Origin of the sequence: Micromonospora sp. NPDC005171 (assembly GCF_040608575.1) — a bacterium.
GTDB lineage: Bacteria > Actinomycetota > Actinomycetes > Mycobacteriales > Micromonosporaceae > Micromonospora.
Genome location: NZ_JBEXIM010000007.1, coordinates 1 through 115,343, shown reverse-complemented (window position 1 = coordinate 115,343; position 115,343 = coordinate 1). Strand labels below are relative to the sequence as shown.

The window sequence follows — 115,343 nt, the reverse complement described above, 5'->3', positions numbered from 1 at the left end:
CTCTTGCCCTTCATGCTGATCAACCTCGCCATCTGGATGCGTCCGGCCCGAGCCGGCTCCGACCCGGTGATCAAGGCTCTCTGTCGGTTGCTGGCGCTCACCCTGACCACGATGTGGTCACCAACCAGCCCGCTGTGCAGTCCAGTCGTCTTGGGCCCCGGCGCGCGTACGGTGACCGCGTGATCAACCGGTCGCTTGTTGATACCCGTGACACCAACGCCCTTGGCCGGGTTGGACTCCGGCACTGCCAGGTTGACCGAAACGATCCTGCTCACATCCGGCAACCTAACCGTCCTGGCCGCCGCACACGAGCAATTTTGTCAATGCCTGCTCGATCGCATCGAACGCCTGGTGCAGTCGCTGTCGGTCAAACCGATCACCGCGTCACCATCCTCTGAGTCCCGGCCTGCTCGACGACGTACACCCCCGGGACGGCGTCGCCCTGCTCGACCACACGCCCACGAGGGCACACCGTTCCCCGGCTTCAGCCGCGCCGGGCGCCTTGCGGCATGTGCGGACGCTGTCGGTGCGGTCAGTGGTCTTCGGCGTAGTGGGAATGCACTGCGGGTTGTCCTGTGTAGTTGGCACCAGCGCGATCGTCGGCGCCGACGTAGCTGTACGGGAGGCGGACGTCACGGCGGCCGGTGCAGCTGATCCGGCGGCGCCGGGAGTCGTAGGAGAACCCGGCGGCGCGGAGCCGGGCGGTGAGGCGCTGCCCAGCGGGTCGCCCGTCAGGAAGCCGAATGCTGGACAGGTCCAGGTCGGCCACGAGCCGGCCGGTGGGAGTCAGCCAGCCGGCCGCGCGGGTCAGGACGGCGAGCTTGTCTCCGACGTAGTGCAGTCCGTGCAGACAGGTGATCAGGTTGAACGTCCGCGTTGGTGCCCAATTGGCCACGGAGTCGCAGATCAGCTCCAGGTTCAGCGATGGCGCGGGTACGGGATCAAAGGCGTCAACCAGGTCCACCCCGACGAGGGCTGTCCGCTCGGTCAACCCTGCCAGTCGCAGCTCACCGGCAGCTTGGATCAGCGCGCGACCAGTGCCGCAGCACAGATCCAACCATCCAGCGGCCGCCATAGGCTCGGCCCGGCCGGCGGCGAGGACGTCGAGAGGGTTGAACCCCAGCTCCCGGGTGTAGCTGTTGACCCCGGACAGCTGCCGCTCGCGGTTCATGGCGCAGTTCGCCACCACCGCGGACTGCTCCAAGGCGTCGTTGCCAAGCAACTCGAAGCTGGCGCGTTGGTCAACCACACCAACATCGTCCCAGGAACAGCTCTTCAGGCCGAACGTTCGACCGGAGGGCTTGCACGACTTCGCGCATGGCGGATGCGGCGGAATCCCGACGGTCCGGCTGAGCCGGGACCGTAGCTGCTCAGCAAGGCAAGAACCTGAGGACCAGCACGCGGCCATAGGATCCACTTCCATGGTCCGCACCACGCCTCCGCGTCCCCTGGACATCACCGCCCTCTTCCCCGAGCTGCGGGAACATTCCCTCACGGCTACCCGCCTGCATCCCCGACCCGGCGCTTCGACCGTCACGGACAGCTCGGTCGGCGGACCACTGCTGTGGCCCGCCGACGAGGTATGGCCGGTCTGCGACGACGCCGGGGCGCACGAGCCATACAACCTGACCACCCCGGCTGCCCTGCACCGCAGGCGGGAGATCCTCGCGCTTGCGGAAGCCCGGGAGCCGCTGCCGGGCGGGGACTTCCTGACTGCGGAGGAGCGGGCCGAGCTCGATGCGGCCGACGCTCTGGACCTGGACGACCTGATCGAGAACCCGATCCCGTTGGTCCCGGTCGCGCAGCTGTACCAACGAGATGTCCCGGACTACGCCGGTCCGGACGGCACCGACCTGCTCCAGGTGCTGTGGTGCCCGGTGGACCACGCCGACCGGCACTACAGCCCTCGCGTCTTCCTCTACTGGCGCGACAGTTCCACAGTGGGCCCGCTGCTCGATGCGCCGCCCGAGCCGCCGGTGATCAGCGACATGTACCTGCCGGTTCCCTGCGTGGTGCACCCCGAGCAGGTCCGCGAGTACCAATACGCCGATCTGCTCCCCGATGACCTACGCGAGCGGCTCGACGAGTGGGATGACGAGTGGGATGACGACGAAGACGAGAGCCGTCCCTCCTATCAGATCGACTTGTCGCTGGCGCCGGGATGGAAGGTCGGCGGGTACGCGAACTGGTCACTGACCGATCCGTACCCGATGGATTGTGCTGTCTGCGGGACCGCGATGACCTTGACTTTCACAGTGGATTCGGGCGACTGGAACGGCATGCATTGCAGCTGGCGCCCGGCCGAGGAGAACCCGACCGCGTCCCCGGACATGGTCGGCGTGCAGATTGGACGTGGCTACTCGCTCTACACCTTCCGCTGCCCCGAATCATTCGATCATCCCCCGGCCACCGCTGTGCAGTGACGCGGCATCCCTCCATGGCCTGCCGGCCTCCGAAACGCACTCAACTCGACATGAGCGGACGTCGCCCGACTGACGACCGGGAGCACCATGGCTGACATCTTCGGGTCCGTCGAAGTCGTCGGCACAGCGGATGCGCTGGTCAAGCGGTGACTCGTCATGGCTGCCGCACCGCCGGGGCTACGATCGGCCGTGCAGTTGGTGAGCGCGGAGTTGAGTGAGGCCGCAGCCTTGGAGGCTGCCTTCCCACGTCGTCTGGGTGATGACGTACGGGAGGCGTTGGCGGTCCTACCGCCGGCGCCGCACGCGCCGACGTCGCCGTTCCGTGTGCTGGTCGACGGCGAGCCGGTCGTGATTCCATACCGGATCCACCCCGACGAGCCGCCCGTTGCCGCAGAGGTGGCGCTGTCTGCCACCCAGCGTGCGGTGCTGGATTGCCTGTACACCCGACACCACGACGGCCGGGTGAGGCAGCGGCGGCTGGAGCGGATAGTCGGCTTGATCCAACCGTGGGTGGCGCCGTTCGTGGCGCAGTTGATGGGCGAGTACGTGGACGAGATCCTGCTGGTCATCCGGCGAGTTCTCGGGCCGGAGCTGGTCGTCCCACGCAGCCCGACGGACGTCGTCTACGGGCGATTTGCCGCCGAGAGCCCCGGCGTTCGTGGCGCTCACCGGCCAGCGGGTTGCCAGCTACTGGGACTGTTACCACCGTCGGCGCCACCCCACGCTGATCGACCACCCAGGGCACGTCGTGGTGGCAGCGCTGCGGGCGGCGGCGAAGCGGCACGACATCTCGGACGGTGCTGCGCGTTAGCCGACTCTCCGCGCCCGCCGATCTGGGCCGGGCCGAGGCGCTGCCTGGTCCGCAAGCGCACGACCTTGCGGACCAGGGGCTGCGGCTCCGCGAGGGCCACCACGGTGAAGGGGACGCCCTCGCGGAGCCGCACCCGATCCGATCCTGCTATGCCTCGTGCACTGTCATCGGCAACCCGCCGCGAACCCGCAGCGACAGCATCGGCTCGGGCACCACCCGGTATCCCGGCACCTTGGCCAGCCGCAGCTCCCGCGCGACCATCGCGACCACGAACGCCGCCTCCATCATCCCTAGGTTGTTCCCGACGCAGAACCGCGGGCCGGCGCCGAACGGGATGTAGGCGTAGCGGGGTCGCGAGGCCGGGCTGTCCTTGTCGAACCGCTCCGGGCGGAACCGTTCGGGTTCCGGCCAGAACTCCGGGTTGCGGTGCAGGGTGTACGGGCAGATCAGCACGTCGACCCCGGCCGGCACGTCGTACCCGCCGATGGTGTCCGCCTTCTGCGGAATCCGGGAAAGCATCCATACCGGCGGGTACAGACGCATCGCCTCCTCGATCACCGTCGACGTGTAGCGCAGGCGGTGCAGGTCGTCGAACGTCGGCTGTCGCTCCCCGAGCACCGACAGCGCCTCCGCCCGCAGCCGCTCCCAGACTGCCGGGTTCTCGTCGATGAGGTGGAACGTCCAGCTCAGGGTGCTGGCGGTCGTCTCGTGGCCGGCCAGGCAGAGCGTGATCAACTCATCGCGCAACCGCCGCTGCCCGACCGCGGCGTCGGGCTCGGCGTTTGTCGACTGGATCAGCCGGCTCAGGGCGTCGTCGCCGTCGAGCCGGCCGCCGCGCGCATCGACCAACTCGTTGACAACTGTCTGCAGGTGACGACGGGCGCGGCGGAACCGCACCTGGTGCGGCAGCGGCACCCACATCGGCACCGCGCTCATCGTGACCATCTCGAACATCGCCTGGTCCTGCATCGCCTCGAAGGACCCGCCGACGTCGCCGAGCCCACCGAGATCCGCGTCGAGCAGGGTGCGGCCGAGCACACCGAGGGTGAGCCCGGTGGCGGCGCCCGCGATGTCGACCGGACCCCGCCCGACCTGACTACGCAACAGGTCCACGAACCGACCGGCCTCCTCGGCCACCACGTCGGCCTGCCGGGCGATCCGTTTGGGCTGGAACACCGGCTGGATCACCCGTCGCTGCTTGCGCCACAGATCGCCCTCGCTGGTGAGCAGCCCGTCGCCGAGGGCCCGCTTGGCCTGGGCCAGCCCGACGCCCTTGTGGTAGTTGTCCGGGTTGTCGGCGAGCACATGCTTGGCGTGGTTGGGGTGGTTGAAGAAGAAGAGAACCTTCGGGCCGATCGCGATGCGGGCCGCGTCACCGAAGGCGTCGGCTGCCGACGACATCAGCCCGAGTCGGTCCCGGCCGAGCTTCCACAGCAGCTTCGGCGCCGCCCAGAACGGTGGTCCGGGCGGCCGCCGCCGCGACGCGGTAAGTGTCATGTCGCCGCCTCGCTCGGCTCGGGCACCGGCTCGGTCATGCCGCGGAACTGCCCGTTGACGAAGACCAACACGTCACCGGTGCTCTCCCAGCGCAGCGACACCACGCTGCTCAGGAAGATGGTGTGATCACCACCGTCGTACGTCCGCCAGACCCGGCACTCGAAGTGAGCCACCGCGTCGTCGATCAGCGGGGCGCCGGTGATGCTGCCCGGCGTCCACTCGACCGAGCCGAACTGCGCCAACCCCAGGGGCCGCCACCGATCGGCGAAGTGGCGTGCCACCTTCTCCTGCCGGTGCCCGAGCACCGAAATGCCCAGGGTGCCGGCCTCGGTGAGGATCTGATGCATGATCGCGTCGCGGCTGACACAGACCAGCACGAGCGGCGGGTCCAGCGAGACCGATGCGAACGAGTTGGCTGTCATGCCGTGCGGTGTGGCGCCGCCGACGGTCACGACGGTGACGCCTGTCGCGAACGTCCCGAACGCCCGCCGCAGCAGCTTTGATCCGGCCACCTCGCTCGGACTGAGCAGTTCGCCGCTCATCTCGCCTCCCCCTGTGCGTACGGTTCGAGTGCGCGAGCCAACGCCTCCGGCACCCGCGCCGGCAGTGTCCGGGTGTTGGGGCCGCGCATGCACGCGACCCGTTGCCGGCCTCGGGCGACGAGCGTCTCGCCGCCGTCCGGGTCGAGCCGCACGTAGTCGAAGCCGAACTCGATCTGGGTCTGCGCCAGCTCCACGAGCCGCATCCGGACCGAGAGGTCGTCGAACGCCGTGATCTCGGCGAAGAACTCGCAGTCGACCTTGAGGGTGAAGAGCTTGAGGTCGTCCTGCAGGTCGGCCAGCACGTCCGGTGCCCGCTGCTTGAGGAACATCTCCCGGCACCGCCCCTGCCAGCGCAGGTAGTTGACGTAGTAGACGTTGCCGACGAGGTTGGTCTCCTCGAAGCCGACAGTGTGCGGGTACTCGAAGTACTTGCTCATCGGAGCGACCACCCGTCGGTGAGCACCGCGACGACGACCGGGTCGGCCTGGTCGCGCAGCCGGGTCACGAGCACGGCGATCCGCAGCGTGCCGGAGGCCAGGGTGAGCCAGCCGTGCGGACCGACAGCGCTCAGCGTGATCGGCGTCTGCACCGGCAGTCCGACCTTGCGGAGGCACTCGATCGCCGTCCAGACCCGGGTGCTCGCGGTGTCGACGTCCTCGCCGGTGTCCTTCGTGAGCTGGCCGACCAGCCCGTCGTGCGGGCCGAGCAACGTCGACCAGGTCCCCGCGTCGCGCTCGGAGACCGCCTCGATGTCGCAGCTCAGCACCCCCCGACCGCCGACGCAGACGGTCACACCGGCGCCGTGTGCCGCCGAGACGACCCGGTCGTCGTCGACCTCCGGCCGACCGTCGGGCCGGTAGCGCACCTCGACCGGGCGGCCGAACACCCGTCCGGCCGCGAGGCCGGTCATGGCGCGTCGGGGCGGGTCGTCCGAGCCGTGTGGCTCGACCGCCACCGCGACCTGGGCACCGAGGAGGTCGTCGAGCGACCGTTCGAGGTACGGGCCGAGCAGCGGCACCGCCCACGGGCCGCGCCCGTCGCCCTTGCGCACCGCCTGCAGGCGCAGGCCCTCCCACCGTTCCACCACCTCGCCGCCCGGCGTGCGGACCGCGATGTCGTACAGGTAGGTGTCGCCGTCGCGGCTGCGCTCGGTCGCCGTGAACCGGGCCTCGCCCTTGTCGGCGAGGACCGGGCCAGCGGCGTGTACGCGTTCGATGCCGGCCGGCAGGAGCGTCGCGTGCGGTACGCACACCTGCAGACCGTGCATGAGCGCGTCCCGCATTCCGGGGTCACCGAGCAGCAGGTCACCGCCGAGGAAGCTGGCGAACCAACCGTCGGCCGCGACCGCTGACACGTCCACGTCGACGTGCCGTGCCGCCACCCGGTGGTAGCCGACGAGCCGCTGGAACCGCTGTCCCTGGAAGAGGATGCCCCCGTACAGGTCCGTGGCCGGGTCGAGGGGCACCAGCGGCAGGCCGGCGCCGGTCTCGTCCGGTGGGCCGTCGAGCTCTCCGCGGTCGCCGAAACGCAGCCGCGCGCGGAAGTGGTCGACAGCGAAGCCGGTGTCGGCGGCCCGGATGGCGACGTCGACGTCTCCGTCGCCGGTCACCACGGCCGCGATCCGGATCGTGGCGCTGCCGTCGACAGGTACCACGATCGGCCGGAGGAACTCGACGTCCTCCATCGCCGGCACGTCAGCGAGCCCGGTGAGCGCGGTGGCGGTCTGCGCCATGGCCTCCATGCCGAACACCGCCGGAAACAGCAGGTTGCCGTCGAGCAGGTGGTCGGCGAGATACAGGTCGGTGCCGGCGTTGAGTTCGACCTCGGTCACCAGTTCGACACCGTGGTAGTGCACCAGCGGCGTGCCGACGAACCGCAGCAGCGGCAGCGTCGGCGTCTCCCGACGCACGGTGTCGATGCCCTCGGTGCGGCCACTGATCACCACCACCGACGGGGCGTCGGGGTCGGCGATCAGGCGACGCATCAGGCGTACGCCCTCGTCGGGCGAGATCGGGACGATCCCGTCCCGCTGCAGACCCTCCACGACCGAGAGTCGCTCGCCCATGCCCACGCCGGACCAGACCGACCACTCCAGGCAGAGCGTCCGGCATTCGGGGTACGCCACCGCGAAGTCCGCGGTGATTTCGGCCAGCCAGTCGTTGGCGGTCGCGTAGTGCGCCTCACCGCGCAGGCCCGCCCGGCCGATGATGCTGCCGAAGGTGACGAGCATCCGCAGCGCGCCCGGCTCGATGGCGTCGAGGACGGCGCGCAGCCCGTCGATCTTCGGGGCGAACGTCGCCCGGAAGGCCGCCGCGTCCAGGTTGGCCAGCGTCGCCGGCTCGTTGCGACCGGCACCGTGCAGGACCGCCGTCACCGGGCCCAGCTTCTGGCGTACGCCGTCGACCGCGGTCCTGACCTGCGCCGGGTCGGTGACGTCGGCGCGGACGTAGTGCAGACGCACCCCGGCGGCCGTCATCCGGTCGAGGTTGGCGGCCAACTCCGCGTCGGTCGCCGGGTCGCTGCGACCCAGCACGGCCAACGCCGCGCCGGTGTCCTGCGCGACGGCGAGAGCGCACTCGGCGGTGATGCCCTTGCCACCACCGGTCACGAGCAGCACGTCCGACGCGTCGAGCGGCATGATCTCCCGGGCCGGTCGCACCGGCATCGCCCGCAGGGTGGGCACCCGCCGCACGCCGTCGGCGTCGTAGCGCACCTCGTGGAACCGCCCGGTGGCGGCCACCTCCGCGACCAGCAAAGCCGGGTCGTCGAAGTCGGCGGGTACGCGAACGATGGTGGTCCGGATCCGGGGCATCTCCAACCGCAGCGACTTGGCCAGCCCGGCGGCGCCCCGACCACGCTGCACGACCACGAACCGGTCGCGCTGCTTGTCGGCGATCGCCGCCTTGGCCCCGTCCAGTGCGAGCGCGAGGTCGGCCTCGGTGCAGTCGGCCGGCAGGCAGACCAGAACCCCGCCACCGACGCCGCCGTGCTCCAACGCCTGCCGCAGAGACTCGGCGAGCCGGTCGCCGTCACGCGACCAGCGCCGCCAGGGGCCGTTGGCCTCCACCTCGACGCGCGGCGGCAGCGGCAGGGCGTCGAGGTCGACGGAGAACGCCCGGGACCAGGCGGCCGCACCGGCCACCGTGGCGGCCGTCGCCGCGCCACCCTCCGCGGCGGAGCCGGCCAGGTCCTCCAACGCCTGGGCCAACTCCCCGACAGTGGCGACGGCGAAGTTCGTCGGCGTCTGGGCGCTCGGCACCGACAGCAGTTGGGCGGCCTGGTTGACCACCTGTCCCACAGTGATCGAGCTGAGGTGCAGATCGTCGAGGAGGTGACTCTCGCCGCGTACCATCTCGATCGGAAGCTCGGCGCGGTCGGCCACCAACCGACGCAGCAGGTGCAGCGGCGGCTCGGAGGCGTCGGTGTCGGCCTCGACCTTCTTCGCCTCGACGGCCCGCCGCACGGGCTGCACAGTCAGCGGGGGCGCGGCCTCGCAGGGGCTCGCGAAGAAGCTGAACTTCGCCCCGAACTGCAGCGGCCGGGTCAGGCGACCCTGGAACAGCGCGTCGTCGACCCGGAACGCGCCGACGACGTACGCGGCGCCGACGGCGTTGAGCAGACCGGCGACCGACTCGTCATCGGTGTCGAGGGACACCGACGGCACGTCCGTCGCCGCGGTCGCCAACGCTCCCAGCACCCGACCGGGGCCGACCTCGATGAACAGGTCAAGGTCCTTCGCCGCGAAGGCCACCGCCTGGGTGAAGAGCACCGGGTCGGTGATCTGGCGGCGCAGCAGGGCCGGCACGTCGGTGTCGGCCGGGAGGACATCGCCGGTCACCGTCGACACCACCCGGCGCGACAGCGGGTCGAACTGCTCGTCGGTCAACCGGTCGCCGAACGCGTCGGCGGCCGGTGCCACCAGCGGTGAGTGGAACGCGTGCGAGACGCGCAGCGGGGTGGTGGTGAGGCCCGCTTCGCCGGCGCGGCGGCAGGTTTCCTCGATTCCTTCCGCCGTGCCGGCAATCACGGTCTGTTGTGGACCGTTGAACCCACCGATGACCACCGGGAGGTCGGCCAGCAGGGGCCGAACCGCCTCGGGTGCCGCCGCGATGCTCGCCATCGTCCCCGACGAGCTGTGCTCGGCCATCGTCTGGCCGCGGACCATCGCGGTACGCAGCAGGGCGTCCTCGTCGAACGCGCCCGCCCAGTGCAGGGCGGTGATCTCGCCGAGGCTGTGCCCCACCGCGGTGGTCGCCTCGATGCCGAGCGCCGACAGCACGCGCAGGCCCGCCAGCGAGCCGGTGACGATCCGGGGCTGGGCCACCGTCGTGGCGACCATGTCGCCCGAGGTGGGCAGGGCCGCCTTGGTGTAGACCTCGTCGACCTCGGTGAACCGGCGGCGCAGGGCACCGCCGCTGGTCCCCCGCCCCGAGCCCTGCCCGGGGAAGAGATAGCCGATCCGGCCCGGACCGCCGACGTGACCCAGGAAGCTGCGCTCGTCGGCGCTGACCAGGCTCGTCTCGCCGGCGTCCAGCGCGGCACATAGTCGCTGCAGCCGCGCGACCGCGTCGGCCGGTGACGAGACCACGACGGCCGCCCGGTGGGGCAGGTCGCGCAACTCCCCGTGCAGTGTCGCGGCCAGGTCGCCCAGCTGGGCGTACGCGACGCCGTCGACGAACTCGACGAGCCTCTCCAACCGCTCCCGCAACTTCTCCCGCGAGGCGGCGTCGACCAGCAGCAGCTCGACGTCCTGGCCGGAGGAGGCCAGCCGGCTGGTGCGGCTGTCGAACCCGCGCCGACGTCGGGCGGGGCCACCTTCCAGCACGATGTGCGTGTTGATCCCGCCGAAGCCCATCGCCGTGACCCCGGCCCGGACGGTCGGCAGGTCGGGCCACGGCTCCGCCTTGCGCAGCGCGCGCAGCGCCGGGTGGTCGTCGTTGGCCAGGATCTCGTGCGGCATGACGCAGCCGATGGCCGGGGGCAGCACCTGATGGTGCACGGCCAGCGCCGCCTTGATCAGGCCGGCGACACCGGCAGCGGCCTTGGTGTGCCCGATCATGCCCTTGATCGACCCGATCGCGGCCGGAGCGGCGGAAGGGTCGGCGGACCGACGGGCCAGGGACAGCGCTGTCAACTCGGTGGCGTCACCGACCCGGGTACCCGTGCCGTGTCCCTCGAAGAGGCCGACCGTCTCGATCCCGAAGCCGGCGCGCTCGTACGCCCGGTCGAGCGCGAGGCGGTAGCCGCTGACCTCGGGTCGGGTCATCCCGCCCTTGCCGTCGGAGGAGATCCCCCACCCGGCGATGGTGGCGTAGATGCGGTGGCCGGCGGCGCGGGCGTCGTCCTCGCGCATCAGGACGACCATCCCGCAGCCCTCGCCCGGCCAGAAGCCGTTCGAACCACGGTCGTAGACGCGCATCTCACCGGTCGCCAGCGCGCCGGTCTTCGCGAACCCGATGATCTCGAAGGGGTCGATCGACAGGTCGACACCACCGGCGACGGCCACGTCGACGTCACCGTCGATGAGGGTCTTGCTGGCGGTCGCGACCGACAGCAGCGACGACGAACAGGCGCCGTCGACGGTGTAGCCACCACCCTTGAGGTCGAAGTGGTTACAGATCCGGCCCGCGATGGTGTTGGAGAGCCCGCCGGCCAGAGTGTCCTCGTCGACCTCCGGGAAGGGGCTCTTGAAGGTCGCCTCGAACGAGTCGAGGAAGGTCATCAGGTGGTCGTCGTCCCAGTCCTGGTCCTTCAGCGCCGCGGCGACCATGCGCCGGACGAAGGGCCAGCGCAGCCGCAGCTGATTCGCGCGGGTGAACTCACCGGTCAGGGTGTTGCCGACCACCACGCCGGTACGGTCCCGGGGCAGTCCCTCGGCCATCGGGAAGCCGGCGTCGGCCAGGGCCATCGCGGCCATGTCGAGGGCGAGCCAGTGGGTCAGGTCGGTGGAGCGGTAGGTGCTCCCGGCGACCTTGTAGGCGATCCGGTCGAACTCGTACCCCTCGATGACGGCGGCGTTGCGGGCGTAGAACTTGTCGGGCGTGTTCGGGTCCGGGTCCCAGTAGTCCTCGAGCCGCATCCGCTCGTCGGGTAGACGGCGGAACGCGCGCCGCCCGGCGAGGGCGTTCTCCCACAGCTCCCGGGGTGACGTGGCGTCCGGATAGCGGCACGCCATGCCGACGATCGCTACACGAGTCATGCGGGGACGACCTCCTTGCCTGTGTGTTCCTTGCCGTTGCCGTTGCCGGTGCTCGCCGGCACCGGCATCGCGGCCGTGCCGATGCTGGTTGCGCGGTCGGCCTTGGACTTCTCGATGAAGTGCAGGGTCCAGTGGAAGCCGCCGCGGATGAGGCAGACGGCGGCGGTGGCGAAGAAGATGCCGTACGCGATGCCGAAGCCGGTGAGCAGGCCGTAGACCACTGCCACGCTGGCACCGAACGCCACCTGCGCGGCCGGTGCCGATGGTGAGGTGCCCGGGTCGGTGACCATGTAGTTGGTGAACAGCACGAACGCGACGCCGGTCATCATGCCCAGGGCCGCCGGGATCGACGTGTCGAGCAGCACTCCGCGCACGATCGCCTGCAGGGCGAACGCGGACAGCCAGCCCAGGATCAGCCACATCCGACCGGTCAGCTTGCCGTTGATCATCGTGCCGCCGACGATGATGATCGCCGGGATCAGCCAGTCCCAGAAGCCCGAGATGTACTCGGTGAAGTGGTAGGGAGGCGCGACGCTGGCCCAGGGGAACACCAACAGGATCACCGCGATGCCGAAGTTCGACGGGTTCATGTAGTGACGCACCCGGCCCCGGATGGGGGCCTGCAGGACCCACTTGGCGCCGATGGCTACCGCGATACCGAAGAGCATCGTCCAGAGCTGGTCGTTGACGTAGATCAGCATGTTGAGCGCGAGGCTCGTGATGTGCGCCGGATAGAGGAACTCGATCAGCCCACGCAGCCCCCGGCCGCTGAATCGCGGGGCTCGGCCCTCGACGCGGGCACCGATGGCCTCCAGCGCGATCTCGATGGTGTAGCCGGCGAAGACCGCGATGAAGGGCCAGGTCCAGGGCTGCTCGAAGCCGAAGACCGTGAAGCCGAGGATGTTGAAGACCGTGATCGAGATAGCGAAGTTACGAAGTGCGATGTTGACTTTCGGGTCGTGACGTGGCGGGGTGACGGTACTGGTGGCCATGTCGCTCACCTCTCCTGGGCCTGGGCGCCGAGCTCGAACGAGTGCCAGCCCGGGGTCATCGAAAGCTCCTGCTGATGCGGCTGACCGGTGCGATCGCGCCAGTTCAGCTCGACCCGTACCGGGCCGGTCACGTCCTTGCCGAGTCCGATGTGGACTTCGTTGCTCCGCTTGCCGGAGTGGCCGCTGCCGCCGTCGACGCGGCCGAGCAGCACCCGACCGTCCGCGGTCGTGACCTTGACCTGGGCGCCGACGACTGGCGAACCAGCGGTCCCGGTCGCGGCCGTCGCGCCGGCCGGGGCGGGGTGGGTCAGGCGGAGGCCGAGGAAGGCGCCGGGGTTCGGGCTCTGGTTGTGGTAGAAGACCGGCTCGTCCCACTGCCGGGCGACCGCGAAGTCGAGCCGTCCGTCGCCGTCGGCGTCGCCGGTCGCGATGCCGCGGGTCGGCACCGGCGCGTCGAGGCCCAACCGTGGCGCGATGTCCAGGTAGCGGCCGCTGTCGGACTTGACGAAGAAGTGCAACCGCTGGCTACCGCCGATGTCGTCGCCGGGGCGCACGTGCGGCCACCAGGTGGTGTTGCTGAGCAGGTTGTCGTTTGACATCGCGAGTTCCTGCAGCTGCGGCCACCTGTTGACCTCGCCCTTGACGAAGCCGGTCGTCTGCGCCACGACCAGGTCGCCGCTGTTGTTGAAGTCCGCCATCTTCACGTCCCAGCCCCAGCCGGACCAGGCGAGCCCGAGCGGCGCGCTCTCGTCCTTGAACGGGGCGGTGCCGTCGTCGAGGTGGGCGCGGAGGTCCTTCTGGTCCTTGGCGGAGTTGACGAAGGCGAAGTGGCTCTCCTCCAGGCCGAAGGTGGTGGCGATGTTGCTGACGTACATGTCGTAGAGGCCGTCGCCGTCCAGGTCGCCGAAGTCGACGCCCATGCCCTTGAACGAGTCGGCGCCCACCCGCTTCGACTTGGGGACGAGCGGGTCACGGACCGCCTTGACCGGAGCGAACTTGATCTTGCCGGGGGTCGACCTGTTGTAGAGCATCCGGTCGGGGCCGAAGTCGTGGGCCACGTAGAGTTCCGGCAGGAGGTCCGAGTCGACGTCGTTGGCGGCCGCAGCGAGGGCCCAGCCCTTCGACACGTCGCGCGGGAGAACGTCGCTGACCAGTTCGAAGGTCGCCGTCGGCTCGGCGCCGGCGGTGGCGCCGGTGCACCGGAAGAAGTAGTCCTCGCCGCCGTTGAACGCCTGCGACATCGAGTGGTTCATCGCGACACCGTCCTTCTTGGTGTCGTCCAGGACCGGGCCGTGCGGGAAGTAGTTGCCGACGAAGATGTCGATGTGGCCGTCACCGTCGAAGTCGTCGACAGCGACGGTGTTGGTGTTCCACTGCGGGCCGTCGTAGCGGTCACCGGGCGAGTGGGGCAACACCTCGACCGGTCGGAACGTGTTCATCGTCAGGCCGACCGCGCCGGCCTTGGCGAGATAGAGGATCGGCGTACGTCCCCAGAGGTAGACCAGCACGTCGGTGCGGCCGTCCTCGTTGAAGTCGCCGGGGACGCACCCCATCGGCGCCATCGTGTTGCTCATCGGCAGCGGCGCCGGGTTGAGCGCGAACGGCGCGTAGCGCGGGGTGCCAGGGCCGGGCACCGGGGTGACCACCACCTGGTCGATACGGGGATCGGTGATGCACAGGTCGTTGGGCAGCCCGTCCCCGTCGAGATCGTTCATCGCGATGCCCGAGCCGACCGACGAGATCCACGCGTTGATGTCCTGGTACTTCTGGTTGACCTTGCGGACGGTCTGCTGCGGGTAGCCCCCCGGCATCGCGATCGAGGCCGGCTGGAACGAGAACCCGCTCGCCGTCCGCGCCAGCTCGGATGCGGAGGCGGAGGGCAGCCGCCCCAGTTGGAAGAGCAGGGCGACCAGGGCCAGCGCCACGATTGCGGGTAGCCGCCGATGCAGCCATGAACCCTTCTGCGACATCTACTTGACCTCCGATTGTGACGGACGGGTACGGGGCCGGGAATCCCATTTCCATCGGTTCGGTAATGGGATTTCGCCGATGCCTGGACGGCTCCACGGAACGGGCATCAGCACCGATAGCCGTGAGCGCGAGTTTCCAGTTCCGACCCCTTCGAACAGGGAGTTTGGCGACGGTCTATCACCGCACATCCCGACTCACCGAGTTCGGTGAGCGCGCTGGATAGAGCGTCGCAGGGGCCTTAAACGATGTCTTCTTCGTCTGTGCTGGGGGCTTCTTCGTTCGTGCGGTGCGCCCAATACCCGGGCATGCGCCGATATTTTTTGGGCACCGGCCCGGGTGATAATTGTGATTTCCCGACCGACTACCGAAGGTGTCGGCTGCCGACCGCCAGCGCGGTGGCGAAGCTGGCCCAGGCGACCGTCTCGACCAACACGGCGTCGCCCTCGTGCCAGGCCCGGAACTCCGCGACGGTCTCCTCGTCGACCTGATACGAGGCGAACGCCGCCAGCAGGGCGAGCCGACCCGCGGAACGGTCGGGCTCCGGCAGGTCGGCGATCGCCCGCTCGCACCACTCGCGACTCAGGCCGGTGTCGGTGCCCTGCCAGGTCTCCAGGTGCGCGGCGACGAGGGCGCGCACCCGCGGCGGGACCGACCGCTCCCCGGCAGCGGTGAAGGCCGCGTTGGCGCGCGCTACCGCATCCGCCACCGCCGCGCTGCCCACCGCCCAGCCCGCCTCCGGCGGCAGGTCGGCCGCGGGTAGCAGGGGCAGCGAGCGACCGGCTGGATGCTCCTCGCGCAGGATTTCGTGCAGCAACCGGCTGACGCCGCGCTTCATCCTCCGCTTGGCCCGAGCGCCGAGCTGCGGTGGCAGCAGGAAACTCGACAGGAAGACGTTGACCATGCGGCTCAGGTAGTGGAACGCCACCACGACGCCCACCAACTCGGCGCGCTCCGCCGGGTTGAGCGTCAGGTCGAACGCCGGGAAAGCCGCCGGCTGGTGGGCGACCCGCGCCCAGCTGGCGAGCGTACGCACCCTTGGATCCACGATGTCCTCGACCCGGTCGGCGACGATCGCCTCGGCGTCGTGCTCGGTCGACAGGTCGTACATCCCGGTGCTGTGCATGTCGACGCAGTAGGGGCAGATGTTGGCCACCGACACCGCCGACGCCACCGCCTCCTTGGCCAGCCGGTCGACGACGCCGCCGGTCATCAGCGGCTCGCGCATCAGCATCCAGTAGGCGGCGAGTGTCCGGGGGGCCGGCGAGTGCAGCAGCAGCGGCGGTACGACCAGGCGCATCTCGTCGGTGGCCTGCCGGTAGACCTCGGCCACCAGACCGTCGGCTGCGGTGGGTGCGACAGGCGTCACGTACTTGACCTGGCGCTGAACGACCGACGAGACGACGCGGGCGGCGACCATGGTTACCTCCGTTGAGGGTGTGGACGTCGCACTAGCATCACGCCGGTGACGCCGCCGACCCCACTCCGAGCGTGCCGACCCGCAGCGCCGCCCTCATCGCCGCCCAGGACGCGACCTCGATCAGCTCCCGGTCGCCAACTCCCGTCGTCCGCAGCGCGTCGAAGTCGGCGTCGATCGACTGGTAGGAGCCGAACGCCGCCAGCAGGGCCAACCGGCCGGCGGGTTGGTCGGCCGGCGCGAGCGCCGAGACCGCCTCGCTCAACCAGCCACGGTTGACCCCGGGAGGCCGCCCGTCCCAGGCGTCCAGCCGATCGGTGACCAGGGACCGCACCGGGCCGGGCACCGAACGCAGGCCCGCGCGGTCGAAGGCGGCACCGGCCCGCGCGAACGCGTCGCCGATGCTCGGGCTGCCGGCGGCCCACTCCGGCACCGCTGTCGCCGGGGCGGCCGGGAGCAGCGCCAGCGCCGCCCCCGGCTCGGGCCCGCTGCCGGGCAGATCCATCAACCTCCCGAATACCCTCCGGACCGTCGTCCGTGCGGCGCCGGGCAGCCGTGGCGGGAACGGCGACTCGGGGAGGAACAGGTTGACCATGCGATTGATGTAGTGGAACACCACCGCCACGCCCAGCACCTCGGGGACCGCCGCGGCCGGCACCGGGACCGCCGCGGCGGTGTGCCCGCTGTCGCGTGCCCAGCCCGCGACCGCCCGCAGGACCGGATCGACGAGTTGGTCGAGGTTGCCCGACGCGATCTGCGTCGACTCCCGCCCGCGAGCCAGGCCGTGCATCGTCGAGCTGTGCACGTCGACGCAGTAGGGGCAGGCGTTGCCGATGGACACGGCGGTCGCCACCGCCTCCTTCGTTCCCCGGTCGACGGCACCCCTGGCGACAAGCGTCTCGCGCAGGATCATCCAGCAACCGGCGAGTGGCTCGGGGGCCGGTGAGTGCAGGGCAACCGGCGGGGCGAGCATTCCGAAGTCGCGTTCGACCTGCTCGTACACAGTGGCCACCAAGCCCTCGGCCACGGCGATCGGTACCGGCGTGACGTGCCGGACCGTCCCCGCGGCCCGGCGGGTGCCTCGAATCATGATCATGCCCACGGCGCTCTCCCTTCGACCGCAAGCCCAAGGATGTCGATGCCGACCGGCCGGGGCCGTCTCCGAACTTGCGGTATCGGGTGGATCCGCACGAACACCGTGTGGGGGCCACCGAAAACCGACCGGCCGACACGGGCTCGGGTCGGGCACAAGAGCACCTTCAAAGAAATTCCTCCGCCACCCAGTGACTACCGTGAGTGCCGGGCCACGCCCACCGACGAATGGAGTTTCAATGTCCGCTGTCGCGGCCCCACCGAGGTCGGGCTTCCTCGCGTCCCTCAACGGCCGGCACCACCGTGCCGCACTGAACACCTTCATGGTGATCGTGATCGCGCACTGGGCGGAACACCTCGTGCAGGCGTACCAGATCTTCGTGCTCGACATGCCCCGACCCGCGTCGCGTGGCGTGCTCGGACAGTTCTGGCCGTGGCTGGTCACCTCGGAGTACCTGCACTACGGCTACGCCATCGTGATGCTCGTCTTCCTCTTCCTGCTCAGGCCGGGCTTCGTCGGTCGGGCGCGCACCTGGTGGACGATCGCTCTCGCCATCCAGTTCTGGCACCACATCGAGCACCTGCTGCTCCTCATCCAGGTGCAGGCCGGCTTCAACCTCTTCGGCGCCGCGGTGCCGACCAGCGTCCTGCAGCTCGTCATGCCCCGCGTCGAGTTGCACCTGTTCTACAACTCGATCGTCTTCATCCCGATGCTGGTCGCGGTCTACTACCACCTGCGGCCAAGCCGGGTCGAAGTCGAGGCGATGCGGTGCAGCTGCGCGCCGCGTCCCGTAGCGTCGCTGGCCTGACGTGGTCCGCCGAGGTGGGGCGCTGCTGCTCTTCGTCCTCCTGCTTTCGAGCGTCGCGTCGCCGGCCGCCGCCGACGGCGGTCTGGTCACCAGCGACCCTGCCGCGGGTGCCGCCGTTCCGGCGGCGCCCGCGGCCGTCGCGCTCACGTTCTCCGACGCGCCGGACCTGACGCTCTCCCACATCGCCGTGCTCGACGACGCGGGCAACCCGATCCAGTCGGGCGACGCACGGCAGGGCCCGGAGCGCACGGTGACCGTGCCGATCACCGTCGCCCGGCCGGGCAACCTGACCGTCGCCTTCCACATGGCGCTTGCCGACGGGGGCGAGGCCACCGGAAGCCTGCGGTTCAGCGTGGGCACCGGGGTGGCACCTCCGGCGCCGTCCCAGGTCGTCCGGCAGGCCACCGCCGACGCGCTCGCCGCGCACCAACACTCGATCGACCCGATGAGCGCCTTCCTGCTCTTCGTCGACGGGCTGGCCGTGGTGGTCGTGCTGGCACTGCTGTACCTCCGCCGGCCCTACCAGGCCGCGTCCGACACACCGGACACCCGTCCGTGATCTTTCCGGCGGCGCCGGCAACCACCCACAAGGCCAGCGGCTGATCATGGTCCGCGTAGGTGACCGGCAGGCTGCACCACACAAGCGCAAGGGGCCCCGCCTGATGGCGGGGCCCCTTGTCGCAGATCAACTGCCGAAGTTGGCGACCATGGCCGCGGCGATGCGCTCGCGCCAGAGCGCGAACGCCGGCGCCTGCCCGTCAGCGGGAAGGTCGGCAAGCGCCTCGTCGGTGACCTTCGAGGCGCTGGCCGGCGACATGCCGCAGAGCAGCTCAGTCGCCAGCTCGGTGTGCGGCTGAACGAGGTCGGCCTTGACCCGGGCCGCCGCTGCGAAGGCGGCGCCCTGCATGAGCTGCGGACGGTACGGGCCGGCCAGGTCCCGCAACCGGCGCAGTTCGGTGTCCGACGCGCCGCCCGCGTAGGCCGCGGCGAGGCCGGTGCCCGCCCACAGGTCGGGTCGCCTCGCCACCGGGAAGCGGTTGAGCAGACCGGCCACCCTCTCGGGGTCGGTGCCGCCGACGAACCACGACGCCCGCCCGATGCCCTGGTCGATGGCGTTGTTGGCGTACGGGTGGCCCGGCCACGGGAAGCGTTCGTCGCGGAACTGCTGGTGCACATAGCGTTTGGTGACGAAGTAGGCCTGATGGAATCCGTAGCCGTCGAGGACCAGCCAGCGCAGCAGCGGGTCGGGGGCGTACAGGGTGGACCAACGGAAACGGGGCAGTCGGGCCATCGCCCAGCCCACCCCGACGTAGACCATGTAGACGTGGTGTCGTGCCCGCCCGTCGAGGAAGTCGGCGACGTGCCGGGTCCCGCCGCCGGGCAACCCGTCGCGCATCGCCAGGGCCATCGCGGCGCCCTCGTAGGCGAAGCCGCGATAGCCGGCCGGCACCCGTTCAAGCGACGGCTCCGCATCCGTGGGCCGCTTCGCCTCGGCCGCGAACGCGTACCCGGCGAGGAATGTGCGGCCGACGGTTTCCAGCCGCTCCCGCCCGGCGTCGGACTTCACATGGAAGCCGCGGACGTCCATCCTGGTGGCCGCGACGTCGGGCGTCAGCACCCTGCGTCGCAGGCTGCGCCAAACGCTCATCGAACCCTCCTGTCCTCGTGATGAATAGCGGCGAGGCGGGCCCGGATCCGGTGGCGCCACACCTCGTAGTCGGGCTCCTCGGTGTCGGCGAAACCCACGGCCGCGACCTCGTCGGCCAGCACCGCGGCCTTTTCGGCGGGCAGGCCGGCGAGGATGGTGACAGCCGCCTCGCTGTGTTCGGGCAGGTAGCCGGCGAAGGTACGCGCCTTCGCGGCGAAGACCGCACCCTGCCCGAGGTGGTCGCGGTGCGCACCGGCGGCGGTGCGCAGATGCCGCAGTCCCTCGGGTGTGGCGCCGCCGGCGAACGTCGCCGCCAGACCGACCCCGCTCCACAGGTCGGCCCGCCGCTCCGGGGCGAACCGTTCGACGGCCGCCGTGACGTCGGCGGGTTCACCGCCGTGGATGAACCACAGCGCGCGACCGATTCCCTGGTCGACGGCGCGGGGGAAGTAGTCGGCGCGGCCGAGCCACGGGTACGGCGGCAGCGGGCGCTGCTGCCCCACCCACCGGTCGGTCTCGAAGTAGGCACGGTCGAAGCCGTAGCCGTCGACGGCCAACCAGCTCATGGTCGGGTAGTAGGGGGTGCCGGTCAGGTCCGGCAGCACGTTTTTCCACAGTGGACGGGGCAGCCGGGCCATCGCGAAGCCGATCCCGATGTAGGTCAGGAAGGTGTGCGGCAGGCCGGGGCCGCGTAGCAGGTCCCGGGCCTGGTGGCGCCGCCCGCCCGGCATGACGTCGCGGACCGTCAGTGCCATGGCGGCGCCCTCGTAGGCGAAGCCGCGCTGCTCCTGGTCGACCAGTTCCAGTCGTCGCTCCAGTTCCCACTGGTCACGCGCCTCGATACCCCACTCGAAGCCGCAGATCACCGCCTGTGGGATCGCCTCCAGACGCTCGGTAGTCGGGCTCGGCCTGACCGGGAAGCCCCGGCCTTCGAACGTGACGTCGGCCAGCGACGGCGTCAGCGCCATCCGGCGGATCGCACCCAGCATCGGCATGTCGCTCGTACCTCCCAAGGTTTGTTCCATCGTGCACGCGGGCGCCCCGGCGGTTCGTCTTCAGGCGTGCGCGGTCGGCCGACGGCACGACGGAAGAACGGCACGGATCGCGACAGGAACACAATGTCCGCAGCGATGAATCTGCGGCCTGGAGGCATTTCGTGGAAGTTCCAGACAAGACCATCACGATCGAGGCTTTTGCCGACACGATCATTCCAGGAGAGAAACGCTGGCCGGACGATCGGGCGATCGCGGGCGCCGCAACCGGTGCCGGCGCGGTCGCGGCCGGCGCGCTCGCACTACTGGAGCTGCCCGCCGGCGGTCTGGCCGAAGCGATCGATTCCCTCGCGGTGACCCTGAACGAGCACGCCGACGATTACGCGCACGAAACCGGGCTCAGTCTGGATGCGTCGGTGCCGTCGTTCGTGGCGCTGCCCTTCGACCACCGCACGGCGCTGGTGCGCATCCTTACCGACCCCGGCCATCCCGAGAAGCAGATGTGGGTGAGCCTTGCCCTCTTCTGCAACATGGCCTTTGACAGCGCGGCACACATGAGCACGCCGACGGCCTTCGCGACCGGCCATCCGGGGCTTCTCACCATCGGCTATTCCCAACCGAACGCCGACGGGATCTACCGGTTTCCGGAGTTCAGCTACGGACGGCAACTCGCCGACCACCATCCACAGACGACAGTGACGGGGAGTCCCGCATGACCGCGACGGAATCGACCGACATCCTCGTCATCGGCAGCGGGTTCGGCGGCGCGATCGCGGCCTACCACCTCGCCGCCGGTGGCGCCCGGGTGGTGGTGTTGGAGCGCGGGCCCTGGCTGCGCGCGGACGAGTTCGACCACGACTTCGAACTCGGCAAGTCGTACACCCGGATCTTCGACTTCGTCGTGGGCGACGGAATGAGCATCCTGGGCGGCAACTGCGTGGGCGGCGGCAGCGTGGTCTACTTCGCGACGATGCCACGGGCGCCCCGCTTCGTCTTCGAGCGGCAGGGCAGCATCGGCCGCCGGATGTGGCCGGCGGCGATCAACCGCGACACGCTCGACCCGTGGTATGACCGGGTGGCGGAGGCGCTACCGATCACCCAGCAGACCTGGGACCGCATCCCCTATGCCGGCGGGCTCTGGGGGGCGGCGTGCCGGCACGCCGGACGGACCGCCAACCCGGCGCCGGCAGCGATCGACGTCGACCTCTGCACGAACTGCAACTGGATGATGGCCGGCTGCCGGTTCGACGCCAAACGCTCGCTGTTGCTCAACTATCTGCCGGCGGCTCTCGACCACGGTGCCGAAATCCGCCCGCTGCACGAGGTGCAGCATCTGTCCCGGACATCCGACGGTGGATATCGAGTGCATTACCGGGTTGTTGACGGGGAGGACTACAGAATTCTGCACGGATCCGGCGAGATTGACGCGAAGATTGTCGTGGTCGCCGCCGGATCCGGTGCCACTCCAGTCATTCTGCAACGTTCGGAGCCACACCTCGGAAAAATGCCACACGCAGTTGGTCGATATTTCTCGGGTAACGGCGAAAGGCTGAATACCGCCATTTTCGATGAAGAAAAGGTGCGCGACGTGCTCGGCCTGAGCCGACCCGACGGACGCGCGTACTCCGCTTATCAGATCGGACGCGGCCCCACTGTCGCCTCTTGGGACAAGCTCGACGGCTCACTTCCCGAATACGAGCGCTTCTCCTTGGAACAGCTCTACTTCCCGCCCGGGCTCGGCACGATTCTGGCGCAGGTTCCGGGCGCGACCGGGCCGAGCTGGTTCGGCCTGGAGAAGAAGGAGATGCTGCGCCAGTGGCAGTCGTGGTTGACGATCTTCACGATGTCGGAGGACGACAACGAGGGCGTGTTCGGGCCGCCACCGGAGACCGGCAACGCGCATCGGCTGTCACAGCAGATGCTCGGGGTGGGCCCGCTGCGTTACGAGCCGACGAAGAACACCTGGCGCGGATGGTCGTTGTCCGACGCCGAGGTAAAGGACATACTCGAACGGGACGGGCTGGCCCGGGTCGCTCCTTGGACCAACGACCTGGTCGGCGCGTACACAGTGCATCCGCTCGCCTCCTGCCGAATCGGCGACGACCCGGCGACCTCGGCCCTCGACGACCGGCACGAATTGCGCGACCACCCGGGCATCTTCGTCACCGACGGATCGGCGGTGCCCGGCGCCCTCACCGTCAACCCGGCCCTGACGATCGCGGCGCTGGCTGAGCGGGCGATGCCGGGAATCGTCGCAGCGGCCCGCGCGCGAGGGGTTCCGGTCAGCTACAACGGCACGCTGCCCGCGCCAGCCACGGCGCCCGCCGTCGCCGCTCCCGCGGGTTGATACTCCGGGCGAATATTGACAATGCGGAGGATTGAACTTTACGCACCCTTTGAGCTGCCTGAACTCCTAGGCTTGTATTAGAGACTATCACTATCTACCACGGAGACCCCCCTACTCCACGATTGCGCTCCGTATCCAAGCAAATCTGCAGTGTTGCGGCCGAGGGCGGGATCGACTAACGTCGACATGGATCTCGGTGCATCACCAACGGGACACCGACGGTGACCGAAGAGGCGTATCTCAGATATTAGTTTACGCCTTTGGTGAGACCGGCAAGTTGTTCTCACGAATTGCTGGGGAGGAATCGTGGGGGACGCGGTTGAGGAAGCAGCGAAGCGCGCAATCGAGACAATGCGCGAGAACCTCAGCGAGCAAATTACCGTAAGCGACATGGCCCGAGCGGCAATGTTCAGCAAATTCCACTTCACCAGGATATTCCAGCGCGCAACCGGAGTGTCGCCAGGTCGTTTTCTGTCGGCACTCCGGTTGCAACGCGCCAAGGATCTGCTGGTCTCGACGTCACTCAACGTCGCACACATCAGCGTGCGAGTCGGCTACAACAGTGTCGGGACGTTCAGCTCGCGTTTCAGCAAGAGCGTTGGAATGTCACCGACGGCGTACCGCAAGCTGGCCGGGTACGCCCCACACATTCCCGTGGCGCCGACGCCGGCCGCGGGCACACCATCGACAGCCAGCATCCACGGACAGGTGCACCCGTCCAGCCCGGGTCTCGTGTTCGTCGGTCTCTTCCCGGACCGAATACCCGAGGGCCGGCCGGTCCGGTGCACCATCCTGTCCGGTCCCGGGTTGTTCCACTTCACCGGCGTGCCACCGGGCACCTGGTACCTGCTGGCCCAGTCGGTCACCGGCGATCCCACGGAGATCGCCACCGACCCGCACAGTCGTCCCATCTCCGTCGCCACCCACGGGCCACTCGCCATCGCCCACGACACCGTCCTCACGGTGGATGTCAATCTCCAGCCCGTAACGGCCCTGGACCCACCGGTCCTGCTCGCGCTCCTCGACGCACGCAAGGTGGCGCTCAGCGTCGTGGCAGCCCAGGAGAAGGCTCGGGCCGCCACCATCCTCTCTGCACGCTTTCCGGCCCGGTCGGTCGACCGTCCGGCCGCCTGAGCGGAATCACCCACCCGTGCCCGTGCCCGCTTCCGGTGTGCACGGGCACGCGGTCGTGATTCAACGACACCGGCTCATCGAAGAGTGGTCGACATGACGGGTCTACCTGGGGGAACCGATGCGCATTTCCTATCTGAGCAAAGAGACGGGCCTACCCGTCGCCACAATCAAGTACTACCTCCGGGAACGGCTCCTTCCCCCTGGTAGACCCACCGGTCGCAACCAGGCCGACTACGACGACCGTCATCTGCGCCGCCTGCAACTCATCCGTGCGCTGACCCACGTCGGGAAGCTCGACCTGTCGACCGTCCGGCAACTGATCGCGAGCATCGAGGACCGCCAGCTTCCCCTGGCCGGGCTCTACGAGGTGGTGCACTCACTCGTCGGCGACGCCGCCGATCTGTCCGACGCCACCGCCGACGTCGACCAGTTCATCGACGAGCTGGGCTGGGCGGTGCACCCCGACGCGGCCGGCCGCGGTCAGCTCGCGCAGGTCGTCGCCGCGCTGCGCCGGCTCGGCTGCGACTGCAGCATCCAGTTCTTCGCACCGTACGCGGCGATGACCGAGCAGCTCGTGGCACAGGAGATGGCCCTGCTACCCGCCGACGACGCGGACGTCGATCGAGCGGCCGCGGTGGTTCGAGCGGTGCTGCTGGAGGTCGCCATGACCGCGGTGCACCGGATGGCGCGCGAGCACTACGTGCACCAGTGGCTCGGCAAGGGCTCATCCGAACACCCCGCTCGGGCGGAGGCCGCCGCGGACAGGGCATGAGTCACCGCGGACAGGGCATGAGCCACCGCGGCGGGCGGTGAGCAGCCCCGGCGAGGGCTGACCGGGTAAAGCCCGGTGGTTGTCGTCGTCCACGACAAGGCCAGAGATCACGCGACGGTGCCCGGTCACGGGCTGTCCTCCTGTCGAAGTCCCCGATCGGATTCAAGTGTGGTTGTCGTGGCCATCCGAGCATGCCGCTAACAGTGGTGCGCAGTCTTCTTCGAAAATGCCGAGTTGGACGCGACCAACGCGCATTCCAGGAGAACGGAACGGCTTCTGCCAGCACTAGCCTCGGCAACGTCGGGATGCAAATCCGACCGACCTCTTCGGGACCATCCAAGAATCGAGGACCAGCGATGACCACCAGTTCCTCCGCACCGTTGGTGACCGGCCTCTCCGGCGCCGACCAGGCGGCCATAGCGGCGGTCCCCGGCCGCCTGGTCAAAGCGTGGGCGGCTCAGGACGCGCAGGCGTTCGCGGACATCTTCGTCGACGACGGGTCGATGTTGCTACCGGGTGTCTACCGCCAGGGCAAGGACAACATTCGCGATTTCATGTCGACCGCGTTCGGCGGCCCCTTCAAGGGCACCCGGGTCACCGGCACGCCGGTGGAGATCAAGGCGCTGGCCCCGGGTGCGGTCGCGCTGATCACGGAGGGTGGTGTCATCCCGGCCGGCGAGACGACGCTGCCCGACCGGGCGGCCATCCGGGCGTCCTGGATTCTCGTCAACCACGACGGCGAGTGGCTGCTCGCCGTCTACCAGAACTGCCCGCGCGACCGCGTCGCCTGACCCGACCGGCGCACCCGAGCCGAACGACGCCGATGACTGCGGGAGTCATCGGCGTCGTTCTCGGTGTCGGCGGAAGCGGGCGGCCCGGTCAGCCTCTGGGCGGGTCGAACAGGGTGGGGAACTTCGCGGTCAGGGCCAGGTCGCCCTTGGTCTTGAGGCGACCGCGCATCACCAGCGCCACCGCGTGCGCGTTGCCCGTGACGAGGTTGAGGAAGTCGACCCCACCCAGCGAGAGCGTGAGATCGGGGTGTCGACCGTTGCCCGGTGTGCTGACGCAGGCACCGTCGGCGATGACCATCTCGTAGACGTCGACGCCGCCGTCGGGGCGGTCGCCGATCCGCCAGTGGATCACGGCGGTGAGCGCGCCGGCACGATCGGCGCGAAACACCTGGGGCATGTTGGTGAAGATCTCGTCGATGAGGTCCGTCCGCCGCGGGCCGTGCATCAGCCGACGCAGCTCGCCGTTGGGGGTCTGCCTGACGAACACCGCGAGCTCGCGCGGGTTCATCGTGGTGGGGTCGCTCATAGGGATTAGGTTGGCCGATCGGCCACCGGACGGACATCTCCGAGAGTGCGTTCAGTGGCGGATCCGCGCAGGTCGCGCACGTAGCGAGACGACGACGCGGGGCTGACCGTCCAATGATTGATCCGACCTGCTCCACAGGCGCGCACCGCGCACCAGCCGTCCGGCCGCGGGAACACCGGTGTCCCCTTCCCCGGCCCGACACGAGCCCTGTAGCGGAAGGAAGAACCACATGTCAGCACAGCCCGATGTGTTCGCCGATCTGGTCAGCGAGGGCGACGCGTTCGACACGCTGATCGCCGACCTGGACGACGCCGGTTGGCGCACCGAGACGCCCGCCGTCGGCTGGACGGTCGCCCACCAGGTGGCCCACCTCGCCGCGGTGTTTCGCCTGGCGGGGCTCTCGGCGTCCGACCCGGACACGTTCAGCCGGTTCCTCTCCTCCATGAGCGGCAGCTTCGAGTCCAACGTCGCCGCCGCGATGGCCCCGTACCTCGCCGCCCCACCGCCGGCGCTGTTCGCCAAGTGGCAGGAGGAGCGGTCGAACGCGGAGAAGGCGTTGGCGGCGCACGCGCCGACCGACATCGTGCCGTGGCTGGTCCGTCCGATGCCGGCCGCCATCCTGGCGGGCGCCGGCATGATGGAGCTGTTCGGCCACGGGCAGGACGTCGCCGACGCGCTCGGCGTCGAGCGCCGGCACACCGACCGGATCCGGCACCTGTGCGGGTTCGCCGCACGTACCTGGGACTTCGGTTACCTGGCCCGTGAGGAGGAGGTTCCGGACGTGGAGTTCGGCTACACGCTCACCGCCCCGTCCGGCGCCACGTGGACGTTCGGCCCGCCGGACGCGGAGCAGCGGATCAGCGGCCCGGCCGTCGACTTCTGTCTGCTGGTGACCCGCCGACGGCACCGCGACGACCTGCGGCTGAGCGCGGTCGGCCCGGACGCCGAGCACTGGCTGGACATCGCGCAGGCGTACCGGGGCCCGGCCGGATCGGGCCGCCAGCCCGGCCAGTTCGCCGCCGCGACGCACTGACGACGGGGGTACGACGATGACGGCACCGACCCTGCGGGCGATCCGGGGCGCGATCCAGGTCGACCGGGACAGTCCGGACGTGGTCGGGGCCGGTACGCGGCTCCTGCTCGACGAGGTCGTCCGGCGCAACGGACTGACGCCGGACGACCTCGTCAGCATCCTGTTCACCGCCACACCCGACCTGGTGAGCTGTTTCCCGGCGGTCGCCGCGCGGCAGCTGGGCCTGCACGACGTACCCCTGTTGTGCGCCGCCGAGATCGACGTGCCCGGCGCGCTGCCCCGGGTCGTGCGGATGCTGGCCCACGTGCTGACCGCACGGCCGCGAGCGGCCGTGCGGCACGTCTATCTCGGGGGCGCCGAGGTGCTGCGCCCCGATCTGTCAGCGATGCAGCTCGCCGGCGTTCACGTCGAGACACTGCCCGGTGATGGCGCTGGCCAGGTCTGACGCGAGGAAGACGACGGCGTTGGCCACCTCGTCCGCCTCCGGCAGGCGACGCAGGTCGAGGCTCGCCGCCGTCTCGTCGTAGACCTGCTTCTCGGTGATGCCGCGCTCCTGGGCCAGGTAGGCGAAGTAGCCGCGGAGCCCGTCGGACCAGACGTAGTTGGGCATCACCGTGTTCACCCGCACGCCTGACGGGCCCAGCTCGGTCGAGAGGCTCTGCGCCAGCGCGAGCAGGCCCGACTTCGACATCCGGTACGCGCCGAACGACGGCTTCGACTGCCGTACCACCATCGCATTGATCATGACGATGGCGCCGTTGTGCTCGGTGAGCGTCGGGGCCAGCCGTTGGGTGATCCGCAGCGCGCCGAACACGTCGGTCTCCAGGCTCGCCCGCACGGCGTCGACGTCGATCGCGGTGAGGTCGGCGAAGGCCGGCGCCGCGAACGCGTTGTACACCAACACGTCCACCCGCCCGAACGCCTGCAGCGCCGAGTCGGCCAGGGCGGCGACCGCGGCGTCGTCGGTCAGGTCGGTCGGCGCCGCGAGCGCCCGCCGGCCGAGCTGTTCGACCTCCTTGGCGACCGCGGCGAGGACCGACTCGTTACGTGCGGCCAGTACGACGTCGGCACCGGCCCGGGCACAGCCGAGCGCGATCGCCCGTCCGAGCCCTGGCCCCACACCGGCGACCACGGCGACCTTGTCCTGCAACATCAGCGCTCCTCACGTCGTGGAGAGATCGTTGCGCGCCCACCGCAGGTGATCGAAGGACGCGAGGTCCGGCACGGTCCAGCCGTCGATGTCGTACTCGCTCATGCACTCGTCGACGAACCGCTTGTAGCCGTCTATCTGCCCCGAGGCGAGTTGCGCGAAGTACATCTCCACCCGGGTGTTCTCGTGGTTGCCGGAGTAGTTGCGCTCGTAGAGCTCGTGCCGGCCGCCGAACTCGGTGCCGACCGCGTCCCACAGCAGCTTCATCAGCTTCACCCGCTCCATCGCGGTGCTGCCGTCGGAGCCCCGCATGTACTGGTCCAGGTATCCGCGGATCGCCGGGTTCTTGAAGTCGTCGGCACTGGAGTTGAGGTAGATGAGCCCGCTGGCCACGTCCTGCATGATGATCTCGCGGACCCGGGGATAACCCACCTGCATGAACCACCGGTATGCCTGCCCGTACTCCGGGTTCGGCAGCACCGCCCCGTTCTTCCACGGCACCGGGTTACGCGCGGCGGCGTCGGACAGCGCCCAGAAGAGGTTGCGCCAGGCCAGCACCTCACCCAGACGGCTCTGCACCCCCCGGAAGTCCTTCGTACCGGTCAGGTCCAACGCCTTGGCCAGCAGGCCGGCGATGAATTCGAGTTTCACCGCCAGCCGGGTCATGCCGTGGAACGTGAACCGCTCGGTGAACCCCGAGCGCCCGCCGAACATCTGCACCTTGCCGAGGTCGCCGTAGACGAACACGTTCTCCCACGGGATCTCGACCTTGTCCAGGATGAGCACCGTGTCGTTCTCGTCCAGCCGTGACGAGAGTGGGTAGTCGAACGGGCTGCCCATCACGGCGGCCGTGGCGGCGTACGACGGCCGGCAGATCAGCTTCATCCCGCGGGCGCCCATCGGCACCGTAGCGATCAGTGCGAACTCCCGCCGTTTGACCGGCATTCCGTGGTGCGAGATGAAGTTGAAGTGGGTCAGCGCGGAGCCGGTCGCGACGACCTTCGCGCCGCTGACGATCAGGCCGGAGTCGGTTTCCCGTTCGACGTGGACGAACACGTCGCGTACCTCGTCGGGCGGCCGGTTGCGGTCGACCGGGGGGTGCACGACCGCGTGGTTCCAGAACTGCACCTGCTCCTGGGAGCGGCGGTACCAGGCCCGGGCGTTGTCCGCGTACTCGCCGTAGAAGTCGGCGTTCGCGCCGAGGGTGCCGAGGAAGGACGCCTTGTAGTCCGGGCTGCGCCCCATCCAGCCGTAGCTCATCCGGGCCCACGCCGCGATGGCCTGCTGGTCGGCGACCAGGTCCTCGGCGCTGTGCGGCGTGGTGAAGAACCGGTGGGTGAAGCCAGTGCCGCCGCTGTCCACCGGTGCGGTGAGCACCGATGCGGTGGCCGGGTCGTGGAGCGAGTCGTAGAGCCTCGCTGTCATGCGTACCGCGTTGGCGAACGCCGGATGCGTCGTGACGTCCTTGACCCGGTCGCCGTAGAGGTAGATCTCGCGATCGTCACGCAGGCTCTCGATGTACTCCGCGCCGGTGTAGGGCCTGGTCACCGTAGGTCGCTCTGCTGAGCGCTCGCGGCCGCGGCGGCGAACTCGCCGCGGGACAGGGCGGCGGTGACGGTCTCCAGGTCATCGGCCATGTAGCGGTCGCGATCCAGCGTCGGCACCATCGACCGGACGTGGTCGTAGGTGGCCTTGGCGACCGGGCTCAGGTCGCCGTACCGCTTGGAGATGTCGACGGCCTGCGCCGCGGCCAGGTACTCCAGGGCCAGGATCGTGTCGTTGTTGCGCAACACCCGACGGGCGTTGCGGGTGGAGATCAGGCCCATGCTGACCACGTCCTGGTTGTCGCCGTTGGACGGGACGCTCTGCGTGCTCGCCGGCCCGATGGTGCGGTTCTCCGCGATCAGGGCGGTCGCCGGGTACTGGGCGCCGGCGAAGCCGCTGTTCAGGCCCGGATCACCGGTGACCAGGAACTCCGGCAGACCGTAGCTCAGGTGCCGGTTGAGCAGGCGGTTGGACTGCCGCTCGGAGAGCACACCGAGCTGGGTCAGCGCGATCGTGAGGAAGTCCATCACGAACGCGACCGGCTGTCCGTGGAAGTTGGCACCGTGGAAGATCTCCTCGCCCTCGAAGAAGAGCGGGTTGTCGTTCGCCGAGTTCAGCTCGATGCCGATCTTGTTAATCGCGTGGTAGAGCGTGTCCCGCACCGAGCCCAGGATCTGCGGGATGGCCCGCAGCGAGTACGCCTTCTGCAGGTAGACCTTCGTCCGCGTGACGTCCTTGCCGGACTCCTTGCCGGCGGCCACCTCCTTGCGCAGCTCGCTGTGCTCCACTGTGGACAGGCTGCCGCGCATGAGCGTCCGCAGGTTGGCCGCCGTGTCGATCTGCCCCTGATGCGGTCGCGCGATGTCGTGCCCCTCCGGCTGGAACGGGCTCATCGAGCCCCGCAGCGCCTCGATCACCAGGGCGGTGACGATCTCCGCCTGGCGTACCTGCGTCATGGCCCGGTCGGCCACGAGCGCGCCGACACCGGTCATCGCCGACGTGCCGTTGATCAGCGCGAGCCCCTCCTTGAAACGCAGCTCCAACGGCTCGATGCCGTGCTTGCGCAACACCTGACCGGTGGGCACCTTGCCGGTGCCGTCGAGCACGTAGCCCTCACCGATCACAGTGGACGCAATGTGCGACAGCGGCGCGAGGTCCCCGCTCGCGCCGAGCGAGCCGATCTCCGGGATGGCCGGGGTGATGCCCAGGTTGAGGTAGAGCGCGAGCCGCTCCAGCAACTCGGGGCGTACCGCGGAGTGGCCCTTGGCCAGCGCGTTGAGCCGAGCGGTCACGATCGCCCGCGACTCGTCCCGGGCGAACAGCGGGCCGACGCCGGCGCTGTGGCTCCGCACCAGGTTGGTCTGCAGTTCGACCTCCTTGGAGGGGTCGACCAGCATGTAGATCATCTCGCCGTAGCCGGTGGTCACCCCGTACACCGGGATGTCCTGACGCACGATGTCCTCGAACATCGCACGGCTCTTCCCCGCTCGTGCGAGCGCCGACGGCGACACCTCGCAGGCGGTGTCGTCCTCGGCGATCCGGCGAATGCCCGGAATATCGAGAGTGTCGCCGTCCAATACGACAATGTTCTCGTTCGTTGTCACTGTCCTCACCCCATCACAGCCGTGGTGCCAGGTCGGGTCTTGTGGGCCTGCCCGGATGGGCGATGCCCGGTGCCTACCGTCGTGGTCCGTCCTCGTCGCCGGCGACGCTGACAGCGTTGGCGAGGGTGCGGAGCGACGGGTTGGCGTAGAAGTCGCGGATCGGCACGTGCACGCCGAACCGTTCGGAGACGCGGTGGAGCAGAGCCGGGATCAGCGCGGAGCGTCCGCCGGTCGTGAAGAAGCTGTCGTCGAGGCCCGGTACGCCCGCGTCGACCACCTCGGCCCACAGGGCCGCGAGGGTCTGCTCGGTGTCGGTCAGCGACGCCGTCGTCGCAGCCCCCACCGAACGCGCCAGCTCGGGCAGCCGCCGCCGGTCGACCTTGCCCCCGACGTTGCGGGGAAGCCGGCCGTCGACGGCACGGAACACGACGGGGATCACCTTGCCGAGTCGCTGGCGCAGGTGGGCCCGCCACACCTCGGGCGAGCCCTCCCCGGGTCGGACCGGCACGACGTACGCGTCGAGGCGGTTGACCAGCCCGTCCGGCCCATGGACCGCCACCACGCCGCACTCGCGTACCGAGGAGTGCGTCTGCAGCGCGGCCTCGACGTCACCCAGTTCGAGGCGCACGCCATACACCTTGATCTGGAAATCCTCGCGGCCCCGGTACTCCAGGGCGCCGTCGAAGCGCCAACGGCCCAGATCACCTGTGCGGTAGGTGCGGATGTCGGACCGTCCACCGACCGGGGCGAACGCCGTGGACGGATCGGCCGCGCCAAGATAGCCGGCCGCCACGAAGGGACTGCGGATGACGATGGCGCCTGTGACACCCGCCGGACAGGGGCGCTCGTCGGCGTCGAGGACGAGCACCTGGCGGCCGGGAATCGCCCGTCCGATCGGCGTCGAACCATCCACCGGTCGGTCGATCGGCTGCCAGGTGGCCGCGATCGTCTCGGTCGGCCCGTAGAGATTCGCCAGGCGCACGTCGGGCAGGCTGCCGCGCAACCGGTTGACCAGCTCCCCCGGCAGCGCCTCACCCATCAGCAGCAGATGCCGCAGGGCGCGCAGGGGCCGGTCCGCGCGGCTCGTGACCACCCGCAGCAGTTCGCGGGCGAAACTCGGCACGGTCTGCAGGTGGGTGATCTCCCGGTTGGCCATCCAGTCGACGAGCTTCTCGCCGTGGATCCGGATGTCCGGCGCGGGCAGGCACAGCGTGCCGCCGCTGGTCAGGGTGGCGAACACCTCGCACAGGGCGGGGTCGTGGTCGGGCGCCACCCACTGCGCCACCCGGGCGCCGTCGCCCATCTCGAACCGCGTGCCGAGCCAGGTGACGAACTGGCCGAACGCCGAGTGCGGCTGGGCGATGCCCTTGGGCTGTCCGGTCGATCCGGAGGTGTAGGCGACGTAGGCGACCGCGTCGGCGTCGACCGTCGGCAGCGCCCCGACCCCGGTCAGGGTCGCCACGTCGTGCACGGCGATGTCGAGTTCGATGCGGGCCCAGCGGGCCAGTTCGTCGTCGTCCGGGTCACCGGCGACCAGCAGACACGCGGGACGCAGGTCGGCGAGCACGGCACGACCTCGACCACCCACGTCCCCGGTGCCGAACCAGCACAGGTGCGCGCCGGCGGCGAGCACCCCGAGCAACGCGGCGGTCTGCTCCGGTCCGGACGGGAGCCGCACCACCACCGGCCGTCCGCCCGCACCTCGCGCGAGCAGGGCGGCGGCGATCTCCTGGGCCCGCAACCACAGCCCGGCGTACGTGAGACCGCCGCCGTCGGCGAGCACCGCCAGGCGCTCCGGGTGGGTGTCGACGATCCGCCGCACCAGTTCGTGCACCGGCACGTCGACAGGCGGCCCGTCGGCGATCCGGTCGTCGCCGCCCAGCTCATCGGCGGCGGGTGTCGGCTGGTCCATCGGCAGGGCGGTCGCCGGCAGGTCCGGCGTGCCGACCCCGGCGGCGAGGACGGACAGCACCTGGTTGGCGATCCGTTCGACGGATTCGTCGTCGAACAGCTCGGCGCGGTAGGCGAGGGAACCGGTCGTCGCCGGCCGGGTCGCCACCCGCAGTTCCAGGTCGGCGATCGTCCCTGGCGGGTCGATGTCCTGCCGGGTCGCCGTGGTGTGCGCCAGGCGCAGGGTGGAGTGCTCCTCGGTGGCCTCGTCGACCAGCACGTTCACCAGCGGGATGGTGCGCGGGTCCCGGGGTGCGCCGAGCAGTTCGACGAGCCGGCCGAACGGCAGGTGCCGCTGGTCGGACAGCGCGTCGAGACGCCCGGCGACCTGGTCGACAAGCTCCCGGAAGGTCGGCGTGCCGGTCAGGTCGACGTCGATCAGGGCGAGGTTCTCGAACGGCCCGACCAGCCCGGTCGGCGTGGTCGCGAGCCGGGTGCCGACCCGGGTGCCGACCGCGACCCGGCGTTCCCCGCTGTAGCGCGCCAGCACCACCTCCAGGGCGGCGAGCACGACCGCCAGTGGAACCGTGCCGGCGTCGAGCGCGAGCCGGTGGACGTCGTTGGCAAGCTCGACGCCCCAGTCGAAGTGGTACACGCCGGCCCGCCAGTCGACGTCGGCGCCCCGGTCCCGGTCGGTGGGCAGCTCGACCGGCGCCGGCGGGGTGGACTCCCGCCACCATTTCTCGGCCCCTCGGGCGGCGGCCTCGACCGCGCGTGCGGCGCGCACGTGCTCGGAGAACCGCGGTGCGGCATCCGTGCCGATCGGGCGCGCCGGTGCGCCGCCGAGCGCCGCGGCGTAGTGCCGACCCAGCTCGTCGATCAGGGTCGACATCGAGGGCTCGTCCGCGACGATCTGGTGCACGACGAGCACCAGGCAGTGCCGCAGCGGGGCCAGCCGGGCCAGGGCGAGCCGGGCCAGCGGGCCCCGGTCGAGGAGGAACGGGGCCGCCACCTCGGCGGCGAGGAACGCCTCGACCGTCGGCTGGCCCTGGCGCCCACCGGTCGAGCAGTCCACCACTGACATCGCGGCGGGCATGCTCTCGTCGAGCACGGCGCGGCCGGACTCGGTGAAGCGGACGCGCAGGGTCTCATGCCGGTCGACAAGCGTCGTCCAGGCCGTCCGCAGCGCGGCGACCTCGAGTGGTCCGGAGATCCGGTACGCCCGGTAGCGGTGCAGCGCCGGGGACCGGGGCGTCAGACGATCGAGGAACCAGAGGCCGTCCTGCGCCGCGGAGGTAGGAAGCACGCTCGTCGTGTCGTGAATGGACATCTGCGACCACCGCCCCCTTCTGCTCGGAAAAGCATGTCAATGTGGGGTTCCGCCCCTCAACTCCCGAATTGCGGCGTTGAGGGGGTTGCGCTCTCGGAGCGCAGGCGCTACGCGGCAAGCGACGCCAGACTCTCGGCCCGGCTGGTGTCCTCCCACGTGAACGTGGGCAGCTCCCGACCGAAGTGCCCGTACGCCGACGTCGAGCGATAGACCGGCCGGAGCAGGTCAAGGTCCCGGATGATGGACGCCGGACGCAGGTCGAACACCTCCGCCACGGCCTTCTCGATCCGCTCCGGCGCGACTCTCTCGGTACCGAACGTCTCGATCGACAGGCTCACCGGCTCGGCGACGCCGATCGCGTACGCCACCTGGGTCTCGCACGTCCGCGCCAGGCCGGCGGCCACGATGGTCTTCGCCACCCACCGCATCGCGTACGCCGCCGAACGGTCCACCTTGGACGGATCCTTGCCGGAGAAGGCGCCGCCACCGTGGCGGGCGTACCCGCCGTAGGTGTCGACGATGATCTTCCGACCGGTCAGTCCCGCGTCACCCATCGGGCCACCGATCTCGAACCGCCCGGTGGGGTTGACCAGCAGACGGAGGTTGTCCACATCGAGGTCGAGCGGTTCCAGTTCCGGCAGCACGACGTTGTCCCGGACGTCCGGGCTCAGCATCGACTCCAGCGAGATGTCGGCGGCGTGCTGAGCGGACACCACCACTGTGTCGACCCGCACCGGACGCCCGGCGTCGTACTCGATGGTGACCTGGGTCTTGCCGTCCGGCCGCAGGTACGGCAGCCGGCCGTCCTTGCGCACGGCGGTGAGCCGGCGGGACAACCTGTGGGCCAGCGCGATCGGCAGCGGCATCAGCTCCGGCGTCTGATCGCACGCGAAGCCGAACATCATCCCCTGGTCGCCCGCGCCCTGCGCGGCGCCCGCCTGGTCGACCCCGAGGGCGATGTCGGGCGACTGTGCGCCGATCGACACGCTGACGCCGCAGGACGCTCCGTCGAAACCCTTGTGCGACGAGTCGTACCCGATGCCCAGGATCGTCTCCCGGACGATCGTCGGGATGTCGGTGTAGGCGCTGGTGGTCACCTCGCCGGCGACGTGCACCTGACCTGTGGTGATGAGCGTTTCGACGGCGACCCGGCTGTGTGGGTCCGCAGCCAGCAACGCGTCGAGAACGCCGTCGCTGATCTGGTCGGCGATCTTGTCGGGGTGACCCTCGGTCACCGATTCGGACGTGAAGAGATGGCGTCCCATGGCTTCCCCGTTTCAGGGCGGTCGGATCACTTGATGGCGAGCGGGTTGATCGGCGAACCGACAGCCCGGGTGATCTTGAGCGGCGGCGCCGCGAAGAAGAACTCCCACACCCCGTCGGCCCGGCAGTCCTCGGTCAGCTCCTCGAAGTCGAGGATCTCGCCGAGCGTCAGGCCCATGTCCCGGATCAACACCATGTGCACGGCCAGGAAGGCGTCCGGGTCCTCGCCCGGCAACGCCTCGACCGCCCAGTTGTCCGCGCAGACCGCGGCGACGTCGCGGTCCCGCAGCCACTGGCAGCTGGCCAGCCCCAGGCCGGGTTCCCCGGCCATGAATCCGGCGTCCTGCCCCTGCTCGACGAACTTGCGCCGCCAACCGGTACGGACCAGCAGGATGTCTCCCGGACCGACGTCCACGCCGCCCTGCCGGGTGACGGCCGCGTCCAGATCGGCGGGGGTGATGACGTCGCCGACCTCCAGCCACGGCACGCCGCGCACCGCGGGGATGTCGAGCAGCACACCCCGACCCGCGATCCCCTTGCCCTGCCGGTCGATTCCGCAGCGGGCGGCGCCCTTGACGGTCAACTCGTCGGCGGGAAAGCCGTTGTAGAACTGACCGTCGTAGAAGACGTGGGCCAGCGCGTCCCACTGCGACGATGCCTGGATCGGCATGAACAGGAAGTCGTCGGCGTACCGGAAGCCACCGGGAAACACCTGCTCCGCGCCGGTCTCCGACATCAGGTGTACGGGGTTGCTGCGGAAGCGGCCGTTCTGCGGCCCCTTGTCGTCCAGGTTGATCCCCAGGTCGAAGGTCCGTCCCGCGCGAATCAGTCGGCCGGCCGCGACGAGCCGCTCCGGTGTGATGAGGTTGACGGTGCCGCGCTCGTCGTCCGGGCCCCAGCGACCCCAGTTGCGCAGCCGCTCCCCCACCGCCCGGAAGTCGTCGACCCGGGGTTCGGTGTGCGTCACGAGCCGGCCCGCACGACGCGGGCGAACGCCCGCACGTCGCCGACGAACAGGTCGGGCTCCTCCAGGGCCGCGAAGTGGCCACCACGGTCGAACTCCGACCAGTGCACCAAGGTCGGGAAGTCGCGCTCGACGAACCGGCGGATCGGCAGGAACACACCCTGCGGGAACACCGCGACGCCGAGCGGCTGCCGGATCGGGGCGTACCGCACGGTGGGGTTCGAGATCGGCAGGTAGTCGACGGTCTCGTAGTAGAACTGCGCCGACGAGCCCGCGGTGCCGGTGAACCAGAAGATCGAGACGATGGCCAGGATCCGGTCCCGATCGACAGCGTCCTCGGGAACCTTTCCGGAGTCGGCCCAGTCCTTGAACTTCTCCACGATCCAGGCGAGCTGACCGACAGGCGAGTCGCTCAGCGCGTACGCGATGGTGTGCGGCCGGGTCGCCTGCAGTTTCATCGAACCGGCCAGCACGTCGAGGAAACGCTGCGAGCGGGCCAGGCGCCGCCGATCCTCCTCATCGAGCACGTCCGAGCCGTCCGCCGCCGGCGTGGTGACCAGCGTGTTCAGGTGCAGACCCACGACGTGTTCCGCGTCGATCTGGGCCAACGCGTACGAGATGCCGGCGCCGAAGTCGCCGCCCTGGGCGAGATAGCGGTCGTAGCCGAGCCGGCTCATCAGCTCCGCCCAGGCCTTGGCGACCGTGAGGTTGTTCCAGCCGGGCGCCGGCATCGGCCCGGAGAACCCGAATCCCGGCATCGACGGGATCACCAGATGGAAGGCGTCGGCCGCGTCCCCGCCGTGCGCGACGGGGTCGGTCAGCGGGCCGATCACGTCGAGGAACTCGGTCACCGAGCCGGGCCAGCCGTGCGTGATGATCATCGGAGTGGCGTTCGGCTCCGGTGAGCGTACGTGCAGGAAGTGCACCGGCGAGCCGTTGATCGTGGTGACGAACTGTGGCACCTCGTTGATGCGTCGCTCCATCGCGCGCCAGTCGAACCCGTCGCACCAGTAGTCCACGAGTTCGCGTAGGTAGTCGACGGGCACGCCGCGGTCCCAGCCGGCGTCGAAGAGCACGGGCCAGCGGGTTTCCCGCAGTCGGCGGCGGAGATCGTCCACGTCCTCCTGAAGAATGTCCACCCGGAACCGTTCCATATCGGATACCCCTTCGACGACGGACGCAGCAGGGCCGCTACGACGGAAGTCAATATCACCTGCCCGAAGCGGAACGGCGCACCTTCCATATTGCGCCGGTTCGGCTCTTGCCCCGGTCGGGAGCAGCGCACTCCGGAAGATGCGTGGCGGCAGCGGTGGTGCAAGGGTCAGATGGGCGTCCGCCGTCAGTTCCGACGCGCAATTCACGGACTCCCCAACCATTTCGAGGAGGATCGATGTCGATCACCGACGCTCCGCCCCGCGCCGACCTCGTCCGCGCGGCCGCGGAGCTGGTGCCGTTGCTGGCCCGGCACGCCCAGTGGAGCGAGGACAATCGCCGACTGCACGACGAGGTCGTGGAGGCGTTGAGTGACGCGGGCATCCTGCGGATGCGGGTGCCCGAGAGGTTCGGCGGCTACGAGTCCGACACTCGCACCGTCGTCGAGGTCATCGCCGAACTGGCCCGCGGTGACGGCTCAGCCGCCTGGACCGTGGCGGTCTGGCACATCAGCAGCTGGATCACCGGCCTCTTCCCGGACTCGGTGCGGAAGGAGGTCTTTGCCGACCCGTCGGTCCGGATCAGTGGCATCCTCAGCCCGACCGCGGTGGCCGTCCCGACCGAGGGCGGCTACCTGCTCAACGGCAAGTGGTCGTTCAACACCGGCGCCACGCAGAGCCAGTGGAACGCCAACGCCGCCGTTCGACCCACCCCCGACGGGGGCTACGAACCGATCATGACCCTGATCCCGATGGCCGACCTGCAGATCATCGACGACTGGCACACGTCGGGCCTGCGCGGCTCCGGCAGCGTCTCGACGGTCGCCGACGGCGTGTTCCTGCCCGAGGAGCGCGTCATGTCGATGGTCCCGATCATCATGGGTCAGCACCCGCTGCAGCTGGACCCGAACGCCACCATGTGGGGCGGCCCGTTCATGCCGGTGGCCTGCGCGACCGTCGGCGCGACCGCGCTGGGCCTGGCCCGGGCCGCCAAGGAGGCGTTCTTCGAGCGGCTCCCCGGCCGGAAGATCACCTATACCGACTATCCCGACCAGAGCCAGGCGCCGCTGACCCACCTCCAGGTGGCCGAGGCCGAAATCAAGATCGACCAGGCCGAGTTCCACGAGTACCGCGCCGCCGACCGGGTGGACCGCAAGGGCAAGTCGGGCGAGGAGTGGACACTCGAGGAGCGCGCCAAGGCGCGCCTCGACCTCGGCGCCGCCTGCCAGGCGGCCAAGGACGCCGTCGACGTGCTCCGCACGGCCAGCGGAGGATCCTCGGTCTACCAGCACGTGCCGATCCAGCGGATCCAGCGCGACGTGCAGACGCTGAATCTGCACGCGATCATGCACCCCAACACCAACCTCGAACTGTACGGCCGGATTCTGTGCGGAATGGGGCCGAACACGCAGTACCTGTAACAGGGGTAACCGGCGCGGCCGGGCCTGGATGCGGCAATCGCTCCGGGCCCGGCCGTCATTCTGTCTGGGCCCATTCGAATTCGGCCAACGAGAGCGCAATAGCGAAGAACACATTCGGCGATATCACCGACATCATATGCGGTGGGGGTCGCCGAATTCGCCGGCCGACCCGTGCGGCAACCATCAGCTCTTATCTCGGGAGGATTCCCATGCCGATCGACCCACCCGGCACGCTGACCGTCACCGATATCGAGAAGCAGGTCGAATCCATCTGGCGGGACGTTCTCAACGTCCCCGCCGACCGGACCGACGGAACGTTCTTCGAGCTGAACGGGCAGTCCATCTCCGCCGTGCGGATCGTCGCCCGCGTCCAGGAGGAGATCGGCGTCCAGATGGACCTCGGTGACCTCTTCGAAGATCCGAACCTGGCCACTTTCACGCGCGACATCGTCGCGAAGGCCGAAGCCCGAGGAAGGTAGTCCGACCATGGTGGAGTTCGTCCGGGTGACGTCCGATGCCCCCCTCGACGACGTGGTCACCGTGCTGGAGCGCGACGGCTGCATCATCATCGAGAACTTCGTCGACCAGACCACGCTCGACGGCCTCTGGGAAGACCTGGGCCCCCTGCTCGACGGCACGCGCTACAGCAAGAGCGGTTACGACGGTCACCTGACCCGACGGGTCTCGTCGCTGTTCCGGCGTACCAGCCACCTGACCCCGATCTTCCTGCACCCGCTGTATCTGGGCGCGGCGCGGCAGATCATGGAGAAGCCGGTGCACATGTGGGTCGGTCAGGCCCGCATCGAGATGACGCCCAACATCCAGATCAGCGCGACCCAGGCCATCCAGATCGACCCGGGGCAGGGGCGTCAGCCGCTGCACCGCGACGACTCGCTGCACCTGCGTCGGCACCCGGGCCCGACGACGCGGGTGCAGTTGATGCTCGCGCTGAGCGAGTTCACCCAGGAGAACGGCGCCACCCTCGTGATCCCGGGCAGCCATCACTGGGACGACGAGCGTGCCCCGCGCTACAGCGAGGCGATCCCGGCCGCGATGCCCGCCGGGTCGGCGCTGCTCTGGCTGGGCGGCGTGTACCACGGCGGCGGCGGCAACGTCTCCGCCGAGCCGCGGACCAGCCTCACCGTCTCCTACGACCTCGGCAACCTGCGGCAGGAGGAGAACCAGTTCCTGGCGGTGCCGCGCGACGTCGTGCTCACGCTCCCCGAGGAGGTCCAGCGCCTGCTCGGCTACGACCGTTGCCCGCCGGGCGTGGGCTGGTACGAGATGGAGGACCCCCACATCCTGCTCACCGACCCGGACGCCGACCCGGCGGTGCTGGAAAGCCCCGCCCGGACCTGAGCGCGTCCGACGTGGTGGACGAAGCGGCCGCCCCGCCCGCTGTCGGTGGGGCGGCCGTCCTGTTCGCACGATCAGAGATGCGTCCGCCGGCCCGCAAATGTGAGGGTCTGATGGTCGTCGCCCAGCGGAGGGACCCACCCACATGACCGACATCCTGCCCGACGACCCGCGCTACGCCGCACTCGTCGAGGGATACAACCACCGGTTCACCGGCCGCCCGGACCACGTCCGTCAGGTCCGCACCACCACCGAGGTCGCCGCCGCCGTACAGGAGGCCGTCGACTCGGGACGGCGGGTGGCGGTGCGCAGTGGCGGCCACTGCTTCGAGGACTTCTTCGCCAACCCCGAGATCCAGGTCCTGATCGACCTCGCGCCGATGAGCGCGGTGTCCTACGACCCGCAGCGGCGGGCCATCATGGTCGAGGCCGGCATCACCCTCGGGGCGCTCTACCCGATCCTGCACGACACCTGGGGCGTCACGATTCCCGGCGGCACCTGCTTCGAGGTCGGCGTCGGCGGCCACATCACCGGCGGTGGCTACGGCCACCTGTCCCGCCGCGACGGACTGGTCGTCGACCACCTGTACGCGGTGGAGGTGGTCGTCGTCGACGAGTCGGGCACCGTCGACGTGGTGGTCGCCACCCGGGAGCCCGACGACCCGCACCACGACCTGTGGTGGGCGACCGCGGGCGGCGGTGGCGGCAGCTTCGGCGTGGTCACCCGGTTCTGGTTGCGCAGCCCGGGAGTCGACTCCGACGACCCGTCGCGCCTGCTGCCCACGGCGCCCCGCCGGATCCGCCGCTGCGACGTGCTGTGGTCGTGGGACGGGATGACCGAGGACGCGCTGACCCGACTCATCGCGAACTACTGCGGCTGGCTGGAGCGGCACAGCGCCGTCGGCGCACCGGAAACCCAGCTGTGGAGCAACCTCATCGTCATGCACCGCTCGGCCGGCATCGTGGCGCTCACCGCTGTGGTCGACGACGCGGTCGAGGGTGCCGCCCGGATGCTCGACGACCAGCTCGCGGCGATCGGGGACGGCACCGGGTTGACCCCCCGGTCCGTCGACCGGGACGTGGTCGACTGGATGGCGAGCTGGATGCCCTCGTACAGCTGGCCCAGCGACCCGAAGGGGCGCTACAAGAACAAGGCCGGCTATCTGCGCCGGGGCTACACCGACAAGCAACTGGCGACGATCTTCCGCTACCTTGCCGACCCGGAGTACGCCAACCCGGCGGCCGGCATCGTGCTCACCGCGTTCGGCGGACAGGTCAACGCGGTCCCGTCGGACGCCACCGCCGCGGCGCAGCGGGACAGCGTGGTGAAGGCGTCGTACAGCGCGGGCGCCTGGCAGTCACCCGACGACGACGCCGTCAACACCGCCTGGGTCCGCGCGTTCTACCGGGACGTCTACGCGGAGAGCGGTGGTGTCCCGGTGTCCGGCGACGTCAGTGACGGCTCCTACATCAGCTACCCCGACGTCGACCTGGCCGACCCGGAGTGGAACACCTCCGGCGTGCCCTGGCACACCCTCTACTTCAAGGACAACTATCCCCGCCTCCAGCGGGTCAAGCGCCGCTACGACCCCCGGGACGTCTTCCGGCACGGTCTGTCGGTGCGGCTGCCCGACTGAGCGGTCCACACCACCCAGGGAGCCACGATGGCAGGCGAGGTGTACTTCCCCCACGATCCGGCCTACGAGCACGCCACGACGGTGTTCAACCTGCACGGAGCACCCCGACCGGCCGCCGCGCGCACCGTGCGCACCCTCGCTGAGCTGCGGGACGTGCTCGCGTACGCCCGGACGGCATGCATGCCGGTGCGGGTGCACAGCACCGGCCACGGCGCCGCGGCGGCGCGGGAGATGAGCGGCTCGGTGCTGGTGCGTACGGAGATGGACGGTGGGGTGCAGATCGACCCGGTGCGCCGCACCGCGCTGATTCCCGCCGGCACCCGCTGGGGCGCCGTCGTCGACGCGGCGGCACCGTACGACCTGGCCGCGCCGCACGGCTCGTCGGCCGACGTCGGCGCCGTCGGCTACCTGCTGCGCGGCGGCGTCAGTGTGTACGGGCGGCTGGTCGGGCTCGCGGCCAACAGTGTGACGGCCGTCGACCTGGTCACCGCCGACGGTGGCCTGCACCGCGTCGACGCCGACCACGACCCGGAGCTGTTCTGGGCCCTGCGGGGTGGCGGCGGTGGGTTCGGGGTGGTGGTCGCGGTGGAGATACGGCTGTTCCCGGCGCGGCCGGTGGTCACCGGTTCGGCGTACTGGCCGGTGGCGCACGCGGCGGAGCTGCTGAGGCGGTGGACCCGGTGGGCCGCGACGGCGCCGTGGGAGGTCACCAGCGCGTTCCAGGTGCTCAACCTGCCGGACGTACCCATGGTGCCGGCCGAGCTGAGGAGCGGAACGATGATCGGGGTGGCGGCGACCGAGGTACGAGTCGACGACGCGCCGAGCGGGCTGACCGAGCTGCTGGACGACCTGCGCGCGGTGGCCGCCCCGGTGGTCGAGTCGTGGCTGCCGTGTACGCCGGCCGAGGTGGTCCGCGCTCAGCTCGGGCCTGACGAGCCGGTGCCGATCGTCGGCGACCATCTGCTGCTCGCGGACCTCGACGAGCGGGCGTCGGCCGCGTTCCTGGCGGCGACCGGCTCGGGATCGCCGCTGATCACGGCGGAGCTGCGCCAGCTCGGTGGCGCGTTGGCCGTTCCGGACCCGCGGGGTGGGGCGCTCGACCACTACGACGCCCGCTACTCGTACCTGGGCAACGCGATCCCGGACGGCCCCGAGGCCACCGCGACGATCGAGAAACACTGCGCTGTCGTCCGGGCGGCGCTGGCACCCTGGGACACCGGTCGCACCGCGCCGACGTTCGTGGAGAGCTGGCAGCAGCCGCAACGGCACCTCGACCCGGAGCAGATCGACCGGGCGGACCGGGTCCGCACCCGCGTCGATCCCACCGGCCTGTTCCGCCTCGACGCCAGCCCCGGAACGACGATGCTGCGCTAGGCAGCGGACGCACCAACGGCGGTCGCCCGGGGGGATGGGCGGCCGCCGTTGGCGTATCGGGGTGCCTAGACGGCACCGGTGGTGGGCACGGTCTCCGACGACGACGAAGACGCAGGCGACGAGGCAGGCGCGGACGACGCCGTCGGGTCGGGTCCGGGCGTCTGCGCGGCGGTCTTTTTCCGCAGCGTCAGCGCCACCAGCACGATCAGGGCGACGACCAGCAGCGCCTCGACGCCGGCCACCACGTTCATCGCGGTGGTGAACGCCTCGCCGGCGACGTCGCGGAGGGCGGTGGCCAGGTTGCCCGGCAGCGAGTCGGCGGCGGCGGTCGCCGCGGCGACGTTCTCCCGGGACACGTCGGCGATCTCCGGGGGTACGTCGGTCAACGGCGCGTCGGCCATCCGGTCGCGGTAGACGGCGGCACCGATGCTGCCCAACAGCGCGAGGCCCAGCGTCGACCCGAACACGTTGCTGGTCTCGGAGAGCGACGCGGCCGAGCCGGCCTTCTCCGGGGGTACGGAGCTGACCACCATGCCGGTGCCCTGGGTGAACAGCGGACCGGTGCCGAGCGCGACGAGCGCGACAGCGACGACGATCGCGATCAGCCAGCCGGAGCTGCCGGCCTGGGTCAGCACCAGCATCGCCACCAGGGAGATGCCGAGGCCGATAATGATTGCGGTGGCCGGCTTGAGCGACTTCATCAGCATCGGCGTGGCCATGCTGCCGATCGCGATGCCCAGACCGGTGGGCGCCTGCCAGAGGCCGGACGCGGCCGGCGACAGGCCCTCGACGCTCTGGATGTACTGCGTGCTCATCAGGCTGACGCCGGCGAGCGCGGCCGAGGCGAACATCATCGTGACCAGGGTGCCGCTGAACGAGGCGCTCCGGAACATCGTGAGGTCGATCAACGGGTGCTCCAGCCGGGACTGGCGGCGGACGAAGATCCAGCCGACCACCAGGCCGAGCAGGATCGCGCCGCCCGCGACGACCGGGTTGTCCGAGTCGCTCGCGGCGAACTCCTTGACGCCGTACACCACCGGCAGGATCGCACCGAGCGACAGCACCACGCTGAACAGGTCGAACTTGCCCGCGTTGGGGTCGCGGTACTCGGGCAGCAGCACGAACCCGGTGGCCAGCAGCACGATCATGAACGGCACACCGAGCAGGAACACCGAGCCCCACCAGAAGTGCTCGACCATCACGCCGCCGACGATCGGCCCGATCGCGGTGCCACCGAAAAGCGCGGACGCCCAGATCGAGATCGCGACGCCCCGCTGCTTCTCGTTGCGGAACATGTTGGTGATCAGCGCCAGCGTCGACGGCGACAAGGTCGCGCCGGCGATGCCCAGCAACGCCCGCGCGATGATCAGGGTGGTGCCGCTGTTGGCGTACGCGGCGAGCACCGAGGCCACCGTGAAGGCGACCGCGCCGATCATGAGCAGTCGACGGCGCCCGACCCGGTCACCGAGGGTGCCCATGGTGAGCAGGAAGCCGGCCAGCAGGAAGCCGTAGATGTCGATGATCCACAGCTGCTCCACGCTGCTGACGCCGAGGTCCGCGCTGAGATGCGGCAGCGCCAGGAACAGCGCGCCGATATCCATCGCCACAAGCATCGCCGGCAGCGCCAGCACCGCCAACCCGATCCATTCCTTACGTCCCGCCAGGTCGTTCGCTGGCGCCGACGTGGAGTTATCCATCGTGTCGATCCCTTCTCGGCCTCATGAGCCTGCGCGGCGGTCTTCGACGCCCCGAGGCCCCTCTACCGCCATGTCGAAGCCGACGCGCGGTTTTCGACATGTCTTTCCGGCGTACACAGGGTCTGCCGCGAACAGGTGCTCGGGACGACTTCCGTCGTGCGCAGTCGCCGGCCACCGCGCGGCGTAGCAATCGCGGAGATGACCGCTCCCCGCATCGGCGGGCAACCTTTGGGCGACCCCCATCGAACTGCCGGAGGACTGTTGCGTGAGGACGGACGCCGAGCCCATCAGCATCGACATCTGGCTGCCCAGCTACCCGGCCGTGCCCGACTACGTGGGCGGGATCCGGGCCCTGGCCGCGAGCTTTCACGACGCCCACCCCGACTACCGGGTCCGGATCCGCGAGTCGAGCTACAAGACGTTGCCCGCCGACGTGGACGCCGCGGCCCGACGTGGCGCCGCCCCGGCCCTCGTGCAGTACTTCCACACCTCCACGCAACTGGCCCGGGACATGCGCGACGTGCACGGCGCACCGCTGTTCCGGCCGGTCGCGACGGCGCTCGCCGAGCGCACCACAGTGCTCGGCGAGCCGGTGGTCACCGACGACATCGTGGCCCCGGCGCGGGGGTACTACTCGGCGGACGGCCTGCTGCTCGCGGCTCCCCCGCTGGTCTCGACCACCCTGCTGTACGCCAACACCACGTTGCTCGCGGCGGCGGGAGTGACAGCGCTGCCGACCACGTGGGCCGAGGTGACGGCCGCCTGCAAGGCGGTCAGCGCGCACACCGGCGGACCGGCGATCACCTGGCCCAACCACGGATGGATCTTCCAGCAGGCGGTCGCCCAGCAGGGTGGCCTGCTCGCCGACCACGCCAACGGCCGCGACGGTCGCGCCGAGAAGGTCGACCTCGCCGTGCCCGAGATGGTGGCCTTCGCGCAGTGGTGGCGCGGTCTGTACCGCGACGGCCACTACCACTACACCGGCGGGCAGGCGTACGGCGAGAACACCGGCCGGGCCTGGCAGGAGAACTTCGCCGCGTTCGCCGAGCAGCGGGTGGCGTTCGTCCTCAGCTCCTCGGTCGAGGCGGAGTGGCTGATCCAGGCCGGCCGCGACCACGGCTTCACCGTCGAGGTCGGCCGGATGCCGCACAACGGCGAGGTCCGCTACGCGGGCAACATCGTCGGCGGTGACGCGATCTGGCTCACCGACAGCGTGCAGCCGGCGGTCCGAGACGGCGCGCTCGCGTTCCTGCAACACCTGCTCGACCCGCGGGCCGTCGCCGAGCGGCACAAGGCGACCTGGTTCATCCCGGTCACCACGACGGCCATCGACCTGCTGGCCGGCGACGGCTGGTTCGACGAGCGGCCACATCAGAGGGTCGCCATCGAGCAGTTGCTGGCGACCGACGGTTCACCTGCCGCGCGCGGGGCCGTACTCGGCGAGTTTCCCCGCATTCAGGGCCTGATGACGCACGCGATGGAGGACATCCTGCTGCACGACGCGGACCCGTCGGACCGCTTCGCCCGCGCGTCCGAGCAGGCCCAGCACTTGCTCGACGACTACAACGCCGACTGCCTCGGCCTGCGGGCGGGTCCGCCCGGGCCACGTCAGTTCGTCGTGGACTGACTCCGCCCAATCTCTCCCGTGAGGAGCGCGCTCATGACCATTTCGCAGCAACCACCCCCGGCGACCGCGGATCTCCCGCTCTCCCTGCAGCAGGAGTTCCTCCTGCTGTTCGACACAGGCGAGACCACCGGCCCGTTCGGGCCGCACTACCTGATCGCCGACGGCTGGCGAGTGCACGGCCGGGTCGACGTGGAAACCCTCGAACTGGCGCTGGCGGACGTGATCGGGCAGCACGAGGCCCTCCGGACGTCGGTACTGCGCGACGGCGAGCACGGGCAGCGGGTGTTGCCGGTGACCTCGCCGAAGGTGGACGTCCGCGACCTGCCGGGGGTCGACCCCGCCGACCGCGAGCGCCGCGCCGAGGAGCTGATCAACGAGATCGAGGCCGGCACGCTCGACGTGCACGACCTGCCCCTGCTGCGGGCCACGCTGGGGCGCTTCGACGAGACGGACTCGGTGCTGATCCTCACCACGCACCACTCGGCGGCCGACGCCTGGTCGATGCAGATCATCCTGCGCGACCTGGCTCGCTCGTACGCCCAGCGGGCCGGCGGGGAGACACCCACCGCGGGCACGGCCCCGCAGTACCGCGAGTACATCGCCGCCCAGCACGACGAGGCGGACAGCCCACGGCTGGCGGCGGCCCGGGAGTACTGGCGGGACAAGCTGGCCGGCGGGCGGATCATGGTGACCGGGGCGGACCGGGAGTTGGCGGCCGACACCGTGCCAACCACCACCTGGCACCGCTTCGTCACCGACGCCGAGCTCCGGTCGGCGACCACGGCCCTCGCGGCCGACACGCACACCTCACCGTTCATGGTGCTGTTGGCCGCCTTCTACGTGCTGGCGAGCCGCTGGACCGGCAGCACCGACCTGACCGTGCCGACATTCACTCCCGGACGCGGGCACGGTCGGTTCCAGGAGACGGTCGGCTCGTTCTTCAACTTCGTTCCGCTGCGGACCGACCTGTCCGACGCCACCACCTTCCGCGACGTGGTCACCCGGACCCGCGCCACCTGCCTCGGCGCGTACTCCCACGAGGTGCCGCTGCTGCACGTCCTGCAGGAGGCGCCCGAGCTGATGGCGTCGGTCGGGCCCGGCGTCGTGCCCTGCCTCTTCCAGGTCATCCAGCCGCCGTTCGTGATGGAGCGCGAGCGGGTGGGCGACCTGGAGTACTCGGCGGTGTGGCGGCGGGTCATCTCCCAGCCGGTCGGTTCCGACATGCCCGACGGCATCCTCTGGTCGCTGCATCTCGGCCCGTCCGACGACATCGTCGGCGCGATCGGGTTCAGCGCCCACCTGTTCGATCAGAAGACGATCGACGACCTCGTCGCCCGTTACCTGCACCTGCTGCGCGAGCTGCTGACCCGGCCGGACGCGGCACTGACCGCGATCGAGGGAGGGCGGTGACCATGGGCCGGAAGGTGGGCGATCGTGTGGTCGTGCTCGGCGCCAGCCTCGGGGCGCTGCTCGCGGCGAAGGAACTCGCCGAGGTGTTCGACGACGTGGTGCTCGTCGACCGCGACGAGGTCGTGGACAACCCGACGTACCGGCGGGGAGTTCCGCACGGTCGGCACGCGCACGGGCTTGTCGCGAAGGGCCAGCAGATCTTCGAACGGCAGTTCCCCGGCCTGATGGCCGACCTGGTCAACGCCGGCGTCAAGCCCGGTGATTTCAACGGCGACATCCAGTGGATCTTCGGTGGGCAGCGGCTCAAGCCGTCGACCTCCGGGCTGCTCTCGGTGCCCGCCACCCGACCCGTGCTCGAATACCACCTGCGCAAGCGGGTGCAGGCCATTCCCAACGTCCGGTTCCTGCAGAAGCGCGACGTCCTCGGGCTGGCGGTCACCGCGGACGGCGCGACCGTGACCGGCGCGCGGATCCAGGCGCAGACACCCGGCAGCGCTCCCGAGGTGCTCGACGCCGACCTGGTCATCGACGCCACCGGCCGGGGCTCGCGCACGCCGGCCTGGTTGGCGGAGCTGGGGTACGCGCGGCCCACCGAGGACAAGGTGAAGATCGACCTCGCCTACACGACGCGGCACTACCAGGCGCCGTACGACCCGTTCGGCAGCGACCTGGCGATCATCCCGGCTGCCACGCCGGCGCAGCCGCGCGGCGCGTTCTTCTACCGCCTGCCCGGCGACGACAACCGGCTGGAGCTGTCGCTGACCGGCATTCTCGGCGACCACCCGCCCACCGACCCGGAGGGTTTCGGTGAGTTCGTCCGCTCGGTGCCGGTGCCCGAGATCGCCAAGGTGCTCGCCGACTGCGAGCCTCTCGACGATCCGGTGCAGTTCCGCTACCCGGCGAGCGTCCGTCGCCGCTACGAGCACCTGACCCGGTTCCCGGAGCGGTTCCTGGTGCTCGGCGACGCGGTGTGCAGCTTCAACCCGATCTACGCCCAGGGCATGACAGTGGCCGCGGTCGAGTCGGTGGTGCTCGGCGACCTTCTGCGCCAGGGCGCGATCCCGCACTGGCGGGAGTTCTTCCGCAGAATCGCCGCCGAGATCGACTCACCGTGGGACTTCTCGGCCAGCGCCGACCTCGGTTACGCGGGAGTTCAGGGCCGTCGCACCGCGAAGGTCCGCACGATCAACGCGTACGTCGCCCGGTACCAGCGGGCCGCCGTGCACGACGCGGAACTGACCAACGGCTTCATCCGGGTGGCCGGCCTGATCGACCCGCCAACCAGCCTGCTCCGCCCCGACCGGATCGTCCGCGTGCTGCGCAAGGCCGGTCGGCCCGTACCGCCGCCGGCGCAGACCCTGGCGGCTGCCCCGGTCAGCCGGCCACAACCCGAGAGGTAGGACGATGCGCCCGTACCAGATCGACGTTCCACCGTCCGACATCGACGACCTGCGCCGACGGATCGCCGCGACCCGGTGGCCGGACGAGATCCCCGACGTGGGGTGGAGCCGTGGCGTACCGGTCGGCTACCTGCGGGACCTGGCCGAGTACTGGCACGCCGGTTACGACTGGGCCGCCACCCAGCGTCGGCTCAACGAGATACCGCAGTTCGTCACCGAGATCGACGGCGCCCAGGTGCACTTCCTGCATGTCCGCTCGCAGGTGCCGGGCGCCACGCCGCTGCTGCTCACCCACGGCTGGCCGAGCACCGGCTTCGAGTTCGTCGACATCATCGACGCGCTGGTCGACCCGGCCGCTCACGGTGGCGACGCGGCCGACGCGTTCCACGTCGTCGTCCCCACCATCCCGGGGTACGGCTTCTCCGGGCCGACCCGGCAGGCCGGCTGGGACACCGAGCGCGTCGCCCGGGCGTGGACCAGGCTGATGGCGGACCTCGGCTACGACAGGTACGTGGCCCAGGGTGGTGACTGGGGTTCGCCGATCTCGCTGCGCGTGGGTCTGGCCGACCCGGAGCACGTACGCGGGGTGCACCTCAACATGTGCGTGACGTTCCCGCCGCCGGACTTTACCGAGTTCGCCGAACTCAGCCCCGCCGACCAGGCGAAACTGGGCTTCGCGCTGGATTTCCAGCAGGACGGCATGGGCTGGCAGAAGATCCAGTCGACGCGACCGCAGACGCTCTCCTACGGGCTCACCGACTCCCCGGTCGGGCAGCTCGCCTGGATCGTGGAGAAGTTCAAGGAGTGGTCCGCCGCCGACAAGGCACCGGAGGACGCGATCAGCCGCGAGCACATCCTCACCACGGTCACGATCTTCTGGTTGACGGCGACCGCGGGGTCGAGCGCGCAGCTCTACTTCGAGTCGACGCACCGCGACGCCGACTTCGCGCGGACCTGGGGTGGCCCGTGGCCGCTGGCCATGCCGGTCGGCGTGGCGGCGTTCCCGGAGGACGCGGTACGACCGGTGCGGCGCTTCGCGGAGGGCATCCTGCCGACGCTCGCGCACTGGTCGGAGTACGACCGGGGCGGCCACTTCCCCGCCCTTGAGCAGCCGGCCCTCCTGGTCACCGACCTGCGGACGTTCGTCCGTGGGCTGCCGAACTGACCAGCGGCGTCGGCGAGGGCGCGGGCCGGGCCACAGCGGAGTGGCCCGGCCCGCAGCCCCACCTCACATCTCGGTTCCGCCGATGTCCATGATGGGCCGGACCTCCATGGCGCCGCCTTCACTGGCGTCCGGCCACCGGGCCGCGATGTCGATCGCGCGCTTCTCGCTGTCGGTCTCGACGATCAGGTAGCCGGCCAGGTGCTCCTTGGCCTCGACGAAAGGGCCGTCGGTGGTCACCGGGACGCCGCCGGTGACACGGACCACCTTCGACTGCGACACGTCGGCCAGGACCTCGCCGCCAATCAGCTCACCGGACTCGGACAGCTCCTTGGTGATGGCGTCGATCTCGGCGTAGACCTTCATGGTCTCGGCTTCGGACCGTCCCGTGACAGTTGCGGGGTTCGCGTGGATCAGCAGCATGTACTTCACGGAAGAACTCCTTCGAAGAGGCTGTGCCGGATCGGCACCCTTCATAGTGCAGTCGGAGCCGCGCCGCCAAATGTGTCATCGATTCACAGGCTTTTCCACTCCTGCCGCGAGCGGGCCAGCGTCGGGAGGGCTCAGACGAACGCCTCGTCGGCGAGTTCGGTGACCCGCTGCACGATGTTCATCTCGATCGGGTTGAACCGGTTCTTGGTCACCGCGACGGTAACTCCGGTCTCCCGGTCGGCGAACGCCGCGCTGCCGCCGATGCCCACCATGCCGAAGACCGTCGGTCGGTCCGACGGGTCGGAGGTGCCCGGCCAGCCCAGGCAGTAGCCGAGCGCCCAGGTCGAGGTGCCGCCGGTCATCTCGTCGTCGAGGCCGGCGGTGGCCAGCGTGGTGGCCTCGCGCAGCCGTTCCGGGGAGATCAGCCGTACGCCGTCCACCTCACCGATGAGCGCCGCGTACATCTTCGCGATCGCCCGGGCGCTCATCGTGCCGGCGAACGGCATGTCCGAGGTCAGCACGTCCGCCCTGTTGCCGAAGTCCGCGTTCGGCACGATCGCCGGCGGAACGGCCTTGAACAGCGGAAATTCCGGTGGCATCGAGGCGAACGCGGCTTTGCCCCCCGGGTCGTCGGTCAGTCGGGCCACCCGGCCGAGTTGCTCCTGCGGCACGCCGAAGAACAACTCGTCGGCCATCCCGATGGGCCCGGCGACGCGTTCGGCGAGAACTGTCGAGATCGGCTTGCCGGTGGCCCGGCGGACGACCTCGCCGATCAGGTAGCCGAAGGTGGCCGCGTGGTAGCCGACCCGCTCGCCGGGCGCCCACCAGGGCTCCATGTCGGCAATGAGCTGACACATGCCGTTCCAGTCGGTGAGCTGCTCGATCGTGGTGTCCGCGGGGACGGCCGGCACGCCGGCCGAATGTGTCAGTACGTGCCGGATCCGCACCTCGCCCTTGCCGTGCGCGGCGAACTCCGGCCAGAGGTCGGCGACCCGGGTGTCGTAGTCGAACACACCGTCGTCCACCAGCGCGTGCGCCACGGTGGAGGCCGCCGCCTTGCCCGTCGACGCCGAGTAGAAGAGGGTGTCCGGCCGAACAGGTTGGCCGGCAGCCGTGTCCGCGACCCCTGCCACCACGTTGACCACCAGGTCACCGTTGCGATAGACGGCCACCTGCGCGCCGTCCTCGACGCCGTCGTCCACCAGCCCGTCGACCAGCACCTGCACCTGCTTCTGAAGATCGCTCATCGTCTGCCTCCTACCCGGTCGTCATGGCACTCGAAGCGTGCCCCTCACCTGTAGGTCGGAGCCACGACCAGCATTTTGCCATCAAAGCCACTTTCTACTCATTTACGACTCTCCGGCGGACACGACGACGAAGGCCGGCCGTACTGACGTACGGCCGGCCTTCGGGGTGCTGCGGGTCTCAGGTGCGTGGGCCACCCAGGCGACGCACGATGTCCTCACGGAGCCACTGCTTGGAGATCTTGCCGATCGGGGTACGCGGCAACGCGTCCACGAACTCGATCCGCTCCGGCCACTTGAACCGGGCCAGGCCGAACTCCTCCAGGTAGTCCCGGACGTCGTCGAGCGTCGGCAACGGTCCGTCCGGGCGACACACCAGGTAGGCGCAGGCGCGCTCCCCCAGCCGCTCGTCCGGCATCGCCACCAACGCCGCGTCGACAACCAACTCGTGACCGAGCAGGATCCGCTCCACCTCCTCGGCGTTGACCTTCTCACCGCCCCGGTTGATCAGATCTTTGACCCGGCCCTCGATCGAGTAGGCGACCAGACCGTCCAGGTGGTGCGCGCAGACCAGATCGCCGCTGCGGTAGAACCCGTCCGGCGTGAACGCCGCGTCGGTGCCGACCGGCACGCCGAGATAGCCGGGCACGGTGTACGGACCCCGCGCGCACAGCTCGCCGATCTCCCCCGGTGGCGTCGGCCGCAGCGTGCCGGGCTCCAGCACGACCACCTCGTCCAGCGGACTGATCGGCACGCCCACCGTGGTGGCGCGCAGGTGCGGCGACGCGTCGCGTGGCGTGAACAGGAACAACCCCTCGGTCATCCCGAACGCCTGGGTGACGTGCACCCCGCGCGCCTCGATCGCGTCGAACAGCTCCCGGGACACCTTCGCCGCGGTCAGCACGCAACTGTGGACGCTGGCGAAGGCGCCATCGAACCGTGGATGCCGCAGGTACTCGTTCATCAGGCCGGGCGGGCTCATGAACCAGGTGGCCCGCTCGTCGTCCATCAGGGCCAGCAGATCGTCGGCGACGGGTGTGGCGAGCAGCAACGCGGCGCCCACCGAGTGCGCGGCGTGCACCGCGTTGGTGGCGCCGGCGTTGTGCACCAGGGGCAGGCCGAACCCGAGCCGGTCCTGCGGGGTGAAACCCCACCAGCGGGCGGTGGCGACCGCGTTGTACCAGTATTCCGGGTGCAGCCGGGGGATCACCTTGGGTACGCCGGTGGTGCCACCGGAGAGCTGGAAGACCGCGGGCGCGTCGAGGTCGGTGTTCGCGTCGATCTGCGCCAGCCGGGCCGCCTGCGCGTCGGACAGCGGGCGGTCCACGAGATCCTCGATCCGTTCCTGACCGGACGCGCCGGGACGGCCCCCGATGGTGGCCAGCAGACGGATGCTCGGCACCAACCTGCGGATCTCGTCGGCGAACGCCACCAGGTCGAAGCCGCGCAGATCGGCCTGCACCAGATGGGCCGAGGCGCGGGTCTGCCGCGCGATCTCCTCGATCTCGTGGCGCCGGTGGATCGCCAGCGTGCACACCGGGATCAGGCCGGCCTTCAGCAGGCCGTACCAGGTGGCCACCGCGAGAGCGCTGTTGGTGATCTGCAGGATCACCGACTCGCCCGGATGCAACCCGGCATCCAGCAGACCCGCGGCGATCGCGTCGGAGTGCCGGTCGAGGTCCGCGTACGTCCACCGAACGCCCGGCGTGACGACGGCGACGCGGTCCGAATGGGCGCGCACGGTCTCCCGCAGCGCCCCCGGGATCGTGCGTGGCTGCCACAGGCCCTCGGCGCGATACCTGTCCGCGGCGGCGGCCGGGTACGGCACGGTGTCCCACCGCTGACGCATGTCGGACGGCGGCAGTCTGTTGTCCTGCTCTGTGGTCATCGGTTCTCCTGAGCGCTACACGGGGACGGCGACGAGCAAACCGGTCGAGGCCGAGACCTCGCGTGTTTCGGCGAGCCGGAAGCCGGCGCGGTCGAACACCGCCTCGAACTCGCGCTCGGTACGCTCGCGCCCCGGATGCAGCGCGAGCATGATGATGTCGCGCAGCTTGCCGTCGTGCGGCTGGTCGTCCTCCGGGAGGACGGCGTCGACGACGAACAGGCGGCCGTTCGGGTCGATCACCCGGCGCACGTTGGTCAGCACGGTGACGACCTGCTCGTCGGTCCAGTCGTGCAGGATCATCGACAGGAGGTACGCGTCGGCGCCGCCGGGCACCGCGGTGAAGAAGTCCCCACTCTCGACGGTCACCCGGTCGGCGACACCGGCCGCATCGAGCACCGCGTCGGCGTGCGCGACGACCGCAGGCCGGTCCAGGAGCACAGCGGTCAGCGTCGGGTACGACCGCAGCAGAGTGGCCACCAGACTGCCAGTGCCACCGCCGACGTCACAGACCCGGCGCACGCCGGAGAAGTCGTACGCGGCGACCGCCTGCGCGTGCAGTTGGCGGGAGAGATCACCCATCGCGTCGCGGAAGACCGCCGCCTGCTCGGGTCGCCGTTCGAGGTGGGCCCACCAGGACAGGTCGTGGATCTGTTCGAACGGCGGACGTTCGTCGCGCAGGCCGAGCGTGAGGGCCGTGAGGGCTGCCTGACGCTCGGGCAGCCCCCACAACCGGGCCCACGCGTTGAGCGAGCCCGGCGCGTCCGTGCGCAGGGTGTCGAGCAACGGCGTCGGACCGTAGACACCCGGCTCCGGTTGCGCGACCACACCGACGCCGGCCAGCGCCCGCAGAATCCGGTGCAGGGCGTCCGGACGGGCGTCGGCCTTCGCGGCCAACGCCTCGACCGGTTGGGGCCCGTCGGCGAGCTGGTCGGCGATGCCCAGCTCGGCGACGGCGACCACCATCTGCGTGATCAGCGGCGCATGCAGGATCGCCATCATCCTGGCATGCGGATCAGGCTCGGGCACGGTGGTCGCTCCCCTCTGTGACTGCTACTTGACGTCGGCGGTCAGTTCGTCGGTCAGGTACTCGGCGACCGCCGCCACGGTCGGTCGGTTCCACAGCAGCGTCGACGGGACCGGCGTGCGGAACCGCCGCTCCAACCGCAGCTGGATAGCCACCGTCATCAGCGAGTCCGCGCCCAGTTCCGCCAGCGGCCGGTGCACGTCGAGGTCCTCCAACGGGATGCGTACCTCACCGGCGGCCACCTCGCGGACCGCGGCGAGCACGAAGTCCCGCAATTCCGGACCGGACAGCGTCTGCCAGACCTGTTCCTCGGCGGTCTGCTCCTCCTCGGGACCGAGATCGATGAGCACCTGCTTGCGCACCGCGCCGAACCGGACGCCGGTGAACCGGGCGGCCAGGTCACCGTCGAGGGTCCGCACCTCGACGTCGACCTCCACCTCGTCGTCGGACCCAGCGATCAGCCGTACCGCGATCAACGCCTTCGGTGGCGGCGGCAACACCAGCGTGGCCTCGGTCAGCCAGCCCGGCATCCGCAACAGCGGGTCGCCGGGGAAGATGACCGGCGCCACCGAGAGCGCCGCGTCGGTGAGCGAAGCCCAGGTCCGCTCCGACTGACCGCCGGTGGGGTCCGCGACGACTGTCGCGAGCATGCCGGACGCGTGTCGGCGTACGGCCTCGACCTCCCACGGCCAGCCGATACCGACCACCCCGATCGCGGCGAGCCGGTCCCAGACACAGGAGGGGTCCAGCGTCTCCGGGTGCGCGGCGCGCAGCGTCTCCGGGTCGACCCGACCGGCCGTCGGCGCCGCGTCGGCGATCTCGGCGCTGGCGTGGGTGAGCCAGGACTTGTCGTCCTGCTGGGTGGTGAGCCGGGAGCTGAGCCGCACGGTGCCGTCCTGACGGACGACCTGGATCTCGTGGGGCACCAGCACGCCGATCGGCACCCGCAGCGCGACGTCGCGCAGCGGCGCGTTCTCGGCCGCCTGGAACAGCGTGTTGAGTGTCGCCGCCGCCGGGATCACCTCGGTGCCCAGCACCGCGTGCCCGCCGGGGTACGGCCGGTTCGTGTCGTCGAGGAACGTCCGCCACATCAGTACGGGCGTGGTGCCCTGCACCGCGGTACGGGCCCCGAGCAGGGTGTGGGTCTCGACGTCGTGTTCGAGGTTGGCCGCCGCGGGCCGGGCGCTGTCGATCCAGTACCGACGGTGCTGCCACGCGTTGGTCGGGGCGGCGACGAGGTCACCGCCGGGTTGCAGGCTCGCCCAGTCGACCGGCACACCCGCGCAGTGCAGGGCGCCGAGGTTCTCCAGCAGGGTCGGCCGTTGCGGGCGTTCCCGGCGCAGGCTGTGCGCGATGACCCCGTCCTCGACGCCGACCACGGCAAGGATGTCGATGACGGAGTGCTGCACGATCGGGTGTGCGGAGATCTCCAGGAAGACCCGGTGCCCGTCGTCGACCGCGGCCCGGATCGCGTGCTCGAAGCGCACCGGGTTGCGCAGGTTGGTCACCCAGTAGTCGGCCGACCGCTCCGCCGTGGAGCGCGCATCGGTCAGGGCGGTGGTGTACACCGGCACGGTGGCCGGCCGGCTGACCAGGTTGGCGAGGTCGGCTCGCAGGTCGTCGACCAACCCGTCCATCTGGGGGCTGTGGAAGGCGACGTCGGAGTTGACCCGGCGGACGACCAGGTTCTCGGTCCGCCAGCGGTCGGCGATCTCGTCGACAAGTGCGGACGGACCACTGATCACCGTCGACGTGGGGGACGCCGCGACCGCCGCCGTGACCTCGGGGACATCGGCCAGCCGGGCCGTGACCTCGTCGAACGGCAGGTTCACCATCGCCATGCCGCCCTGGCCGGCGACCCGGCGCAGCAACCGGGACCGACGACAGACCAGGTGCGCCGCCTGCGGCAGGTCGAGCATGCCGGCCGCGACCGCGGCTGCGATCTCGCCGATCGAGTGCCCGACGATCGCCGCCGGACGCAGGCCGTAACTCTCCCAGATCCGCGTCAGCCCCACCTGGATCGCGAACGTCATCGCCTGCACCCGGCCGACCTCGGTGAAGTCGTCCTCCAGCAGGGCTACGCGGGGATCGAAGCCCAGCTCGGCGCGGAACACCGGCCCCAGCTCAGCCATCGTCTCGGCCATCGCCGGCTCACTGTCGAGCAGTTCCCGGCCCATCCCGACCCACTGCGCCCCGTGCCCGGAGAACACCCACACCGCGTCGGCGGCGGCGCCACGCGCGAGCGTACCGGTGGCCACGCCTGCGGCAGCCGTACCCGTGGCGAGCTTGCGGAGTCGGTTGACGAGTTCGGCGCGGCCTGCGGCGACGACCGCGGCCCGGGCGTTGAGCGCCTGTCGGCGGTGGGCCAGCGTGTGACCGATGTCGGCGAGGTCCGCGTCGGAACGCTCCACCCAGTCGGCCAGCGCACCCGCGTTCGCGGCGACGCCGGCGAGGGTCGCGCTGGAGAGCGGATAGACCCGCTCGCTCTCGTCGACACTCGTGGGGGTGCTCGGCTGCGCAACGGCGCTCGTCTCCTGCGGAGCCTCCTCGATGATGACGTGGGCGATCGTGCCGCCGTAGCCGTAGTTGCCGGTGCCGGACCGCCGGGGGCCGGGGTTGTCCGGCCACGGCGTCAGCCTGTCGACCACTGACAGGCCGGAGGTCTCCCAGGGGATCTCGGTGTTCGGCACGGTGGCGGACAGCGTGGCCGGGATCGCGCCGTGCTGCATCGAGAGCACCATCTTGATCAGGCCGGCGACACCGGAGGCGGCCTCCAGGTGCCCGATGTTGGTCTTGACCGAGCCGACCAGCAGCGGAGCCTCCGGTGAACGGTCGGCCCCGGCAACCGTGGACAGGGCGCCGATCTCCACGAGATCACCCAGCCCGGTGCCCGTGCCGTGCGCCTCCACGTAGTCGAGCGAGGCGGGCGACACACCGGCGGCCCGGCAGGCCCGGCGCACCAACTCCTCCTGCGCCTCCTGACTCGGCGCCATGATGCCGTTGGTACGCCCGTCCTGGCAGACCGCGCTGCCCCGGATCAACGCGTGGATCCGGTCCCCGTCACGCCGCGCCTGCGACAGCCGCTTCAGGGCGAGGACCCCGCAGCCCTCGCCTCGGCCGTAGCCGTCGGCGGACGCGTCGAACGCCTTGGACCGGCCGTCCGGCGCGAGCGCGCCGGCAGCCTCGAGCACCAGCAGGTACGCCGGGCTGGCCACCAACATCACGCCCCCGGCCAACGCCAGGTCCGTCTCGCCGAGCCGGAGCGCCTGGCAGGCCTGGTGAATGGCGACCAGCGAGGCGGAGCAGGCCGTGTCGACCGCGACGCTCGGGCCGCGCAGGTCCAGCACGTACGACAGCCGGTTCGCCACACCGCACATGGACGAGCCGATGCCCATCCACGCCTCCAGCCGAGGTAGGTCCTCCAGCATGCGGCGGCCGTAGTCATCGGTGCAGACACCCATGAACACGGCGGTGTCGCTGCCGGCGAGCGAGTGCGGCAGGATGCCTGCGTGCTCGAGCGCCTCCCAGGCCACCTCCAGGGTGATGCGCTGCTGCGGGTCGATCAGCTCGGACTCGCGCGGGGAAACCCCGAAGAACTCGGCGTCGAAGCCCGCCACGTCGTCGAGGTAGCTGCCGTACTTCAGCGCCCGCCGCGTCGCTGCGGCGTGCGCCGGGCTGATCGCGGCGTAACCGTCCCACCGTTCCTGCGGCGCCTCGCGCAACGCATTGCGCTCGGCGGCGAGGAAATCCCAGTACGTCTGCGGAGAGTTGATGCCGCCGGGAAAACGCAGACCCATCCCGACGATCGCTATTGGTTCATCGCGGTCGATGTCGACGGAACTCATACCCACCACTCACCCCTTTCGGGTCCGACCGAATCGGGTGGTCCCGGGAATCGACCGGATAAGGAGATTCCCGGGACCGCACTTCATCGTCACAGCCGATGGGAGATGCGCCATCTTCGAGAGTGCGGGCTGCACTCCGAAGGTGCGGTTTTTCGGCCCTTTACTTCAAGAGGTACGCGCGGATAATCGTGAGTTCCGTCTTGTTGCCCAGGCTGTCGGTGGCGCTGGCCCGCAGCGACACGAATCCAGTCGTCGCCGGATGCGTGACCGTCGCGGTGAAGCCTCTGGCGGTCTTCACCACGGGGGCCGCCTGCCAGGTCGCGCCGTCGTCGTACGACGCGTCGAGGGTGACGCTGCCCCACTCGCCCAGGACAGCTCCCTGCTGCGCCTGCAGGTACATCGGAATCTTGAACCGCTGGCCGGCTGCCGCCCGGTTCTGCTGATCGAGCGCGGGCGCGAAGCGCAGTGCCGCCATCGGCAGCGCAGCCTCGTTGGCCGGGCCGCCCGCGACGTGCCCGGACCGGAACGTCCAGGCGCCCCGCACCTCGGTCGAGAACGGCGAGGTGTCCCGGGTGGACCGGGTCTCCAGGCGGTAGGTGGCGGTCGCCGGCGGCACCGTGAAGATCCCGAACTCGGAGTCCTGGGAGATCAGCGGCTGCCCGTTGCGGAACATCCGCATTTCTTCGGCCAGCGTGCCGGAAAATCCGAAGTGGTCGGGATTCTGGTCGGAGAAGTGCGGAATCTCGAAGTTCATCTGGTCACCGAAACGGCCACACCACACCACGGGCAGCACCGGGCTGGTGGCGAAGGCCGGCCCGAATGGCCCGACATTCCACTTCTCGGTACGGGTGCTGCCGGCGATGCCGGCTTGTCGGGGCAGGTCGGCGATCTGCCAGTTGAGGTTGTTGTCCGCATCCAGTTCGTACACGTCCTCGAAGAACGCCGCGCCAGGTGAGGTGAATTCGGTGATGGTCGCCGGTGGCTGCACGTACGCCGAATAGAGCTTGCGGTCGACAGCGCCGGGCACCTGCGCGGCGATGACGTTGCGCACTTTGGCCAGATCGGCGTCGCGGAACACGCGGTGCAGGTTCGCCGGTACCGCGCCGTCCTCGCTCCACTGCAGGTGGTACTGGTACGGCGAGCCGAGGAAACCACCGTTGCCGTCCGGTTTGCCCAGGTGAGCGGCGACGGTGAAGGTGAACTGGCCGGCCGCTGCCGTCCGTGACGGACGGACGCGGATCTCCTCCTGCGGGCCATGCACTGTGGAGCCGACCGCCGCGACGCCGGTCCGGCGGCTGGGCATCACGTCGAGGGTGCCGGTGGCGCCGCGCCGGTCCAGGCCGAACGTGAGCGGTTTCGCGTCGCGGGCGTCGAAGGTCAGCGCCAGGTCTCCGGTCGCCGCGATGTCCGGCTCCACGAAGAAGTCGAACGGCACCACGTCGGTGGTGCTGGCACCGCTGACACCCGCCTCCAGGTAGTAGTGGCCCGCGGGAACGGTCACGGTGGTGGTACCGGACTCGTGGTAGCCGCTGTATTCCTGCTGCGAAACCGTGTCGAAGAGGCTGACGAAGTAGTCGGCCGTCGGGATGCCCCGCCGGTCCAGGAAGGTGAGCGTGAGCGTGACACCATCCGTTGCCACTGCCTGGCGCTTCGCGGCCCGGCGCGGCAGGTCGGCGGCGCGGGCGTCGGTGACACCCGACCGGGCCAGCGCCGACACGGCGAAGAGCCGCTGGTCGAGCCGCCCCGACGCGACCCGCGCAAGCTGGTCGGCGGGCACGACGTACAACTCGCCGTCTCGCCGGTACTGCCGGAACGGGGTGCCCACGCGGCCGGGAGCCGGGGTGATGGCGACGACGCGGTCCCGGTCGAGTGCCACCTTGTCGCCGGTCACCAGCGTGACCGTGCCGGTGCGCACGGGCGAGGGCGCCGGGGCCGACCGGGCCGGCGCGGCCCGGCCCGGTCCCGGTACGCCGAGAGCCAGGACGGTGCACAGGGCGACACCGCCCGCACCGAGCCGTGAGATCAGTCGATTCATCGTTCGGCGCTCCTTCGCGTCGCGCTGACGTCCTGCGGCTCGGCCCGGTCGGTGGAGGGGGCGTCGCCGACGGGCTCCGTGGCGTACCCGAGTTCCAGTGCGGAGGTCGGAGCGTTGAAGATGTGCCGCAGGCGCAGGGCCGGACGCTCGACCAGGTAGTAGCTGACCAGCGTGAAGAGCGCCGTGCCGACGATCACGTAGAGGACGAAGCCGACCAACTCACCGAAGGGCAGCGTGGGTCGGGCGTCATTGAGCCCGAGCGGTTGGTTGCCGAAGATCGTCCCGTACTGGAAGTAGTAGTACATGACCGGGACGTTCCACAGGTAGACGCCGTACGAGAGGCGGCCGATGTAGCGGATCGGCGGGTTGGTGAGCACCGCGTCCATGAACCGTGAGCGCACCTCGGGCACGGTCAGTGGAACGACCGCGAGCAGGCCGAACGCGAAGAACAGGACGTACTCCACCAGGTGCTGGGCCATCGCGGGCCAGGTGCCGACCACGACCTGCGGTGCGAACGGCTTGGGGATGTAGAGCAGCAGCGCCACGACAGCGCCCAGCCACCACAGCAGCGGGTGCTTGGCGACCGCCCGGTGCAGGGCCGGCACCACGCCTGTCACGTCCCGGTACGCGGAGAGCGTCGCGAGTGCCATGCCGGCGGCGAAGAACCCGGCGTAGCCCAGCGGCCAGAAGACGAAGTAGTAGGTGTGCTCGGCCTGCGACGGCAGGTAGCAGAAGATCGTCCAGGCGGTGCCGATCACGGTCATGAGCACGAACGGCACGATGATGCGGCGGGCCCGCGCGGCCGGGTCGGCGCCCCGGCGGGCGCTTCGGTTGATCAGCCAGGCCAGGACCGGCAGGGCCAGGTAGTACGACATCTCGACCGGCACGGTCCAGGTGTGCTCCATGCCCGGCCACCACTGTGCCATGTCCGGCGTGAACCAGTAGTGCAGCAGGATGAACGGCTTGATGACCTCCCACGCGCCGTCGACCGCGGAGAGGTTGAGGGAGAACATGACCACGAGCGTGAGCACGTAGAAGGCGGGCAGCAGGCGCAGCGCCCGGCCGACGATGAACGGGCCGGCCGCGGGGCGGGGCGTGCCCGCGATGATGGCGCGCGCGAACGGCCGGTAGAGCAGCAGGCCGGACAGGACGAAGAACGGCGGAAGGAAGATCCGGAACGCCGGCACGAGGCTGCCCAGGATGGGAACGCCGTCGTGGCCGGGCAACTCGCTGATGCCGGACTGGTAGCCGATGTGGTAGATCACCACGAAGATGGCGCAGATGCCGCGGAGGCCGTCGTATCGCGCGTACCGCCGCTTGTGGTGTGTGCCGATCTCGGCGTCGGAGTGCGTCGCCTCGGTCGCTGTCATTACACGCTCCCCTCACGATTGCCTGACAAATGCCCTACGTGTTGCGTGGGCCATCCGCGGCGCAGCCGAAGATCGCCCACCGGCCCGCCCCCCCTGACTGGACGGTGGGTGGAGATGATCGAACGCCTCCACGCTCGGACGCCGCCGGGCATGAGGTCGTGAGTCGTTCGAGAGCGGAAAGTTCAGGCAGTTATTTTTCAGGCGATCATCCGCGGCTGCATCTTCCAGATTGCTGGATTCCCAGCAACCTGTCCGAAGTGGACGGCCGATCGCCGTCGGCCGTACGCAGCGCAACGTCAGAGGTGCTTGGCCCCCGCGCCGGGTGGCAACCTGTCGGGCAGCCGGCGCGTACGCGCCTTGCCGCTGACCTGGACACGGCCGAGACGGGACGGGCACATGACCGAAACCGCGGAAATCACCTTCAACGAGCTGCTCGGCTCGTACCGAGACGCAGCTCCCGACCGGATCGACGGCGCCTTCCACGACCTGGTCGACGCACTCTGGACCGACGGCGCGGCCCGGCCCACGGCGGCGTCGGCCGTACCGGAACTGATCGGCGCACTGGGCAGCGTCGACGCCGACCGACGGGGCTACCTGCTGGTGCTGCTCGGGCTGCTCGCCGAGGCCGAGCACCCGGCGACCGACGGACCGGTCGCGACGGCGGTGCGCGAGGGCATCGACGGCTACCTCGACGCGGCCCGCGGCGCCACCGAACCCGACGCGCCGCTCACCCTCGCGCTGCTCTACCTCCTGGCGCACTTTCCCACCGACCGGGCGCGGATCCTCGACGCAACCCGGCACCTCGGCCTCGACGCCCCCGACCGCACCCGGCTGGAGCGCGCCCTCGACACGCTCGACGAGGCTGACCCGAACATCGGGCGGGCCTGGCCGTCGCCCGCCGAGTGGAACATCAGCGAGGCGGAGCGCGAGTTCGACAGGCGGTGGATCCGCGCCCTGACCCCCACCCAGATCCGGACGACCTGGGACGGCGACACCCGTTCGGTGCTGGCCACGATGGGGGCCAAGGCGCTGTGGGCGCAGGGCAACGGAAAGCCCGCGGCGGCCGTCGACCCGAGCCCGCACAACCTGGTCGTGGACACCAACCCCCGCGACCTCGACCCGGCCGCCTTCGAACGGCACCGCGAGGCGCTGAAATGCCCGGCCTGCCGGGGGTCGCTGACCTTCGACACCACTGTCGCGCGCTGTGGGCAGTGCGACGCGGCCTACGGGATCACCCACGGCGTGCTCGACCTGTCCCAGCGGCTGCGCCCCGGCGCCGGTAAGAGCGACTCCAGTGACGACGCCGAGGCCGACGTGCTGCAGAACGCGGCGGTGCTGGCCGGCATCGGGTTCCACTACGAGCAGGGCATGCGTCCGAACTTCCTCCGCATCATGGGCCGCAACTGGTCCGGCGAGGTCACCCCGACCGACGAGGACGAGTACATCGCCGCCCACCTCTGGCACCGGGGCGGCACCGTACTCGACCTGGCCGCCGCCGCGGGCCGCTGGACCGCCGTCGTCTGCGAGGCGGTCGGCACCGAGCGGGTCCTCGCACTGGACCTGAACGAGGCGATGCTCTACGACCTGCGCAGCAGGTTGACCGAGGTGCCCGCCGTCCGCGGCGACGCGCTCGACCTGCCGTTCCCCGACGCCAGCCTCGACGCGGTCAACTTCTGGAACGCCCTGCAGGCGGTGCCCGACGCCGGTCGGGCGATCGCCGAGATCGGCCGCTGCCTGCGCCCCGGCGGCACCCTCACGCTCATGACGTTCCGCTGGGACGACTCGCCGGTCTACCGCTACTACCAGCGGTCGCACCACTTCCCCGCCCGCCCGGACGGGTTCGTGCTCTTCGAGATCGCCGAGATCAAGCAGTGGCTCGACGACGCCGGCCTGACCATCATCGCCGAGTCGTACCCGGGCACGTTCGTCTTCGTCACCGCCGAACGCCGCCCGTCCTGACGGTCGGCGGCCCGACAAGGAAAGTGGGAGAGGGATGGAGAACACCACAACCGCGCCGATCGACATCGCGACGATGTACGACGAGTCGACGCCGATGTCCAACGCGTTCAACGACGGGCAGGTTCACCTCGCGTACTGGTACGACGCGGTGGACGAGGCGTCCATGCGGGAGGCGTCCCAGCGGATCACCCGCCGGGTCGGTGAATCCCTCGGGCTGCGTCCCGGCCAACGGGTCCTCGACATCGGCTGTGGCCTGGGTACGCCCGCGCTCGAGTTGGCGCAGGACTACGGCGTCACAGTGGTCGGCATCAACATCAGCAGGGTGCAGGTCGAGGAGGCGACCAAGCGCGCCGCCTCGGCGAACCTCGGTGACTCGGTCACCTTCCAGCACGGCGACTGGAACACGCTCGACTTCCCCGACGGGTCGTTCGACGCGATCGTCGCGATGGAGACCCTGTTGTACGCCACCGACCTGGACCGGGTGCTGCGCGGCCTGTTCCGCGTCCTGCGTCCCGGTGGCCGGCTGGCGCTGACCGAGACGACCCGTGAGAGCAGCATGGGGATCGAGGAGGCGGCCGAGTTCGCGGCGACCTTCAACGCGCAGTTCCTCAAGTCGACAGCGGAGTGGCTCGAGGCGTTGACTGCCGCCGGGTTCGAGTTCCACGAGTACCTGCAGTGCGGGCCGCGGGTCTTCGGCAAGGGACCGAAGTACGTGGCCGAGGCGGAGAGCCAGCGCGCCCACCTCACCGAGAAGTTCGGCGCCGAGGCGGTCGACGAGCTGGGCAAGGCGCTCGGTTACTACTTCGAGGCCGGGGCGGGCAAGGTCGGTTACGCCGTCATCACCGCCGGAAGGCCACTCGGATGAGGAGGCCCGCGGTGACCGATCCAGGATTCCCCCCGGTGCCCGAGCCGGATCTCACGCCGGCCGACCTGATCGCCCGCGCCGAGGCGATGGTTCCCGAACTCCTGGCGCGGCAGTCCGAGGTGGAGCGTCGGACGTTCTACGGTGAGGACGTCCACGAGATGTTCCGGGACGCGGGCTTCTACCGGATCACCGTGCCCCGGCGGTACGGCGGGTACGAGTTCGAGTTCGAGACGTTCCTGCGGGTGGTGATGATCCTGGCCCGAGGCTGCCCGTCGACCGCCTGGATGTTCTGCCTCGGCGCGGCCCACTCGCTGGTGACCGCGATGCTGTTCGAGGAGAAGGCACAGGACGAGCTGTTCCGGGGCGGTGACTTCATCGCACCGGCGGTGATCGCTCCCGGCGGGACCGCCACCCGCTCCCCCGACGGTGGCTGGATCATCGACGGGACGTGGAACTACTGCTCCGGCATCCCCTACGCCACCCACTTCATCGGCCACGCGATGGTCGCTGGCGACGACGGCGAACCACCCCATCCGCTGCTGTTCATCGCACGGCGGGGCACCTGGACCCGTCTCGACGACTGGGGCGGGCAACTGGGGCTCAAGGGCAGCGGCTCGCACAGCGTCCGCTTCGAACGGGCCGAGATCCCGGACCACTTCGGCCTCGATCACACCCACCTGGGCGAGGTCTCGGTGACGTCCGGGACCAGTGGGAGCGCCCTGCACGCCCACCCGCAGTACGGCGGGGCGCCGATGAGCTCGATGTGTCTGGAAGGCGCAACGCTCGGGGTCGGGATCGCGCAGGGCGCGCTGGAGGCGTACGGCGAGGTCCTCTCCACCCGCAAGACCTCGACGCCACCGATCACCCTGCGCGTCGACGACCCGGACTACCAACGGTGGTTCGGCCAGGCCACGGCCATGATCTCGGCCGCCGAGGCGATCACGTTGAGCGCGATCCGCCAGTGGCACGAGCTGACCACCCGCGAACCGGCCGCCTTCACCCTGGAGGAGGACCTGCGGATCGCGATGATCTGCCGCGAGGCGGCGGAACTGGCCTGGCGCGGCGTCGAGGCGGTCATCCAGCCCACGGCGGGGACCAGCTCGGTCACCGGCGACGGGCGCCTGGAACGGGTCTGGCGTGACCTGTCCACCTGCCACAGCCACGCGGGTTTCGCGGTGCTCCTGACGACGGCTCTCCCCCGCGTCTACACCCAGGCGCACTTCGGTCGGCTCAACGCCTGACCACCCACCGACGAACGACGAATGGCCGGACGCGTCCGGCCATTCGTCGTCGCTGCCGTCGTCGACCACAAGCCCCCGGGAAAGTGCCGCCGGACACGACGAAAGCCGCCCCGGGGGTCGGGGGACGGCTTTCGTCGTGCGTGGTGCGGGGGCCTCAGGCGGGAGCGGGGTACGTGACGACCTCGGTGCCGTCCGGATTGTGCCGGCGCTTGGCCATCCGTTCGATGATCCAGTGTGCGACCACCAGGTTGAGGACCCAGCCGAGCCAGTTGGCGAGTTCGACGATCACGCTGATGGCCAGCGGCATCGTGGGCCAGATGGTGAACATGCCGACCAGGATGCGGCCCCAGGTGGTGCCCAACGCCAAGGCGAAGCTGTACGCCATCCAGCGGCGGTGCTCGGCGTAGCGTCCCTTGCGGACCATCACCAGACCGGTGATGGTCGTGGCGAGCCAGGCCACGCCCATCGTGACGATGCCGATGCTGCCCTGGTGGTCGGCGCGCAGCGGGATCAGGGTGAACACGCCCAGGGCAGCCGACGGGAGGGCCCCGCCGAAGATGTAGACGCGGCCGCTGATCCGGTGGACCTTCGGGTGGTTGCGGCGCAGCCAGCCCCAGAACTGGAGGAACACCGTGATCATCGCGATGTTCCCGGTGATCACGTGCGCGACGACCAAGCTGTAGTGCACCGGGACGCCGGGGTCGAGGATGCTGCGGCTGTTGGCGGAGTCCGTGCTGAAGTAGCGCGGGAACGCGTACAGCAGGTTGAAGACGACGGCGCCGGCGAGGACGACGAGCCACAGGTAGGGCTGACGCCAGATCGACGACGACGGGGCCGACGGTGGGACCGATGGTGATGGTTCGATCGCCTCGTGCGCCGGCGACCGGCCCACCCGAATGGTGGCTTTCTCCGCGTTCTGCGTCATGGAGGGGTCCCTCGGGTCGTAGGTCGTCAAGGGGTTGGCGGATCGCCGTGATTCACGGGATCGCCGGCGTTCCCCGAGGGGGCGGGGAACGCCGGCGAAACTTCCACCCGTTAATCGCCTACGACTCTGGCACCCGTCGAAATCGGTCGTCATCTCCGAGGATGCGGTATGCACGACCGCTCGTGCGGGTTGCTCAGGAGGGCGAGATGTTGCCGTTGAGCTTGAACAGGTTGTTCGGGTCGTACGTGCGCTTCAGCTCCACCAGCCGCGCGTACGTGGCGTCGGGGTAGGCCTCGTGGATGCGCTCGGCGGCATCGTCGTAGAGGAAGTTGACGTAGCTGCCGCCACCCGGCCGCTGCACGACCTTGGCGAACTCGTCGACCCAGGCGCGGTGCTCGGCGGCCTCCTCCGGCTTCTCGAACACGACAGCCGCGGTAAACATGATCCTGCGATCGCGGTGCGCGAACGCGGTCGCGTCGGACGGCACCCGCGCCATCGCCCCACCGAGCGGACGCAGCTGGGCGACGGGCATGCTCGCCGACGAGGTCTGCAGCGTCTCCAGGATCCGACCGGCCGTGGCCACGTCGACCTCGTCGACGAAGTTGGTCCGGCTGAACGTCAGCGGGTGGTAGTTCGGGTCCTCCGGCTGGTAGATGCCACTGAAGGGCATCGGCTGGACCATGTCGGCCAGCACACCCAGCTCACGGATCGGCGCCAGCACCTTGGCGCCCTCCTCCGGGTCACCGGCGTAGACGATGATCGCGAGGATCACCAGCTGACCGACCGCCTCGTCGGGCACGCCGGGCATCGGCGGCGCCGGCATGATGTTGATGATGCTGGACAGCTCGTCGGGCGCCTCCAGCGAGATGCGCAGGTATTCCGCCACGACCTCCGGGGTCGCCGGCAGCACCAGCAGGCCGCCGAGCACCGTCGGCACGGAGTGCAGCCGGTAGCGGAACTTCGTGACGACACCGAAGTTGCCGCCGCCGCCACGAATCGCCCAGAACAGGTCGGGGTGGTTGTCGGCGTCGACAGTGAGCTGCCGGCCGTCTGCGGTCACCACGTCGGCGCCGATCAGGTTGTCGATGGTCAACCCGTGCGCCCGCACCAGATAGCCGATGCCACCGCCGACGGTCAGGCCGCCCAGGCCGACCGAGGCGGTGTCGCCGAAACCGGTGACCAGGCCGTGCTCGCCGGCCGCCTCGGTGTATTCGCCGGCGAGCACACCGGGCTCCGCCCAGGCGGTACGACTGTCGGCGTCGATCTCCAACGCGTTCATCTTCGAGAGGTCCAGGACGATCGCGTCGTCCCAGACGCCGTAGAGGCTGTGGCCGCCACTGCGAACCGCAAGCGGCAGCTCCGACCCGCTGGCCACCGAGACGACATGCGCGACGTCGGCGGCGTTGACCGCCTTGACGATCACGGCGGGTCGCCGATCGATGCCGCCCTGGAAAATCGTGCGGGCCTGGTCGTAACCGGGGTCGCTCGGCTCGATCACCTCGCCGACGACGCCCGCACGCAGCTGCGCGGCCACGGCGGTAGCCGTGTCGGTAGGCGCCACGATCTCGTCCTGCATGGAAGATACCTCCTGGTTATGGCGGTGCGGTCCCACCAGGGCCGCGTACCCTTTCGCAGTGAAGTCGGAGCCGTACCTCGTTTTTCGACATAGCCGCCGGTAATCAGCAACGTTCTCGTCCACACGCTTCGCCCGCGGGTTTGCCGCCCAGGGCACTGGAGGAATCCCGGCACCGTGGCTGATGAGGGTAACGTGGCCTCCCGCTCGGAGGTCGAAAGTCTGCTGCGCCAGCTCGCGCCGCAGGTCCTGGGCGCGCTCTACCGTCGCTACGGCAAGTTCGAGGCGTGCGAGGACGCGGTGCAGGAAGCCCTGCTGGAGGCGGCGCTACGCTGGCCGGACCAGAAGTTGCCGGACAATCCCCGCGGGTGGCTGCGCACCGTCGCCACCCGCCGGTTGGCTGATCAATGGCGCAGTGACCAGGCCCGGCGCAATCGCGAGGTGATTGTCGCGGTGATGGGCCGCGCCGACGAGGCGGTCTCCGCCTCCGTCGACGACCTGCCCTACCAGCACGACGACACGCTGATGCTGCTGTTCATGTGCTGCCATCCCGCGCTGACCGCGCCGTCACAGATCGCGCTGACGCTCCGCGCGGTCGGCGGCCTGACCACCAGCCAGATCGCCGCGGCGTTCATGGTGCCCGAGTCGACGATGGTGCAGCGGATCAGCCGGGCCAAGCAGCGGATCCGGTCGACCGGCACCCGGTTCCGGATGCCACCGCCGGCCGAACGACGCGAACGCCTGCGGGTAGTGCTGCACGTGCTCTACCTGATCTTCAACGAGGGTTACACCGCCACCTCCGGCCCGGACCTGCAACGAGGCGAGCTGACCCGGGAGGCGATCCGGCTGACCCGCGAGGTGCACCGGCTGCTGCCCGACGACGGTGAGGTCGCCGGGCTGCTCGCGCTCATGCTGCTGACCGACGCCCGGCGCGACGCCCGTTCCCGCCCGGACGGCACGCTGGTACCAATCGCCGAGCAGGACCGGCGGCTCTGGCACCGGGAGTCGATCCGCGAGGGCATCGCGCTGGTCACCCGCAGCCTGAGCGACGGGCCGGTGGAGTCCTACCAGATCCAGGCGGCGATCGCCGCGCTGCACGCCGAGGCGGCGACCGTCGACGACACCGACTGGCCGCAGATCGCCGCCCTCTACGAGCTGCTGGAACAGCTCGATCCGAACCCGATGGTGACGCTCAACCGGGCGGCCGCGACCGCCATGGCCAAGGGTCCGGAGGTCGGGCTGCGCCTGCTCGACGGCCTCGACGACCGCATCGCCAACCACCGGCTCGACGCGGTACGCGCCCACCTGCTGGAAATGGCCGGCGACCGGAGCGGGGCCCGGATGCGCTACCTGCGCGCAGCGCAGCGCACCACGAGCCTGCCCGAACGCCGCTACCTGGAGTCGCGCGCGGCCCGGCTCAGCGACCCGCGCTGACCGCCCGCGGGGTCAGCCACAGGTGCACGACCTGGTCGGGCTGCTCGACCCGGCTGATCGGCAGCTCCACCTGGCCGTCGCGGGTGCGGTCGAACAGCCGCACCCCGTCGCCCATCAGCACCGGGACCACGTGCAGCATCAGCTCGTCGAGCAGGCCGGCGCGCAGGCACTGGCGGATCACGCTGGCACCCCCGAGCACCGACACGTCCCGGCCGCCCGCGGCGGCCAGCGCGCGGCTGACGGCGCTCTCGACACCCTCGGGTACGAACTCGAAGCGGGTGCCGCCGGCCAACTCCAGAACAGGTCGGGGCTCGTGGGTGACCACGAAGACCGGAAGCCCGAACGGCGGCTCGTCGCCCCACGGCTTCTCCCCGTGGTCGTACATCCGCCGGCCGATCACGTGGGCCCCGACCGACGCGAACCCCTCGTCGAGGATCTCCGCGTCCCGGTTGGCCCGGCCCCCGTCGAGGCCGACCCGGGCCCGCCAGGTGGCCAGGTCGTAGATCCACTGGTGCAGACGGTGGCCGTCCACGCCCATCGGCAGGAGACGACTGTCATCGGGGCCGGTCACGAAACCGTCCATCGACACCGAGATGTCGGCGGTCACTCGCGCCATCGGGGATTCTCCATTCCCAGGAGCACGGGCAGCCAGGCGGGCGCGTTCATGGCGAACGTCCCCTGGGAGGTCAGCTCGGCGTCGGGAACCGCGAGGCGCAGCCCCGGAAAGCGTCGGAACAGGGTGTCCAGACCGATCTCCACCTCCAGCCGGGCCAGCGCGGCCCCGAGGCACCGATGGATGCCGTGGCCGAACGACAGGTGCCGCTTGTCGGCCCGGTCCGCGTCGAACCGGTCCGCCTCGGGTCCGTGCACCGCCGGGTCGCGGCCCGCCCCGGCGAAGTGCAACAGGATCGGTTCACCCTTGCCGATGCGTACGCCGGCGATCTCGACGTCCTCGACAGCGAACCGGAACGGCAGGTGCGCGACCGGGGCGTCCACCCGCAGCGTCTCCTCGATGACGTCGGGCCAGCCGGCGGCACCCGAGCGGACCCGGCGCAGTTGCTCCGGCGCGTTCAGCATCGCCCGGACGGCGTTGACCAGCAGATTCATCGCGGGTTCGGTGCCGGTGTTGAGCAGCAGAAGCAGGGTGCTGACAATCTCGTCGTCGTCGAGCCGTGCGCCCTCGTCGCGGGCGGCGATCAGGTCGCTGGTCAGGTCGTCGGCGGGCTCCCGGCGTTTGCGATCGATCAGGTCGTGCATCTGTGCCCGCAGCCGGGCGAACGCGGCGGCGGCCTCCTGCGGCGTGATCTTCGCGCTGGCGGTGGCGTAGCCGCCGCCACCGCCGACGATGCCCACCCGCTCGGCGACCGGCAGACCGATCAACTCGCCGATGACGTGAGCCGCCAGCGGATGCCCGAACCCCGCCTTCAGGTCGACGATCTCCGTGGGCGGGTGCATGGCGAGATCGTCGAGCAGGTCAACGACCAGCCGTTCGATCGCCGGTCGCATCGTCTGCACGCGACGCGGCGTGAACGCCGTGCGGATCAGCCGCCGCTGGCGGGCGTGGTCGGGCCCGTCCGAGCTGGTCAGGTTCTCCATTCGGGCCCAGGCGATCAACGGGAAGTCGGGCCCGATCTCGCCGTTGGCGTACGCGATCCAGTGCTGACGCGGATCCTTGGAGAACCGGTCGTCGGCGAGGATCTCCTTCGCCGCGTCGTAGCCGGTGACCGACCAGGCGGGCACCCCGCCCGGCAGCATGATCCGGGCCACCGGCCCGTGAGCGCGGATACGGGCCGACTCGGCGTGGATGTCGGCGCCACTCAGGTCGAGCCTGACGGTTGATCCGTTGTCCATGGCTGACTCCTCGACGGGTTCTTCAGACCGCGCGGACGGCGAAGATCAGGTGCAGGTCGGTGTCGGCGAGGCGGCGCTCCTGGGTGTCGGTGACGTCGAAACCCCGCTGGCGCAGCAACGCCTCGATGACGCCGAGGCGGCCGTCGATGTCGTGCACCTCGACAACCAGCTCGCCGATCTTCGCCCAGTCGTCGTCGGCGATGCCGGCGATCACGTCGGCCTCGGCCTTCTCGACGTCGATCTTCACGAGGTCCGCCCGTTCCGCGCCTGAGTCACGCAGCAGCCGGGAGAACGTCATCGTCTCGCACTCCAAATAGGACAGTTGGTGCCGGGACGTGGCCAGGTGCTCCGCATCGCGTACCGGGACACCGCCGTCGATGAGCAGTTTCCTGGCAAGGGCGGTCTCGCGGACCTGCTCGGTGTACAGCCCGGACTCCGCAGGGGCCTTCGGGTAGTAACCAAACCGGGCCCGCCCGTCCGTCGCGGTGATCGCGACGTTGAGGGCCAACCCGTCCGGCACGTGCCGCGCGAAGTTCTCCTCCAGCGCGCGGTAGGTGTCCGGGCCGGGCTCGGCCGCCACGATGAACGCGGCCGGGTAACGGGACTTGAAGAACATCGAGGCCAACCCGATGTTGGCGCCGATGTCGAAGATGACACCGGGTGTCGGCCGAGCGCCACCGGGGCGACGGTAGGACTCCTCGACGAAGATCTCGCGGTAGAGCAACGCCGCCTCGGCGGCATCGACCTGGGTGACATCCTGCCCGTTGGGCAGCCGACGCCGGATCAGGCCCATATCAACTCCTCGCGCTGGTCGGGGACACCATCTGAGAATGGGTGCTGGCCACCGCTGCGGTCACCTTCCCGGTTGCGCAGGCTGCGCCACGAAACGTCAGGCGGTAGCCAGCGCGAGGTATGGCGGGCGAGCAGTCGGGGGCGAAGCTTCCCGAGTGAGCACTCAACGGTTTCGACCGCCATCAGGCATTGACACGTCCCGCTATCCATTCGATGGTCGATGGACTCATCACTTCGTCGAAGGGTCACAGGATGGTCGGCAACGAGCACAGGTACGTCATCGTCGGGGCAGGGCCCGCCGGGCTTCAACTGAGCTACTACCTTCAGCAGCACGGTGCCGATTACCTGACGCTCGAAAGTGGTGACGAACCGGGCGGGTTCTTCCGGCGGTTCCCCCGGCATCGCCGGCTCATCTCACTGAACAAGGTGCACACGGACAGCACCGACCCCGAGATCCGCCTGCGGTGGGACTGGAATTCCCTGCTCAACGACTCCCCGGATCTGCTGTTTCCGAACTTCAGCGAGGAGTACCTGCCCGCAGCCGACGACCTGGTGCGCTACCTCGCGGAGTTCCAACGGGTCCACCAGCTCAACGTCAGGTACGGCACGACGGTCGAGCAGATCACGCGGACGGGCGACGGTTTCACAGTGAGCACCGGCCAGGATGAGGTCCGGGCACGCTGCCTGGTCGTTGCGACGGGCTGGGGGCAGCCGTTCGTGCCAGCCGTCAAGGGCATCGAACATGCCATCGGGTACGAGGACATGGTCGTCGACCCCACGGCGTACGAGGACCAGCGGGTTCTGATCATCGGGAAGGGCAACTCGGCCTTCGAGACCGCGTCGGCCATCCTCGGCCGGGCCTCGATGGTGCACCTCGCCAGCCGGCAACCCCTGCGGCTCGCGTGGAACACCAAACACCCCGGCGACGTCCGGGGCCAGTACGGCGCGATCCTCGACAGCTACCAGTTCAAGACACTGCACTCGGTGCTCGACTGCACGATCGACGAGATCCGGCCCGTCGACGGGCGCTTCCAGGTGTCGATCACGTACACCCACGCCGAGGGTGAGACCGCCGTGCTCGACTACCACACGGTGTTGCGGTGCACCGGCTTCCGGATGGACACCACGGTGTTCGACGAGACGTCCCGTCCCCACATGGTGCGGGACGGCCGCATGCCCGACCTCCGCCCCGACTGGCAGTCGAGCAACATCGACGACCTCTACTTCGCCGGCACGATCGCCCAGGCCCGGGACGTCAAGCACGCGTCGTCGCCGTTCATCGACGGCTTCCGGTACAACCTCCGCACCCTGACACGGATCCTGCGGGAGCGGTACGACGACGTGCCGTTGTCGTACACGACGACGCCGGCGGACGCCGCGTCGCTGGCCAAGCTGATGCTCGACCGGGTGAACTGGTCCTCGGCGCTGTGGACCCAGTTCGAATACCTCTGCGACGTCCTCGTGCGCGACGACGCCACCGGCGACTTCCACCACTACGAGGACCTGCCCGAGGACTACGCCGTGGAGCGTTTCGCGTCCGCCACGCAGTGGTACACGCTCGCGCTACGGTGGGGCCGCGACGACTACGGTGACGTCTTCGCCATCGACCGGCACCCGACCCCCGACCGGGCGCGCGAGAGCGCCTTCATCCACCCGGTGATCCGGCGGTACCGAGGAGCGGAACTGCTCGCCGAGCAGCACTTGCTGGAGGATCTCCTGGCCGAGTGGCGTCGCCCGGACCGGCACGTCGAGCCGTTGGTCGAGTTCCTGACCAGGGACCTCACCAGCGGATCATGACCTCGTCCAGGGGCTTGCGGGTCAGGTCGGGGACGTGAGCGTCCGGTGTGGGATATCCGACCGGCATGACGACGTACGGGCGCTCCTCCGGCGGCCGCTCACACACCTCGTTGAGGAATCGCATCGGGCTGGGCGTGTGGGTCAGTGTGACCAGGCCGCAGTGGTGCAGAGCGGTGATCAGCAGACCGACGGCCATGCCCACGGATTCCTTGACGTAGTACGGCTTCGGGCTGTGTGGCCCCTGGTGTATCTCGAACACCACGATGACGGCCGGTGCGGTCTCCAGGAACGGCTTCCGCCAGTCGGTGCCGAGCCCGGAGATCGCATCCAGCCACTCCGCTGAGGCGCGGCGGTCGTAGAACGCACGTTCCTCGGCCTCCGCCGCCTCGCGCAGCCGGCGCTTGCGGGCCGGGTCGGTCAGGACGACGAACCGCCACGGCTGGACATTGGCACCACTGGGTGCGGTCGAAGCGGCGCGGATCGCGGCCTCGATCACCCCGTCGGGGACGGGGTCGGTGGCGAAGTCCCGCACGGAACGGCGCCGCGCCATCCGTTCCGCGAATGCCTCCGCCTCGCGCACCATGTCCGCCGGCCTCATACGGGTGTGCTGGATCGGAACCCTGGATTGCAGGTCTGCCTCGGTCACCTATGGCCTCCACTGATCAGGTGTGCCGGTTGCCGTGGCAGGGCCAGCCTGCCGCGGCGTCCGGTTACCCCAGCATTTCTGAGGCCGGCGGTTCGTCGTTACGCCGTCGTGCTGTCTTCACGAGAAGGGCACGTTCGGGGCGGTCTGGTTGGCGATCTCGTCGACCACGTCGGTCAGGCGGCCGCGCACTGCCGCTGCGGCCCGCTGACGGGTCGCTCCGTCGCCGTTCGTGGCGAGGCGTGCCAGCCAGTCCTCGACCCGCTCGCAGTCGCCCGCCTCGTTCAACGCCGGCCGGGCGAGCTCGACCAGCCGACCGGCGAGCGCCGCGGCGGGCAGCAGCCGGCCGCTGACGGCGTCGACGCCGTGCCCGCCCATCCCGTCGCGGGCGGCGCGCCAGTACGCGAGCCGCATCAGCTCGGGAACCAGTTCCGGTCCCTCGTCGCCCCGGTCGACGGCGTCACCGGCGACGACCACCAGCGCCCGCACCAGGGCGGCCAGTGCCGCGGACTCGGCGGCGGTGACGGGCACGTCGGCCACCCGCACCTCGAGTGTCGGGTGGTTCGTCGACAGGCGGAGATCCCAGAAGATCGTGCCCCGGTCGACCAGTGCGCCCACCTCGAGCAGCATGTCCACGTGGTCGTCGTACTGCTGCGCGGACCTCAGCAACGGAGGCGCGCCGGCCACCGGCCACCGCCCCCATGTGACGCTGCGCCAACTCGCGTATCCGGTGTCGCGCTCGGACCAGTAGGGCGAGTTGGCCGTGAGGGCGAGAAACACCGGCAGGTGCTGGCGCAGGTGGTTGCCGATCAGCACGGCGCGATCCCGGTCGGGCTCCTCCACGTGGACGTGGACAGCGCAGATCGCCAGCTCGTCGTGCAGCCCACGGAAGGTGGCGGTGCCGCGATCCTGGCGCGGCCCTTCGGTGATCGGCGGCGGCACGGCACGGCCGAGCACCGGCGAGCCGCTCGCGATCACCCGCAGACCCGCCGACCGCGCCGCGGCCTGGACGGCGGCCCGACCTTCGACGAGCTGCGCGCTCAGAGCGTCCAGGCTCCGGCACGGGTCGGTGCGGGTCTCGACCTGAAGCTTGGTGATCTCGCCACCCACCCGGGTGCCGAGGGCCGGACGCGCGCGGTCGACGACCGTGGCCGCCTCGGGCACGACCTCACCCCGCGCGACGTCGACGACGAGGAACTCCTCCTCGACCCCGAGCAGGGGAATGGGCGATCCCGAGCGCTGTCCCGTAGTCATGCCGACGCCGACCCCTCGCTGCCGGTCGTTCGCCGGCGCCGAGCCAGACTACGGGACGTCGTCGATGGGTGACGGTCCGAGATGCTCCATCGTGGACAAAGCGTCGACGAGTCCGGCCAGAAGGGCCGTGCGCTCCGGCATCCGGTCGACACAGACGTACTCGTCGGCAGCGTGTGCTCCGCCTCCGACCGCGCCCAGGCCGTCGAGGGTCGGCACGCCCAGCGCGGCGGTGAAGTTGCCGTCGGACGCGCCGGCGGCGTGCGCACCGACAAGGTCCGGGATGCCAAGCCGGTGGGCGATCGACTGGGCCAGTTCCAGGAGCGGACGCGCCAGCTCGGGCGACATCGGGTAGCGGTTGATCCCGCCCTGCACGGCCAGCGTCGCCTCGGGCAGGAACGGCACCAGCCCACGGATGGCGTGGTCCACGCGTTCGAGTTCGTCCCTGGTCCAGGCCCGGACGTCGACGGCCAGGCTGGCGCGTTCGGGCACCGTGTTCGTCGTGGTGCCTGCGGAGAGCAGGGTCGGCGTGACCGAGGTGCCACCGCTGTCCGCCGCGCCGAGCGCACCCAGCGTGAGGACCTGGTGGGCGACCTCGACCGTGGCGTTGACCCCACGTCGTGGTTCGACGCCTGCGTGGGCGGCGCGACCCCGGACGGTGAGGCGGTACACCGAGCCGCCCTTCCTGGCCACCTTCACGTGCCCGTCCGGGGTGGCCGCCTCGCAGACGAGAACCGCACCCGAACGCCGCGCCTCACGCTCGATCAGTGGCCGTGACGTGACGGACCCGGACTCCTCGTCGCAGGTGAGCAGCACGCCGACCGCCGAGGTGTCCTCTACCAGGCGCAGTGCCGTGAACATCTGCACGATGCCGCCCTTCATGTCGCACACGCCGGGTCCGGTAGCGACGTCGTTGCGGACGGTGAAGGGGCGGGACCGGATCGTGCCGGCCGGGAAAACCGTGTCGAAGTGGCCGAGGAGCAGCACCCGCTGGTTGGCGGCCGGCCACAGCAGGTGCGGCAGGCCGTCGATCACGACCCGCCGGGCGGGCCGGCCGAGCGCTTCCTCACCCCAGCGGGTGAGCAGGTCGGCACAGGACTCGAGATGGGGCAGCGAGCCCGGTGCCGACTCGGACGCGACGAGCGCGCCCAGCCGGTCGATCATGTCTGCTTTGAGCTGCGTCGCGGCGTCGAGCAGACGGCGTGGGTGGTCCATCGTTCCCTCCAACCTCACGGGTGACGGGCCTGGCCAGGCGTGTCCGTCGACCATCGCAGGGAGATCGGGGTGTGGTCACCCTTGTCTGTGCTCAGGCAGCCGGTTCACCTGCCGGCTGCACGGCGGCCGATCCGTAGCCGAACTCGACGATCCGACGGGTGGACTCGGCGTAGGCGTCCTGCCCCTCGGGCGCGAAGGTGCCGAGCCCGTCGACGTACCGGTTGAACATGCAGAACGCGGCGGCGATCAGGACGGTGTCGTGGATCTCCAGGTCGCTGGCGCCCTCCGCGCGGGCGTTGGCGACCAGCTCCGTGGTGACGTTGCGGCCGCTGATTTGCACCGCACCGGCGATGCGCAGCAGCGCCCGCAGTTTGGCCGAGATCGGGGCGCTGTCGAGGTCGGCGCGCACCTGGTCGACGAGGGCCATGCCCTCGTCGAGCTGCGCCGCGGCGAACGCCGAGTGCGACGCGCAGCAGAAGGTGCACTCGTTGCGCCCGGAGACGTACGCCGCGATCAGTTCGCGCTCGCCGGCCGGGAGCGAGTGAGGGGCGCGCAGCAGCACCTCGGCCAGCTCGTTGAGCGGCTTCGCTGTCTCCGGGCGGTACCGCATCGGACCGGATATGCCGGGGAACTGCTTCTCGTCGAGTCCCAGATCGATGTGCGCCATGGTCGTCATGCCTCTCAGCCGTCAGTCGTGGACCGGTCGGGCGGCGCTCGTGCCGGCGCCCCGGGCGGCGCGGCCGCCGCCGCGTCGCGCCGCCACGATCTCATCCCGTCCGCCGGGCGCGCTTATTCAATCGTGCGCTGTTCCAGCGAGGAGCGTTCGTTTCCGGATCCTCCACTTTCGCCAGCGGCAGCGGCGCCGGGTGGCGACCGCCACGGCCGTCGACGAACACCTCGTCGAGCTTCGTCGGCGAGTAGGCCACCGCCCTTCCTGCGTCGGCTCGCCGCCTGGTCGATCTTGATCGGGACGGCTGCGGCAATCCCTCGGCGGGCCAGGAACTGTCGGTCGGCGCTGAACCAGCGCGGCCCCCGCACCGATGCCGGTGCGGGGGCCGCCTGGTCCGCCTGGCGGACCAGGAGCGTGGGTCAGTAACAGCCAGCTGGCCGGGTGGCAGTGAGCGGTGGGATCAGTCGCGGTCGTCCGGTCGCCGCTGGCCGGGCTCCCGTCGACTGTCGACTGTGGTGCGACGCGGATCTCGCCCATGTCCCCGCAGGGGTACCGCCTACAGGCGCTCGCCGCCGGTGGCGTCGATGATTTGACCCGTGATCCACCGGGCGTCGTGCGAGGCGAGAACGGCGACGACGTCGGCGACGTCGGCGGGTTCGCCCATGCGGCCGAGGGCGCGTTGCGCGGTGACGGTGGCGATGGCCTCCGAGTTGCCGCGCAACCAGGAGGCGTTCATGTCGGTGTCGGTGGTGCCGGGGCGGACGGCGTTGACGGTGATGCCGCGTGGGCCGAGGTGCTGGGCGAGCGGCAGCGTGAGAGCTTCGAGAGCTCCCTTGGTCATGGTGTATCCGATGATGTGGGGAACGGGGACGCGGGTGCCGCCTGAGGAAATGTTCACCACGCGTCCGCCGTCGGCCAGGCGCGGCAGGGCGGCCTTGATGATCAGGAACGGCGCGGTGACGTTGATCTGCTGCTGACGGATGAAGTCCTCCGCGGCGAACTCCTCGATGACGCCGTTCACGACGATCGCAGCGTTGTTCACCAGCACCCGCACGGGCACGTCGCGCAGCGCGCCCGCGGCCGCTTCGTAGGAAGCCCAGAAGGCGGTGCCGGTGTCGGGTTCGGCCAGGTCGGCGGCGAAGGAGAACGCCCTGCCGCCGGCGGCGGTGATCTTCTCGACGACGTCGGCCGCGGCGGCCGAGTCCTGGCGGTAGTGAACTGCGACGGTGTACCCGTCGGCGCCGAGACGGCTGGCGATGGCCGCCCCGATGCCGCGGCTGGCGCCGGTGACAACAGCGATGCCGTCGGACTCACGGGCGTCGAGCACTTCGATGTCGCGCAGGTCGGTGTCAGACATGATGCCCTTTCTGTCGCCCTCGATCGGGCGGTACTTGGTGCTGATGACGTGCGACGCTCCCGCGCTCTGGTCGCGGTGGCTGTCGCGGAGGGGAATCTCGGCTCGCGGAGCGGTGGCACGCACTGGCGTGCCAACGGCGCTACGGTCCGGGGGCCGGATATCAGGCGGCCAGCTGCCGCAGCATGTCGGCCGGGTCGTGCAGCGACGTCATCGGTACGAACCGGCCGTCGCTGACCCTGTAGATGGCGTATCTGAAGTCCCGGTTGAACAGCAACTCCGTGACCTCCCGGTGGAGGTCCGGAACGGCGTCGATTTCGTGCTTCAGGATCGCGATGACGTCGTCGCGGGTGCCCGGGTCGCCGTTCAGCACGACGTCGTCATCAGTTTCTCCTTTTGGGCGGTTGGTCCCGTGAGGGGCCGATGGAAAGCGGCGGGAACTGGTGCCCCGCACGACTCACCACTGACGTTAGGAGCGGCGATGGTGGCGACCCAGAGTCCTGTTGAGCCTGGGGTGTGACAGGGCACCCCCTGAGAAACGTTCTGCTTGGTGGCGGAAGCTTCGGAACCGGGCGCGTCAGCGAGTCCGGTCGTGCAGTTGACGTGACGTTCAGAATCGCTTCACCGTCGGACTGAGGCTGGTGGTGAGGCCCAGCAGGAGCCGCGCGGAAACCGGTCCCTCCGGCCGTGATCCACTCGGCTTCCTTGAAGTCGCGCTATCCCCGTCGCTCGGACACCACGACTTCAGCAAAACCGAGTTGATCACGCCTAAGCGCGGCACAACGTTCGGTATCCGCACACCCGATACGCGCATCCGCGCACCGACACGGACGCCGACACATCGACGCCGGCTTGCCCAGCGTTGCCGTCCGTCGGGAGGAGCACGACGAGGTTGGGTGCGAAGGCGGCGGAGAACGCCGTGACGCTGACGGCTTGTCCCGCTTCGCCCGCCTTGACGCCGAGGTCGGCGGCCATGTGAGGGAGGAGACTTGCCGACAGGAGCTCCGACATGATGATCGCGAAGGTCCAACCCTGATGAGGACTTGTGGGTGGTCGGCGTCACGGCGGAATCGGTCGAAACGCTCATCGGGGCCGTACCTCTGCAGGGGCTCCGGTGATCAGATTCGGGCGGTCACTTGTAGCCTTCAAGCGGTGGGCCCGCACGGGCGCTGCACGCGCCAGGAACACGAGATGCGCGCCTGGAGTTCCCGTGAGCCGGGGTCCTGACAGGGCCCTCTCTGATGCCGCCGCAGCGACATACAGTTGTCTTATGGAGGAATCCAGCAACGCTCTAGGGGTCTACCTGCGGGCTCGGCGCGAGTTGGTGACGCCGCAGCAAGCCGGTATCCCCGACACCGGCGTACGGCGTGTGCCGGGGCTCCGGCGGGAGGAAGTGGCCATGCTCGCCGGCGTCAGTGCGGACTACTACCTGCGACTGGAACGAGGCCGCGACCGCAACCCGTCACCCCAGGTACTTGAGTCGATCGCTCGCGTCCTGCACCTCGACGACGAGGCCCTCGCCCACATGCTCACGCTCGTCACGGACGTTCCCCGGCGACGCAGACGCCGACTGCGTCAGCAGAACCCGCCGCCGGGTGCGCTGAAGCTGTTGGCGTCCCTCGTCCAGCCCGCGTACATCGAGAACCGGTACCTCGACGTTCTGGCGTCCAACGCCCTGGCCCGAGCCGTCGACCCCCGTCTGGCCGTCGGCGGCAACCAGCTTCGGGACATGTTCCTCGACCCAGCGGGACGGGCGCTGTACCCGGAGTGGACGGTCGCCACGGAATGCCTCATGGCCAGCCTGCGGCAGGCCGTCGGCAAGGACATCGACGACCCCCGCTTCATCGAACTCACCGGGGAACTCACGCTGGCCAGTCCCCGGTTCCGTCAGCTCTGGGCCCGGCATGAAGTGCGGAGGCAGACCGGGGGTGTCATACGTTTCAACCACCCACAGGTCGGGGACCTCACTCTCAACCGGGAGCGCATGAGCATCGACGGCGCCGAGGACATGATGCTCGTCGTGTTCCACCCGGAACCCGGATCCAGCGACGCGGACAAGCTGACGCTCCTGGCCTCCGCGGCCATGCCCTGCCCGGCTCCCCCCGCGGCCATGCCCTCCCCGCAGGAGACCGGCAGGCTCGCGTGACGGCGATCTGAATCATCGGAGCAGGCCAGGTCGAATGCCAGATGGAACAACGGCAAGCTGGAGCGCACGTACGACGTCGTCGACGCGCGGCGTCGTCCGGCGACGCCGTCGCCGAGGTCGAGCGACGAGGATGCCGGTGGGCCGCCAAGGCGCAGAGCGCGCATCGGCGGCCCACCGTCTCAGCCGTTGTCGATCAGGCTGGCGATCTCGTTGTAGATCAGGTGCGCCTTCGCGCCCTGGTTCGACGGACAACCGCCGAGGTGGTGCAGGGCGATCACGCGGTGGCTGGCGTTCAGCACGGGCGAACCCGAGTTGCCGCCGGAGGTGTCGCAGCTGTAACTGATGTTCCAGGTGTTGTAGTTCCCGTTCCGGACGGCGCAGGTAGCGCCGTTCTGGGTGTCCTCGTAGATCGACAGACGCTTCGCGCTGCCGTCGCCGTGCCCGGGGATATAGATCCGGGTGCCGTTGCTGGTAGCGGTAGTTGCCAGGTACAGCGTGCCGAATCCCTGGATGGCGGCGAAGTTGTTGACCGAGTACAGGGTGTAGTCCAGCTGGCTGGAGCCGCCGCTGCTCACCCTGTAGAGGGTGGCACCGCTGACCTTGGTGCCGGCGCCGGGATTCGCGCCGCCGCAGGTGGCGCACTGGTAGTTGAACTGCATCTCGCTGCCGCTCACGGCGGACTGCGTCGAGAAGCAGTGCTTGTTCGTCAGCATCCGATTGGTGTTGCCGACCCGCCAGGTGGTGCACAGTCCACCGCCGCTAATCAGCAGCCGCGCCACTGCCCTGCCGTGGGCGTACTCGGTGGGGTGGCTGTTCTGGTAGCAGACCACGTCCCGGCGGGCGTCGGTGCTGCACACGGACTGGGTGGAGAAGTTGTGCGCGGCGATTTCCGTGCGGTCGTATCCGCGCCAGAACCGGTCAATGGTGGCGGCGCTGCCGCGTGAGGGGCGGCTGCTGTGCAGTGTCACCACGGCGGTGTCACCCTCCACCGACATCGCCCAGAAACCCGGCTGCCCGTCGGTGGTGTAGTCCGAACCGGTCGCCCGGTTCAGGTGGCGGTCGTACCGGTAGCTCTCCTTGCCGTCGCGGCTCGACACGGTGACGTAGTCGCCATGGGCCAGTCGCAGTGAACTGAAGTGCACCTTGACGTAGGTGGCACCGGGGTGCTGAATGAGCTGTGTCCTGCCGTTCAGGGCGTAGGACAGGGAGCTGTCGACGGTGCGGAGTTCGCCGATCGTGGTCACACCCTCTGCCGAGAACTGGTTCGATTCCGGCGCCCGCTCGGATTGTGGCGCGAGAGGGGCAACCGAGTTCGCCTCGGCGGCGGGTACCGACAGTAGGCTCAGCCCAAGTGTGCAGGCAGCCAGCGCGACCGCCCCTGTTCGTAGGCGGCGCAGGGCATGTTTCATCTGTCGCTCCTTCTCAGGAATCAGCACCGAGACGTGCCTTCGGCCTTCATACCTGAGATCACGCAAGACATGTAATCCCATCTATGTCATAGCTGCCTGCTGCGCCGCTTCAACCGCCCGGCGACTGGTTGATCGTGAATGGCGTGCCCCAGCGGCCGCATCGATCTCACCGAGCCAGCCGTCCTGGTCAGTGTCGTTGTCGGCGCCCAGCACGACGGTGTACCACTGCGAGCCGCGTAGCCAAGTAAAGGCCGATCGCAGGCCGCGGCACCGCAGACCGAAGGCGGGCTCGAGCCCGAGCAGGCCGCCGCCGACGACGAGCGCAGACCGGCGCTACGTCGGGATCCCGGGCATGACTCGGGGTCATCGCCGCCCCGGCGCCGCGATCTCATCAACGCCGCTGCGGCGCCGGGTGCCGGCCCTTCGGGCGGGGCTGCCGCCATGCGTAGGAGGCCAGGAAGAACGCCGCACCGCCCCAAACCAGGCAGTAGGCGCCCAGCCCAGCAGTGCTGATCGACTCGTGCAGTCCGAAGTAGCCGATGAGGAACTGCACCGTCGGCAGCAGGAACTGAAGCATTCCGAGGACCGTCAGCGGCGTCCGGACGGCCGCGAAACCGAACAGGACCAGCGGCAACGCGGTGATCAGGCCAGTGCTGACGAACAACGCGGACCGGACGGGACTGTCCCCGAAGTGGCTGTGGTTGGTGACCGACAGGACAGCGAGGTACGCGGCGGCAGGAACGGTCAGCGCGGCCGTCTCCACGGCCAACGCCCGCCAGCTCGGCATTGCCGCCCACTTGCGAAACAAGCCGTAGACACCGAATGTGGCGGCAGGGCCGATCGCCACCCACGGTGGCCGTCCGGCGTCTATTCCCAGCCACACCACGCCCGCCGTGGCAAGTGCCACGCCGACCCACTGCGCGGCCGCCATCCGCTCCCGCAGCAACGCCAGGCCGAGAAGCGCGCTGAAGAGCGGGTTGATGTAGTAGCCGAGGGCCGCCTCGATCACCCGCCCACTATTGACCGCCCAGATGTAGAGGCCCCAGTTCGCACCCACGAAACAGCCGGCGCCGGCCAGCAGCGCCAATATCCGTGGCTGGCGGTGAATCGTCCGCAACCAGTTGAGGTCGCGCTGGATCGTCAACACGATGGTGACGAAGACCAGCGACCAGACGATGCGGTGGGCGAGGATCTCCAGAGCCGGCGCCGGTTCCAGTAGCGGCCAGTAGAGGGTAAGCAGGCCCCAGATGAAGTACGCCGCGGTTCCGGCCAGCACGCCCGTGCTGGTTCGACGTTCACCAGCCGGCACGGTCGACTCCGCCGGAGTTGCGACGCGGGTCATCCGGCGCTCCGTGCCGTCCCACGCCGGGTGAACCAGGCGGGCTGCCGCGCCCACATGCGCAGGTCCTGACTCGGGTGCACGCAGACGGCGCCGGTTTCGTCCCGATCCCACGCAAGAGCTGGGTGTCCTCCCGCGTGATCCGGACCGGGCGGTCGAGCAGTCCGGCGAGCTGATTGTTGTTCTCCAGTGGCGTGCGGCGCACCACGGGCCGTAGCCGCGTGGCCGTCTGCTGGATCAGCTCAGGGATCAGGGAGATCACCGGGGTTCGGCCACGGCGGCATCACCTACGCCCGAGGCGCCGACCGAGGATCTCCACCTGCCGGGATGCCGGTAGGCGCCGAGCACGCTGAGCAGCGTGCTCTTGCCCGCGCCGTTGGGCCGGATCAGTGCCCAGTGCTCCCCGGCACGAATCGTGACGCTGACACCGGAAAGCAGCAGGCGGCGCTCCCGCACGACGTCGATGTCCCGAGCCTCGATCACCGTGTCGCCCGGGTTCGCGTGCGGCGTCATCTTTGCGGCTCGGTGAGGAACACGCCGAGGGCCAGCGCCACCAAGGGGATCAGGCAGATGATGGTGAACACGCCCTGAGGACCCCATGTTTCCGCCGCCACACCGAGGACGGGCGCGAGGAGGCCGCCGATGCTCACGGCGAGCCCGAGCGTCACACCGGCAGCGGTGCCGGGCCGCGTCGGCAGATAGTCCTGGCCCAGCTTGACCAGCACGGCGAACGGGATGTTCAGGGCGATGCCGGCGAGCATGGCGAAGAGAAGTGGCGGGTACCCCCCGGGGGTGAGACGCAGGCCGACGAGCGCGGGAATGGCGGCGATCGCGCCCAACTGCACGGTGCGGACCATCCCGACGCGGTCGGCGATCCGGCCTCCCAGCAGTGTTCCGGCCACTCCGCCGACGAGGAAGCACGCCAGCGCGGCCCCGGCGAGGCTCTTGCCCGCGCCCAGATGGCGTATCCAGAACAGCTCGATGAAGGTGATCGCGCCGAAGAAGGCGACCGATCTGACGGTCTCGATGCAGGTCAGCAACAGGAAGGGGACCCAGCGGTCACGGCCGTTGTGCGAAACGCTGCGCGCTGCCGGCCGCTGTAGCCGATTCCTGTACAGCAGGAAACCCATGAGCACGGCCGGCGGGATGAAAAGCGCTGTCGCTCCGGTGCCCATGGCGATGAGTGCGGGAGTGGCCAGTACCGGTGCCAGAAAGAACCCGACACTGCCGCCGGCGGCAAAAATACTCATCGCTGTGGCGCTCTCACCCGCCGCCACCCGGGCCGACTTCCCGGCGGCCGGGTGGAACATCGCCACGCCGAGTCCCGACGCGCAGAGCAGAAGCCAGACCGCTACGTAACTACCCATGAGACCGGACAGGCCGAGCCCGATTCCGGCGAGCGTTACTCCGGCCCCAGCGAGCCAGTCGAGTCGGTAACGATCAACGGCGACGCCGATGAATGGCTGAGGAATAGAGCTGCCCAGGGTCGCGGCGAGCGTGAGACCGCCGGCGGCCATGTAGCTGTAGTGGCGGTCCAGCACGAAATACGGGACGCAGGCTGGCACGAGGCCCTGATACAGGTCGTCGACCGCGTGGGCCGCGCCCCACAGGCGCATCCGCCGCCACGCCGACGGTTGCTCGCTCAGCGGCAGCGTCGCCTCGGGGTTGGCCGAGTCCGCTCGGCTGCTTGTCTCCGTCACCATCAGCTCTTTCTCCACGGGTGCTGCAGGAAGATTGCCCGATCACCCCACTTGCGGACTATTGATATCCTGCCGACTTATGTCGCCAAGCAGCCAATTTGTGAACGGCCCCGCCCGGGTGCCCTTGGCCGACCGCGACCGGATCGACTGGCACCACCACGCGCGCCACCAGCTTGTCTGCCCGCGAAACGGCGTGCTTGGGGTGTCCACGCCGACGGGAATGTGGACAGTGCCGCCGGACCGGGCAGTATGGATTCCCGCCGGTGTCGCCCATGCCCATCGGGCCTACGGTCCCACCGACATGCGCGCGATCATGTTCGACCGCCCGCTGAACCCATTGGGCGTGGATCAGCCGACCGCACTGGCCGTCTCGCCGCTGCTGCGCGAGGTCATCGTCAGCCTCACCGACGGCGACGAGCTGACCGGTGACGAGCGGGACAACCTTGAGCGCGTGGCTCTTGACCAGCTGCGACGGGTGGACACGTTGCATCTGTGCCTGCCGTACCCGGCGGATCCCCGATTGCGGGATGTCGCGGAGATTCTGCTCGAGGATCCCACCGACCACCGCACCCTCGCCGAGCTGAGCATGGCCGTGGGCGCCGGCGCGCGCACCCTCAGCCGGCTGTTCCGGGAGCAAGCCGGAATGTCGTTCCCGCAATGGCGGACACAGCTGCGACTGCATCACTCGCTCAAGTTGATCGCCGACGGCGAGTCGGTGACCACGACCGCCGCGTCCAGCGGTTACAGCGGCCCCAGCGCGTTCATTCAGGCGTTCCGGGCCTATTTCGGGATCACGCCCGGCGAATACTGCCGGAGCCGGCAGAGCGGCGATTCTTCACCGCGCACGGGCTGAGTCGACCGTCAACATTTGCCAGCCTCCGGCACAATCACCGGACGTGACGACGGGACGTCGGTCGCATAATCGCTCTCGTCGATGTGGGCGATATTGACGCCAGGTCAGCAATGACCTCGCCCACCCGGCGCGTTCGCCGGCGACGATCCGGCGGCCCGCGCGAGGGCGCTCGAGCATCTGCGGGCGTAACGCTGCGTAGCACCCGGATCGCGGCTAGATGCGCGCGTTGGGGATAACCCTGAAGCTGGGGATGAGCTGGATGTCTGCTCGGTCCGGACGGGATGCGAGGCTGAACGCGTGGCTTCCCGTTCGACGTACACGTGGACAACCCTCGGCTGCCCGGCCGCTTGGTACGCACCTTGGACGCGTCGGTGTATCTGAAGACCGGCGAAAGCGCGGTGGAGTGTCACGGAACCAAGCTCACCCTGCGGCAGGTCGATGACATCCTCGTCCAGGTGGCGATTGTCACCGGGTTTCTCGGCTCGTACGTCCCGGACGCCTGCCAGTCCCTGAGCCGGCGCGACGCCCGCCCGCCGGTGACGCCCGTATGAGTTTGGTGTCGGCGTTCGCACCGATCTGGATCCTTACCGCGGTCGGCTACGCGGCCTGTCGTTGGGGTCTGCTGGGCGAGGCGGTGGCGTCGGTGCTCGGCCGGTTCGTGTTCCATCTTGCGATGCCGGCCGCCCTGTTCCTAGCCCTCTCCCGAATGCCGCTTTCCGGGTTCGACGGCCGCTCGCTGCTCGCCTTTGGGGTGAGCACTGCCGCGGTCGTCGGGTTCGGGTGGGTCGGCGCGAGCTGGCTGTTCGGTCGCAAGCCCGGCGAACGGCCGATCTGGGGCATGGCCGCCGGGTACGTGAACTCGGCGAACCTCGGCGTCCCGATCGCAACGCAGGTTCTCGGCAACGTGTCGTTCCTGGCGGAGGTGGTGCTGCTGCAGGTGCTGGTGGTGACGCCCGTGATCCTGGTCGCCCTGGACCGGCACAGCGACCCGGCCGGGCGGGTACGGGTCCGCCGTATCGCCTCCCTGCCGGTACGCAACCCTGTGATCCTGGCGTCGCTGCTCGGTGTCGCGTGCTCGGCCGCCGGCCTGCATCTGCCGTCGGCGGCCGGCGCGTCGCTCACCCTGCTGTCGGGCGCCGCGGTGCCGGCCGCCCTGGTCGCGCTCGGCGCGTCGCTGCACCGCAGAGGGCCGTCGCCGGCAGAGCCGGGCGAACTGGCCGGGCTGGCCGTGATCAGCGTGCTGAAGCTCGTCGCACAGCCGGTCATCGCGTACGCGGCCGGGCTGGCCTTGCACCTGTCCGCGCCGCAGTTGCTCGCCGTGGTGGTGTGCGCGGGCCTGCCGACAGCGCAGAACACGTTCATCTTCGGCCAGGAGTACGGCGTCGGCGAGGCGGTGGCCAACCGGGCGGTGGTGGTGACCACGGCACTGTCGCTGGCCACCCTGGCCGCGGTGGCGACGTTGCTCGGGTAGGTCCGTCAGCTGACTCGTCCGGCAATCATGGTGAGTCACGCCGACCATGGCGCCGGCGGACAGGTCTGCAGCCACGATCATCGCCTGATGATGCGGCGGGCGATCTCGATGGCGTCCTGGCCGTGCGGGTGTACGGACGGCTGGTGCGCCATGTTGGCCGCAGATGAGGGCAACGTCCTAACACTGCGAGAGGGGGCTCTGACGCGTCAGAGGGCGGCGATCGAGGTGGGAGCTCGTTCTTGCCGAGCCAGCGCACGTATCACGTTCAGGGAACCGTGTCGCCAGGCTGCGAGGCTGCTCAGCAGCTTGATCGCCGCTCCGGTCGCTGTCTCCGGCATCGCTGGCGTCGGCAAGCCGAGACTGACTGCCAGGTCGTCGATGTGCACGACCAGTTCCACCACCCGGGTCAGTAGGAAGTCATCGACCTGCAGACCCCAGTCGCCGAGGTCCACGATGCGGTCTGCTGGTTGTGCCGGCACCGTGGTCCGTAGCTCGCTCAACGCATCATCGACAACATCCGCCAGGTTCGTGGCGGTGGTCGACGCGGCTGCCTGCTCGCAGCGGCGTCGGATGCCGATGTTGTCAGCGCTGTCAACGCCTGACGTTACCCAGGCGTTGCCGGTGAAATGCTCCAGCACCGAGATAGCTGACGCTCCTGGCGCTGCGGCGAGGAAGGCGACGGTGCGGGTGAGCTGGTTGGCCAGATGACGGGCGAGGCCGCCGGTGGAGAAGTCGGGCAGCGCGCTGGGCATGGACCATCGCTCGATCAGCATCGGTTCGCGCAAGAGGGCTGCGGCGGTTTCAGCGACGTCCAGGAATGCAGGTCGGATCATCAAGTGCACGATATGCGGGTGGGGCGTCCGTTGTCAGTCCCGTGCTGCGCGACGCCGACCCCGACGACAAGCCGAGGTCATAAGCTCACGTTGTGTTTGCCGGCGACTGTCGCCCGCGCGTGTGGGGGGCGTGGCCATTCAGCCCGCATCGGGGCGCCGACCGCCCGATGATGTCTTGACCGACGTCTCACGCTTGGGAGGAACGGTCAAGGATGGTCGACCAGATACCAGGAACGGTCGTGCTCACCGGGGGGACCAGCGGGATCGGTGCGGCGGCAGCACGGCGCATCGCAACATCAGCCCGACGCCTGCTTCTGCACGGGCCGGAGCCACACGCGGCGGTGCAGCCGCTGCTCGACGAGCTGCGCAACGCCGGTCGAGCCGAGGTGGTTTACGCGCAGGCCGACTTCGACAGACTTGACGACGTCGTGGCTCTGTCCAGGACGGTGGCGAGCGCCACCGAGCAGGTCAACGTGCTCATCAACAACGCCGGTCGTCCCGGCGCCGAGAGCCGCCGGTGCAGCACGGACAGCTACGAAGCGACGCTGCAGACCAACTACCTGGCGGCCGTCCTGCTCACCGAACGACTCCTGCCGCTCATCCCCGCGACGGGCCGGGTGGTGCACGTGTCGTCCGCGACCCATCTCTCCACCCGTCTCGACCTGGACGACTTGCAATTCCAGCACGGCTACCAGCCGGCCGCCGCGTACGCCCGGTCCAAGCTCGCGCTGGTCGCCCACGCCGTCCGGCAGTCCCGGTACTACCGCCCCGGAATCGTCAGCGTTCACCCGGGAGTCGTCAACACCCGACTGTTGCACGCGATGTTCGACGTGCGGGGTGCGGATGCTGCACACGGGGCGGCAAACGTCATCCACGCCGCCTCCGATCCGGGCGTGCCCAGCGGGGTTTACCTGGACGAGAGAAGGATCGCCGAGCCGGCCGAACAGGTCCGCGTGGTGAACTTCCAAGACGGCCTCCACCAGCGCACCATGACCCTGCTTGCTCCCTGGCTCGACGACTCATCAGCTGAATCCCCTGCCTAGCCGCTGCATCGCCTGCGGACCGGCCGCGCCGGGCGGGAGGTGTGAAGCCATCTGGCTGGCCTGTCTTCTCTGTGTGGCGCGGGACCGCTCGCGAGCGCAGCTGGGTCCCCGCTGTGAAGGCGCAGCGCGCTCGCCGGGCGGTTACTGCTCGGTTCGTAGACGCGCCCGCCGGCGCGTCTGGGACGCCTCATCGGCGGAGGTTGTCGTGGGCGCGGCTCGTGCCCTTCGGGGCACGAGCCGCGTCATCACTGGTCGTCCCCTGCCACACCGCCGGCGCGACGGCCAGGCGCGCCGACGGTGCAGCCCTTAATCGGCGGATCAGACGACGTACCAGGGGCCGCCGACACCCCGCCGCTGGTAGCCGTGGTGGGTCCGCTCCGTGCGGGAGGACTCCATCACCGTGAAGGCGTGGTACTTCGCGAACGGCGTGGCGCCGGCCAGCCGCTCCTGCCACAGCTGGCCGTTCGACGTGACCTTGCTCAGCGTCTTGTCGGTGATGTAGTTGACCATCGAGTTCATGAAGTTCTCCGCGCCGACGAGGCGGTGCTCACGGCCCATGCCGTGGTGGAATCCCTCCAGCACATCCTTGGAAGCCATCTCTTTGAGAGCCTCGCCGGAGAAGTTCAGGAGGTCGTGCCAGTACTCGCGTACGGTCTCCACGTCCTCGCGGGTGCCCCAGCGGGTGATGTGACCGCCGATGAGCGCTTTGAAGTCGTAGGACAGGATGTCGTCGTGGGCCTGGTAGAACCCGCTGATGTTCTCCGAGAAGTCGGCGTGCATGAACGCCACCGACCCCGGGCTCACGATGTCGATCTTCGTGAGGACCTTCTGCTTCGGCGCCCAGACGTAGATGTTGCCGGGGCAGTGGTCGGCGCCCTTGTAGGACAGTTCGAGCTTGGTTCCGCCGACCTCGAGGGTCGCGTCGGTGTCGAACGTCTCGGTGGGCAGCGGGCGGTACTTGTCGGGGAAGCGGGCCAGCAGCTCGCGGGTGATGTCATGGGCGATGATCTTCACCTTGGGGCCGAACATCGACGCGGCGCCGATGTGGTCGGAGTGCCAGTGGCTGTAGATCAGGTGGGTGACCGGGGCGTCGGTGACCGACTCGATCGCGGCGAAGATGTTCTCGCCCAGCGGCGGGGGGGGCGTCGATCACGATGACGCCCTCGCCGGTGAGCATGAACGCCGACTCGTAGCCCGACGGGGTGGTCACCCAGTAGAAGCCGTCGCCCAGCTCCTCCTTGTGCCAGCCCTTGGCGTAGAAGGACGGGTCGTTGATGTGGTCGGGCATGAACTGCTGGGGTGACGGGGCGTGCTCGGCTGCCACGGCCTTCGGGAAGCCGAACTTCTTGGCGGCGTAGAAGTCGCCGTACTTTCCCACCATTTGTGCTGCTCCTGTTCTTGTCCTACGGCCGCCGCATGGTCGCGGGGCCGGCTCGGCGGCGTCACGGGCTTGTCGTGCGAGGCCGCGTCGGTGTCGCCGAAGACATGGGGACCGCGCCTGCCGATCGGCCGCGAGCCGGCCGGACCTGCTGACACGGACGGGTCCTGAATTGACCCGCTGCGGATCGCGTCGCTCGTGGAGAGCAAGTCGAGGGCCCCCTCATGTTTTGAAAGGTAGCACAACCTGAGGACCCCCTCATGTTCTGTGATGTGCTTCATGAGCTGCCCCGCTGCCCGCAGAACCAGCCCTCGACCGGAAGCCGAGGGCGGCCTCATCTTTGCTACGGTGATCGGGTGGCAAGGAGATCGGATTCGCCGCCGGGGTCGGCGCGGCCGCTGCGGCGGGACGCTCAACGCAACCGCGACGCGCTCCTGGCAGCAGCGTCAGACGCCTTCGCGCGTGAGGGCCTCAACGCGTCGCTCGAAGGGATCGCGCGCCAGGCTGGGCTCGCCATCGGTACGCTCTACCGGCATTTCCCCACCCGGCTGGACCTGGTGCAGCAGGCGTTCGAAGGCAAGCTGCAGACCTGGCTGGCGGCAGCGCAGGCGAGCGCATCCGCGTCCGACCCGTGGCAGGGCTTCTGTGGTTACCTCGAGACGCTGTGCGAGCTGCAAGCCGACGACAGCGGCATGAACGACCTAGCGTCGATGCACCTGCCGCTGCCGGACTTCGTCCACGGCAAGCTCACCCGGATCCGTGAACTCACCCAGACCATCGTCGACCGTGCCCACGAGCAGGGCAGCTTGCGCGCCGATGTGACGCGCCAGGATCTGGCGTTCGTCATGTGGGCACACAGCCGGGTCGCGGCCGCGACCCGTGAAGTGGCCCCCGATGCTTGGCGGCGCCACCTGTACCTGATGCTCGACGCCTTCGGCGCAGCCAACGCGAGCCCCCTGCCCGTCCCATCGATGACCCAGACCGAGGTCGACCGGGCGATGATGAACCTCGGCAGCGCCAACCCGCCTGCCGAGTGAGGTCGTGAGCCCGGAGCGCTGGGCGCTCGCGAGGGCGTCCCAGTTCGCGGCTCGGTTCAGGTTGGGCAGGGGCCGCCGGTGCCGAGCTGGGAGCGCCGGCTCGGGCCCATCTTGCCTGCCGGCCGAGTGGTCGCGTCGGCGCCCGGAGCGGCACGGTGAGGGCGGCACCCGCCGCGCCGGTACGACCGGTCAGGTCGCCTGAACCCGCGTCCGGTCGGTCTTCGGCGGCTGGCACATCCCACGACGTGGTCGATGGTCAACCTGTGCCTGCAGGCCAGGTAGCCGACTCCGGCGGTGCTGCCCAGACCGCCGACGCCGGCGTCGCCGCAGCGCCACCACCCGGGTCCGCGTCGTCGGCGCCGGGCGTGATGAACGTGCCGAACAGCAGTGCATGTTCGTAATCAGGCACCGCCCGTCTCCTCATCGGTGGTCGAGGCCGGCATGGAGGACAGCACTGCCGGTCGCCTGCCCACGGCTCCATCGACGGATGAGTGTCAAGAACCACAAATAGTTGTTGGACAAAGCTTCTCGCCTCTAGCTTAGTTGTTGACCAAACCATTTGTGGAACGGCGCATGTCCGGTCCCGGGCATTCCGCCGCCTAGCCAGGCACCCCACCCGCACCCGGCTCCCTAGACGCACCCGCCGGGACGAGGGGTTTTCCACCAGTCCGGAAGTAGGCACGACATGGCGAGCAAGTACGGCGACTTCTATCCGAGCAAGTGGGGCTTCCCGAAGGCAGTGGTCGAGGGCAACGCCCCGTCCCCGAACCAGTTCATGCCCGAGTACCTCAACGACCCGTCCTTCTACGAGAAGGGCTGGCACGCCGAGAACGTGGGCGACGGCGGCAACTTCTACTGGGTCACCAGCCCCGCCGGCTACGACGCGGGCTTCGTGGTGACCGGCGACGGCGTGATTGCGATCGACGCCCCGCCGGGACTGGGCGAGAACCTGCAGGCGGCGATCCGGTCAGTGACCAAGGAGCCGGTCACGCACCTGGTCTACAGCCACTGGCACTCCGACCACATCGGCGCGGCGTCCCAGTTCGGCCCCAAGGTGAAGATCATCGCGCATGACATCACCCGCGAGTTGCTGGCCCGCTTCCCCGACAAGTACCGTCCACTGCCGACCGAGACGTTCAGCAAGGACGCGACCCTCGAGGTGGGCGGCACCAAGCTGGAGCTGTCCTACAAGGGCGCCGACCACTGCCCGGGCAATATCTACATCTACGGGCCCGCGCAGAAGGTCCTCACGAAGATCGACATCGTGAGCCCCGGATCGGTGACGTTCGCGCACGCGGACGTGTCGGAGAACATCAGCGGGTTCTACCAGGCCCACGACGACATCCTGTCGTACGACTTCAAGGCCCTGATCGGTGGTCACATCTCCCGTTGGGGCACCCGCGAGGACGTGGAGGTCGTGCGTGAGTACTGGCACGACCTGCTGCACTTCTCCGAGGAGGCGCTGTGGGAGCTGAGCAACGCGGAGGCGCTGCAGGGGTTCGTCGTGGGTCTCGGCCGGGAGAACCAGATGGTCGGCGCCGAGAACTGGATCAACTCGATCGCTAACTACGCCACCGAGAAGACCCTCACCAAAACCACCTCCAACGGCCAGACCTGGCCCGAGCGGCTCGCGGGCGCCACGGTGTGGACCAAGTACCACGCCTGGACCGTCGCGGAGACCACCCGCACCGAGCGGACCCACCACGGCTACCAGGCCGAGGGCAACGACGGCCCGGCCTACATCGCCTGATCCCCGCCTCGGCGACGGCGAAGGGCCACCGGCCCCAAACGCCGCCAAGAGCGCTGACACGCACATCCGATGGGGAGGACTGCGGCTCGTGTCCGTCGCACGGCGGGCACGAGCCGCTCTTTCCCACGCACCGACGGCCGCGGCTCCCCACCTGACCCGCGGTCCCCACTCCGCATTCTGGTAGGCCCCGCATGGCTTCACATTTGGCAACCCGAACCTCGAACCCCCGGACCATCCTGCCGGTCGTCCTACTGGCCGCCTTCACCTTTGCGCTGTTCCAGTCGGTGCTCAACCCGGTGCTCCCGGCGTTGCAGGAAGACCTGCAGACGACACCGACCCTGGTCACCTGGACCATGACCGCCTTTCTGCTGTCGGCCTCGGTTGCCACGCCGGTGCTCGGCCGGCTCGGCGACCGCTACGGCAAGGACCGACTCCTGGTCGCCTCGTTGCTCACCCTCGCCGCAGGCTCGGTGATCTCGGCAGTGGCGCCCGGCATCGGCCTGATGATCGCGGGCCGGGTCATACAGGGCGTCGGCGGCGGCATCCTGCCCCTGGCGTTCGGCATCATCCGCGACGAGATCCCCGCTGCGAAGGTGCCGACCGCCATCGGCACGGCCTCGGCTCTCACCGCCGTGGGCGGTGGGGCCGGCATCGTGCTGTCCGGACCGCTGACCGAACTGCTCGGGATCCGGTCACTGTTCTGGATCCCCGCGGCACTGGCGCTGGCCACGGCCGCCGCCGCCTTCGCCGCCGTCCCACCGTCCCCGTCCCGCAACCCCAGCCCCATCAGCTGGTCCGCTACCGCGCTGTTGGCGATCTGGCTGGTCGCGCTGCTGGTACCGCTGACGCAGGCGACCGGATGGGGCTGGACCTCTGCCGCGGTGCTCGTGCCGCTCACGGCGGCCGTCCTGCTGGCCTACATCTGGGTCGGGGTAGAGAGCCGCTCCGACCGGCCGCTAATTGACATGAAGATGATGCGGACCACCGCCGTGTGGACTACCCACGTCGTATCTCTACTGTTCGGGGTCGGCCTGTTCACGGTCATGACCTTCCTACCGGTGTACCTCCAGACCCCGCCGGGCAGCGGTTACGGCTTCGGGTCCACCGCCACGCAGGCGGGGCTGCTGCTGCTGCCGCTGACCGTCACGATGTTCCTCGCCGGGCTCGTCGCGGCGCGGCTCGATCACCGGTTCGGGGCGCGCGCCGTGCTCATCGCCGCGTCCGGTCTGAACGTCGCCGCGATCACGATGCTCGTGTTCGGACACGGCAGCAGAGTCCTGGTGCTGTTCTCGCTTGCATTGCTGGGCCTCGCGGTCGGCACCGGATTCGCGACCATGTCGAACGTCATCGTGGCCGCGGTCCGTCCGGACCAGACCGGGGTCGCCAACGGCATTACCGCGAACGTGCGCACCGTCGGCGGTTCGCTCGGCGTCGCGGTGATGACCGCGATCCTCGGTGCCCACAGCTCAGCCGACGGCCCGCCCGCAGAAGCGGGCTACACATACAGCTTCGCCTTACTGGCCTTCGTCGGCGTCGCCGCTGTCGCCGTCGCCGCCCTGATCCCAGTGACCCGCCCCTTCCCAAGGACAGACAGGAACAGGCGATGAGCGAGAGCACCCATCGGACCGCGCGGCGCGTAGACCGCGTACACGACCGCATCGAGATCGGCGCCAACGAGCAGTCGGACAACCGGATGATCATTATCCCGCCAGGCCGTCCAGCGCTGACCGACCCATTCCTGGTGATGGGCGAGGAGCAGTTCAGCAGGCCCGGGTTCGACTGGCACCCGCACCGCGGCATGGAGACCATCACCATCGTCCTGGACGGCCTGCTGGAGCACGGGGACAACAAGGGCAACGCCGGCGTACTGGAACCCGGCGACGTGCAGTGGATGACCGCGGGTCACGGCATCATCCACCGCGAGGTGGCCGTACGCCACGAGTACGCCCACATCATCCAGCTCTGGCTCAACCTGCCCGCCGACCGCAAGCTCTCCCCCAGCCGCTACCAGGATCTGCGCGCGAGCGGCCACGCGGCGCACAGCCTGCCCGGCGCCTTCGTCCAGGTGATCTCCGGTCACGACGGCTCTGTGACCGGACCAGCGCGCAACCACTGGCCGGTACTGGGAATGCTGCTCACCCTGGATCCGCAAGCCGACCACCAACAGCTACTGCCGGCCGATCATCGCGCCTTCGCCTATGTCATCTCCGGCCGAGCCACCATCGGTAGCCGGATGGTGCGCGCCGGCCAGATCGCATGGTCCGACCCGGTAGGCGAGCCGAACGAGCCGACCACCCTGCGTCTCTCGGCCGCCGACAGCGATCGGCACACCAAAATCATGCTCTTCGCCGGGCGGCCAATCGGCCAGCCGGTCGCCGCGTCCGGACCTTTCGTCATGAACTCCCATGCCGAGATCGAGAAGGCCTACCGTGACCTGCGCGCCGGCGCCTTCGGAACCATTCCCCGGCTCACTTCGGGGAAATGAGCAGCGCACGACGGGATATCGCAGGTTCGAGGCAACATCATGCATGTTATGTGCAACAATCGATTTTCTGATCAACAGAATGCTTGGTAGCGTGGATACATGTCCGCCGACACGAACGTTTCCGTCCAGCAGGGCGACCGTCAGCGAGGTGTGAACTTTGGCTGGTCGCTCGGCATGGTCCTGCGCCGCTGGCAGGAGCACGTAGAGGAGACGCTGAAGAACCTGCCCCACGGCAGCCGCGGCTACCACATCCTGGCCGTTGTGGTGCACGAGGACGTGCCGACGCAGAAGGCACTGGCAACCCGCCTGGTGATCGACCGCAGCGTGTTGACCTACGTCATCGATGACCTGGAGGCGGCCGGGCTAATCGCGCGACAGCTCGACCCGCGCGACCGCCGTGCCCGCCGCATCGTCGCGACCGAACAGGGGCGCCAGGTGCTCGCCGACGCCGAGCAGCGAGTCGCCCACGCCGAGGACCACGTCCTCCGTGGCCTGCCCGCCGAGCAGCGTGCGGCATTTCGCGAGGCCGCCGAGCACGCCGCCGAGGCCATCGCCAGCACGTCACCGGGGACGGATCCGTGCCTGGCGGTCAGTAGCGTCCTCGAAGAGTCGACCGCCAACCCGTCCGGCACGCGCTGACCGGCCTGGCCCTATCCCCGGCCACCAGGGCAATTCGGTATCTGACGGATGACATCGACATGAGCTTTCGGCATTACCTCTGGAAGTCGCTCCACACGTTGATTTCGTCACCCTACAAATCGTTCGTAATGAGCGGGCCCCGCCGGTAGTCGAAGTACTGCCGCATCGTGTCGACGACCACCCTTCTGGCCACCAGGGACGCCTCGAACGCCGTGAACGCCGTGAACCGGATCGCCAGCACCACGAAGTCGGCGCCCCCGGTGGCGTCGGCCGCCCAACCACGCGGCTCGGCTCTCGGCGCCAGGACCGTCGCGATCAGTTCGATCGCCTCCGGATCGCCCGACGCCGCAATCGCCACCGGGTCTCCACGGCGATCCGTGCGATCACCGGGCCGGTATGCCCCGCGCCGAGCACCGCGATCCGCGATAACGACGTCGCAGTCACCCCTCCCCTGCACTCGCGCTGCCGGGGTAGGTGATGGCCGGGACGGCGAGTTCCTTACGGAGTACCGGGGCGACCTCCGTGGCCAGACGCTCAACGGAGGCAAGGATTTGCGCCTGGGGCATGCCGCCGAAGCCGACGTGCAGCAGCAGCCGGCTGATGCCGTACGCCTCGTGGTAAGCCGCAATCTTGTCGATCACTTCCTGGACGCTGCCGACGACGAGGGCGCCCTGCGGACCGGTGAAGGCATCGAACTTCTCCTGGCTGAGCACGAATCCGCGGCCCCGCTGGTGGTTGTTGTCACGGAAGCCGGCGGTGAAGTACGGGTACATTGCCCGCCGCGCCTCCGCACTGGTGCGGCCGACGTGGCCTTGCACGGACAGTCCGACCCGCAGGGTCGCCGGGTCGCGCCCGGCCTGCTCTGCCGCCCGTCGGTAGAGGTTGACGATGCCGGAGTGGCTGCCGACGGTGCCGAGCAGGACGCCGAGCATCAGGGGCAGCCCTTGGGCGCCGGTCTCCACTGCGGAGGTGGGGGTGCCGCCGACACCGACCCAGACCGGCAGCTTTTCCTGCAGTGCACGGGGTGCGATGTCGGCCTTGTTCAGCGGCGGGCGGAAGCGTCCACCCGGCCAGGTGAGTGGGTTCGTCTCGCGGATCCGCAGCAGCAGGTCGAGCTTCTCCCGAAACAGCTCCGAATAGTCGGCGAGGTCATAGCCGAAGAGCGGGAACGACTCGGTGTACGAGCCGCGCCCGGCGATGATCTCCGCACGGCCGCCGGAGAGCAGGTCGAGGGTGGCGAACTGCTCCCAGACGCGGACCGGGTCGTCGGAACTGAGGACGGTGACGGCACTGGTCAAGCGGATCCGCCTGGTGCGCTCGGCCATCGCCGCCAGCACCATCGGTGGCGCCGTCGCCACAAAATCCGAACGGTGGTGCTCGCCGACCCCAATGACGTCCAGACCCGCCTGGTCGGCGAGTTCGGCGAGTTCGATGACGCGGCGCAATTGCTGGCGCGGTTCGGGAAGCCGGCCGGTGGCCGGATCGGCGGTAAGTTCGCCGAACGTGATCAGACCGATCTCAAACGACATCGTCGGCCTCCTTTTCGGTGTGCCCGCCGGCCCCGGCTGGCGGGATCGGGAAGTTCCGGTTGAAGACGTTGTCCGGGTCGTAGCTGGCCTTGATGGCGCGCAGCCGGCCGAGGGTGGGCTCAGGCCAGGCGTCCAGGAGTCGAGCCGGATCGGTGTCGCTTTCGAAGCTGAGGTACATGCCGTCGAGGTGTGGGTACAGCTCGGCCCACAGCTTGTCGAGCTGGGGCCGGCGGTCCGGGACGGTGGCGGCGAGCACCGAGAAGTTCTGCGCCCGGTGCGGGTAGGCGGTGGCGTCGCGGGCGACGTCGTTGACCGCCCCGCCGACCGACCGGAACTGCATGATCATCACATCACCGGAATGGATCATGTTCTCCATCAGGTCGGCCGCCTGCGGTGTGACGTGGTGCAACAACCCGCTGTGCGTGTCCACCAGGCCCTGCCCCCGATGCTGGTTGCCGGGCGGTGCGACGATCGCCGGGTACGGCACGAGCTGTGCCTGCTGGTCGAGGATCGGCCCGATCTCCAGGAACGGGGTCAGGGCAGACTGCGCCGCCTCGACGTCGTCACCGGCGTAGACGAGGGTGACCTGGGCGGCCGGGGGGTTGCCACGGCGGCCGGGAAAGAGGGAGAGGAAGCTCGTCAGCTCCCGTGGCGCGTCCTCGACGAGCTGGCCCCACCGCCGCAGCAGTTGGGCGGTGTCGGTCGCGTCCGCGACAAGCTGGGCGTAGACGACGTTGTCGACCTCGTACGCCTCCAGCTCGAGCGCGGTGACCACACCGAAGTTCCCACCGGCGCCGCGGATGGCCCAGAACAGGTCGGGGTGACGCTCGTCGTCGACGCGGAGCAGGCGGCCATCCGCGGTGACGATCTCGGCGGCGACGACGTGGTCGATGGTCAGGCCGTGCTTGCGCGCCAGGTATCCGACGCCGGCGGTGGTGGCGAGACCACCGACGCCCACGTCTCCGTAGTCGCCCGAGCTCATGGCCAGGCCGTACCGGGCGAGCGTCTGGGCCACGTTCCCCCAGCGGGCACCCGGCTCCAGCCGCACCCGACGGGTCGCCCGGTCGAGCACCTCCACCTTGTTCATCCTCGACATGTCGATGACGACTCCCCCGTCGTTCGTCGACCGGCCGCTGATGCCGTGCCCGCCGCTGCGCACCGACAGGGGAACGTCCTGCGTCCGGGCGTACGACACGGCGTCGACCACCTCGGCGGCGTTCTGCGGGCGGATCACCAGGGCCGGCGATCCCTGCCGGCTGTAGGTGTGGCGTACCCGCTCGTACTCCTGGTCACCGGGCTCGACGGCCCTGGTGGCCAGCGACCGGGGCAGCGCGTCGTAGTCAAGGCCGGGGTGCCGCTCGGCCAGCGCGACGGTCGTGCGGACCGGTCCGGCGCCGACCTCACCCCCGGTGCGCTCCCTGGCGACCGCCTCCCGCAGCGCGGGGGCGATCTCCTGCCCGAGGGTCTGGATGAGGCGTGGGTCGTCGCGGCCGATCAGGAAGGTGCTGAACCCCTCCTCGAGGACCAGTGGGAGAAGCTGGTCGACCCACTGCTCGACAGGCCCTTGGAGGAAGCCGCGGCTGCGCGCCGAGACGTCGACGGTGAACAGATTGAGCAGCCGGCGGATCTCCCGGGGCTCGCGGCCCGCGGCGACGGCCGCCTCGTCGATGAGCCGGTTTGCCGTCACCCGATCCGGAGATCGCAGGTATTCCAGAGTCGGCAGCCAGCCGTTGGCCTTCTGGCCGGTCAGGGCCAGCATTTTCGGCTGGTACGCGCCGAGCCAGATGTCGATGTCATGTGCGGGCTTCGGGCCGCGCTGCATGCCGGGTACGGGGTAGTACTCCCCGTCCAGCCGCAACGGTCCGGTGGCGGTGTCGTCCCAGACACCGCGCAGGACGTCGATCGCCTCCCGCAGGGCCGTGACCCCCTGCCCTGGGGTCAGCCGACGAGCGCCCATGCCCTCGATCCCGTCCCAGAAGGCGCCGGCGCCGAGGCCCAGTTCGAAACGGCCGTGCGACAACCGGTCCAGGCTCGCCGCGGCCCGGGCCAGCACGGCCGGCGGGCGCAGCGGCAGGCTGAGGACGTTTCCCGAGATCCGGAGGCGTTCCGTGCGGGCGGCCACCCAGCTCAGCAGGGTCCAGGTGTCGAGGAAGTCCGCGTTGTACGGGTGGTCCTGGAAGGTCGCCAGGTCCAGCCCCGCCGCCTCGGTCAGCTCAGCCAGCGCCACCACCTGATCTGGGTCCTGCGCGCTCGGCGTCAGGAAGGTCCCGAACAAGAGTTCGTGCCCGTAATCAGACATTTTTGTCTATCCCCCAATGAGCCGTCGACAGCATACCGTTTGCTGCGAACATCTTATGCGCGACAACACGTGTTTGAGTCAGTTCATTCCCCCGGCCACCGGCTATGAGCGGCAGGCCTGCGAGTCGGCGATAGATGGCACGACGCCTGCCAAGCTGCCCTGAGACAGAGCCGTGCCGGGCGGGGAGTCATCCACATGGCCTGCGCTGACAAATCGTGTGTTGATCAACACACCGGCTGCTAGCGTGGGGCATATGTCCGAAACCAGCGATCCATGCGACCTACCGACAGACCGCCAGCGCGGTTCGAACTTCGGCTGGTCCCTGGGCCTGGTGCTGCGCCGCTGGCACGAGTACGTCGAGGAGGCGTTGAAGGATCTGCCGCACGGCAGCCGCGGCTACCACATCCTGGCCGTCGTCGTCCACGAAGAGGTGCCGACACAGGCCGCCTTGGCGACCCGCCTGGTGATCGACCGCAGCGTCCTGACGTACGTCATCGACGACCTGGAGAACGCCGGTCTCATCGAGCGGCGGTTGGATCCACGCGACCGGCGCGCCCGCCGGATCGTGGCCACCGAACGCGGGCGCCAGGCACTCGCCGAGGCCGAACGGCGGGTCGCCCACGCCGAGGACCACGTACTGGGCGGGCTACCCGAGGAGCAGCGCGGCGTCTTCCGCGACTTCGCCGAGCGCGCCGCCGAGGCGATCCACGCTGCCGCTCCGGGGATGGACCCCTGCGCCGCAGTTACCAGCGTCCTACCCCCGATGGAGCAGTCCGCCCCCTGACTCACACCCTCCGGGTAGCTGTAGCGCCCGCAGGACCGCCACGGCCACGCCCGCCCGCGGCCCAGCAGCACGCCGAAGTTCCCCCGACAGCGTGGAGGTCGGACCTAAAGCGAGAGACAGTCACCGGTGAGACGAAAAGACGGTTCGACTGGGAGTTCCGCGAGAGCGCAGTGCGGATCGTGCGGGAGACCGGCAAGCCGATCGCGCAGTGGTCTGGGCAATAACGACGACGCCCCGGGCAACTGGGTCGCGCAGGACCGGCGGGCTCGGGGCGAAGCCGCCGCCGGCCGTCTGGCCGAGGACGAACGCGCCGAACTGCGACGGGCTGGTCCAAGATCGGCGAGGAGTGGGCAGGCGGTAGCGTTGAGAGGTGACTGAGCCTGAACGGCTGAATGACCGTGAGCGACGCGCCTGGCACGGCTTTCTGACGATGCAGGAGGACGTTCGGCGTCACCTGAACCGCCAGTTGCTCAGCGAAGCGGGAATTTCCTTGGCGGATTTCGCCGTCCTTAGCGCTTTGCGTCGTTCGCCGGATCCGATGCGGGTTTTCGAACTGAGGGAAACCCTCAGATGGGAGAAGACCCGCCTCACCCATCAGATATCCCGCATGATCCGGCGAGGGTTGGTCGAACGCCAAAGTTGCGCCGAGGACGCTCGTGGTAATCGCATAGCTCTCACCAGCGAAGGGCGCTCGGTGATCGATACGGCCACCCCCCTGCACCTTCGTTACGTTCGCGAGCTCTTCCTCGACGTCCTCAGTCCTCGCCAACTCGACACGCTCGCCGTCGTGTCGGAGACCGTGCTCGACAACCTGAAGGACGACCCCTTCGAGGACTAACTCGCAGAGCGGCCGGAAGGGGGTCTCACCCTCCGGCTGCTCTGCGGACCAGCTCGCGGCGTTGTTGACTAGTCACCCTCGAACTCTGGATACGCGCAGCGGGAACGCATCAAACCGGCAGTGGAGCAGGGGTTGGGTTTCCCAGATTCACCCGTCCACGTTGGCCTGTTTTCCGGGATACTTCGCCCCAAAACACCCCGTCGAGACAAGGGCGCGAGAGCCCCACTGGCAGAGCGGTCGATAACACCGGGCCCACAGTCCCGTTATCGAGCAGGGGTCCTGCGCGGCTACAGGGGTGATGTGTCGTCTACCACTTAAGGGTGACTCATCACCCTGCCGTGGCTAGGTTTGGTCCCGACACCACGTCCCGGCCCACCGGGGCTAGCGCCTACCACACCAACACCTAGGGGGAGAAGGGCCTCGAACATGTCCAAGCTCGCCGTCATCTACCACTCCGCGTTCGGCACCAGCACCCAGATCGCCAAGGCGATCGCCGGAGCGGCGGAGGCCGCTGGCGCGGAGGTGGGTGTCCGTAAGGCCGCCGAACTGGCGCACCGCAGGCCGCGATCGACTCGAACCCGCCCGCAGCCGCCCGTGACCCGGCCACCGCCGACGTGGCCGCTCCAAGCGTTGAGGACGCAAGGCCAGGGGTAATCGACCGCAGCGCGCGACCGGCACGAACCAGGCGGAACTGCTCGATCCGGACAGCCGTATCAGTTGTCACCGTCGCGGATGCGAAGAGATGACACGCCCATTGAAGAAAGGGAACCGCAATGCAAACGTGGCAAGTCGGCGCGGTCAAAGTTACCAAAGTCGTTGAATTGGAACGCACCGGCGGAACCGAGTTGATGCTTCCTCCAGCGACTCCGGACGCCGTCAAGGGAATCGACTGGCTCCAGCCTCACTTCATGACCCGTGACGGTCAACTGAAGACCAGCAACCACTCGCTCATCATTGAGACGCCAGCACGCCGGATCATCGTGGACACGTCGCTCGGCAACGACAAGAAGGACCGGCCCGTCAGCGCCTGGAACAATCTACGAACTCCGTTCCTCAGCGACCTGGCGGAGGCCGGATATCCGGCGGATTCCATCGACACCGTCCTGTTTACTCATCTCCACATGGATCACGTCGGCTGGAACACGCACCTCGTGGACGGCGTGTGGGTGCCCACCTTCACGAACTCCCGGCACCTCATGGTTCGGGAGGAGTACGACCATTGGCGCGCGAACGCCGAGACCGCGACCGACGGTATCCACCGCTCCTACGCGGCGGCTTTCGTCGACTCGGTCCAGCCAGTGGTCGAGGCAGGTCTCGTCGACCTGGTCAGCGACGACTACCAGGTCTGCGACGAGGTTCGGCTGATTTCCACGCCCGGACACACCGCCGGCCACACCAGCGTTGAGATCACCTCGGCGGGCGAACGGGCGATCATCACCGGCGACTGTATCCACCACCCCTGCCAGCTGACCCACCCGGAATGGACGTCCGCCGGCGACCTGGACGCCGAACAGGCGACCCACACCCGTCGGCAACTCCTCTCCTCCTTGGCCAACGACCAGGCGCTGCTCATCGGGACACACTTCGCCGGGCCCACGGCAGGACACGTGGTGCGCGATGGAAAAGCCTTCCGGCTCCAGGTGTGAAGTCCATGCGGCGGCCAGACGTCGATCGCCATGACCTGGTCGGCCCGCGACGGGGTCGGTGCCGACGGGCGAGCTCTCGGGCCCACGCATTACGTATGTAGCAAAACATTCACCCGCAGACCTTTGTTGCTCACATCATTTCCCCCGGAGGTTCGGCCAGGCCGGATCACCGCCCGAGCCACCACTCGGCACGGCGCATCTGCTGACCACGAGAGCCCCCGCACGGGGAACGGAACTCGCGGAAAGAGGACGTGCCATGCGGATTCAAGCAGCCGTGGCCGAAGAACCATCACAGCCGTTCGTCATCGAAGAGCTCGAACTGGACGAGCCACGGGCCGACGAAGTGCTGGTCAGTCTCGTCGCCGTCGGCGTGTGTCAGACCGACGCCCACGCCCGGAACGGACAGACCCCGGCACCACTGCCCATCGTTCTCGGCCACGAGGGGGCCGGCATCGTCGAACGGGTCGGAACCGGCGTCACCGATCTCCAGCCGGGCGACCATGTTGTCCTGTCGTATCAGTCGTGCGGGCAGTGCCGGCAATGCCTCAGCGGGCACCCCGCCTACTGCGCGCAGGCGATGGCTGCAAACTTCTCCGGCGCACGCATCGACGGCACCCGTGGCCTTCGCCGGACCGGAACGAGCGACGGCGTACACGGGCACTTCTTCGGCCAGTCGTCGTTCGCCACCCACGCGCTCACCACGCAACGCAACACCGTCAAGGTTCCAAAGGACGCACCGCTGGAGCTCCTCGGGCCCCTCGGGTGCGGCCTGCAGACCGGCGCCGGCACCGTACTGAACTCGTTCCAGGTGCCACAGGGCGCGACTCTCGCGATCCTCGGCGTCGGGGCGGTCGGGTTCGGTGCCCTGATGGCGGCGAGCGCGGCCGGCGTGGGGACAATCATCGCGGTCGACGTGAACCAGCGACGTCTCGCCCTGGCCGAGGAGCTGGGTGCCACCCACGTCGTCAACGCCAGTCAATCGAACGTGGCCGCCGAGATCAAGAGGATCACCGGCAGCGGCGTCGACTACGTCCTGGACACCACAGGCCGCGCCGACATGCTCGAGCAGGCGGTCGACGCACTGGCATCGATGGGTCAGGTTGGCCTCGTCGCCGGAGGAAACCGGGACGCCACCGTGCCAGCAGCCAAGCTCGCGCTCGGCAAGTCGGTCCGCGGGATCGTCCAGGGCGACTCGAGTCCCCAGCTGTTCATTCCGAAGCTCATCGAGCTGTACCAGTCCGGCCGGTTCCCGATCGACCGCCTGGTCCGGTTCTACGACTTCGACGATATCGATGCGGCGTTCGCCGATGCCGCCCGTGGCGACGTCGTCAAGCCGGTCCTGCGCATCGCGGATGCCGGGAGACAGGAATAGGAGATGAGGGCTGACACAAGGAGCAGCCAAGGGACGTCACGCAATTGGATAAGGCGTTGCCGGGTCCGGCAACCTGTTTGTCGGACTGAATGGATGTCAGACGAATCGAGCACGTCGGTCTTCGACGTGCCGGCCAGCTGGGCGCGCTGTACCGGGGCCGCTGAATCCGCCGAACGAAGCGACGCGGCCCAACCCAGCAAGGAACAGAACGGAGCACCAACCGTGCGACAGATCGACCAGATTTACCTCGACGGGAAGTTCGTGACACCCCACGGGACCGAGCTATTTCCCCTCTACAACCCATCGACAGAAGAGCTGATCGGGGAGGTACGCCTCGCGGACGAGACCGACGCCCAGGCTGCGGTCGCGGCCGCCAAGCGCGCCTTCGTCAGCTTCTCCAAGACCAGCAAACAGGAACGCATCGCCATCCTGAACCGCCTGAGCGCCTCGTTCACCGCGCGTCTCGACGACCTCAAGGCGGCCATGGTTGAGGAGTACGGCGCGGTACGCGGCATCGTCGACGGCCTCCTCCCCCTGGCGCCCGGGATGTTCGACGCGGCCGCCAAGCTCCTTGAGTCGTACGAGTTCAGCAAGACCCGCGGTACGACCACGGTGGTCATGGAACCGCTCGGCGTCGCCGCGGTGATCACTCCGTGGAACCTCAACGTCGTCTTCGTGGCGCAGAAGGTCGCGAACGCGATCGCCGCCGGAGTCACCGTCGTCGTCAAGCCCAGCGAACTCAGCGCGATCCAGACGCAGATCATGACCGAGGCCTTCGACGCGGCGGACGTACCCGCCGGCGTGATCAACATCGTCACCGGCCGCGGCGACGTGGTCGGCAACGTCCTGACGTCACACCCCGACGTCGCCAAGGTGGGCTTCACCGGGTCGACCGCGGCCGGACAGCAGATCATGCGCAACGCCGCCGACACCTTCAAGCGCCTCACGCTCGAACTCGGCGGGAAGGGTCCTACCATCCTGCTCGACGACGCCGACCTCGCCTCCGCCGTCTCCGCAGCGCTCACCTCCGGGTTCCTGAACAACGGCCAGACCTGCTTCGCCGGCACACGGATCCTCGCCCCGCGGAGCAGGCTCGACGAGGTCCACCAGGCCATCGAGTCCGCCATGTCCGCGTTCAAGGTCGGCGACCCACAGGACCCGGCGACGGGCGTCGGTCCGGTGGTCAGCCAGACGCAGTTCGACCGCGTCCAGAGCTACATCCGCCTCGGCCAGGAGGAAGGCGCACGACTGCTGACCGGCGGCGAAGGCCGGCCAGACGGCCTGGAGAAGGGCTGGTTCGTCAAGCCGACCATCTTCACCGGCGTCACCAACCAGATGCGCATCGCCCGCGAGGAGATCTTCGGCCCCGTTCTCGTCGTCATCCCCTTCGAGGACGACGACGAGGCGATCAACATCGCCAACGACACCCCCTACGGACTGCAGGCCCAGGTCTTCTCCAGCGATCCAGAGCGCGCGCAGCGCGTCGCCCGGCAGGTCGAGGCGGGCACCGTCCTCATCAACCGGGTCTTCGGTGACCCCGAGGCGCCATTCGGCGGAATCAAGCAGTCCGGCATCGGCCGCGAACACAGCATCTACGGACTGGAGGCGTACCTCGAACCGCACGCCATCACCGCCTAACTTCGGCGTCGGGCGTGGCGTGGGCATGAGGACGGCCACCGCGTTGATCATCGGCGGTTTGGGAGGACAACCGAAGATCGCGCGGTGGCCGCGTGCCACGGCGTAGACCCCGCCGGGTGGCAGGTCACCCTGGACGAGGCGGTGACGCCTGTCGCTGACCGGTTCGTGCGGCCAGAGCCCCGTCGGATCGCCGGGCAGTTCGTGAAAGGGCTGCTGTCGGGCGTGGAACGCAAGACCTACTGGGCCTTCGCGGAACAGGCGGGTCACAACCAGCGGAGTACGGCCAGCGGCCCCAAAGTCAGACGAAGCTGGGTTTGGTCAGTCGCCAGGCGGCACCGATGAGGCCGACATGCGAGAGCGTCAGGGGAGTGTTGCCCAGATGCGCACCGGTACGAGGGTCGATCTGCTCGGCGAAGAGCCCGAGGTCGTTCGCCCGGGCGGCGGTGCGTTCGAAGAGCGCAGTGGCACGTTCCATCTCGCCCGCCATCGCCAGGCACTCGACCAGCCAGAATGTGCACACCGCGAAGCCGGCCGGCTCGTCCGGCCAACGCCGGACCAGCCCGTCGGTCGTCAACTCCGCCTCGACCGCCTCGATAGTGGCCCGCATCCGGTGATCCGTGGCCGACACCATCCCCGTGAAGGGCAGGACCAGGACCGAGGCGTCCAGCTCCGACGAGCCGATCACGCCGGTGTACGCGCCCACCCGCTCGTTCCAGCCGTCGCGCAGCACAGCAGCCCGAATCTCGTCGCGGGCGGCGGCCCACCCCGCCGGGTCCGCGCTGTCGCCGAGCATCGGCGCGAGCTTGATCGCGCTGTCCAGCGCACCCCAGCACAGCGCCTTGGACGCCAGGTAGTGTCGCCCGGAGCCGCGCTCCTCCCACATGCCGGCGTCCGGCTCCCGCCAGCGGGTGGCCTGCTCGGCAAGGCCGACCAGCAGCGCCTTCAGCTCCTCCGACAACTCACCCAGATGGTGGCGGATGAGGTAGGCGCAGAGCAGCACTTCACCAGGCACGTCCTGCTGCCGCTGCCGCCAGGCGTCGTTGCCGATCCGCACGGGCCGACTGTCGGCGTACCCGCGTAGGTGGTCGAGGGAGTACTCGGAGAGGTCCCGCTCACCCATCACCCCGTACATGATCGGCACCGGTTCGTCGCCGCTGCGGCTGGCGGAGCGGGCGGCCCAGTCGAAGAGCCGGCCGGCCTCCTCGGGGCAGGCGGTCACCCAGAGCGCCCGCATCGTCAGGAAGAAGTCACGCAGCCAGGCGTACCGGTAGTCGTAGTTGCGTGAACCGCCGAGGTCCTCCGGCAGCGAGGCGGTGACGGCGGCGACCACCGCCCCGCTGCGCTGGTAAATCAAACCCTGGACGATCAGCCCGCTGCGCCGCACGAGGTCGGGGTAACGGCCAACGTAACGGTGCACCTGGTCGAACGCCCGCCAACTGTCGATGGTTTCGGCCAGCGAGGTCACCGGATCCAGCCGCCGCGGTGGCGGACCCCAGGCCGGCGCGTGCGCCAGGTCGAAAGGAAGCGTCTGGCCGGCGCGGACATCGAACTCGGCGTACGCCCGGCCACCGGTGCACTCCAACGGAACGGGACTGCGCAGAGTCAGGGCCAGCGGGCCCGCCTCGACCCGAACCTCACCGTCGTGCTGGTGCAGGTACGGGGTGATCAGCCCGTACTCCGGGCGGGGGACGAACTCGACGCGCATCCGCACGGTGCCGGTGAGCCCCTCCACGATCCGGGCCAGCACCATCGGCGGGTTGTGGTTCAGCGCATGGCCAGGCACTCCGGGCTCGGCAAGGAGGGCGTCGGTGACAGCGACGCTACCGCCGCTGGTGTGATGCACGGTCCGCAGCACCAACGTGCCGTCGACGTACGTCCGCTCGCTCCGGTGGTCCGACTCAGCCGTCGCGGGGTTGAGTGCCCAGTGCCCGGCGGCGGGATCGAGCACTCGGCCGAGCAGAGACGGGGCGTCGAACCGCCCGGGGCACCACCAGTCGATCGAACCGCCCCGGCTGACCAGCGCGGCGGACGCGCAGTCGGAGAGCAGGCCATAGTCGGCGATCGCGACGTCGGACACGGGAGCGGTTACCCGCACCCGCGCGGCTCACACTCCAACATCACTTGATCTCCCGGCTGGCGCGGTGACAGTGGGATCGCCGGGCTCGGGCTTGGAAGGTTCAGCCGGCGTCGACAAGCGCGCACCACCAATCGGGGAACTGGAGGCACAACCCCTTCGGTCTTCACTGGGAGGTCAAGGCGCACCGATCGGCCGCCTCACCGCAGTGTGGCCAGTACCAGATCCATGGTGCCTTCGAGCGGACACCGACCACTGCGCTACCCGGTGCCTGCGCCAACCGAATTACCAACGTTTGCGTGCCTCCCAGTTGGCCAACTGGTCAGGCTGGCGGATCATCTCGAAAGAGGTGCTCTTTCACACTTGGTCCCCAGCGGGTTGCAACGAGTGCGGGACGAGGGCGGGTCGGCTTGGGGACCCAGCCGTGTTGTCTGGTGTCGGGCGCAGGGCTGTCCCAGTCGGAGATCTGCAAAAAAGGATCCGTGTCGGGGCCAGGCTCATCGTCACACGACTCCCGGACAACCATCGCTGGGTAGAAGCGCGTCTCTTGAGCCACCCCGCAGTCATCCGTGCGGGAGGCGACCAAGGCGCCACAGTCTTCGCAAGCCACGGACGGGTTCCACCCCACCATGGACCAACAGCCCGTGCTGACAAGGTCATGGATGAAGCGTGTCCCACGTACGTCGCCGGGTGAGAGGACGAAGGTGCCGGTGACCTGATCACGGCCATACGTGGCCTCGTCGATTGCATAGGTGCCGGGGTCCAGGAGCGGCGGGTTCACGTGATGACAATCCAGGAGCGACCAGTGCGGTCCCGCCGGCAGCTCCACCATCCGGACCGGGACACTCAACGTGTTCCCGCAGCTCGCACACCGAAAGCCCTCCACTGCCGCAGTTTGACATTCGGGCCAGGCGAAGGCATCCGAGAATGAGAGATCAGGGCGTTCGCCTGGAGTCAACGCGACCGGGGCTCCGAGACGCAGCCCAGGGTCGGCGGCATGGGAGTGCGCTGTGTCCTGAGTGTTAGCGGTCGGTGTAAGCATGCCTGCGATGATCGTTGGGTCGGCACAGGAGAGGTCCTCATGATCGATTGGCTCGACGATGTCTGGGCTCGAGCACACGCCGTGCAGATCGTCGAAGGTGGTGAGGACAGCGGTCCTCTTGCCGGTCGTGACATTCTGGCCGAGCTCCCGGATGCCGGATCGATCGACACGGCGCGCGTGTTGACCACGACGGGCCGCTTCATCGGTGACATCTGTCGTTGTCACGGCGGGCCGACGATCGTGCTCCGCGATCTGGCGGGCGAGATGCTCACCAGCGCTGGTTTGCATGGCCACGGCTCCGTCAGTTGGGAGCGGTCGCGGTTCCGTAACGACCTCGTCGTCGCAGATCCCGGGGCGCTCCACCTGTTTCTGGCAGGGCTCGGTGTACCGGATCAGCTGACGTCATTCCTGGCGCCCTTGGCCGACCTGCTGCACCTGCAGGAGGGCCACCCGCAGTTCCGGCCCACCGGGCCAGAGGGCAAGCGGTACCTGATTGAGCGTGGGGTTCCTGGCGTGCTGCATCCCGTGTTGGTCGCCGCCACCGGTCAGCAATGCGGCGAGCTGTCCGATACGCACGACGACGATGTCCGTCGACGGCTCACCACCGCCACACCCGCAGCGACCGACAGGGCGGCGATCCTGCTGTCCTGGCTGGGCCGGCTCCCCATTCCAGCAGAGGCATTCTGGGGCGAAGGTGTTCTGGTGCGGCAGTTACTCGCCGACCTCGCGCTGCCCGACATCGCGACCGCAGCTGCCGAAACCCGCACCGGCGACGTCGCAACGGGTGTGGTCAACCTGGTCATGCACTCCGGCGACGACGGCACGCTGGCCACGGCCATCGGTCCGACGCTGCGTCAACTGTTCCCACCCGCACCAGCGCCAACGACCACACGCTAGCCGTCAACCATCCGGCCGGCGAACTGCTCGCGGACACAGGTTGCCTACCCGCCATTAAGTACGCGCAGACTTGCCCAGCAAAGGCGGCGCGGGCTGACTGCCGTCGTCACTCGCCCTGCCACCGACTGTCCGGCGTGCGCGACGGGTCGTGGCCCAGTCCATACCCGGCGTGAATTTCCACCGCGCTCACTCCTAGCGCGTCGAGCCCTCGGTTGAGCTCGCGGTGCGCCTGGAATTCCGCTGTCACGTACTGCTCGCCCTCGACCGCGGTCGCGGTCGCCCAGCCGCTGCGGCCCAGTGCTGTCATCGCCGTCTGCACCGCTACCCATGGGCGGTGCCCGGTGACGCCGACCAGCGCGTACACCCGGGTGATCGACACCGGCCTACTGACCTCGACAGGGCCGGGGCCGTCACAGGTCCGCCTGCCGACCCGTTCGGCGAGTGTTGTGGCCACCTCAACGGCGCGGTCCGCATCACTCTTCGGCACGTCGACCACAAGTGCCACCCGCACCGTCGCCTGTTCTCGCAACAAGGCCCGCAGTTCGTTGGGGAGTTCCTCCGCCTCGGCCCCGATCACCACCCCGCCATCGGTATCCGCCTCGGTGTCCTCCGCTGGGGCGGTAGCGATGTCACCGGCAGCGTCGATGTCGATCCAGGAACCGCTGTCTCGGAAACGAGCGGCCGCCTCGCGCCAGGCGAGATAGGCCGCTTCGGCACCGTCGCCCGACTCCGGCGGGGCCAGCTCATTGCCGGAAAGGAACCCGCGTACAAAGTACCGGGTCTGCTCGGAGCAGTCGTCGATCTCCCCCTTCGACACCCGGGTACGAATGCCGCGCTCCGCGCAGTAGGCGAGCATGCGGCCGGCGGACGTGTGCGGGTTGCCATCGAGAAGGTAGTGCCGTCCGCATTGCGCAGTGTCGAACCACAGTTGGGGGTCGACGTCGGGCGGTAAGGGGGGACGAGCAGGGGAACTCATGCCAAGACGGTAGGACGCACATGTCAGGGACGGTCGACAGCACGGACGAAATCAGCGGTAAGTTTGCTCACAGGGCCGGCAGAGCCATGTCCCCGGGGCAGCCGCACGGCCCCGTCGCGACTCACGGAAGCGTCCCCCAAGGAACGATCGCGGGCGTGAAACCTGTGTGCTGCTGGGAGATGAAGAAGTAGCCGCTACCGGCAACCGCCGTGCACGAAGGACTGCACAGCCCAGTAACGAGCGGCGGCCGTCGGCACCTGGCCGACCGAGAGAACCCACTCGTCGCCGAGTGTGCCGATAACGAGATCGCCGTTCTCGAACCGCAACACGAGACCAGCGCAATCCCCGCCACTGTCCTGGCCGACGATCACAGCGGCGTCGGTGAGCCGGGCGCCGATGAACCCGGACAGCACGTCCGGACGCCGCGCCGGGCCGACCCTGGTCTCTCCGTACTCGCCCATGTCGTAGGAACGGTACGGATCCTCCTTCGCGAGCAGGAGTTGGTCACCACGACCATGCAAACCGACCGGCAACGCGTTTCCAAAGAACAGCCACGCGTGCAGCAGGCTCTCAGCGTCCGGTTCACGCCGGCCCTCACACCAGTACCGGGCTTCCGTCACGGCCTCAAGCCGTCGGCCCACGATGCTCGTAAGCCACAACGCGACCATGCCGGGATCGCTGAAACCCACGTACGGCACCGATACTCGACGCGCAACGCCTGCCACACAGCGCGGGCAGTGGCCTCGTAGACGTCGCCCACACTGGTGTCGACCTCGGTGACGACAAGATTGGTGACCGTTACCCTCGCCGCCGCGGTGAGACCACGCAGAGCCCACCGAGCGCCCAGCTCAGCTTCCCGCCGGTGTTCGCCCGCCGCGACGGCAGTCACCTCTACGTCGAACCAGCTCGATGCTGCGACCTCGACGGTGACCTGGGCAAATCGCGAGGAGCGATTCGTCTGCCGCATGAGGCGGAAGGTCGTCACGGCTCTGGTGGTTCCAGGCAAGGTCCGGCCACGGCATGTCGGGGCCGAGCAAACCGAAACCCTCGGCAGACGGTGAGACCCAAGACAGGGTTATTCGCACGAGGTGGCTCACACCCCCGACTGCCACCTGACCAATCCGGAAACATCCGCTCCTCGACACGAGCGGACGCGGCTCTACCGCCTCTGGCGGGGGCCAGCGCTGACGCCTTCGGATCCGCCGAAGAGGTCTCCAGTCTTGAAGGGCCTGCTCAGGACGTTGCCCGTGGGATCGGTGTCTTGAATGACGGAAGTGCGGCGGACTCCAGCAAACTCACCCGCAACGCTCCACATCGATCTGAGCACACCTATAGGCGTGGCGCTAGGCGAACCGAGACGTCGGCCGGCGCCAGCCATACCGGGAGCAGCAACGCCTGACCACTTCGACCTCTACTGCGAGGTCACACCGCACCGCCCGACCGCATCACCACAGGTCAAAGCCCTCGTCTCTGTCCGGCGTCGATGAGCACTTCGCCAGGGAGACCACTTCGCCAACCTGCACCCAATCTGCTCCCAGTTGCAAGGCCGGGCCAACCAATGGCTCCTTACCGCCTTGACCTGCGAACACCGCCCCGCCAACACACATGGATGGTCGTCGACTCTGCGCAGAACAGCAGAGCACTCCGCGGGAAACAGGACGCCGCACCCGATCTGAGCTGGGCAAACGCGGAACCGCAGGTAGCGGTGGGTGCAGTTGAGGAACGTTCGCTGCCGTTGGGCGCAGTTCAAGCCCGTTCAGGGCACCCCATTGCTCCCGATCGGA

The 115,343-nt window shown here is 69.4% G+C and carries 97 protein-coding genes and 1 pseudogene (1 of these 98 running past the window's edge); 42 read left to right on the top strand and 56 right to left on the bottom strand.

What is annotated here, in order from left to right:
- A protein-coding gene (locus ABZU74_RS12925; protein WP_355422438.1) for a hypothetical protein crosses the window boundary here: on the top strand, positions 1-183 show its 3' portion. Its footprint begins 144 nt before the window's first position; only the last 183 of its 327 coding nucleotides appear in the window; the start codon falls outside the window, past its left edge; the stop codon is at positions 181-183.
- On the opposite strand, the pseudogene ABZU74_RS12920 reads toward ABZU74_RS12925, so the two are convergent.
- Positions 111-275: pseudogene (locus ABZU74_RS12920) on the bottom strand (MOSC domain-containing protein); the annotation flags it as partial. The gene ABZU74_RS12925 and the pseudogene ABZU74_RS12920 overlap by 73 nt on opposite strands.
- 257 nt (positions 276-532) lie before the next feature.
- Positions 533-1,249 carry a methyltransferase domain-containing protein gene (locus ABZU74_RS12915; protein WP_355422187.1) on the bottom strand — a complete coding sequence of 239 codons (717 nt, stop codon included), beginning with the start codon at positions 1,247-1,249 and terminating at the stop codon, positions 533-535.
- 172 nt (positions 1,250-1,421) lie between these two features.
- Here ABZU74_RS12915 and ABZU74_RS12910 point away from each other — a divergent pair, with 172 nt between their 5' ends.
- The gene (locus tag ABZU74_RS12910) at positions 1,422-2,423 is read left to right on the top strand and encodes a hypothetical protein (RefSeq protein ID WP_355422184.1); all 1,002 of its coding nucleotides are present in this window, start codon (positions 1,422-1,424) and stop codon (positions 2,421-2,423) included.
- A gap of 285 nt (positions 2,424-2,708) precedes the next feature.
- Here the strand turns inward: ABZU74_RS12910 and ABZU74_RS12905 are convergent, their stop codons facing one another.
- The 9 genes from ABZU74_RS12905 to ABZU74_RS12865 all read right to left on the bottom strand — a co-directional run bounded on the left by ABZU74_RS12905 (position 2,709) and on the right by ABZU74_RS12865 (position 16,945).
- Positions 2,709-3,092, bottom strand: a complete 384-nt coding sequence (locus ABZU74_RS12905; RefSeq protein ID WP_355422181.1) for a hypothetical protein — start codon at positions 3,090-3,092, stop codon at positions 2,709-2,711.
- A gap of 289 nt (positions 3,093-3,381) precedes the next feature.
- On the bottom strand, positions 3,382-4,731 hold the full coding sequence (locus ABZU74_RS12900) for a cytochrome P450 (RefSeq protein ID WP_355422178.1): 1,350 nt from the start codon (positions 4,729-4,731) through the stop codon (positions 3,382-3,384).
- Complete coding sequence (locus ABZU74_RS12895; protein WP_355422175.1) at positions 4,728-5,273, bottom strand: flavin reductase family protein; 546 nt, start codon at positions 5,271-5,273, stop codon at positions 4,728-4,730. Before ABZU74_RS12895 ends, ABZU74_RS12900 begins: the two co-directional genes overlap by 4 nt.
- Positions 5,270-5,710: an acyl-CoA thioesterase gene (locus ABZU74_RS12890; RefSeq protein ID WP_355422172.1), complete on the bottom strand. Its 441-nt coding sequence runs from the start codon at positions 5,708-5,710 to the stop codon at positions 5,270-5,272. The genes ABZU74_RS12895 and ABZU74_RS12890 overlap by 4 nt, the downstream gene beginning before the upstream one ends.
- Complete coding sequence (locus tag ABZU74_RS12885) at positions 5,707-11,472, bottom strand: type I polyketide synthase (RefSeq protein ID WP_355422166.1); 5,766 nt, start codon at positions 11,470-11,472, stop codon at positions 5,707-5,709. The genes ABZU74_RS12890 and ABZU74_RS12885 overlap by 4 nt, the downstream gene beginning before the upstream one ends.
- Positions 11,469-12,464, bottom strand: coding sequence for an enediyne biosynthesis protein (locus tag ABZU74_RS12880; protein WP_355422163.1), 996 nt, complete (start codon positions 12,462-12,464; stop codon positions 11,469-11,471). Before ABZU74_RS12880 ends, ABZU74_RS12885 begins: the two co-directional genes overlap by 4 nt.
- Before the next feature lie 5 nt (positions 12,465-12,469).
- On the bottom strand, positions 12,470-14,434 hold the full coding sequence (locus tag ABZU74_RS12875) for a CRTAC1 family protein (RefSeq protein ID WP_355422160.1): 1,965 nt from the start codon (positions 14,432-14,434) through the stop codon (positions 12,470-12,472).
- A gap of 362 nt (positions 14,435-14,796) precedes the next feature.
- On the bottom strand, positions 14,797-15,852 hold the full coding sequence (locus ABZU74_RS12870; RefSeq protein WP_355422157.1) for a carboxymuconolactone decarboxylase family protein: 1,056 nt from the start codon (positions 15,850-15,852) through the stop codon (positions 14,797-14,799).
- Between the two features lie 37 nt (positions 15,853-15,889).
- Positions 15,890-16,945: a carboxymuconolactone decarboxylase family protein gene (locus tag ABZU74_RS12865; RefSeq protein WP_355422154.1), complete on the bottom strand. Its 1,056-nt coding sequence runs from the start codon at positions 16,943-16,945 to the stop codon at positions 15,890-15,892.
- A 235-nt stretch (positions 16,946-17,180) separates the two neighbouring features.
- Here ABZU74_RS12865 and ABZU74_RS12860 point away from each other — a divergent pair, with 235 nt between their 5' ends.
- Both ABZU74_RS12860 and ABZU74_RS12855 read left to right on the top strand, forming a co-directional pair.
- Complete coding sequence (locus ABZU74_RS12860; protein WP_355422151.1) at positions 17,181-17,750, top strand: hypothetical protein; 570 nt, start codon at positions 17,181-17,183, stop codon at positions 17,748-17,750.
- Position 17,751: 1 nt separating this feature from the next.
- Positions 17,752-18,309: a copper resistance protein CopC gene (locus tag ABZU74_RS12855; protein WP_355422149.1), complete on the top strand. Its 558-nt coding sequence runs from the start codon at positions 17,752-17,754 to the stop codon at positions 18,307-18,309.
- A 126-nt stretch (positions 18,310-18,435) separates the two neighbouring features.
- Here ABZU74_RS12855 and ABZU74_RS12850 read toward each other — a convergent pair whose 3' ends face one another.
- The gene (locus ABZU74_RS12850; protein ID WP_355422147.1) at positions 18,436-19,398 is read right to left on the bottom strand and encodes a DUF1702 family protein; all 963 of its coding nucleotides are present in this window, start codon (positions 19,396-19,398) and stop codon (positions 18,436-18,438) included.
- The gene (locus tag ABZU74_RS12845) at positions 19,395-20,393 is read right to left on the bottom strand and encodes a DUF1702 family protein (RefSeq protein ID WP_355422144.1); all 999 of its coding nucleotides are present in this window, start codon (positions 20,391-20,393) and stop codon (positions 19,395-19,397) included. The genes ABZU74_RS12850 and ABZU74_RS12845 overlap by 4 nt, the downstream gene beginning before the upstream one ends.
- A 161-nt stretch (positions 20,394-20,554) precedes the next feature.
- Between ABZU74_RS12845 and ABZU74_RS12840 the strand changes: the two genes are divergently transcribed.
- The 5 genes from ABZU74_RS12840 (at position 20,555) to ABZU74_RS12820 (ending at position 25,434) form a co-directional block, all read left to right on the top strand.
- Entirely contained in the window at positions 20,555-21,106 is a 552-nt protein-coding gene (locus ABZU74_RS12840) for a DUF5987 family protein (protein ID WP_355422141.1), read from the top strand.
- Positions 21,103-22,737 (top strand): GMC family oxidoreductase, encoded by a 1,635-nt coding sequence (locus ABZU74_RS12835; RefSeq protein WP_355422138.1) that lies wholly within the window; start codon positions 21,103-21,105, stop codon positions 22,735-22,737. The genes ABZU74_RS12840 and ABZU74_RS12835 overlap by 4 nt, the downstream gene beginning before the upstream one ends.
- A gap of 306 nt (positions 22,738-23,043) precedes the next feature.
- The gene (locus ABZU74_RS12830; protein WP_355422135.1) at positions 23,044-23,871 is read left to right on the top strand and encodes an AraC family transcriptional regulator; all 828 of its coding nucleotides are present in this window, start codon (positions 23,044-23,046) and stop codon (positions 23,869-23,871) included.
- Between the two features lie 118 nt (positions 23,872-23,989).
- Positions 23,990-24,643, top strand: a complete 654-nt coding sequence (locus ABZU74_RS12825) for a MerR family transcriptional regulator (RefSeq protein WP_355422132.1) — start codon at positions 23,990-23,992, stop codon at positions 24,641-24,643.
- A 356-nt stretch (positions 24,644-24,999) separates the two neighbouring features.
- Positions 25,000-25,434 (top strand): SgcJ/EcaC family oxidoreductase, encoded by a 435-nt coding sequence (locus ABZU74_RS12820; protein WP_355422129.1) that lies wholly within the window; start codon positions 25,000-25,002, stop codon positions 25,432-25,434.
- Positions 25,435-25,522: 88 nt separating this feature from the next.
- Here the strand turns inward: ABZU74_RS12820 and ABZU74_RS12815 are convergent, their stop codons facing one another.
- The gene (locus ABZU74_RS12815) at positions 25,523-25,960 is read right to left on the bottom strand and encodes an SCP2 sterol-binding domain-containing protein (RefSeq protein ID WP_355422126.1); all 438 of its coding nucleotides are present in this window, start codon (positions 25,958-25,960) and stop codon (positions 25,523-25,525) included.
- A 229-nt stretch (positions 25,961-26,189) separates the two neighbouring features.
- Between ABZU74_RS12815 and ABZU74_RS12810 the strand changes: the two genes are divergently transcribed.
- On the top strand, positions 26,190-26,993 hold the full coding sequence (locus ABZU74_RS12810; RefSeq protein ID WP_355422123.1) for a TIGR03084 family metal-binding protein: 804 nt from the start codon (positions 26,190-26,192) through the stop codon (positions 26,991-26,993).
- Positions 26,994-27,009: 16 nt separating this feature from the next.
- Positions 27,010-27,438 carry a chorismate mutase gene (gene aroH, locus ABZU74_RS12805; RefSeq protein WP_355422120.1) on the top strand — a complete coding sequence of 143 codons (429 nt, stop codon included), beginning with the start codon at positions 27,010-27,012 and terminating at the stop codon, positions 27,436-27,438.
- Here aroH and ABZU74_RS12800 read toward each other — a convergent pair.
- The 7 genes from ABZU74_RS12800 to ABZU74_RS12770 all read right to left on the bottom strand — a co-directional run bounded on the left by ABZU74_RS12800 (position 27,373) and on the right by ABZU74_RS12770 (position 37,893).
- The gene (locus tag ABZU74_RS12800) at positions 27,373-28,149 is read right to left on the bottom strand and encodes an SDR family oxidoreductase (protein ID WP_355422435.1); all 777 of its coding nucleotides are present in this window, start codon (positions 28,147-28,149) and stop codon (positions 27,373-27,375) included. The two genes, aroH and ABZU74_RS12800, sit on opposite strands and share 66 nt — an antisense overlap.
- A gap of 6 nt (positions 28,150-28,155) precedes the next feature.
- Positions 28,156-29,691, bottom strand: coding sequence for a 4-hydroxyphenylacetate 3-hydroxylase N-terminal domain-containing protein (locus ABZU74_RS12795; RefSeq protein ID WP_355422117.1), 1,536 nt, complete (start codon positions 29,689-29,691; stop codon positions 28,156-28,158).
- Complete coding sequence (gene cmdF / locus ABZU74_RS12790; protein ID WP_355422114.1) at positions 29,688-31,292, bottom strand: tyrosine 2,3-aminomutase; 1,605 nt, start codon at positions 31,290-31,292, stop codon at positions 29,688-29,690. The genes ABZU74_RS12795 and cmdF overlap by 4 nt, the downstream gene beginning before the upstream one ends.
- A gap of 73 nt (positions 31,293-31,365) precedes the next feature.
- Positions 31,366-34,512: an AMP-binding protein gene (locus tag ABZU74_RS12785; protein WP_355422111.1), complete on the bottom strand. Its 3,147-nt coding sequence runs from the start codon at positions 34,510-34,512 to the stop codon at positions 31,366-31,368.
- 107 nt (positions 34,513-34,619) lie between these two features.
- A complete protein-coding gene (gene metK / locus ABZU74_RS12780; RefSeq protein WP_355422109.1) occupies positions 34,620-35,777 on the bottom strand; it encodes a methionine adenosyltransferase in 1,158 nt (385 codons plus the stop codon).
- Positions 35,778-35,803: 26 nt separating this feature from the next.
- Entirely contained in the window at positions 35,804-36,742 is a 939-nt protein-coding gene (locus ABZU74_RS12775) for a cyclase family protein (RefSeq protein WP_355422106.1), read from the bottom strand.
- Entirely contained in the window at positions 36,739-37,893 is a 1,155-nt protein-coding gene (locus ABZU74_RS12770; RefSeq protein WP_355422103.1) for an epoxide hydrolase family protein, read from the bottom strand. Before ABZU74_RS12770 ends, ABZU74_RS12775 begins: the two co-directional genes overlap by 4 nt.
- Before the next feature lie 236 nt (positions 37,894-38,129).
- On the opposite strand from ABZU74_RS12770, the gene ABZU74_RS12765 reads away from it, so the two are divergent.
- The 5 genes from ABZU74_RS12765 to ABZU74_RS12745 all read left to right on the top strand — a co-directional run bounded on the left by ABZU74_RS12765 (position 38,130) and on the right by ABZU74_RS12745 (position 43,677).
- Positions 38,130-39,311: an acyl-CoA dehydrogenase family protein gene (locus ABZU74_RS12765; RefSeq protein WP_355422100.1), complete on the top strand. Its 1,182-nt coding sequence runs from the start codon at positions 38,130-38,132 to the stop codon at positions 39,309-39,311.
- Between the two features lie 209 nt (positions 39,312-39,520).
- Positions 39,521-39,790, top strand: coding sequence for a phosphopantetheine-binding protein (locus ABZU74_RS12760; protein WP_355422098.1), 270 nt, complete (start codon positions 39,521-39,523; stop codon positions 39,788-39,790).
- A 7-nt stretch (positions 39,791-39,797) separates the two neighbouring features.
- Entirely contained in the window at positions 39,798-40,670 is an 873-nt protein-coding gene (locus tag ABZU74_RS12755; protein WP_355422095.1) for a phytanoyl-CoA dioxygenase family protein, read from the top strand.
- A gap of 142 nt (positions 40,671-40,812) precedes the next feature.
- Positions 40,813-42,303 carry an FAD-binding protein gene (locus ABZU74_RS12750; protein WP_355422092.1) on the top strand — a complete coding sequence of 497 codons (1,491 nt, stop codon included), beginning with the start codon at positions 40,813-40,815 and terminating at the stop codon, positions 42,301-42,303.
- 27 nt (positions 42,304-42,330) lie between these two features.
- On the top strand, positions 42,331-43,677 hold the full coding sequence (locus ABZU74_RS12745) for an FAD-binding protein (RefSeq protein WP_355422089.1): 1,347 nt from the start codon (positions 42,331-42,333) through the stop codon (positions 43,675-43,677).
- 65 nt (positions 43,678-43,742) lie between these two features.
- Here ABZU74_RS12745 and ABZU74_RS12740 read toward each other — a convergent pair whose 3' ends face one another.
- Positions 43,743-45,374, bottom strand: coding sequence for an MFS transporter (locus ABZU74_RS12740; RefSeq protein WP_355422086.1), 1,632 nt, complete (start codon positions 45,372-45,374; stop codon positions 43,743-43,745).
- Between the two features lie 265 nt (positions 45,375-45,639).
- Here ABZU74_RS12740 and ABZU74_RS12735 point away from each other — a divergent pair, with 265 nt between their 5' ends.
- The 4 genes from ABZU74_RS12735 to ABZU74_RS12720 are packed head-to-tail and all read left to right on the top strand — an operon-like array spanning position 45,640 to position 50,976.
- Positions 45,640-47,001, top strand: a complete 1,362-nt coding sequence (locus ABZU74_RS12735; RefSeq protein WP_355422084.1) for an extracellular solute-binding protein — start codon at positions 45,640-45,642, stop codon at positions 46,999-47,001.
- Positions 47,002-47,034: 33 nt separating this feature from the next.
- Entirely contained in the window at positions 47,035-48,411 is a 1,377-nt protein-coding gene (locus ABZU74_RS12730) for a condensation domain-containing protein (protein ID WP_355422081.1), read from the top strand.
- A gap of 2 nt (positions 48,412-48,413) precedes the next feature.
- Positions 48,414-49,811, top strand: coding sequence for an FAD-binding monooxygenase (locus ABZU74_RS12725; protein WP_355422432.1), 1,398 nt, complete (start codon positions 48,414-48,416; stop codon positions 49,809-49,811).
- A gap of 4 nt (positions 49,812-49,815) precedes the next feature.
- On the top strand, positions 49,816-50,976 hold the full coding sequence (locus ABZU74_RS12720; protein ID WP_355422078.1) for an epoxide hydrolase family protein: 1,161 nt from the start codon (positions 49,816-49,818) through the stop codon (positions 50,974-50,976).
- A 63-nt stretch (positions 50,977-51,039) separates the two neighbouring features.
- On the opposite strand, the gene ABZU74_RS12715 is transcribed toward ABZU74_RS12720, so the two are convergent.
- From ABZU74_RS12715 to ABZU74_RS12685, 7 genes are all read right to left on the bottom strand, one after another.
- Positions 51,040-51,396 (bottom strand): YciI family protein, encoded by a 357-nt coding sequence (locus tag ABZU74_RS12715; RefSeq protein ID WP_355422429.1) that lies wholly within the window; start codon positions 51,394-51,396, stop codon positions 51,040-51,042.
- A gap of 140 nt (positions 51,397-51,536) precedes the next feature.
- Positions 51,537-52,652 carry a serine hydrolase domain-containing protein gene (locus ABZU74_RS12710; RefSeq protein ID WP_355422075.1) on the bottom strand — a complete coding sequence of 372 codons (1,116 nt, stop codon included), beginning with the start codon at positions 52,650-52,652 and terminating at the stop codon, positions 51,537-51,539.
- A 178-nt stretch (positions 52,653-52,830) separates the two neighbouring features.
- Positions 52,831-54,537: an AMP-binding protein gene (locus tag ABZU74_RS12705; protein WP_355422072.1), complete on the bottom strand. Its 1,707-nt coding sequence runs from the start codon at positions 54,535-54,537 to the stop codon at positions 52,831-52,833.
- A 15-nt stretch (positions 54,538-54,552) separates the two neighbouring features.
- Positions 54,553-55,533 carry a methyltransferase gene (locus ABZU74_RS12700; protein WP_355422069.1) on the bottom strand — a complete coding sequence of 327 codons (981 nt, stop codon included), beginning with the start codon at positions 55,531-55,533 and terminating at the stop codon, positions 54,553-54,555.
- 54 nt (positions 55,534-55,587) lie between these two features.
- Positions 55,588-59,406: a beta-ketoacyl synthase N-terminal-like domain-containing protein gene (locus ABZU74_RS12695; protein WP_355422426.1), complete on the bottom strand. Its 3,819-nt coding sequence runs from the start codon at positions 59,404-59,406 to the stop codon at positions 55,588-55,590.
- 160 nt (positions 59,407-59,566) lie between these two features.
- Complete coding sequence (locus tag ABZU74_RS12690) at positions 59,567-61,441, bottom strand: hypothetical protein (RefSeq protein WP_355422066.1); 1,875 nt, start codon at positions 61,439-61,441, stop codon at positions 59,567-59,569.
- Complete coding sequence (locus ABZU74_RS12685; protein WP_355422063.1) at positions 61,438-62,811, bottom strand: acyltransferase; 1,374 nt, start codon at positions 62,809-62,811, stop codon at positions 61,438-61,440. Before ABZU74_RS12685 ends, ABZU74_RS12690 begins: the two co-directional genes overlap by 4 nt.
- 396 nt (positions 62,812-63,207) lie before the next feature.
- Between ABZU74_RS12685 and ABZU74_RS12680 the strand changes: the two genes are divergently transcribed.
- From ABZU74_RS12680 to ABZU74_RS12670, 3 genes are read left to right on the top strand one after another with little or no spacing between them, the layout of a single operon-like run.
- The gene (locus tag ABZU74_RS12680) at positions 63,208-64,770 is read left to right on the top strand and encodes a class I SAM-dependent methyltransferase (protein WP_355422060.1); all 1,563 of its coding nucleotides are present in this window, start codon (positions 63,208-63,210) and stop codon (positions 64,768-64,770) included.
- A gap of 34 nt (positions 64,771-64,804) precedes the next feature.
- On the top strand, positions 64,805-65,635 hold the full coding sequence (locus ABZU74_RS12675; RefSeq protein ID WP_355422057.1) for a methyltransferase domain-containing protein: 831 nt from the start codon (positions 64,805-64,807) through the stop codon (positions 65,633-65,635).
- Between the two features lie 11 nt (positions 65,636-65,646).
- The gene (locus ABZU74_RS12670; RefSeq protein WP_355422054.1) at positions 65,647-66,876 is read left to right on the top strand and encodes an acyl-CoA dehydrogenase family protein; all 1,230 of its coding nucleotides are present in this window, start codon (positions 65,647-65,649) and stop codon (positions 66,874-66,876) included.
- Positions 66,877-67,030: 154 nt separating this feature from the next.
- On the opposite strand, the gene ABZU74_RS12665 is transcribed toward ABZU74_RS12670, so the two are convergent.
- On the bottom strand, positions 67,031-67,801 hold the full coding sequence (locus ABZU74_RS12665) for a DUF2306 domain-containing protein (protein WP_355422051.1): 771 nt from the start codon (positions 67,799-67,801) through the stop codon (positions 67,031-67,033).
- A 193-nt stretch (positions 67,802-67,994) separates the two neighbouring features.
- Positions 67,995-69,377: an FAD-binding oxidoreductase gene (locus ABZU74_RS12660; RefSeq protein WP_355422049.1), complete on the bottom strand. Its 1,383-nt coding sequence runs from the start codon at positions 69,375-69,377 to the stop codon at positions 67,995-67,997.
- Between the two features lie 174 nt (positions 69,378-69,551).
- Here ABZU74_RS12660 and ABZU74_RS12655 point away from each other — a divergent pair, with 174 nt between their 5' ends.
- Complete coding sequence (locus ABZU74_RS12655; RefSeq protein ID WP_355422046.1) at positions 69,552-70,808, top strand: sigma-70 family RNA polymerase sigma factor; 1,257 nt, start codon at positions 69,552-69,554, stop codon at positions 70,806-70,808.
- On the opposite strand, the gene ABZU74_RS12650 is transcribed toward ABZU74_RS12655, so the two are convergent.
- From ABZU74_RS12650 to ABZU74_RS12640, 3 genes are read right to left on the bottom strand one after another with little or no spacing between them, the layout of a single operon-like run.
- On the bottom strand, positions 70,792-71,424 hold the full coding sequence (locus ABZU74_RS12650; RefSeq protein ID WP_355422043.1) for a dihydrofolate reductase family protein: 633 nt from the start codon (positions 71,422-71,424) through the stop codon (positions 70,792-70,794). The genes ABZU74_RS12655 and ABZU74_RS12650 overlap by 17 nt on opposite strands.
- Positions 71,412-72,659, bottom strand: coding sequence for a cytochrome P450 (locus ABZU74_RS12645; RefSeq protein WP_355422040.1), 1,248 nt, complete (start codon positions 72,657-72,659; stop codon positions 71,412-71,414). The genes ABZU74_RS12650 and ABZU74_RS12645 overlap by 13 nt, the downstream gene beginning before the upstream one ends.
- Before the next feature lie 22 nt (positions 72,660-72,681).
- On the bottom strand, positions 72,682-73,452 hold the full coding sequence (locus tag ABZU74_RS12640) for an FkbM family methyltransferase (RefSeq protein WP_355422038.1): 771 nt from the start codon (positions 73,450-73,452) through the stop codon (positions 72,682-72,684).
- Between the two features lie 251 nt (positions 73,453-73,703).
- Here ABZU74_RS12640 and ABZU74_RS12635 point away from each other — a divergent pair, with 251 nt between their 5' ends.
- On the top strand, positions 73,704-75,248 hold the full coding sequence (locus ABZU74_RS12635) for an NAD(P)-binding domain-containing protein (RefSeq protein WP_355422035.1): 1,545 nt from the start codon (positions 73,704-73,706) through the stop codon (positions 75,246-75,248).
- Here the strand turns inward: ABZU74_RS12635 and ABZU74_RS12630 are convergent.
- The 8 genes from ABZU74_RS12630 to ABZU74_RS12595 all read right to left on the bottom strand — a co-directional run bounded on the left by ABZU74_RS12630 (position 75,232) and on the right by ABZU74_RS12595 (position 81,356).
- Positions 75,232-75,846, bottom strand: coding sequence for a nitroreductase family protein (locus tag ABZU74_RS12630; protein ID WP_355422032.1), 615 nt, complete (start codon positions 75,844-75,846; stop codon positions 75,232-75,234). The two genes, ABZU74_RS12635 and ABZU74_RS12630, sit on opposite strands and share 17 nt — an antisense overlap.
- Positions 75,847-76,011: 165 nt before the next feature.
- The gene (locus ABZU74_RS12625) at positions 76,012-77,145 is read right to left on the bottom strand and encodes a glutamate--cysteine ligase (RefSeq protein WP_355422029.1); all 1,134 of its coding nucleotides are present in this window, start codon (positions 77,143-77,145) and stop codon (positions 76,012-76,014) included.
- A 48-nt stretch (positions 77,146-77,193) separates the two neighbouring features.
- A complete protein-coding gene (locus ABZU74_RS12620; RefSeq protein WP_355422027.1) occupies positions 77,194-78,357 on the bottom strand; it encodes a M20/M25/M40 family metallo-hydrolase in 1,164 nt (387 codons plus the stop codon).
- Positions 78,358-78,448: 91 nt separating this feature from the next.
- Positions 78,449-79,024 carry a carboxymuconolactone decarboxylase family protein gene (locus ABZU74_RS12615; protein WP_355422024.1) on the bottom strand — a complete coding sequence of 192 codons (576 nt, stop codon included), beginning with the start codon at positions 79,022-79,024 and terminating at the stop codon, positions 78,449-78,451.
- Between the two features lie 100 nt (positions 79,025-79,124).
- Entirely contained in the window at positions 79,125-79,283 is a 159-nt protein-coding gene (locus ABZU74_RS12610; RefSeq protein ID WP_355422022.1) for a hypothetical protein, read from the bottom strand.
- 300 nt (positions 79,284-79,583) lie between these two features.
- The gene (locus tag ABZU74_RS12605; RefSeq protein WP_355422019.1) at positions 79,584-80,384 is read right to left on the bottom strand and encodes an SDR family oxidoreductase; all 801 of its coding nucleotides are present in this window, start codon (positions 80,382-80,384) and stop codon (positions 79,584-79,586) included.
- 160 nt (positions 80,385-80,544) lie between these two features.
- Positions 80,545-80,754 (bottom strand): hypothetical protein, encoded by a 210-nt coding sequence (locus ABZU74_RS12600; RefSeq protein WP_355422016.1) that lies wholly within the window; start codon positions 80,752-80,754, stop codon positions 80,545-80,547.
- Positions 80,755-81,149: 395 nt separating this feature from the next.
- Complete coding sequence (locus tag ABZU74_RS12595; RefSeq protein ID WP_355422013.1) at positions 81,150-81,356, bottom strand: hypothetical protein; 207 nt, start codon at positions 81,354-81,356, stop codon at positions 81,150-81,152.
- Positions 81,357-81,651: 295 nt separating this feature from the next.
- On the opposite strand from ABZU74_RS12595, the gene ABZU74_RS12590 reads away from it, so the two are divergent.
- On the top strand, positions 81,652-82,527 hold the full coding sequence (locus ABZU74_RS12590) for a helix-turn-helix transcriptional regulator (RefSeq protein ID WP_355422010.1): 876 nt from the start codon (positions 81,652-81,654) through the stop codon (positions 82,525-82,527).
- 179 nt (positions 82,528-82,706) lie between these two features.
- Here the strand turns inward: ABZU74_RS12590 and ABZU74_RS12585 are convergent, their stop codons facing one another.
- From ABZU74_RS12585 to ABZU74_RS12570, 4 genes are all read right to left on the bottom strand, one after another.
- Complete coding sequence (locus tag ABZU74_RS12585; RefSeq protein WP_355422008.1) at positions 82,707-84,002, bottom strand: serine protease; 1,296 nt, start codon at positions 84,000-84,002, stop codon at positions 82,707-82,709.
- 325 nt (positions 84,003-84,327) lie between these two features.
- Entirely contained in the window at positions 84,328-85,278 is a 951-nt protein-coding gene (gene rarD, locus ABZU74_RS12580; protein WP_355422005.1) for an EamA family transporter RarD, read from the bottom strand.
- A 255-nt stretch (positions 85,279-85,533) separates the two neighbouring features.
- Entirely contained in the window at positions 85,534-85,788 is a 255-nt protein-coding gene (locus ABZU74_RS12575; protein ID WP_355422002.1) for an ATP-binding cassette domain-containing protein, read from the bottom strand.
- Positions 85,785-86,993: an MFS transporter gene (locus ABZU74_RS12570; protein ID WP_355421999.1), complete on the bottom strand. Its 1,209-nt coding sequence runs from the start codon at positions 86,991-86,993 to the stop codon at positions 85,785-85,787. The genes ABZU74_RS12575 and ABZU74_RS12570 overlap by 4 nt, the downstream gene beginning before the upstream one ends.
- A 61-nt stretch (positions 86,994-87,054) precedes the next feature.
- Between ABZU74_RS12570 and ABZU74_RS12565 the strand changes: the two genes are divergently transcribed.
- The 3 genes from ABZU74_RS12565 to ABZU74_RS12555 all read left to right on the top strand — a co-directional run bounded on the left by ABZU74_RS12565 (position 87,055) and on the right by ABZU74_RS12555 (position 89,299).
- Complete coding sequence (locus tag ABZU74_RS12565) at positions 87,055-87,828, top strand: helix-turn-helix transcriptional regulator (RefSeq protein ID WP_355421997.1); 774 nt, start codon at positions 87,055-87,057, stop codon at positions 87,826-87,828.
- Between the two features lie 359 nt (positions 87,829-88,187).
- Positions 88,188-88,379: a hypothetical protein gene (locus tag ABZU74_RS12560; RefSeq protein WP_355421995.1), complete on the top strand. Its 192-nt coding sequence runs from the start codon at positions 88,188-88,190 to the stop codon at positions 88,377-88,379.
- On the top strand, positions 88,376-89,299 hold the full coding sequence (locus tag ABZU74_RS12555; RefSeq protein WP_355421992.1) for an AEC family transporter: 924 nt from the start codon (positions 88,376-88,378) through the stop codon (positions 89,297-89,299). Before ABZU74_RS12560 ends, ABZU74_RS12555 begins: the two co-directional genes overlap by 4 nt.
- Before the next feature lie 206 nt (positions 89,300-89,505).
- On the opposite strand, the gene ABZU74_RS12550 is transcribed toward ABZU74_RS12555, so the two are convergent.
- Positions 89,506-90,132: a maleylpyruvate isomerase N-terminal domain-containing protein gene (locus ABZU74_RS12550; RefSeq protein WP_355421989.1), complete on the bottom strand. Its 627-nt coding sequence runs from the start codon at positions 90,130-90,132 to the stop codon at positions 89,506-89,508.
- Between the two features lie 239 nt (positions 90,133-90,371).
- Between ABZU74_RS12550 and ABZU74_RS12545 the strand changes: the two genes are divergently transcribed.
- Complete coding sequence (locus ABZU74_RS12545) at positions 90,372-91,175, top strand: SDR family NAD(P)-dependent oxidoreductase (protein WP_355421986.1); 804 nt, start codon at positions 90,372-90,374, stop codon at positions 91,173-91,175.
- A 318-nt stretch (positions 91,176-91,493) separates the two neighbouring features.
- Here ABZU74_RS12545 and ABZU74_RS12540 read toward each other — a convergent pair whose 3' ends face one another.
- Both ABZU74_RS12540 and ABZU74_RS12535 read right to left on the bottom strand, forming a co-directional pair.
- On the bottom strand, positions 91,494-92,246 hold the full coding sequence (locus ABZU74_RS12540; RefSeq protein WP_355422423.1) for an MBL fold metallo-hydrolase: 753 nt from the start codon (positions 92,244-92,246) through the stop codon (positions 91,494-91,496).
- The gene (locus tag ABZU74_RS12535) at positions 92,170-92,556 is read right to left on the bottom strand and encodes a hypothetical protein (RefSeq protein ID WP_355421983.1); all 387 of its coding nucleotides are present in this window, start codon (positions 92,554-92,556) and stop codon (positions 92,170-92,172) included. The genes ABZU74_RS12540 and ABZU74_RS12535 overlap by 77 nt, the downstream gene beginning before the upstream one ends.
- Positions 92,557-92,909: 353 nt before the next feature.
- Here ABZU74_RS12535 and ABZU74_RS12530 point away from each other — a divergent pair, with 353 nt between their 5' ends.
- A complete protein-coding gene (locus ABZU74_RS12530) occupies positions 92,910-93,590 on the top strand; it encodes a TetR/AcrR family transcriptional regulator (RefSeq protein ID WP_355421980.1) in 681 nt (226 codons plus the stop codon).
- Positions 93,591-93,846: 256 nt separating this feature from the next.
- Here ABZU74_RS12530 and ABZU74_RS12525 read toward each other — a convergent pair whose 3' ends face one another.
- Positions 93,847-93,999 carry a hypothetical protein gene (locus tag ABZU74_RS12525; protein ID WP_355421977.1) on the bottom strand — a complete coding sequence of 51 codons (153 nt, stop codon included), beginning with the start codon at positions 93,997-93,999 and terminating at the stop codon, positions 93,847-93,849.
- Positions 94,000-94,275: 276 nt separating this feature from the next.
- On the opposite strand from ABZU74_RS12525, the gene ABZU74_RS12520 reads away from it, so the two are divergent.
- From ABZU74_RS12520 to ABZU74_RS12505, 4 genes are all read left to right on the top strand, one after another.
- Positions 94,276-95,340 (top strand): MBL fold metallo-hydrolase, encoded by a 1,065-nt coding sequence (locus ABZU74_RS12520; RefSeq protein WP_355421974.1) that lies wholly within the window; start codon positions 94,276-94,278, stop codon positions 95,338-95,340.
- A 191-nt stretch (positions 95,341-95,531) separates the two neighbouring features.
- Positions 95,532-96,947 (top strand): MFS transporter, encoded by a 1,416-nt coding sequence (locus ABZU74_RS12515; RefSeq protein ID WP_355421971.1) that lies wholly within the window; start codon positions 95,532-95,534, stop codon positions 96,945-96,947.
- The gene (locus ABZU74_RS12510; protein ID WP_355421968.1) at positions 96,944-97,825 is read left to right on the top strand and encodes a pirin family protein; all 882 of its coding nucleotides are present in this window, start codon (positions 96,944-96,946) and stop codon (positions 97,823-97,825) included. The genes ABZU74_RS12515 and ABZU74_RS12510 overlap by 4 nt, the downstream gene beginning before the upstream one ends.
- Before the next feature lie 99 nt (positions 97,826-97,924).
- On the top strand, positions 97,925-98,464 hold the full coding sequence (locus ABZU74_RS12505) for a MarR family transcriptional regulator (protein ID WP_355421965.1): 540 nt from the start codon (positions 97,925-97,927) through the stop codon (positions 98,462-98,464).
- Positions 98,465-98,576: 112 nt separating this feature from the next.
- On the opposite strand, the gene ABZU74_RS12500 is transcribed toward ABZU74_RS12505, so the two are convergent.
- The 3 genes from ABZU74_RS12500 to ABZU74_RS12490 all read right to left on the bottom strand — a co-directional run bounded on the left by ABZU74_RS12500 (position 98,577) and on the right by ABZU74_RS12490 (position 102,292).
- On the bottom strand, positions 98,577-98,822 hold the full coding sequence (locus ABZU74_RS12500) for a hypothetical protein (RefSeq protein WP_355421962.1): 246 nt from the start codon (positions 98,820-98,822) through the stop codon (positions 98,577-98,579).
- Positions 98,823-98,904: 82 nt separating this feature from the next.
- On the bottom strand, positions 98,905-99,993 hold the full coding sequence (locus ABZU74_RS12495; RefSeq protein ID WP_355421959.1) for an LLM class flavin-dependent oxidoreductase: 1,089 nt from the start codon (positions 99,991-99,993) through the stop codon (positions 98,905-98,907).
- Positions 99,983-102,292, bottom strand: a complete 2,310-nt coding sequence (locus tag ABZU74_RS12490) for an LLM class flavin-dependent oxidoreductase (protein ID WP_355421957.1) — start codon at positions 102,290-102,292, stop codon at positions 99,983-99,985. The genes ABZU74_RS12495 and ABZU74_RS12490 overlap by 11 nt, the downstream gene beginning before the upstream one ends.
- A gap of 253 nt (positions 102,293-102,545) precedes the next feature.
- Between ABZU74_RS12490 and ABZU74_RS12485 the strand changes: the two genes are divergently transcribed.
- From ABZU74_RS12485 to ABZU74_RS12460, 6 genes are all read left to right on the top strand, one after another.
- Entirely contained in the window at positions 102,546-103,076 is a 531-nt protein-coding gene (locus ABZU74_RS12485; RefSeq protein ID WP_355421954.1) for a MarR family transcriptional regulator, read from the top strand.
- A gap of 370 nt (positions 103,077-103,446) precedes the next feature.
- A complete protein-coding gene (locus ABZU74_RS12480) occupies positions 103,447-103,914 on the top strand; it encodes a MarR family winged helix-turn-helix transcriptional regulator (protein WP_355421951.1) in 468 nt (155 codons plus the stop codon).
- A gap of 426 nt (positions 103,915-104,340) precedes the next feature.
- Positions 104,341-104,568 (top strand): hypothetical protein, encoded by a 228-nt coding sequence (locus ABZU74_RS12475; RefSeq protein ID WP_355421948.1) that lies wholly within the window; start codon positions 104,341-104,343, stop codon positions 104,566-104,568.
- A 254-nt stretch (positions 104,569-104,822) separates the two neighbouring features.
- The gene (locus ABZU74_RS12470) at positions 104,823-105,560 is read left to right on the top strand and encodes an MBL fold metallo-hydrolase (RefSeq protein WP_355421945.1); all 738 of its coding nucleotides are present in this window, start codon (positions 104,823-104,825) and stop codon (positions 105,558-105,560) included.
- Positions 105,561-105,816: 256 nt separating this feature from the next.
- The gene (locus ABZU74_RS12465; protein WP_355421942.1) at positions 105,817-106,932 is read left to right on the top strand and encodes an NAD(P)-dependent alcohol dehydrogenase; all 1,116 of its coding nucleotides are present in this window, start codon (positions 105,817-105,819) and stop codon (positions 106,930-106,932) included.
- Between the two features lie 222 nt (positions 106,933-107,154).
- On the top strand, positions 107,155-108,570 hold the full coding sequence (locus tag ABZU74_RS12460; protein ID WP_355421939.1) for an aldehyde dehydrogenase family protein: 1,416 nt from the start codon (positions 107,155-107,157) through the stop codon (positions 108,568-108,570).
- A 298-nt stretch (positions 108,571-108,868) separates the two neighbouring features.
- Here ABZU74_RS12460 and ABZU74_RS12455 read toward each other — a convergent pair whose 3' ends face one another.
- Positions 108,869-110,647, bottom strand: coding sequence for a glycoside hydrolase family 15 protein (locus ABZU74_RS12455; protein ID WP_355421936.1), 1,779 nt, complete (start codon positions 110,645-110,647; stop codon positions 108,869-108,871).
- A gap of 1,078 nt (positions 110,648-111,725) precedes the next feature.
- Between ABZU74_RS12455 and ABZU74_RS12450 the strand changes: the two genes are divergently transcribed.
- Entirely contained in the window at positions 111,726-112,583 is an 858-nt protein-coding gene (locus tag ABZU74_RS12450) for a hypothetical protein (RefSeq protein WP_355421933.1), read from the top strand.
- Between the two features lie 106 nt (positions 112,584-112,689).
- Here the strand turns inward: ABZU74_RS12450 and ABZU74_RS12445 are convergent, their stop codons facing one another.
- Complete coding sequence (locus ABZU74_RS12445; RefSeq protein ID WP_355421930.1) at positions 112,690-113,559, bottom strand: hypothetical protein; 870 nt, start codon at positions 113,557-113,559, stop codon at positions 112,690-112,692.
- Between the two features lie 194 nt (positions 113,560-113,753).
- Positions 113,754-114,248, bottom strand: a complete 495-nt coding sequence (locus ABZU74_RS12440; RefSeq protein WP_355421927.1) for a hypothetical protein — start codon at positions 114,246-114,248, stop codon at positions 113,754-113,756.
- Positions 114,249-115,343 lie beyond the last annotated feature (1,095 nt).

Bases quoted from the DNA above. Each gene is read 5' to 3' on its own strand.
- ABZU74_RS12725 (WP_355422432.1), top strand. From the start codon at position 48,414: ATGGGCCGGAAGGTGGGCGATCGTGTGGTCGTGCTCGGCGCCAGCCTC.
- ABZU74_RS12765 (WP_355422100.1), top strand. From the start codon at position 38,130: ATGTCGATCACCGACGCTCCGCCCCGCGCCGACCTCGTCCGCGCGGCC.
- ABZU74_RS12810 (WP_355422123.1), top strand. From the start codon at position 26,190: ATGTCAGCACAGCCCGATGTGTTCGCCGATCTGGTCAGCGAGGGCGAC.
- ABZU74_RS12870 (WP_355422157.1), bottom strand. From the start codon at position 15,852: ATGGTCGCCGCCCGCGTCGTCTCGTCGGTCGTTCAGCGCCAGGTCAAG.
- ABZU74_RS12640 (WP_355422038.1), bottom strand. From the start codon at position 73,452: ATGGGCCTGATCCGGCGTCGGCTGCCCAACGGGCAGGATGTCACCCAG.
- ABZU74_RS12485 (WP_355421954.1), top strand. From the start codon at position 102,546: ATGTCCGAAACCAGCGATCCATGCGACCTACCGACAGACCGCCAGCGC.
- ABZU74_RS12690 (WP_355422066.1), bottom strand. From the start codon at position 61,441: ATGAATCGACTGATCTCACGGCTCGGTGCGGGCGGTGTCGCCCTGTGC.
- ABZU74_RS12815 (WP_355422126.1), bottom strand. From the start codon at position 25,960: ATGAGCGACCCCACCACGATGAACCCGCGCGAGCTCGCGGTGTTCGTC.
- ABZU74_RS12490 (WP_355421957.1), bottom strand. From the start codon at position 102,292: ATGTCTGATTACGGGCACGAACTCTTGTTCGGGACCTTCCTGACGCCG.
- ABZU74_RS12710 (WP_355422075.1), bottom strand. From the start codon at position 52,652: ATGAGCGATCTTCAGAAGCAGGTGCAGGTGCTGGTCGACGGGCTGGTG.
- aroH (WP_355422120.1), top strand. From the start codon at position 27,010: ATGACGGCACCGACCCTGCGGGCGATCCGGGGCGCGATCCAGGTCGAC.
- ABZU74_RS12665 (WP_355422051.1), bottom strand. From the start codon at position 67,801: ATGACGCAGAACGCGGAGAAAGCCACCATTCGGGTGGGCCGGTCGCCG.
- ABZU74_RS12510 (WP_355421968.1), top strand. From the start codon at position 96,944: ATGAGCGAGAGCACCCATCGGACCGCGCGGCGCGTAGACCGCGTACAC.
- ABZU74_RS12825 (WP_355422132.1), top strand. From the start codon at position 23,990: ATGCGCATTTCCTATCTGAGCAAAGAGACGGGCCTACCCGTCGCCACA.
- ABZU74_RS12535 (WP_355421983.1), bottom strand. From the start codon at position 92,556: ATGGTGGGAAAGTACGGCGACTTCTACGCCGCCAAGAAGTTCGGCTTC.
- ABZU74_RS12720 (WP_355422078.1), top strand. From the start codon at position 49,816: ATGCGCCCGTACCAGATCGACGTTCCACCGTCCGACATCGACGACCTG.
- ABZU74_RS12465 (WP_355421942.1), top strand. From the start codon at position 105,817: ATGCGGATTCAAGCAGCCGTGGCCGAAGAACCATCACAGCCGTTCGTC.
- ABZU74_RS12550 (WP_355421989.1), bottom strand. From the start codon at position 90,132: ATGATCCGACCTGCATTCCTGGACGTCGCTGAAACCGCCGCAGCCCTC.
- ABZU74_RS12695 (WP_355422426.1), bottom strand. From the start codon at position 59,406: ATGAGTTCCGTCGACATCGACCGCGATGAACCAATAGCGATCGTCGGG.
- ABZU74_RS12745 (WP_355422089.1), top strand. From the start codon at position 42,331: ATGGCAGGCGAGGTGTACTTCCCCCACGATCCGGCCTACGAGCACGCC.
- ABZU74_RS12630 (WP_355422032.1), bottom strand. From the start codon at position 75,846: ATGAGGCCGGCGGACATGGTGCGCGAGGCGGAGGCATTCGCGGAACGG.
- ABZU74_RS12650 (WP_355422043.1), bottom strand. From the start codon at position 71,424: ATGGCGCGAGTGACCGCCGACATCTCGGTGTCGATGGACGGTTTCGTG.
- ABZU74_RS12820 (WP_355422129.1), top strand. From the start codon at position 25,000: ATGACCACCAGTTCCTCCGCACCGTTGGTGACCGGCCTCTCCGGCGCC.
- ABZU74_RS12885 (WP_355422166.1), bottom strand. From the start codon at position 11,472: ATGACTCGTGTAGCGATCGTCGGCATGGCGTGCCGCTATCCGGACGCC.
- ABZU74_RS12595 (WP_355422013.1), bottom strand. From the start codon at position 81,356: ATGGCCGCCGACCTCGGCGTCAAGGCGGGCGAAGCGGGACAAGCCGTC.
- ABZU74_RS12475 (WP_355421948.1), top strand. From the start codon at position 104,341: ATGTCCAAGCTCGCCGTCATCTACCACTCCGCGTTCGGCACCAGCACC.
- ABZU74_RS12785 (WP_355422111.1), bottom strand. From the start codon at position 34,512: ATGTCCATTCACGACACGACGAGCGTGCTTCCTACCTCCGCGGCGCAG.
- ABZU74_RS12625 (WP_355422029.1), bottom strand. From the start codon at position 77,145: ATGACTACGGGACAGCGCTCGGGATCGCCCATTCCCCTGCTCGGGGTC.
- ABZU74_RS12835 (WP_355422138.1), top strand. From the start codon at position 21,103: ATGACCGCGACGGAATCGACCGACATCCTCGTCATCGGCAGCGGGTTC.
- ABZU74_RS12845 (WP_355422144.1), bottom strand. From the start codon at position 20,393: ATGCCGATGCTGGGTGCGATCCGCCGGATGGCGCTGACGCCGTCGCTG.
- ABZU74_RS12890 (WP_355422172.1), bottom strand. From the start codon at position 5,710: ATGAGCAAGTACTTCGAGTACCCGCACACTGTCGGCTTCGAGGAGACC.
- ABZU74_RS12705 (WP_355422072.1), bottom strand. From the start codon at position 54,537: ATGACCACAGAGCAGGACAACAGACTGCCGCCGTCCGACATGCGTCAG.
- ABZU74_RS12645 (WP_355422040.1), bottom strand. From the start codon at position 72,659: ATGGACAACGGATCAACCGTCAGGCTCGACCTGAGTGGCGCCGACATC.
- ABZU74_RS12770 (WP_355422103.1), bottom strand. From the start codon at position 37,893: ATGGAACGGTTCCGGGTGGACATTCTTCAGGAGGACGTGGACGATCTC.
- ABZU74_RS12715 (WP_355422429.1), bottom strand. From the start codon at position 51,396: ATGCTGCTGATCCACGCGAACCCCGCAACTGTCACGGGACGGTCCGAA.
- ABZU74_RS12730 (WP_355422081.1), top strand. From the start codon at position 47,035: ATGACCATTTCGCAGCAACCACCCCCGGCGACCGCGGATCTCCCGCTC.
- ABZU74_RS12760 (WP_355422098.1), top strand. From the start codon at position 39,521: ATGCCGATCGACCCACCCGGCACGCTGACCGTCACCGATATCGAGAAG.
- ABZU74_RS12865 (WP_355422154.1), bottom strand. From the start codon at position 16,945: ATGATCATGATTCGAGGCACCCGCCGGGCCGCGGGGACGGTCCGGCAC.
- ABZU74_RS12860 (WP_355422151.1), top strand. From the start codon at position 17,181: ATGTCCGCTGTCGCGGCCCCACCGAGGTCGGGCTTCCTCGCGTCCCTC.
- ABZU74_RS12565 (WP_355421997.1), top strand. From the start codon at position 87,055: ATGTCGCCAAGCAGCCAATTTGTGAACGGCCCCGCCCGGGTGCCCTTG.
- ABZU74_RS12895 (WP_355422175.1), bottom strand. From the start codon at position 5,273: ATGAGCGGCGAACTGCTCAGTCCGAGCGAGGTGGCCGGATCAAAGCTG.
- ABZU74_RS12850 (WP_355422147.1), bottom strand. From the start codon at position 19,398: ATGAGCGTTTGGCGCAGCCTGCGACGCAGGGTGCTGACGCCCGACGTC.
- ABZU74_RS12515 (WP_355421971.1), top strand. From the start codon at position 95,532: ATGGCTTCACATTTGGCAACCCGAACCTCGAACCCCCGGACCATCCTG.
- ABZU74_RS12620 (WP_355422027.1), bottom strand. From the start codon at position 78,357: ATGGACCACCCACGCCGTCTGCTCGACGCCGCGACGCAGCTCAAAGCA.
- ABZU74_RS12590 (WP_355422010.1), top strand. From the start codon at position 81,652: ATGGAGGAATCCAGCAACGCTCTAGGGGTCTACCTGCGGGCTCGGCGC.
- ABZU74_RS12470 (WP_355421945.1), top strand. From the start codon at position 104,823: ATGACCCGTGACGGTCAACTGAAGACCAGCAACCACTCGCTCATCATT.
- ABZU74_RS12660 (WP_355422049.1), bottom strand. From the start codon at position 69,377: ATGCAGGACGAGATCGTGGCGCCTACCGACACGGCTACCGCCGTGGCC.
- ABZU74_RS12520 (WP_355421974.1), top strand. From the start codon at position 94,276: ATGGCGAGCAAGTACGGCGACTTCTATCCGAGCAAGTGGGGCTTCCCG.
- ABZU74_RS12750 (WP_355422092.1), top strand. From the start codon at position 40,813: ATGACCGACATCCTGCCCGACGACCCGCGCTACGCCGCACTCGTCGAG.
- ABZU74_RS12635 (WP_355422035.1), top strand. From the start codon at position 73,704: ATGGTCGGCAACGAGCACAGGTACGTCATCGTCGGGGCAGGGCCCGCC.
- ABZU74_RS12605 (WP_355422019.1), bottom strand. From the start codon at position 80,384: ATGTCTGACACCGACCTGCGCGACATCGAAGTGCTCGACGCCCGTGAG.
- ABZU74_RS12505 (WP_355421965.1), top strand. From the start codon at position 97,925: ATGTCCGCCGACACGAACGTTTCCGTCCAGCAGGGCGACCGTCAGCGA.
- ABZU74_RS12880 (WP_355422163.1), bottom strand. From the start codon at position 12,464: ATGGCCACCAGTACCGTCACCCCGCCACGTCACGACCCGAAAGTCAAC.
- ABZU74_RS12555 (WP_355421992.1), top strand. From the start codon at position 88,376: ATGAGTTTGGTGTCGGCGTTCGCACCGATCTGGATCCTTACCGCGGTC.
- ABZU74_RS12615 (WP_355422024.1), bottom strand. From the start codon at position 79,024: ATGGCGCACATCGATCTGGGACTCGACGAGAAGCAGTTCCCCGGCATA.
- ABZU74_RS12700 (WP_355422069.1), bottom strand. From the start codon at position 55,533: ATGGCGATCCTGCATGCGCCGCTGATCACGCAGATGGTGGTCGCCGTC.
- ABZU74_RS12450 (WP_355421933.1), top strand. From the start codon at position 111,726: ATGATCGATTGGCTCGACGATGTCTGGGCTCGAGCACACGCCGTGCAG.
- ABZU74_RS12900 (WP_355422178.1), bottom strand. From the start codon at position 4,731: ATGACACTTACCGCGTCGCGGCGGCGGCCGCCCGGACCACCGTTCTGG.
- ABZU74_RS12875 (WP_355422160.1), bottom strand. From the start codon at position 14,434: ATGTCGCAGAAGGGTTCATGGCTGCATCGGCGGCTACCCGCAATCGTG.
- ABZU74_RS12675 (WP_355422057.1), top strand. From the start codon at position 64,805: ATGGAGAACACCACAACCGCGCCGATCGACATCGCGACGATGTACGAC.
- rarD (WP_355422005.1), bottom strand. From the start codon at position 85,278: ATGACCCGCGTCGCAACTCCGGCGGAGTCGACCGTGCCGGCTGGTGAA.
- ABZU74_RS12445 (WP_355421930.1), bottom strand. From the start codon at position 113,559: ATGAGTTCCCCTGCTCGTCCCCCCTTACCGCCCGACGTCGACCCCCAA.
- ABZU74_RS12495 (WP_355421959.1), bottom strand. From the start codon at position 99,993: ATGTCGTTTGAGATCGGTCTGATCACGTTCGGCGAACTTACCGCCGAT.
- metK (WP_355422109.1), bottom strand. From the start codon at position 35,777: ATGGGACGCCATCTCTTCACGTCCGAATCGGTGACCGAGGGTCACCCC.
- ABZU74_RS12910 (WP_355422184.1), top strand. From the start codon at position 1,422: ATGGTCCGCACCACGCCTCCGCGTCCCCTGGACATCACCGCCCTCTTC.
- ABZU74_RS12685 (WP_355422063.1), bottom strand. From the start codon at position 62,811: ATGACAGCGACCGAGGCGACGCACTCCGACGCCGAGATCGGCACACAC.
- ABZU74_RS12755 (WP_355422095.1), top strand. From the start codon at position 39,798: ATGGTGGAGTTCGTCCGGGTGACGTCCGATGCCCCCCTCGACGACGTG.
- ABZU74_RS12680 (WP_355422060.1), top strand. From the start codon at position 63,208: ATGACCGAAACCGCGGAAATCACCTTCAACGAGCTGCTCGGCTCGTAC.
- ABZU74_RS12575 (WP_355422002.1), bottom strand. From the start codon at position 85,788: ATGACGCCGCACGCGAACCCGGGCGACACGGTGATCGAGGCTCGGGAC.
- ABZU74_RS12740 (WP_355422086.1), bottom strand. From the start codon at position 45,374: ATGGATAACTCCACGTCGGCGCCAGCGAACGACCTGGCGGGACGTAAG.